123 protein-coding genes and 1 riboswitch (2 of these 124 only partly in view) are annotated in these 113836 nt (G+C 51.2%); of the genes, 42 read left to right on the top strand and 81 right to left on the bottom strand.

The features are described from left to right. Window positions 1-1638, bottom strand: the 5' portion of a protein-coding gene (locus EDD53_RS13845; RefSeq protein WP_123794153.1) for a DNA topoisomerase IV subunit A. 720 nt of this gene lie to the left of the window's left edge; 1638 of the gene's 2358 nt are visible here — the first part of the coding sequence; its start codon is at window positions 1636-1638; its stop codon lies off the left edge, out of view. 171 nt (window positions 1639-1809) lie between these two features. Here EDD53_RS13845 and EDD53_RS13840 point away from each other — a divergent pair, with 171 nt between their 5' ends. The 6 genes from EDD53_RS13840 (at window position 1810) to EDD53_RS13815 (ending at window position 5931) form a co-directional block, all read left to right on the top strand. Then, window positions 1810-2352 (top strand): SH3 domain-containing protein, encoded by a 543-nt coding sequence (locus EDD53_RS13840; protein ID WP_123794152.1) that lies wholly within the window; start codon window positions 1810-1812, stop codon window positions 2350-2352. 63 nt (window positions 2353-2415) lie between these two features. After that, window positions 2416-3243 carry an SDR family NAD(P)-dependent oxidoreductase gene (locus EDD53_RS13835; RefSeq protein WP_123794151.1) on the top strand — a complete coding sequence of 276 codons (828 nt, stop codon included), beginning with the start codon at window positions 2416-2418 and terminating at the stop codon, window positions 3241-3243. Window positions 3244-3333: 90 nt separating this feature from the next. Continuing rightward, on the top strand, window positions 3334-3540 hold the full coding sequence (locus tag EDD53_RS13830; RefSeq protein ID WP_123794150.1) for a twin transmembrane helix small protein: 207 nt from the start codon (window positions 3334-3336) through the stop codon (window positions 3538-3540). A gap of 3 nt (window positions 3541-3543) precedes the next feature. Further along, the gene (locus tag EDD53_RS13825; RefSeq protein ID WP_123794149.1) at window positions 3544-4116 is read left to right on the top strand and encodes a cob(I)yrinic acid a,c-diamide adenosyltransferase; all 573 of its coding nucleotides are present in this window, start codon (window positions 3544-3546) and stop codon (window positions 4114-4116) included. Between the two features lie 142 nt (window positions 4117-4258). Beyond that, window positions 4259-5011: an electron transfer flavoprotein subunit beta/FixA family protein gene (locus EDD53_RS13820; protein WP_123794148.1), complete on the top strand. Its 753-nt coding sequence runs from the start codon at window positions 4259-4261 to the stop codon at window positions 5009-5011. After that, window positions 5011-5931, top strand: a complete 921-nt coding sequence (locus EDD53_RS13815) for an FAD-binding protein (protein ID WP_123794147.1) — start codon at window positions 5011-5013, stop codon at window positions 5929-5931. The genes EDD53_RS13820 and EDD53_RS13815 overlap by 1 nt, the downstream gene beginning before the upstream one ends. 62 nt (window positions 5932-5993) lie before the next feature. On the opposite strand, the gene EDD53_RS13810 is transcribed toward EDD53_RS13815, so the two are convergent. Then, window positions 5994-6821, bottom strand: coding sequence for a DUF6473 family protein (locus EDD53_RS13810; RefSeq protein ID WP_123794146.1), 828 nt, complete (start codon window positions 6819-6821; stop codon window positions 5994-5996). Window positions 6822-6991: 170 nt separating this feature from the next. Between EDD53_RS13810 and EDD53_RS13805 the strand changes: the two genes are divergently transcribed. Further along, the gene (locus EDD53_RS13805) at window positions 6992-7867 is read left to right on the top strand and encodes a 3-hydroxybutyryl-CoA dehydrogenase (RefSeq protein WP_123794145.1); all 876 of its coding nucleotides are present in this window, start codon (window positions 6992-6994) and stop codon (window positions 7865-7867) included. A gap of 15 nt (window positions 7868-7882) precedes the next feature. Here the strand turns inward: EDD53_RS13805 and EDD53_RS13800 are convergent, their stop codons facing one another. From EDD53_RS13800 to EDD53_RS13770, 7 genes are all read right to left on the bottom strand, one after another. After that, window positions 7883-8764 carry a lysophospholipid acyltransferase family protein gene (locus EDD53_RS13800; RefSeq protein ID WP_123794144.1) on the bottom strand — a complete coding sequence of 294 codons (882 nt, stop codon included), beginning with the start codon at window positions 8762-8764 and terminating at the stop codon, window positions 7883-7885. A 30-nt stretch (window positions 8765-8794) separates the two neighbouring features. Next, window positions 8795-9070, bottom strand: a complete 276-nt coding sequence (locus tag EDD53_RS13795) for an HPr family phosphocarrier protein (protein WP_123794143.1) — start codon at window positions 9068-9070, stop codon at window positions 8795-8797. Between the two features lie 23 nt (window positions 9071-9093). After that, window positions 9094-9477, bottom strand: coding sequence for a PTS sugar transporter subunit IIA (locus tag EDD53_RS13790; RefSeq protein WP_123794142.1), 384 nt, complete (start codon window positions 9475-9477; stop codon window positions 9094-9096). Further along, window positions 9474-10397, bottom strand: coding sequence for an RNase adapter RapZ (rapZ, locus tag EDD53_RS13785; protein ID WP_123794141.1), 924 nt, complete (start codon window positions 10395-10397; stop codon window positions 9474-9476). Before rapZ ends, EDD53_RS13790 begins: the two co-directional genes overlap by 4 nt. Before the next feature lie 5 nt (window positions 10398-10402). Then, window positions 10403-10846 (bottom strand): HPr kinase/phosphorylase, encoded by a 444-nt coding sequence (locus EDD53_RS13780; RefSeq protein WP_123794140.1) that lies wholly within the window; start codon window positions 10844-10846, stop codon window positions 10403-10405. 64 nt (window positions 10847-10910) lie between these two features. Next, on the bottom strand, window positions 10911-12647 hold the full coding sequence (locus EDD53_RS13775) for a sensor histidine kinase (protein ID WP_123794139.1): 1737 nt from the start codon (window positions 12645-12647) through the stop codon (window positions 10911-10913). Then, window positions 12647-13348: a response regulator transcription factor gene (locus EDD53_RS13770; protein WP_123794138.1), complete on the bottom strand. Its 702-nt coding sequence runs from the start codon at window positions 13346-13348 to the stop codon at window positions 12647-12649. Before EDD53_RS13770 ends, EDD53_RS13775 begins: the two co-directional genes overlap by 1 nt. Before the next feature lie 378 nt (window positions 13349-13726). On the opposite strand from EDD53_RS13770, the gene EDD53_RS13765 reads away from it, so the two are divergent. Next, window positions 13727-15325, top strand: a complete 1599-nt coding sequence (locus tag EDD53_RS13765) for a phosphoenolpyruvate carboxykinase (protein ID WP_123794137.1) — start codon at window positions 13727-13729, stop codon at window positions 15323-15325. A gap of 94 nt (window positions 15326-15419) precedes the next feature. On the opposite strand, the gene EDD53_RS13760 is transcribed toward EDD53_RS13765, so the two are convergent. The 13 genes from EDD53_RS13760 to folK form a co-directional block, all read right to left on the bottom strand. Then, window positions 15420-16190, bottom strand: coding sequence for a sulfite exporter TauE/SafE family protein (locus tag EDD53_RS13760; RefSeq protein WP_123794136.1), 771 nt, complete (start codon window positions 16188-16190; stop codon window positions 15420-15422). An 89-nt stretch (window positions 16191-16279) separates the two neighbouring features. After that, window positions 16280-17029, bottom strand: coding sequence for a DNA repair protein RecO (gene recO / locus EDD53_RS13755; RefSeq protein ID WP_211331632.1), 750 nt, complete (start codon window positions 17027-17029; stop codon window positions 16280-16282). A 77-nt stretch (window positions 17030-17106) separates the two neighbouring features. Beyond that, window positions 17107-17439, bottom strand: a complete 333-nt coding sequence (locus tag EDD53_RS13750) for a DUF1491 family protein (protein WP_123794134.1) — start codon at window positions 17437-17439, stop codon at window positions 17107-17109. A 6-nt stretch (window positions 17440-17445) separates the two neighbouring features. After that, window positions 17446-18363, bottom strand: a complete 918-nt coding sequence (gene era / locus EDD53_RS13745; RefSeq protein WP_123794133.1) for a GTPase Era — start codon at window positions 18361-18363, stop codon at window positions 17446-17448. Then, on the bottom strand, window positions 18360-19046 hold the full coding sequence (rnc, locus tag EDD53_RS13740; RefSeq protein ID WP_123794132.1) for a ribonuclease III: 687 nt from the start codon (window positions 19044-19046) through the stop codon (window positions 18360-18362). Before rnc ends, era begins: the two co-directional genes overlap by 4 nt. After that, window positions 19043-19819 (bottom strand): signal peptidase I, encoded by a 777-nt coding sequence (lepB, locus tag EDD53_RS13735; protein ID WP_123794131.1) that lies wholly within the window; start codon window positions 19817-19819, stop codon window positions 19043-19045. Before lepB ends, rnc begins: the two co-directional genes overlap by 4 nt. Before the next feature lie 120 nt (window positions 19820-19939). Continuing rightward, window positions 19940-20362, bottom strand: coding sequence for a holo-ACP synthase (gene acpS, locus EDD53_RS13730; RefSeq protein WP_123794130.1), 423 nt, complete (start codon window positions 20360-20362; stop codon window positions 19940-19942). Window positions 20363-20372: 10 nt separating this feature from the next. Then, entirely contained in the window at window positions 20373-20996 is a 624-nt protein-coding gene (locus EDD53_RS13725; protein ID WP_123794129.1) for a LysE family translocator, read from the bottom strand. Continuing rightward, window positions 20993-21754 carry a pyridoxine 5'-phosphate synthase gene (locus tag EDD53_RS13720; protein ID WP_123794128.1) on the bottom strand — a complete coding sequence of 254 codons (762 nt, stop codon included), beginning with the start codon at window positions 21752-21754 and terminating at the stop codon, window positions 20993-20995. Before EDD53_RS13720 ends, EDD53_RS13725 begins: the two co-directional genes overlap by 4 nt. A gap of 127 nt (window positions 21755-21881) precedes the next feature. Next, window positions 21882-22511 (bottom strand): DUF2062 domain-containing protein, encoded by a 630-nt coding sequence (locus EDD53_RS13715; protein WP_342772334.1) that lies wholly within the window; start codon window positions 22509-22511, stop codon window positions 21882-21884. A gap of 43 nt (window positions 22512-22554) precedes the next feature. Continuing rightward, a complete protein-coding gene (locus EDD53_RS13710) occupies window positions 22555-24672 on the bottom strand; it encodes a RelA/SpoT family protein (RefSeq protein ID WP_123794126.1) in 2118 nt (705 codons plus the stop codon). Window positions 24673-24721: 49 nt separating this feature from the next. Next, window positions 24722-25075, bottom strand: coding sequence for a DNA-directed RNA polymerase subunit omega (rpoZ, locus tag EDD53_RS13705; protein ID WP_123794125.1), 354 nt, complete (start codon window positions 25073-25075; stop codon window positions 24722-24724). 107 nt (window positions 25076-25182) lie between these two features. Further along, on the bottom strand, window positions 25183-25770 hold the full coding sequence (gene folK, locus EDD53_RS13700) for a 2-amino-4-hydroxy-6-hydroxymethyldihydropteridine diphosphokinase (protein ID WP_123794124.1): 588 nt from the start codon (window positions 25768-25770) through the stop codon (window positions 25183-25185). A gap of 129 nt (window positions 25771-25899) precedes the next feature. On the opposite strand from folK, the gene EDD53_RS13695 reads away from it, so the two are divergent. From EDD53_RS13695 to EDD53_RS13675, 5 genes are all read left to right on the top strand, one after another. Next, on the top strand, window positions 25900-26469 hold the full coding sequence (locus EDD53_RS13695) for a LabA-like NYN domain-containing protein (RefSeq protein ID WP_123794123.1): 570 nt from the start codon (window positions 25900-25902) through the stop codon (window positions 26467-26469). Window positions 26470-26613: 144 nt separating this feature from the next. Beyond that, a complete protein-coding gene (gene ispH / locus EDD53_RS13690; RefSeq protein ID WP_123794122.1) occupies window positions 26614-27576 on the top strand; it encodes a 4-hydroxy-3-methylbut-2-enyl diphosphate reductase in 963 nt (320 codons plus the stop codon). A 29-nt stretch (window positions 27577-27605) separates the two neighbouring features. After that, entirely contained in the window at window positions 27606-28064 is a 459-nt protein-coding gene (locus EDD53_RS13685) for a DUF3429 domain-containing protein (RefSeq protein ID WP_170162776.1), read from the top strand. Window positions 28065-28085: 21 nt separating this feature from the next. Next, a complete protein-coding gene (rnhA, locus tag EDD53_RS13680; protein WP_123794120.1) occupies window positions 28086-28547 on the top strand; it encodes a ribonuclease HI in 462 nt (153 codons plus the stop codon). Next, on the top strand, window positions 28544-29167 hold the full coding sequence (locus tag EDD53_RS13675; RefSeq protein ID WP_123794119.1) for a trimeric intracellular cation channel family protein: 624 nt from the start codon (window positions 28544-28546) through the stop codon (window positions 29165-29167). The genes rnhA and EDD53_RS13675 overlap by 4 nt, the downstream gene beginning before the upstream one ends. A gap of 146 nt (window positions 29168-29313) precedes the next feature. Here EDD53_RS13675 and EDD53_RS13670 read toward each other — a convergent pair whose 3' ends face one another. Further along, window positions 29314-29553: a GlsB/YeaQ/YmgE family stress response membrane protein gene (locus EDD53_RS13670; RefSeq protein WP_123794118.1), complete on the bottom strand. Its 240-nt coding sequence runs from the start codon at window positions 29551-29553 to the stop codon at window positions 29314-29316. Between the two features lie 139 nt (window positions 29554-29692). Here EDD53_RS13670 and EDD53_RS13665 point away from each other — a divergent pair, with 139 nt between their 5' ends. Both EDD53_RS13665 and EDD53_RS13660 read left to right on the top strand, forming a co-directional pair. After that, window positions 29693-30316, top strand: a complete 624-nt coding sequence (locus tag EDD53_RS13665) for a hypothetical protein (protein WP_123794117.1) — start codon at window positions 29693-29695, stop codon at window positions 30314-30316. After that, entirely contained in the window at window positions 30300-31349 is a 1050-nt protein-coding gene (locus tag EDD53_RS13660) for a phytase (RefSeq protein ID WP_123794116.1), read from the top strand. Before EDD53_RS13665 ends, EDD53_RS13660 begins: the two co-directional genes overlap by 17 nt. 41 nt (window positions 31350-31390) lie before the next feature. On the opposite strand, the gene EDD53_RS13655 is transcribed toward EDD53_RS13660, so the two are convergent. The 4 genes from EDD53_RS13655 to def (EDD53_RS13640) all read right to left on the bottom strand — a co-directional run bounded on the left by EDD53_RS13655 (window position 31391) and on the right by def (EDD53_RS13640) (window position 33635). Further along, window positions 31391-31633 carry a hypothetical protein gene (locus EDD53_RS13655; protein ID WP_123794115.1) on the bottom strand — a complete coding sequence of 81 codons (243 nt, stop codon included), beginning with the start codon at window positions 31631-31633 and terminating at the stop codon, window positions 31391-31393. A 9-nt stretch (window positions 31634-31642) separates the two neighbouring features. Further along, entirely contained in the window at window positions 31643-32548 is a 906-nt protein-coding gene (gene fmt / locus EDD53_RS13650) for a methionyl-tRNA formyltransferase (RefSeq protein ID WP_123794114.1), read from the bottom strand. Continuing rightward, complete coding sequence (def, locus tag EDD53_RS13645; protein WP_123794113.1) at window positions 32545-33048, bottom strand: peptide deformylase; 504 nt, start codon at window positions 33046-33048, stop codon at window positions 32545-32547. Before def (EDD53_RS13645) ends, fmt begins: the two co-directional genes overlap by 4 nt. 65 nt (window positions 33049-33113) lie before the next feature. Beyond that, a complete protein-coding gene (def, locus tag EDD53_RS13640) occupies window positions 33114-33635 on the bottom strand; it encodes a peptide deformylase (protein ID WP_123794112.1) in 522 nt (173 codons plus the stop codon). A gap of 128 nt (window positions 33636-33763) precedes the next feature. Here def (EDD53_RS13640) and EDD53_RS13635 point away from each other — a divergent pair, with 128 nt between their 5' ends. Further along, complete coding sequence (locus tag EDD53_RS13635) at window positions 33764-34945, top strand: MalY/PatB family protein (protein WP_123794111.1); 1182 nt, start codon at window positions 33764-33766, stop codon at window positions 34943-34945. Between the two features lie 12 nt (window positions 34946-34957). On the opposite strand, the gene EDD53_RS13630 is transcribed toward EDD53_RS13635, so the two are convergent. The 8 genes from EDD53_RS13630 to EDD53_RS13595 form a co-directional block, all read right to left on the bottom strand. Further along, complete coding sequence (locus EDD53_RS13630) at window positions 34958-35320, bottom strand: hypothetical protein (RefSeq protein ID WP_123794110.1); 363 nt, start codon at window positions 35318-35320, stop codon at window positions 34958-34960. 129 nt (window positions 35321-35449) lie between these two features. After that, window positions 35450-36217 (bottom strand): precorrin-4 C(11)-methyltransferase, encoded by a 768-nt coding sequence (gene cobM / locus EDD53_RS13625; protein WP_123794109.1) that lies wholly within the window; start codon window positions 36215-36217, stop codon window positions 35450-35452. Continuing rightward, window positions 36214-38001: a precorrin-3B C(17)-methyltransferase gene (gene cobJ / locus EDD53_RS13620; RefSeq protein ID WP_123794108.1), complete on the bottom strand. Its 1788-nt coding sequence runs from the start codon at window positions 37999-38001 to the stop codon at window positions 36214-36216. Before cobJ ends, cobM begins: the two co-directional genes overlap by 4 nt. Then, complete coding sequence (cobI, locus tag EDD53_RS13615; RefSeq protein ID WP_123794107.1) at window positions 37992-38720, bottom strand: precorrin-2 C(20)-methyltransferase; 729 nt, start codon at window positions 38718-38720, stop codon at window positions 37992-37994. Before cobI ends, cobJ begins: the two co-directional genes overlap by 10 nt. Continuing rightward, complete coding sequence (cbiE, locus tag EDD53_RS13610) at window positions 38717-39913, bottom strand: precorrin-6y C5,15-methyltransferase (decarboxylating) subunit CbiE (protein ID WP_123794106.1); 1197 nt, start codon at window positions 39911-39913, stop codon at window positions 38717-38719. The genes cobI and cbiE overlap by 4 nt, the downstream gene beginning before the upstream one ends. Beyond that, window positions 39910-40548, bottom strand: coding sequence for a precorrin-8X methylmutase (locus EDD53_RS13605; RefSeq protein ID WP_123794244.1), 639 nt, complete (start codon window positions 40546-40548; stop codon window positions 39910-39912). Before EDD53_RS13605 ends, cbiE begins: the two co-directional genes overlap by 4 nt. An 884-nt stretch (window positions 40549-41432) precedes the next feature. Further along, window positions 41433-42671 carry a sirohydrochlorin chelatase gene (locus EDD53_RS13600; protein WP_123794105.1) on the bottom strand — a complete coding sequence of 413 codons (1239 nt, stop codon included), beginning with the start codon at window positions 42669-42671 and terminating at the stop codon, window positions 41433-41435. Window positions 42672-42676: 5 nt separating this feature from the next. Further along, window positions 42677-42910, bottom strand: coding sequence for a DUF6732 family protein (locus EDD53_RS13595; RefSeq protein WP_123794104.1), 234 nt, complete (start codon window positions 42908-42910; stop codon window positions 42677-42679). Between the two features lie 333 nt (window positions 42911-43243). Between EDD53_RS13595 and EDD53_RS13590 the strand changes: the two genes are divergently transcribed. Next, window positions 43244-44218, top strand: a complete 975-nt coding sequence (locus EDD53_RS13590) for a glutathione S-transferase family protein (RefSeq protein WP_123794103.1) — start codon at window positions 43244-43246, stop codon at window positions 44216-44218. Here EDD53_RS13590 and EDD53_RS13585 read toward each other — a convergent pair whose 3' ends face one another. Continuing rightward, entirely contained in the window at window positions 44219-44596 is a 378-nt protein-coding gene (locus EDD53_RS13585) for a response regulator (protein ID WP_123794102.1), read from the bottom strand. Between the two features lie 198 nt (window positions 44597-44794). Between EDD53_RS13585 and EDD53_RS13580 the strand changes: the two genes are divergently transcribed. The 4 genes from EDD53_RS13580 (at window position 44795) to EDD53_RS13565 (ending at window position 48359) form a co-directional block, all read left to right on the top strand. Continuing rightward, complete coding sequence (locus EDD53_RS13580) at window positions 44795-45184, top strand: DUF1636 family protein (protein ID WP_123794101.1); 390 nt, start codon at window positions 44795-44797, stop codon at window positions 45182-45184. Beyond that, on the top strand, window positions 45181-46176 hold the full coding sequence (locus EDD53_RS13575) for a threonine-phosphate decarboxylase (protein WP_123794100.1): 996 nt from the start codon (window positions 45181-45183) through the stop codon (window positions 46174-46176). Before EDD53_RS13580 ends, EDD53_RS13575 begins: the two co-directional genes overlap by 4 nt. Beyond that, window positions 46173-47102 (top strand): adenosylcobinamide-phosphate synthase CbiB, encoded by a 930-nt coding sequence (gene cbiB, locus EDD53_RS13570; RefSeq protein WP_123794099.1) that lies wholly within the window; start codon window positions 46173-46175, stop codon window positions 47100-47102. Before EDD53_RS13575 ends, cbiB begins: the two co-directional genes overlap by 4 nt. 84 nt (window positions 47103-47186) lie before the next feature. Beyond that, a complete protein-coding gene (locus tag EDD53_RS13565) occupies window positions 47187-48359 on the top strand; it encodes a lytic murein transglycosylase (RefSeq protein WP_123794098.1) in 1173 nt (390 codons plus the stop codon). Window positions 48360-48430: 71 nt separating this feature from the next. Here EDD53_RS13565 and smc read toward each other — a convergent pair whose 3' ends face one another. Beyond that, on the bottom strand, window positions 48431-51886 hold the full coding sequence (smc, locus tag EDD53_RS13560) for a chromosome segregation protein SMC (RefSeq protein ID WP_123794097.1): 3456 nt from the start codon (window positions 51884-51886) through the stop codon (window positions 48431-48433). 188 nt (window positions 51887-52074) lie between these two features. Further along, a riboswitch (cobalamin riboswitch) is annotated at window positions 52075-52296 on the top strand. Window positions 52297-52334: 38 nt separating this feature from the next. On the opposite strand from smc, the gene EDD53_RS13555 reads away from it, so the two are divergent. From EDD53_RS13555 to EDD53_RS13545, 3 genes are all read left to right on the top strand, one after another. Further along, window positions 52335-53015, top strand: a complete 681-nt coding sequence (locus tag EDD53_RS13555; protein ID WP_123794096.1) for an energy-coupling factor ABC transporter permease — start codon at window positions 52335-52337, stop codon at window positions 53013-53015. Window positions 53016-53084: 69 nt separating this feature from the next. Beyond that, complete coding sequence (gene cobW / locus EDD53_RS13550) at window positions 53085-54158, top strand: cobalamin biosynthesis protein CobW (protein WP_123794095.1); 1074 nt, start codon at window positions 53085-53087, stop codon at window positions 54156-54158. Between the two features lie 10 nt (window positions 54159-54168). Then, window positions 54169-54627, top strand: a complete 459-nt coding sequence (locus tag EDD53_RS13545; protein ID WP_123794094.1) for a GNAT family N-acetyltransferase — start codon at window positions 54169-54171, stop codon at window positions 54625-54627. On the opposite strand, the gene EDD53_RS14885 is transcribed toward EDD53_RS13545, so the two are convergent. Continuing rightward, entirely contained in the window at window positions 54628-54792 is a 165-nt protein-coding gene (locus EDD53_RS14885; protein WP_170162775.1) for a hypothetical protein, read from the bottom strand. It lies immediately after the preceding gene. Between the two features lie 78 nt (window positions 54793-54870). Between EDD53_RS14885 and cobN the strand changes: the two genes are divergently transcribed. Next, window positions 54871-58545, top strand: a complete 3675-nt coding sequence (gene cobN, locus EDD53_RS13540; RefSeq protein ID WP_123794093.1) for a cobaltochelatase subunit CobN — start codon at window positions 54871-54873, stop codon at window positions 58543-58545. Here the strand turns inward: cobN and EDD53_RS13535 are convergent. The 5 genes from EDD53_RS13535 to EDD53_RS13520 are packed head-to-tail and all read right to left on the bottom strand — an operon-like array spanning window position 58542 to window position 61695. After that, window positions 58542-58871 (bottom strand): hypothetical protein, encoded by a 330-nt coding sequence (locus tag EDD53_RS13535; protein ID WP_170162774.1) that lies wholly within the window; start codon window positions 58869-58871, stop codon window positions 58542-58544. The two genes, cobN and EDD53_RS13535, sit on opposite strands and share 4 nt — an antisense overlap. A 49-nt stretch (window positions 58872-58920) precedes the next feature. After that, window positions 58921-59739, bottom strand: coding sequence for an MOSC domain-containing protein (locus EDD53_RS13530; protein WP_123794091.1), 819 nt, complete (start codon window positions 59737-59739; stop codon window positions 58921-58923). Window positions 59740-59754: 15 nt separating this feature from the next. Then, a complete protein-coding gene (locus EDD53_RS14880) occupies window positions 59755-59916 on the bottom strand; it encodes a hypothetical protein (RefSeq protein WP_170162773.1) in 162 nt (53 codons plus the stop codon). Further along, window positions 59909-60475 carry a 16S rRNA (guanine(966)-N(2))-methyltransferase RsmD gene (gene rsmD / locus EDD53_RS13525; protein WP_123794090.1) on the bottom strand — a complete coding sequence of 189 codons (567 nt, stop codon included), beginning with the start codon at window positions 60473-60475 and terminating at the stop codon, window positions 59909-59911. The genes EDD53_RS14880 and rsmD overlap by 8 nt, the downstream gene beginning before the upstream one ends. Continuing rightward, entirely contained in the window at window positions 60475-61695 is a 1221-nt protein-coding gene (locus EDD53_RS13520) for an NAD(P)/FAD-dependent oxidoreductase (RefSeq protein ID WP_123794089.1), read from the bottom strand. The genes rsmD and EDD53_RS13520 overlap by 1 nt, the downstream gene beginning before the upstream one ends. Before the next feature lie 76 nt (window positions 61696-61771). Between EDD53_RS13520 and EDD53_RS13515 the strand changes: the two genes are divergently transcribed. Next, window positions 61772-62260, top strand: a complete 489-nt coding sequence (locus tag EDD53_RS13515) for a peroxiredoxin (protein ID WP_123794088.1) — start codon at window positions 61772-61774, stop codon at window positions 62258-62260. Between the two features lie 57 nt (window positions 62261-62317). On the opposite strand, the gene EDD53_RS13510 is transcribed toward EDD53_RS13515, so the two are convergent. The 7 genes from EDD53_RS13510 to EDD53_RS13480 are packed head-to-tail and all read right to left on the bottom strand — an operon-like array spanning window position 62318 to window position 69036. Then, window positions 62318-63160, bottom strand: coding sequence for a mechanosensitive ion channel family protein (locus EDD53_RS13510; protein ID WP_123794087.1), 843 nt, complete (start codon window positions 63158-63160; stop codon window positions 62318-62320). Beyond that, on the bottom strand, window positions 63153-63443 hold the full coding sequence (locus EDD53_RS13505) for a 4a-hydroxytetrahydrobiopterin dehydratase (RefSeq protein ID WP_123794086.1): 291 nt from the start codon (window positions 63441-63443) through the stop codon (window positions 63153-63155). The genes EDD53_RS13510 and EDD53_RS13505 overlap by 8 nt, the downstream gene beginning before the upstream one ends. Then, window positions 63436-64623 (bottom strand): GNAT family N-acetyltransferase, encoded by a 1188-nt coding sequence (locus EDD53_RS13500; RefSeq protein ID WP_123794085.1) that lies wholly within the window; start codon window positions 64621-64623, stop codon window positions 63436-63438. The genes EDD53_RS13505 and EDD53_RS13500 overlap by 8 nt, the downstream gene beginning before the upstream one ends. A gap of 43 nt (window positions 64624-64666) precedes the next feature. Further along, a complete protein-coding gene (locus EDD53_RS13495) occupies window positions 64667-65425 on the bottom strand; it encodes a glycerophosphodiester phosphodiesterase family protein (RefSeq protein ID WP_123794084.1) in 759 nt (252 codons plus the stop codon). Window positions 65426-65428: 3 nt separating this feature from the next. Next, window positions 65429-65893, bottom strand: a complete 465-nt coding sequence (locus EDD53_RS13490; protein WP_123794083.1) for a RidA family protein — start codon at window positions 65891-65893, stop codon at window positions 65429-65431. 27 nt (window positions 65894-65920) lie between these two features. After that, a complete protein-coding gene (locus EDD53_RS13485) occupies window positions 65921-67303 on the bottom strand; it encodes an HlyD family type I secretion periplasmic adaptor subunit (protein WP_342772331.1) in 1383 nt (460 codons plus the stop codon). Beyond that, on the bottom strand, window positions 67300-69036 hold the full coding sequence (locus EDD53_RS13480; protein WP_123794082.1) for a type I secretion system permease/ATPase: 1737 nt from the start codon (window positions 69034-69036) through the stop codon (window positions 67300-67302). The genes EDD53_RS13485 and EDD53_RS13480 overlap by 4 nt, the downstream gene beginning before the upstream one ends. Window positions 69037-69255: 219 nt before the next feature. Here EDD53_RS13480 and EDD53_RS13475 point away from each other — a divergent pair, with 219 nt between their 5' ends. Both EDD53_RS13475 and EDD53_RS13470 read left to right on the top strand, forming a co-directional pair. Continuing rightward, complete coding sequence (locus EDD53_RS13475) at window positions 69256-69984, top strand: MlaA family lipoprotein (RefSeq protein WP_123794242.1); 729 nt, start codon at window positions 69256-69258, stop codon at window positions 69982-69984. After that, window positions 69977-70573 carry an MlaC/ttg2D family ABC transporter substrate-binding protein gene (locus EDD53_RS13470; protein WP_123794081.1) on the top strand — a complete coding sequence of 199 codons (597 nt, stop codon included), beginning with the start codon at window positions 69977-69979 and terminating at the stop codon, window positions 70571-70573. Before EDD53_RS13475 ends, EDD53_RS13470 begins: the two co-directional genes overlap by 8 nt. A 76-nt stretch (window positions 70574-70649) precedes the next feature. Here EDD53_RS13470 and EDD53_RS13465 read toward each other — a convergent pair whose 3' ends face one another. Next, window positions 70650-72851 carry a transglycosylase domain-containing protein gene (locus EDD53_RS13465; protein ID WP_123794080.1) on the bottom strand — a complete coding sequence of 734 codons (2202 nt, stop codon included), beginning with the start codon at window positions 72849-72851 and terminating at the stop codon, window positions 70650-70652. Window positions 72852-73117: 266 nt separating this feature from the next. Here EDD53_RS13465 and EDD53_RS13460 point away from each other — a divergent pair, with 266 nt between their 5' ends. The 3 genes from EDD53_RS13460 to EDD53_RS13450 all read left to right on the top strand — a co-directional run bounded on the left by EDD53_RS13460 (window position 73118) and on the right by EDD53_RS13450 (window position 75788). Next, on the top strand, window positions 73118-73456 hold the full coding sequence (locus EDD53_RS13460; RefSeq protein WP_123794079.1) for a P-II family nitrogen regulator: 339 nt from the start codon (window positions 73118-73120) through the stop codon (window positions 73454-73456). Between the two features lie 34 nt (window positions 73457-73490). Then, window positions 73491-74810, top strand: a complete 1320-nt coding sequence (gene amt / locus EDD53_RS13455; protein ID WP_123794078.1) for an ammonium transporter — start codon at window positions 73491-73493, stop codon at window positions 74808-74810. A 159-nt stretch (window positions 74811-74969) separates the two neighbouring features. Next, the gene (locus EDD53_RS13450) at window positions 74970-75788 is read left to right on the top strand and encodes a lysozyme family protein (RefSeq protein WP_123794077.1); all 819 of its coding nucleotides are present in this window, start codon (window positions 74970-74972) and stop codon (window positions 75786-75788) included. A gap of 85 nt (window positions 75789-75873) precedes the next feature. Here the strand turns inward: EDD53_RS13450 and EDD53_RS13445 are convergent, their stop codons facing one another. From EDD53_RS13445 to dapA, 4 genes are all read right to left on the bottom strand, one after another. Continuing rightward, the gene (locus tag EDD53_RS13445) at window positions 75874-77058 is read right to left on the bottom strand and encodes an amino acid aminotransferase (protein ID WP_123794076.1); all 1185 of its coding nucleotides are present in this window, start codon (window positions 77056-77058) and stop codon (window positions 75874-75876) included. Next, entirely contained in the window at window positions 77058-77912 is an 855-nt protein-coding gene (gene sseA / locus EDD53_RS13440) for a 3-mercaptopyruvate sulfurtransferase (RefSeq protein WP_211331629.1), read from the bottom strand. Before sseA ends, EDD53_RS13445 begins: the two co-directional genes overlap by 1 nt. Window positions 77913-78065: 153 nt before the next feature. Further along, window positions 78066-78542: an SsrA-binding protein SmpB gene (smpB, locus tag EDD53_RS13435; RefSeq protein ID WP_123794075.1), complete on the bottom strand. Its 477-nt coding sequence runs from the start codon at window positions 78540-78542 to the stop codon at window positions 78066-78068. 139 nt (window positions 78543-78681) lie between these two features. After that, entirely contained in the window at window positions 78682-79554 is an 873-nt protein-coding gene (gene dapA / locus EDD53_RS13430; protein ID WP_123794074.1) for a 4-hydroxy-tetrahydrodipicolinate synthase, read from the bottom strand. Window positions 79555-79740: 186 nt separating this feature from the next. Here dapA and EDD53_RS13425 point away from each other — a divergent pair, with 186 nt between their 5' ends. After that, window positions 79741-81666 (top strand): lytic transglycosylase domain-containing protein, encoded by a 1926-nt coding sequence (locus EDD53_RS13425; protein WP_170162772.1) that lies wholly within the window; start codon window positions 79741-79743, stop codon window positions 81664-81666. Here the strand turns inward: EDD53_RS13425 and EDD53_RS13420 are convergent. Together EDD53_RS13420 and mnmC2 are read right to left on the bottom strand one after the other, a co-directional pair. Beyond that, window positions 81663-82559 carry a DMT family transporter gene (locus EDD53_RS13420; protein ID WP_281277957.1) on the bottom strand — a complete coding sequence of 299 codons (897 nt, stop codon included), beginning with the start codon at window positions 82557-82559 and terminating at the stop codon, window positions 81663-81665. The two genes, EDD53_RS13425 and EDD53_RS13420, sit on opposite strands and share 4 nt — an antisense overlap. Beyond that, window positions 82550-83233: a tRNA (5-methylaminomethyl-2-thiouridine)(34)-methyltransferase MnmC2 gene (mnmC2, locus tag EDD53_RS13415; RefSeq protein WP_123794071.1), complete on the bottom strand. Its 684-nt coding sequence runs from the start codon at window positions 83231-83233 to the stop codon at window positions 82550-82552. The genes EDD53_RS13420 and mnmC2 overlap by 10 nt, the downstream gene beginning before the upstream one ends. Before the next feature lie 76 nt (window positions 83234-83309). On the opposite strand from mnmC2, the gene EDD53_RS13410 reads away from it, so the two are divergent. Beyond that, entirely contained in the window at window positions 83310-84356 is a 1047-nt protein-coding gene (locus EDD53_RS13410; RefSeq protein WP_123794070.1) for an NAD(P)/FAD-dependent oxidoreductase, read from the top strand. 8 nt (window positions 84357-84364) lie between these two features. On the opposite strand, the gene cobO is transcribed toward EDD53_RS13410, so the two are convergent. The 3 genes from cobO to sfsA form a co-directional block, all read right to left on the bottom strand. Continuing rightward, window positions 84365-84973, bottom strand: a complete 609-nt coding sequence (cobO, locus tag EDD53_RS13405; protein ID WP_123794069.1) for a cob(I)yrinic acid a,c-diamide adenosyltransferase — start codon at window positions 84971-84973, stop codon at window positions 84365-84367. 195 nt (window positions 84974-85168) lie between these two features. Further along, window positions 85169-86014: a type I methionyl aminopeptidase gene (gene map, locus EDD53_RS13400; RefSeq protein WP_123794068.1), complete on the bottom strand. Its 846-nt coding sequence runs from the start codon at window positions 86012-86014 to the stop codon at window positions 85169-85171. 60 nt (window positions 86015-86074) lie between these two features. Then, entirely contained in the window at window positions 86075-86785 is a 711-nt protein-coding gene (gene sfsA, locus EDD53_RS13395; RefSeq protein ID WP_123794067.1) for a DNA/RNA nuclease SfsA, read from the bottom strand. A 45-nt stretch (window positions 86786-86830) separates the two neighbouring features. On the opposite strand from sfsA, the gene EDD53_RS13390 reads away from it, so the two are divergent. From EDD53_RS13390 to EDD53_RS13380, 3 genes are read left to right on the top strand one after another with little or no spacing between them, the layout of a single operon-like run. Next, a complete protein-coding gene (locus EDD53_RS13390) occupies window positions 86831-87565 on the top strand; it encodes a competence/damage-inducible protein A (protein WP_123794066.1) in 735 nt (244 codons plus the stop codon). Beyond that, window positions 87562-88275 (top strand): GNAT family N-acetyltransferase, encoded by a 714-nt coding sequence (locus EDD53_RS13385; RefSeq protein ID WP_123794065.1) that lies wholly within the window; start codon window positions 87562-87564, stop codon window positions 88273-88275. The genes EDD53_RS13390 and EDD53_RS13385 overlap by 4 nt, the downstream gene beginning before the upstream one ends. A gap of 48 nt (window positions 88276-88323) precedes the next feature. Next, a complete protein-coding gene (locus EDD53_RS13380; RefSeq protein ID WP_246002418.1) occupies window positions 88324-89271 on the top strand; it encodes an OmpA family protein in 948 nt (315 codons plus the stop codon). Between the two features lie 22 nt (window positions 89272-89293). On the opposite strand, the gene EDD53_RS13375 is transcribed toward EDD53_RS13380, so the two are convergent. The 5 genes from EDD53_RS13375 to EDD53_RS13355 all read right to left on the bottom strand — a co-directional run bounded on the left by EDD53_RS13375 (window position 89294) and on the right by EDD53_RS13355 (window position 94332). Beyond that, window positions 89294-90199, bottom strand: a complete 906-nt coding sequence (locus EDD53_RS13375) for a LysR family transcriptional regulator (protein WP_123794063.1) — start codon at window positions 90197-90199, stop codon at window positions 89294-89296. A 127-nt stretch (window positions 90200-90326) separates the two neighbouring features. Beyond that, window positions 90327-92345, bottom strand: coding sequence for an NADPH-dependent 2,4-dienoyl-CoA reductase (locus EDD53_RS13370; protein ID WP_123794062.1), 2019 nt, complete (start codon window positions 92343-92345; stop codon window positions 90327-90329). Window positions 92346-92445: 100 nt separating this feature from the next. After that, window positions 92446-92832, bottom strand: coding sequence for a hypothetical protein (locus EDD53_RS13365; protein WP_123794061.1), 387 nt, complete (start codon window positions 92830-92832; stop codon window positions 92446-92448). A 10-nt stretch (window positions 92833-92842) separates the two neighbouring features. Next, on the bottom strand, window positions 92843-93616 hold the full coding sequence (locus tag EDD53_RS13360) for a DUF6478 family protein (RefSeq protein WP_211331628.1): 774 nt from the start codon (window positions 93614-93616) through the stop codon (window positions 92843-92845). Window positions 93617-93759: 143 nt separating this feature from the next. After that, a complete protein-coding gene (locus tag EDD53_RS13355; protein WP_123794060.1) occupies window positions 93760-94332 on the bottom strand; it encodes a hypothetical protein in 573 nt (190 codons plus the stop codon). Between the two features lie 194 nt (window positions 94333-94526). On the opposite strand from EDD53_RS13355, the gene EDD53_RS13350 reads away from it, so the two are divergent. From EDD53_RS13350 to EDD53_RS13340, 3 genes are all read left to right on the top strand, one after another. Next, window positions 94527-95432 carry a CPBP family intramembrane glutamic endopeptidase gene (locus EDD53_RS13350; RefSeq protein ID WP_123794059.1) on the top strand — a complete coding sequence of 302 codons (906 nt, stop codon included), beginning with the start codon at window positions 94527-94529 and terminating at the stop codon, window positions 95430-95432. A 61-nt stretch (window positions 95433-95493) separates the two neighbouring features. Further along, window positions 95494-96450: an acetyl-CoA carboxylase, carboxyltransferase subunit beta gene (gene accD, locus EDD53_RS13345; RefSeq protein ID WP_123794058.1), complete on the top strand. Its 957-nt coding sequence runs from the start codon at window positions 95494-95496 to the stop codon at window positions 96448-96450. A gap of 192 nt (window positions 96451-96642) precedes the next feature. Then, window positions 96643-97908 (top strand): bifunctional folylpolyglutamate synthase/dihydrofolate synthase, encoded by a 1266-nt coding sequence (locus tag EDD53_RS13340; protein ID WP_211331627.1) that lies wholly within the window; start codon window positions 96643-96645, stop codon window positions 97906-97908. Between the two features lie 6 nt (window positions 97909-97914). On the opposite strand, the gene zapE is transcribed toward EDD53_RS13340, so the two are convergent. From zapE to EDD53_RS13315, 5 genes are all read right to left on the bottom strand, one after another. Further along, a complete protein-coding gene (gene zapE / locus EDD53_RS13335; protein WP_123794056.1) occupies window positions 97915-98994 on the bottom strand; it encodes a cell division protein ZapE in 1080 nt (359 codons plus the stop codon). 76 nt (window positions 98995-99070) lie between these two features. Next, complete coding sequence (locus EDD53_RS13330; protein ID WP_123794055.1) at window positions 99071-99715, bottom strand: HAD family hydrolase; 645 nt, start codon at window positions 99713-99715, stop codon at window positions 99071-99073. After that, window positions 99712-100176, bottom strand: a complete 465-nt coding sequence (locus EDD53_RS13325; protein WP_123794054.1) for a YaiI/YqxD family protein — start codon at window positions 100174-100176, stop codon at window positions 99712-99714. Before EDD53_RS13325 ends, EDD53_RS13330 begins: the two co-directional genes overlap by 4 nt. Before the next feature lie 40 nt (window positions 100177-100216). Next, a complete protein-coding gene (gene mbfA, locus EDD53_RS13320) occupies window positions 100217-101194 on the bottom strand; it encodes an iron exporter MbfA (protein ID WP_123794053.1) in 978 nt (325 codons plus the stop codon). A gap of 239 nt (window positions 101195-101433) precedes the next feature. After that, on the bottom strand, window positions 101434-101865 hold the full coding sequence (locus tag EDD53_RS13315; protein ID WP_123794052.1) for a c-type cytochrome: 432 nt from the start codon (window positions 101863-101865) through the stop codon (window positions 101434-101436). A gap of 487 nt (window positions 101866-102352) precedes the next feature. Between EDD53_RS13315 and EDD53_RS13310 the strand changes: the two genes are divergently transcribed. Next, complete coding sequence (locus EDD53_RS13310; RefSeq protein ID WP_123794051.1) at window positions 102353-102694, top strand: DUF2794 domain-containing protein; 342 nt, start codon at window positions 102353-102355, stop codon at window positions 102692-102694. 22 nt (window positions 102695-102716) lie between these two features. Here EDD53_RS13310 and EDD53_RS13305 read toward each other — a convergent pair whose 3' ends face one another. The 3 genes from EDD53_RS13305 to EDD53_RS13295 all read right to left on the bottom strand — a co-directional run bounded on the left by EDD53_RS13305 (window position 102717) and on the right by EDD53_RS13295 (window position 105384). Next, window positions 102717-103529 (bottom strand): C40 family peptidase, encoded by an 813-nt coding sequence (locus EDD53_RS13305; RefSeq protein ID WP_123794050.1) that lies wholly within the window; start codon window positions 103527-103529, stop codon window positions 102717-102719. Then, a complete protein-coding gene (locus EDD53_RS13300; RefSeq protein WP_123794049.1) occupies window positions 103522-104907 on the bottom strand; it encodes a leucyl aminopeptidase family protein in 1386 nt (461 codons plus the stop codon). The genes EDD53_RS13305 and EDD53_RS13300 overlap by 8 nt, the downstream gene beginning before the upstream one ends. A gap of 102 nt (window positions 104908-105009) precedes the next feature. After that, entirely contained in the window at window positions 105010-105384 is a 375-nt protein-coding gene (locus EDD53_RS13295; RefSeq protein ID WP_342772329.1) for a hypothetical protein, read from the bottom strand. Window positions 105385-105550: 166 nt separating this feature from the next. Between EDD53_RS13295 and EDD53_RS13290 the strand changes: the two genes are divergently transcribed. Beyond that, window positions 105551-106198, top strand: a complete 648-nt coding sequence (locus EDD53_RS13290; protein WP_123794047.1) for a carbonic anhydrase — start codon at window positions 105551-105553, stop codon at window positions 106196-106198. A gap of 15 nt (window positions 106199-106213) precedes the next feature. Here the strand turns inward: EDD53_RS13290 and EDD53_RS13285 are convergent, their stop codons facing one another. The 6 genes from EDD53_RS13285 to EDD53_RS13260 form a co-directional block, all read right to left on the bottom strand. Beyond that, complete coding sequence (locus tag EDD53_RS13285; protein ID WP_123794046.1) at window positions 106214-106516, bottom strand: hypothetical protein; 303 nt, start codon at window positions 106514-106516, stop codon at window positions 106214-106216. Between the two features lie 49 nt (window positions 106517-106565). Next, window positions 106566-106793 carry a hypothetical protein gene (locus EDD53_RS13280; RefSeq protein WP_123794045.1) on the bottom strand — a complete coding sequence of 76 codons (228 nt, stop codon included), beginning with the start codon at window positions 106791-106793 and terminating at the stop codon, window positions 106566-106568. A 351-nt stretch (window positions 106794-107144) separates the two neighbouring features. Continuing rightward, entirely contained in the window at window positions 107145-108791 is a 1647-nt protein-coding gene (locus tag EDD53_RS13275; protein ID WP_170162770.1) for a DUF4139 domain-containing protein, read from the bottom strand. A gap of 594 nt (window positions 108792-109385) precedes the next feature. Beyond that, window positions 109386-110408 (bottom strand): aspartate-semialdehyde dehydrogenase, encoded by a 1023-nt coding sequence (locus EDD53_RS13270; protein ID WP_123794043.1) that lies wholly within the window; start codon window positions 110406-110408, stop codon window positions 109386-109388. Window positions 110409-110491: 83 nt separating this feature from the next. Next, complete coding sequence (locus EDD53_RS13265; RefSeq protein ID WP_246002406.1) at window positions 110492-111124, bottom strand: glycosyltransferase family 29 protein; 633 nt, start codon at window positions 111122-111124, stop codon at window positions 110492-110494. Between the two features lie 61 nt (window positions 111125-111185). After that, on the bottom strand, window positions 111186-112370 hold the full coding sequence (locus tag EDD53_RS13260; protein WP_123794042.1) for an MFS transporter: 1185 nt from the start codon (window positions 112368-112370) through the stop codon (window positions 111186-111188). Between the two features lie 293 nt (window positions 112371-112663). Between EDD53_RS13260 and EDD53_RS13255 the strand changes: the two genes are divergently transcribed. Continuing rightward, window positions 112664-112864 carry a hypothetical protein gene (locus EDD53_RS13255; RefSeq protein WP_123794041.1) on the top strand — a complete coding sequence of 67 codons (201 nt, stop codon included), beginning with the start codon at window positions 112664-112666 and terminating at the stop codon, window positions 112862-112864. A gap of 115 nt (window positions 112865-112979) precedes the next feature. Here the strand turns inward: EDD53_RS13255 and EDD53_RS13250 are convergent, their stop codons facing one another. Together EDD53_RS13250 and EDD53_RS13245 are read right to left on the bottom strand one after the other, a co-directional pair. Then, window positions 112980-113675: a YjbF family lipoprotein gene (locus EDD53_RS13250; protein ID WP_170162769.1), complete on the bottom strand. Its 696-nt coding sequence runs from the start codon at window positions 113673-113675 to the stop codon at window positions 112980-112982. Window positions 113676-113683: 8 nt separating this feature from the next. After that, window positions 113684-113836: the 3' end of a YjbH domain-containing protein gene (locus EDD53_RS13245; protein WP_246002404.1), read on the bottom strand. The gene runs 1935 nt beyond the window's last position; only the last 153 of its 2088 coding nucleotides appear in the window; its start codon lies beyond the right edge, outside the window; the stop codon is at window positions 113684-113686.

Raw genomic sequence — 113836 nt, 5'->3', positions numbered from 1 at the left:
TGTGATGGGCTCACGTTCGATCATTGCCTCTAACGGCACATCTTCGACTTCTTTTGCCTCTGAGAATTGCGTCAAACGATGGCCGCGCGCATAGTCTTTGCCGAACCGTTTCTTAATGTCTTTGAGCTCTTCAACAATCCGCGCCCATTGCACGTCGTCATTCGCCAAAAGTTCGATCAAGCCAGCGCGTTCTTCCATCAAAGCATCGCGCTCACGGATCAGTTCCATTTCTTCAAGGCGGCGCAAGCTGCGCAGACGCATGTTCAGGATGGCTTCGGCTTGGATTTCAGACAATTCGCCTACGCCATCGACAGCTGGCAACGGCGAAACATAGTCTTTTTCCGTCATCGCTCGCGCGAAATCACGACCCCATTCTTCAGCCATGAGAGCCGCTTTAGGGTCGTTATCGTAGCGAATAATATCAATCACGCGATCCAAGTTCAGAAAGGCGATGATAAAGCCACGCAGGACTTCCAAACGGTGATCTATCTTTTCCAAACGATGCTGAGAGCGGCGCAAAAGCACATCTTGGCGGTGGTTTAAAAATGCGCGCAACACTTCTTTGAGCGAACAGACCTTGGGCGTCCGTCCGTCAATCAGCACGTTCATATTCATGGAAAAACGAATTTCCAAATCTGAGTTGCGGAACAACATGTTCATCAACATCTCAGGATCAACATTCTTAGACTTAGGCTCCAGAACCAAACGCACATCTTCGGTACTTTCGTCGCGCACATCACCGAGGATTGGTATTTTCTTGGTTTGAATCAGTTCTGCAATTTTTTCGATCAGCTTTGATTTTTGCACCTGATAGGGAATTTCAGTCACGACCACTTGCCAAACGCCACGCCCGAGATCTTCGATTTCCCATTTTGCGCGCAGCCGGAAGGCACCGCGCCCCGTGGCATATGTTTTTGCCATGCTTTCTGGAGACTCGACAATCACGCCGCCCGTTGGAAAATCAGGACCTTTGACGTAATTTAAAAGCGTTTCATCACGCACATCTGGGGTCTTGATCATATGCAAACTGGCATCAACAAGTTCGACCACATTGTGTGGTGGGATGTTTGTCGCCATGCCCACAGCAATACCCGTGGACCCATTGGCTAAGAGATTTGGAAAGGCAGCGGGCAACACTTCTGGTTCGGTCAGAGTGCCATCATAGTTGGGGCGGAAATTGACAGCGTCTTCATTTAGGCCTTCGAGCAGAGCTTCGGCTGCGACTGTCATACGCGCTTCCGTATAACGCGCTGCTGCTGGGTTATCGCCATCGATATTGCCAAAGTTCCCTTGGCCGTGAACCAAAGGGTAGCGCACATTAAAATCTTGCGCCAATCGAGCCATAGCATCGTAAATCGCAGAATCACCGTGAGGGTGATAGTTACCCATCACATCGCCGGTGATCTTGGCCGACTTGCGGAACCCACCGTTAGATGACAGGCGTAATTCACGCATCGCATATAAGATGCGGCGGTGCACAGGCTTTAAACCATCACGGGCATCTGGCAAGGCGCGATGCATGATCGTTGACAGCGCATAAGTTAAGTAGCGGTCACCAATAGCTGTCCGCAACGCTTCGGTTGACTGGCCAATTGCATTGCCTTGGCCGTCTTGGTTATCTTTGAAATCACTGCTCATGCGCTAGTGATACAAGCGCTGTCGCCCACGAGCAAGACGCCATAGGCCTCCAATTGTTACAAGAATGTGGCACATCCCCAAAACGCGGGAAAACCTGATGGTTTTTCCCCGCAACCTAGAAAGTTTTTTTCTATAGAAAAGCTGTTAACGAGTGTGTTTAGGGGAATTGATATGTGGCGTTTGTCTGCGGTTACTGTTGTGGGTCTTTTTGTTTCTTTTCTAGCCCTCGGCGGGGAACTTTCCCCAAGTGAGAAGGCAGAGCTAGACGCATTGCGCGCCAGCCGCACCTCTGTGGTCACAACTTTAACAAATGCATTTGCTCCTTCGCCTCGACGCGATGAAAATTTCACGCCAACGCTCGCGATGATCAACACATCTGCCACAGATACCTCTTTTATTGAGGGCGCTGAAATTCAACTCGCCAGCTATTCTACACCTGCTACAGCAGGGTTCGCAGCAACAACATCGGTCACAGACCCAAGTAAACTTGCCGCCTTGACCAAACCCGAAATGATCTTGCGCGAAGTCACTGCGCGTCGCGTGAATGTGCGCTCAGGCCCATCAACGTCAAACCCCGTTTTGGGCCAAGTGGTCAAAGCCGAAATCGTACGCGTCCTGTCAAATCCCAATGATCCTTGGGTGCAAATCTCAATCGAAGGTGACGGAATTGAAGGTTTTATATCTTCAAAGTTTCTAGCGGCCCTATCACAATAGAACCTTTCACTGGCGCAGGCGGCACCAATCTGTCAAACACGCGCCATCATCGAAAGGTATCACATGCGCAGTATTCTTATGACAGGCTGTTCATCTGGCATTGGCTATGATGCAGCTCACGCCCTTAAGTCACAGGGGTGGCGCGTGCTTGCCACGTGTCGTCAGCAAAAAGATTGCGATCGCCTGAAAGGCGAAGGCCTAGAAAGTTTCGTTCTAGACTACGAAGACCCCCAATCCATCAAAGATGCTTTTGACCACGCAATGACCCTGACCGATGGTACGTTGGATGCGCTATATAACAATGGGGCCTATGCAATTCCCGCCGCAGTAGAAGACCTGCCCGTTGAGGCTTTACGTCAGAATTTCGAAGCAAACTTTTTTGGTTGGCACGATCTAACCCGCCGCGTGATTCCCGTGATGCGCAGGCAAGGCCACGGGCACATTATCCAATGTTCCTCAGTTTTGGGATTGGTCGCAATGCCGTGGCGCGGGTCATATAATTCGACCAAGTTCGCTCTAGAGGGCCTGACCGACACCCTACGCTTAGAAATGCGCGGCACAGGAATTCATATTGTGACCATCGAACCTGGCCCGATCACCAGTGATTTTCGCCGCAACGCGCGACTACAATTCGATAAGTGGATTGACTGGAAAGCCTCCGCACGCGCAGATCAGTATCGTAACAGCCTCGTGCCCAGATTGACGAACGCATCCAAAGATCCTGACAAATTTGAGCTGCCATCCAAAGCCGTCTCAGACATATTGATAAAAGCTCTCAATTCGTCAAAGCCGCGCGCCCATTATTATGTCACAATGCCCACGTGGATTGCCGCCATTGCGCGCCGCCTGCTGCCCCAACGGATCATCGATTACATCATGTCGAAGGCTTAATTAACGGTCAGCCTGCGGCACTTCGTGTGTTTGGCATTCCCGCAAATCAAGCTATGTCTACATCACCAGCTTACTTGAAAGGACAGTATCATGTTTAGTGATCCGCTTTTTGCGATCGTCATTGTCGGTTGCATTATTGTCGCCCTCATCCTTGCACGCGGCATCAGCCTTATGGGGCGTGGCGGTATGGAAGGCGCAAAAAAGTCTAACCGCATGATGCAATATCGCATTGGAGCGCAGGTTATTGTTGTCGCATTGGTCGTTATGTTCGTCGCCTTTCGTTCAAACGGAGGATGACGCGTGGTTGTTCTAAATAAGATTTATACACGCACTGGCGATAGCGGTGAAACAGCCCTTGGCGATGGAACACGCGTGGCGAAACATGCGCCGCGTGTTGATGCATACGGCACAGTTGACGAACTGAATGCCACCGTTGGCCTAGCACGACTGCACGCCACAGGTGATCAAGATATCGCTTTGGCGCGCATTCAGAATGACTTGTTTGATTTGGGTGCCGATCTGTGCCGCCCCCATTTGGACAAAGATATCAACGCGGAATATGCGCCACTGCGCATGGCTGAAAATCAAGTTGGCCGTTTGGAAGCAGAAATTGACCTTATGAATGATGCTCTGGAACCGTTGCGATCCTTTATTTTGCCCGGAGGCAGCGCATTGGCGGCGCATCTACACCTGTGTCGTACTGTCGCACGCCGCGCAGAACGCCTGACTGTCGATCTTTCAACCACAGACGATGTGAACCCAGCTGCAATAAAATACCTAAATCGCTTGTCAGATTGGTTTTTTGTCGCCTCCCGTATGGCAAATAACAGCGGCGAAGATGACGTTCTTTGGGTTCCAGGTGCAAACAGGTAGGTTTCAACCTGTGTTCTGATCTTACGCAAAAACGTCGCATTTTGGGGTGTTTATTTACAAATATATTCGACATAAATAGTCAAATTTAATCACATCTGGTGCTGCGCATTTAGCACTGCACTGTTTCTAAGGGAGTATACAGATGAAAGTACTCGTGCCAGTAAAGCGCGTGATCGATTACAATGTTAAGGTCAAAGTCAAGGCAGATGGCAGTGGTGTTGACCTCGCAAACGTTAAAATGTCGATGAACCCGTTCGACGAAATCGCAGTCGAAGAAGCCATTCGTTTGAAAGAAGCAGGCACAGCAACCGAAGTGGTTGTAGTCTCTATCGGCGAAAAGAAAGCTACCGACACCCTGCGTTCGGCAATGGCAATGGGCGCAGACCGCGCCGTGCTCATCACAACAGATCAAGGCGTAGATATCGAACCTTTGGCCGTTGCAAAGCTGTTGAAAGCTGTCATCGACGAAGAAGCCCCAGATCTTGTAATCGCTGGCAAACAGGCCATCGACAACGACATGAATGCAACAGGCCAAATGCTTGCCGCCCTTTTGGGCTGGGGTCAGGCGACGTTCGCATCAGAAGTTAAAATCGAAGATGGGGCCGCAATCGTGACCCGAGAGGTTGATGGCGGCATGCAGACAATTTCCGTAAAATTGCCAGCGATCATCACCGCAGATCTGCGCCTGAATGAACCACGCTATGCGTCTTTGCCAAACATCATGAAGGCCAAGAAGAAGCCCTTGGAAGAAAAGTCGGCCGATGATTTCGACATCGACATCACGCCGCGCCAAACAATTATCGCAACCGAAGAACCTGCGACCCGTGAAGCTGGCATTATGGTTGGCTCTGTGGATGAACTGGTTGCGAAACTCAAAGAAGGAGGGTTTGTCTAATGACTGTTCTTTGTCTTGCTGAAGTCTCAGGTGGCGCATTGGCGCTAGATGCAACTTCAAAAGCCGTGACGGCATCTGCGAAATTAGGGGATGTGACCTTGCTGGTATGTGGCCCGAAAGCGGCAGCTGAAGACGCAGCAAAAATCGCTGGCGTAAGCACCGTATTGTTGGCAGATGATCCTGCTTATGCGAATGGGCTGGCTGAGAACATTGCCGCCTTGATCGTCAGCTTAAAAGACGGCGTGACGCATATCACAGCAGCATCCACATCAATTGCCAAAAACGTATTGCCGCGCGTTGCTGCACTTCTGGATGTGATGATCCTGTCGGACGTGATTGAGGTCGTTGACGCAGATACATTCAAACGCCCCGTCTATGCGGGCAATGCGGTGCAGACTGTTAAGACCTCGGATGCAATCAAAGTTGTGACATTCCGCACCTCTACCTTTGATCTTGCAGCTGACACAGGCGCGGCGGCAATTGAGGCTGTTACAGGCACTGGTGATGCGGCTTTATCCTCCCATGTCAGTGATGATGTGTCTGAAAGCGATCGCCCCGAATTGACATCAGCTGGTGTGGTTGTGTCTGGTGGTCGCGGTGTAGGGTCTGAAGAAGACTTTGCGCTCATCGAAAAACTTGCCGATAAACTGGGTGGCGCTGTTGGCGCGTCCCGTGCGGCGGTTGATAGCGGCTATGCGGCAAACGACCTACAGGTCGGTCAAACTGGGAAAGTCGTCGCACCAGATCTTTACGTTGCGATTGGTATTTCCGGTGCGATCCAGCACCTTGCGGGAATGAAAGATTCTAAGGTTATCGTGGCCATCAATAAAGATGAAGAAGCCCCAATTTTCCAAGTTTCTGACTTCGGTCTTGCCGCAGATCTGTTCCAAGCCGTTCCTGAGTTGCTAGAAAAGCTGTAACGCGACCATCAGTAAACCTATGAGGCCCGCTATCTCAGCGGGCCTCATTCATTTTGCAACCGCTACACAATCTTGGAAAGCGATGCCTGTAAGGCCTTGGCCACTTTGGCTTGCACGACAGGCCCAAGCATTTCACGCGCCGATAGAGCATCTAAATCAGAGAAATTCATCATCTCGTAGCCTTGATCGATTTCGGATTTTGTACCAACGACTTCCACGATATCCTGAACAAAAGGTCGAATTTTTTCGATCATCTCACGATCAACAAAAAGAGGATCGCCGACTATTTTAGCACAGGCAGCCGCATCATCTGGCGAGTGATCTGACATCCATAGCAGCACAACCTTTTCGGGCACATTCTTGACCATCATCTGCATTCTGGCGACCCAAGCATCTTTTAACTCTTGACGCACCATGGCGAATTTTTGTGGACAGTGTCCTTCAAGCGTAGAGACCAAGTGCCGTGTAAAATTGAAGTCTGTGAAATCGACATCACGGTAGATCGCTTTCAACAACGTCGAGGCCCGCAAAAAGCGATCGTTGCGACGCGGGTGAACTGAATAGAAGCGGTTGGACATATTCTGTGTGCCCGACAACTGTATCACCGTTGCTTTCGCATTCGCGCAAATACCCATAACTGTATCATCACTTAGAAACACATCGGCCCCCGCATTGACGCAGCCCAAGTTCACGCTTGTGGTTTGCAACCCTTGGCCAACAAGATCAGAAAAAGGCGTTTCTATGAACTTTCCATATGTCTCAGTCCCGCCCACAAAGGCAATATAATCGCCATTCAAGTCTTGTTCTGGCCCACGAAACAACAGTTTAGATTGCCCATATCTGCATGGAAAATAGTTCAAAGATCCGTTGTTTGAATTTTGGTACGCCATTTATATTCACCCGTTAAATACTTCACCCGAACTGAGATTCGCAGATACAGGTTTCAAAATCGCTAAACGAACAATTCAGTCAAAATTTTACAGACCAAGTTCTCATATCAAGACTTGATCGAACTGGTACGCAACCTATGGTCGTCATGGTAAATAAGAGGGAATTCAGAATGACAATTTCTAAGGTCGGCATCATCGGCGCAGGTCAAATGGGAAATGGGATAGCACATGTATTTGCGCTCGCTGGATACCACGTGCATCTGAATGACATCGCGCAAGAAAGCCTTGATAAGGCGCTTTCAACCATCACCAAAAACATGTCGCGCCAAGTCAGCAAAGAAGCAATTTCGCAGGCTGATATGGATGCAGCCTTGGGCCGCATTCAAACAACCCTGACGGCGTCTGATCTGGGGGCCTGCGATCTTGTGATCGAAGCCGCAACAGAACGCGAGGATGTCAAAAAGGTGATTTTTGAACAGCTCGTTCCCCATCTGTCATCCAATACGATTTTGACGTCAAACACCTCGTCTTTGTCGATCACGCGCCTTGCAGCCTATACAGATCGGCCTGAAAAATTCATGGGATTCCACTTCTTCAACCCCGTGCCACTGATGCCCCTCGTAGAGTTGATTAAGGGCATCGCGACAGATGAAAGCACCAATACAGCTTTAATTGAAGTTGTTGAGAAAATTGGCAAAACACCCGCTTCATCAGAAGATTTTCCTGGTTTCATGGTCAACCGTATTCTGATGCCCATGATAAACGAAGCCATCTACACATTATTTGAAGGCGTCGGGTCGGTCACAGCCATCGACCAATCCATGAAATTAGGGACCAACCAGCCAATGGGGCCGCTTGAGCTTGCTGACTTCATTGGCTTGGACACATGTTTGGCTGTTATGACAGTTTTATACGAAGGTTTTGGTGATACAAAATACCGCCCCTGCCCGTTGCTTAAGAAATATGTCGAAGCTGGCTGGTTAGGGCGCAAATCAAAACGGGGGTTCTACGACTACTCAGGCGACACACCTATCCCAACAAGGTAGGCAGCCGCTATGCAATTAATCTGTGCGGCCACCCAGCGCTAAGGTGTGGCTGCGCAGCCAGTCCATAAATCCGCCCGGCTTGGATTTCCAATCAACGAATTCTTCTGGGGTCAGCGGATCCCCGATGATTGGTGCTTGCGACTTATTCAAGGCATGAACGATTTCATGCAGCAGCAAAGCTTGGCGAATGGTGGCAGAAATTTTGTCCGCAATTTGATACAAACGTGTATTCCGTCCTGGAAAATAGATCGGTACGACCTTTGCACCTGATTTCAAGATCATCTTTGCAGTAAAAGGGTTCCAAGGTTTCTCTTTTACTGGGCCGAACCATGTTTCTGACGTCGCAACAGCTCCAGCAGGAAAGAGGATGATGACGCCACCCTGTTTCAGCAAATCCATTGCCTCATTGCGCATCAAGATTGATTTCCTGTGACTGTCTTCTTCATGAGGAAACGGAACAGGCAACATAAAAGGATCGATTTCCTGAATTCCAGTTAGCAAAGAGCGCGTCAAGATTTTATAATCGGTACGCACTTTGCCGATCAATTCCGCCATAACCAGCCCATCAACTAGCCCATGCGGGTGGTTCGCCACGACCACGACAGGACCCGTTGCGGGGATTTTAGCAATCTGTTCTTCGGGGGTTAGAACGTCGATTCCCATCACATCAAGCGCTTGGGTGAAAAAAGGTTGACCATTGGGGGCACCCATTTTTTCAAATCGACGAATGCGGCGCAAAAGCGGAAGTTTACCTGTGATCCATTCGATAGAGCGGATGATCAAAACCTTGGAAGGGTCGGAAAACGTCCCCGCATAAGACAGGCGACGTGCGTCATACCGCTCGAAATCAGGATCGCCAGCTACGGGCGCATTCGTCACCTGATTGTCTTGTTCCATAGTACCCTCGTTTGATCTGGTCCGCGGGGATTACATCCCCTCGCCAAACCGATCCTGTATCAAAGCCTCAAGCGCGTCTGCCAGAGCTGCGGCATCAGTGCCTTTTGTCGTCACATCAATAGATGTTCCTTTCGAGGCTGCCAACATCAAAAGCCCCATGATGCTGTCACCACCTGCTTCCAAGCCATCTTTCTCAACAATTGCGCTGGCGTCATGATTTTCAACGACTTCAACAAACTTGGCGGACGCGCGTGCGTGCAGCCCTTTTACGTTCAAAATTTCATGTCTGCGTACAACAGATGACATAGTAAATTCCTATATTTTTGATCTTAGGACCCAAAGCTATCAATATATTTGCGCCCTGCGATCAAAGCCGCATCAACAGCCTCGGGTACTTGCTTGTGCCGCGACTTGGCAAGTTTGATTAGCATAGGCAAATTTGCGCCGTAGATAATTTTACGATTGTCTGGATTACACGCAAGTAAAGACAGATTGGACGGACTGCCGCCAAACATATCGGTTACAACGACAACGCCGTGCCCCACATCAACGCGATCTGCTGCTTCACATATCTCTGTCTGTTTGGCATCGCGGTCATGGTCGGGGGCAATGGAAATTGCTTCGATGCCGCTTTGTCGCCCAACGACATGCTCAATCGCTGCGAGATATTCTTTCCCCAAGCCGCCATGAGCCACAATAACAATTCCGATCAAGCCTCAGTCCTCGACGCCATCCGCGGCTGACCCGATTGGCGCCGCTCCATTTCTCTATGCCTAATTGACACTTGCCAATCATGTTGCGCAAGGGCTCTAGACATAATTTCAACCAATGCCACGGATCTGTGTTGTCCGCCAGTGCAGCCAAACCCAATCGCCAAGTGCCTTTTACCCTCATCCGTATAAGCTGGCAGCAAGAGCAGGGTTAAATCGAGCACCTGTTGAAAAAATGCCTCATAGCGTGCATCTTTTCGGATATAGGTTTGCACGTCGATGTCTTGACCGTTGAGGGCACGCAGGGACACATCCCAATATGGATTAGTAAGAAAACGGACATCAAAAACCATATCCAAGCCGCGCGGCATACCGCGCTTATACGAAAACGACTGCAAAGAAACCGCCATCGCTACGTGATCCTCTGTCGAAAACCAGCGCTCCATTTCGTCACGCAATTCATGTGGGCTCATGTCGGAAGTTTCAACAATGATATCAGCCCGTGCGCGAATGGGCACTAACAGATCACTTTCTCGCGCAATGCCTTGTTGTGCGGTTTCTGCAGGGGCAAGTGGGTGACGTCTGCGCGTTTCCGAATACCGTCGAGACAGCACCTCAGCGGAGCAGTCGAGATAGAGCACGGTCGCATCGTAATCAGGGCTTTGTCCCAACTGGTCGATAAGTTCAATCAGCGCATTCGTTGAAAAGTCACGGTTGCGCACATCCAACCCCAAAGCAAGCGGGCGCCCTTGCGTCGAAACATCTAGAAGTTGTGGCAAGATAGACAAGGGAATGTTGTCGATGACTTCATATCCCAAATCCTCCAGCACATTTATGGCTGTAGAGCGCCCCGCCCCTGATGGTCCCGTGACCAAAACCAGCCGGCGTTGATGTGGATTGATATCTTGTTCACCTGTTATCATAGCATCTAGGCAATCCGCCCTTCTTTCAACAACTGCATCAAGGCAGCTGCAAAGACTGGGCCGCTGCCTTGATGAATCAATGGTAGATCACATCCAAGTAGGCGCCTTATTCGCCTCGGTGGCAAGCGCTCACTTTCAGGCAGATCTAAGTCAACAACCGCACGGAGTTTACACCTATCAAGCGCTTGAGCTTTGAGTAAGCCCACGCCACGTGCTTCGATCATCCCCTTTATGGCGTTTGGAGCCGACGCATGGATTGCGCTACTTTGCTCATCATATTGCAGCCTTGTCTGATCATCTGACACAAGTTGCGCACCAAAGCCCATCATCAGCAACGCAAGTGACGACTTGCCACTCTTCGATGCGCCTACGATCAAAACGCCACTGTCGGGAGATGTGGCAACACATGTCCCGTGAACAGTCTCAGATTTGGGGGCACCGCTGGGCATGGCTTCCTTTGACGTGACAGGTTTAAAACAAAGCCTGCACGCATGCATGCAGGCCTCGTATCCTTTAGACAGGCAATCCTACGACAAAACGCGCACCAAGGGGCGCAGATGTAATATCAGCATCCGTGGGTCGGATGTTTTCTGACCAAATGACACCACCATGCGCTTCGACAATTTGCTTGGAAATTGCCAAACCAAGGCCAGAATTATTTCCGAATTGGTTGTCAGGACGATGGGAATAGAACCGTTTAAAGATCTTCGACAGGGCTTGCTCTGGGATGCCTGGCCCTGTGTCTTCGACCACCACCAATACACGACTATCGCGTTTGCGCACCCAGACCCGAATAGCATCGCCTTCTTCGCAAAAGGAAATGGCGTTGGTGATCAGATTGACAAAGACTTGTGCCAAACGGGCCTCTAGACCAGATACGACAATCGGACGTTCAGGAAGGTCAGCGATGAACTCAACACCTTTCTCTTGCGCTTCTTGCGAAAGATACTCTGTCAAGTTTGCCAACATTTTGATCAGGTTGAACTCTTCTTCTTCCTCTTTCACCAATTCACTGTCCAAACGCGACGCGTTGGAAATATCCGACACGAGGCGATCAAGACGACGCACGTCATGTTCGATAACATCCAAAAGCTTGGTGCGATGTTCTTCTTTTTTGACCATGCGCAGTGATCCAACGGCAGAACGCAAACTTGCTAATGGGTTTTTAATTTCATGCGCGACATCAGCGGCAAATTGTTCGTTTGCGTCTATGCGATCATAAAGCGCAGAAACCATCCCGCGCAGGGCAGAAGACAGCCGACCGATTTCATCGGGACGGCCGCTGAGGTCAGGTATACGCACACGACCGGGCGCGACCTTCCGACTGTTTCTGTCTCGCCCAACTTCAGCGGCCGCAGCAAGATCGGCCAAAGGATTGGCGATCGTTGATGCTAAAACCAAGCTTAAACCGATTGAAACTAATATAGCGATTACAAAAACTCTCAGGATCTGTTCGCGTTCAACCCGCACCAGTTGGTCAATGTCACCTTTGGCTGAGTGAAGTCCAACAGCGCCAATTGTACGGCTTACGCCGTTTTCAGTCACAAGAATTGGCGCAGCGACTGCAAAGGCAGGCGATCCATTGCTGTCTTGCAACGAGCTGACGCTGATCTCGTTTTGAAGGGCCGTTGCGACAAGCGCAGTGAGATTTTTCTGTTCGCTATCTGTATTTTCTTCTTGCGTACCTTTACGCCCCAGAACTGCAAAGACATTCCAAGCTTTGTTTAGAAAGTCGGAAATAACCGTCGTTTCAACTTGGGTGTTGAGGTTTGCAACCTCCGTAGGCAGCTGCCTTTCCAAGCCATCTGAAGTGCCAATCATTGTGCCGCTTTGGTCGAAAACATAGACGCTTTCGCGCAAGGGCATCAGCAGAACATCGTTCAATGCGGCAAGGTCTTGCGACCCATCACTGCTATCCAACACACCATCACTGCCTGCTGTCAGCGACACCATGTTGGCAATAAGGGCAGCTTGCGACACCATCGCCACCTCACGTTGTTTGACCAAACTGTCGCGGAAGGGGTTCAAATAGAGAATCCCTGCGACCATCAAGATGATCGCAACTAAGTTGAACGTGATGATTTTTTGCGCCAAGGGGGAACGATTGATCGCGATAAAGCGGCGACGCTCGCGCTTGGCACGCAGTTCAGCATCCGAGGTTCGCGGCGCAATCCAATCGTCTCCGAGTACAACATCTGCATCCTCGGAATGCGTTTTCGCGGTTTTATCCATGCGAGAGATCAGAGCCATTATTCTTCGTTGTACCGATAGCCGATGCCGTAGAGTGTCTCGATCGCAGAAAAATCGTCATCTGCAGTCCGCATTTTCTTGCGCAAACGCTTAATGTGGCTGTCGATGGTGCGGTCATCGACATAGACTTGATCGTCATAGGCAACATCCATCAATTGATCGCGTGACTTAACAAAGCCAGGACGTTGTGCCAGCGCCTGCAACAGCAAGAATTCGGTCACGGTCAAGGAAACATCTTTGCCTTTCCACGTGACTGCGTGCCGCAGGGGGTCCATTGACAGCTCGCCACGCGTTAAGGTTTTGGTGTCTTCAGTCTCTGCGATTTCCACACCTTCGAGCGCTTCTTGACGACGCAACAAAGTACGAATGCGTTCCACCAAAAGGCGTTGAGAGAATGGTTTTTTAACGTAATCATCGGCGCCCATCCTCAGGCCAAGGACTTCGTCGATTTCATCATCTTTTGATGTGAGGAAGATCACAGGCATGTTGGTCTTTTGACGCACGCGCTGCAACAGATCCATCCCATCCATGCGCGGCATTTTGATGTCAAATACAGCCATGTCAGGCAGACGTTTATTGAAAGCATCCAACGCTGCCTGTCCGTCGCTGTATGTTTCTACTTCGAACCCTTCGGCTTCGAGGGTCATCGAGACGGATGTCAGAATATTTCTATCATCGTCAACCAATGCGATCCGAGACATAACTTGATTTCCTTTAACTGCTCAATTGGCTCATTTTTTTGCTATCATCGGCCTTTCAAAGAGCCAAGGCAAGAGAAACCGCGAATCACCTGCATTTCGTCTGAAAATTAGATCTGGAAAAACTCAAGAAATGGCTAATTTGTCTCACTTCTCCAATATTTTAGCGGAATTTTGCGGATTAGCGGCACGACCGATGGAAGTGTTTGCGCTAACCTGATGATGGTTGCGCTAACTGTGCACCTCCGTCCTATTTACCCGTTTGGTTTGCATGTTATAGGCTCTATTACCGGCCCCGATCGGCGGCCGCGCGCGAAGGCATATTCGCGAAAACTGACCTCAAAGAGACGCTGCAAAACGAGCGGCGGGGGAGCTTGCAAGATGAAAAACGGACGCGTGAACCCAGATTTCACACTGGACACACAAGGCATCGAGGGACTTGGGAATGTCTATTACAACTTGCTTGAGCCAGCCCTTGTAGAAGAGTCGCTAAAACGTGGTGAAGCTCAACTTGGCAAAGGTGGGTCACTTTTGGTGACAACCGGCACACATACGGGCCGTTCACCGAAAGACAAATTTGTGGTTCGCACCAAAGATGTAGAAGATACAATCTGGTGGGAAAACAACACGCCAATGGCGCCTGATGCTTTTGATGTGCTTTACGCTGATATGATCGCACACATGAAGGGCAAGGACTATTTTGTTCAGGACTTGTTCGGGGGCGCTGATCCAGCGCACCGCTTGGATGTGCGCGTTGTTACAGAACTTGCGTGGCACTCACAGTTTATCCGCACAATGTTGCGCCGCCCCGCTCTTGCTGAGTTGGACGATTTCGTTGCAGATTTCACGATTATCAACTGCCCATCATTCAAAGCGAGCCCAGAAAAACACGGGTGCCGCTCTGAAACAGTTATCGCGATGAACTTTGAGAAAAAAGTGATCTTGATCGGCGGCACAGAATACGCGGGCGAAAACAAGAAATCTGTTTTCACATTGCTCAACTACATTTTGCCCGGCAAAGGCGTTATGGCGATGCACTGCTCTGCAAACCACGCGCCGAACAACCCTGTGGATACAGCGATTTTCTTTGGCCTGTCTGGCACAGGGAAGACCACGCTTTCTGCTGACCCGTCTCGCGTGCTGATAGGGGATGATGAACATGGCTGGTCTGAGCGCGGAACATTCAATTTTGAAGGTGGTTGCTACGCGAAAACGATCAACCTATCTGCGGAAGCTGAACCAGAAATCTACGCCACAACATCTAAATTCGGCACAGTCATCGAAAACATGGTGTTTGACGCCCATACCAAAGAGCTGGATTTCGAAGACAACTCTTTAACCGACAACATGCGATGCGCTTACCCTCTGGATTATATTTCCAACGCGTCAAATACGGCTTTGGGTGGTCATCCGAAAAACATCATATTGCTAACATGTGATGCGTTTGGCGTGCTGCCACCGATTGCACGTTTGACACCCGCACAAGCCATGTACCATTTCTTGTCTGGCTTTACATCCAAGACACCGGGCACTGAGGTTGGTGTGGTTGAACCCATTCCAACCTTCTCAACCTGTTTTGGTGCGCCTTTCATGCCACGCCGTCCAGAAGCTTACGGCAACCTGCTGCGCGATAAGATCGCAAAGCACGGTGCTACATGTTGGTTGGTAAACACAGGCTGGACAGGTGGCGCTTATGGCACAGGGTCTCGGATGCCGATCAAGGCAACGCGCAACTTGTTAACGGCGGCGCTTGATGGTTCTTTGGCTGAAGCGGAATACCGCAAGGATGATAACTTTGGCTTTGAGGTGCCAGTTGCAGTGTCTGGTGTGGCTGATATTTTGCTCGATCCACGTCGCACATGGAACGACAAAGGCGCTTATGACACGCAAGCTCAAAAGCTGGTTTCAATGTTCTCTGATAACTTCGCGCAGTACATTGACTACATCGATGATGACGTAAAAGCCGCTGCAATCGGGTAAGTAGCGTCACCTCTGATATTAAAAGGCGCGCTCTTCCAGCGCGCCTTTTTTATTGCCCAAATCCAATTGGCCAGTGCGCATAGCGCCGCCAGACTTACATCAAACCGCGACGAATAAGATTTAGCCCCGCGACAATCAAAACAAACAAGGTCGCCCGTTTGAATTTTTGTTGATCAAGTCTGTCTTGCACCAAATTCCCCACCTTCTGCCCGATCAACACAGGGAGAATCATAAAAAACGACAAGGGCAAAGTCTGAGCATTCAAGACACCAGAGCGCAAATGCGAAAGACCCAAAACCACAGCGCCAGCGCCAAAGATTACGCCAGTTAAGCGGATTTGTTCTTTTTTCGGTGTCTCTAAAGCGGTCAAATACATCACCGTTAAAGGCCCCCAAATCCCTGCAAGCCCGCCGAGAAATCCAGCAATCGCGCCGACAATAACATCAGCATATCCACGTCCGCTGGGGCTAATGGAAATTGATTTTCCTGACAATAGGACAAGCGCCAAGATCACTATCGGACCACCAAGCATCAAAAATACGGCTTGCTGAGACATTGCCGACACCAATTGCGATGCGATTACGATGACCGCCAAAAGCGTAAAAATATACAGCTTATACTTGGCCGCACTTTTCACCGCTGCCGTCAAGCCGCCCCCGCGTAAAGCTTGCCAAAGGTTGGATAAAACCGTGGGGACAATCAAAGCAGCAATTGCGACTTCAGGGGGAAGAACCGTGGCAAGCCCAGAAACCATAATCATCGGCAAAGCAAAGCCCGTCGCCCCCTTAACAAAGCCCGCGACAAGTGTCACAGCTATGGCAAATACGATGGCCCATAGTGACAGATCGTTGAAAATATAGTCCATATCAAACTCCGCTAGATTGATTTGGAGGCACGCTACTGCGTTTAGTTCAAAACCACACGACGAAAATGTCGATAAGAAATTTCAAACGCTTATCCAGCAAAGGGCGCAGGCTCTTGCGCTGCGCGTTTTCCAAGCCTGTCCATGAAACGATCACGCGCCACAGGAATAGGCCGCCCCCCCATTTCGGCGGCAAAGCGGTTTAGAAAATGGCCCGTGGTCATCATTCCACGTTGGATTTCACGGTATTCAAGCGGTGCTTGCCCTAACAGGCATTGCGGCAGGGGCAACATGCGATCCGCCCATTCACCAGCCCCTTTACGGCTGACCGCACGCCCAGACTTGGGCGACACATAGATCAGATCGTCGCGCCCCCCTGTCGCAGCACATGATGAGAGATCAAGGCCGAAACCAAGCTCTTCCAACATCGACAACTCCCATTGCAAATAATCCAGCGGCCAGTTTGCATCCGTGCCCAACTTGTCCAACAGAGTCATACTGTCGGCATAGAGATAGCTATGCGCCTCGCGTTCAGGCAGGGCAAAGGCCAGCATCGCGGTTATGGAGTTAAGCGCACTCAGAGCCATCGGATCATTCATCACAGCCGCAGCACGGCTTTTGATTGGTTCGAATGTGAAACTGCCCAGTTGGTCTTCAATCCGCGCTTTCCAAGTTAGCGCCACTTGCCCACCAGGTTGCAAATGTGGGGTCATTTTGCGGGATATTCCGCCACGCACCACACCCGCGTGACGCCCGTGATTTTCGGTAAAGACATCTACAATCACCGAGGTTTCGCCGTGCTTTCGCACAGCTAAAACCGCACCTTGATCATGCCATTCGATCACCCGCAGATCCTTACGTTTCTTACATCTAGACTTGCCGTATCGTGCATCCGCAAAAGCTTTTGGTCAATTGCGCGTCAGTCTGACAGGCCGATCTCATTTAAAAGACTTCGCCCTGCACGATCTTCAACTTCGATGATCCACAGATCAGGGTCATAGCCACGTTGCTTGGCCAGTGCATCATCCACGTCGCGCTCTGGGCCGCTGGCCAATTCGACCCATTCGCGCTTGTCGGCCATCATATCAAATTGGCGCGCATAGACGCAGGCCTTGCCATCAAGTGTGTTCACCTTGACCAAAACAGCGCCTGCTGTTGCATCCCCTTTTTTCACAACAAAAACGGGGATATCGTTAAGCCGCAGGCGCGTCAGGTAAGCCGACACCCAAATATCAGCCGTGAGACGCGCCACCTCCAACTAGTTTCCGTCTTTAAAATCAAGGCCCATTTCACCGTAACGCTCGGATTCTTCCAGCCAGTTCGGTCGTACTTTAACTTGTAAAAACAGGTGCACTTTGCGGCCTAAAAATTCATTCAGTTCTTCGCGAGATGCACGGGAAATACGTTTGATTGTTTCACCTTTATGGCCCAGCAAAATGCCTTTGTGGCCATCGCGCGCCACGTAAATCACCTGATCAATACGCGCAGATCCATCTTTGCGTTCTTCCCAACTTTCGGTTTCAACCGTTAATTGGTAAGGTAGCTCTTGGTGCAGCTGAAGTGTCAGCTTTTCCCGCGTCATTTCCGCAGCGATCATCCGCATCGGCAAATCGGCAATCTGATCTTCTGGGTATAGCCACGGGCCAACAGGCACTTCAGAGGCAAGCCAGTCGCGCAAATCATCGACGCCGTGACCTTTTTCTGCAGAGATTAGAAACGTCTTTTTGAAATCGAAACGGTCATTCATTTTGCTGGTCAGAGCCAACAGTTCATCCACAGGCACGCGGTCAATCTTGTTGATCGCAAGTGAAATGTTACGCGCGTCCGTACGCTCTGACAGAGCTTCAAGAATGGCTTCAACGCCCTTGGTCATGCCACGGTGCGCTTCGATCAAAAGCACAACCACATCCGCATCGGCAGCGCCGCCCCAAGCGGCGGCCACCATCGCACGGTCAAGGCGGCGCGTGGGTTTAAAAATGCCTGGCGTGTCTACGAAAACCATTTGGCTATCGCCTTCAATCGCAACACCCCGTATGCGCGCACGCGTGGTCTGCACTTTATGCGTAACAATAGAAACCTTAGCCCCGACCATGCGGTTCAAAAGGGTGGATTTACCTGCATTAGGCTCACCAATCAGGGCGACAAAGCCTGCGCGTGTCGTGGTGTCGTCGGTCATTGTCCGCTCTCCAATTGATCCAATAGCGCCTTGGCGGCGGCCTGTTCAGCATTGCGTTTTGAAGTCGCTTCGGCGCGCATCGTTTGCCCGCTCTGCAACTGTACTTCGATTGTAAACACTGGCGCGTGATCGGGACCAGAGCGTTCAACTTCGACATATTTTGGCGGCAACTGTTTACGAGCCTGCGCCCATTCTTGCAGCGACGTTTTGGGATCACGGCTGTCGGCATCAACGGTTTTGATCCGGTTCGCCCATAATTTCAGAACCACGGCTTGAGCGGCCTCGAACCCTGCATCCTTATAGATGGCGGCGATCACGGCTTCCATCGCGTCGGCCAACAGGGCTTCTTTACGCCGACCACCTGAGAGCATTTCAGATCGGCCAAGCTTAAGCACAGCGCCCAGATCTATGTCGCGGGCGATTTCAGCGCAGGTTTCTTTGCGTACAAGCGCGTTAAACCGAGGGGCAAGCTGACCTTCTGCGGCTTTGGTATCTGCCTCAAACAGGGCACCAGCCATGCTGAGGCCCAAGACACGATCACCTAGAAATTCCAAACGTTGATTGTCTGGCCGCGTGGTAGATGAAAACGAGCTATGCGTCACAGCGCGTGTTAAATATTCGGCGTTTTCAAACTTGTGCCCAAGGCGTGCCTCGAAGGCCTGAAGTTCGGTTGAAATTTTCACACGATTTCCTCAAAAATGCGGTCCCAACGCCATGTCCAGAAAAACAACAGCGACTTCCCTTTGGCAGAGAAAATGACACGATCAACACGACCCAGCAAATATTCTTCGGGGACAAAACCAACGCCCATGGGCTGCGCAATACGGCTATCAGCAGAGTTATCGCGGTTATCACCCATAAAGAAATATTGCTTCGCAGGAACGGTGAAGACTTGAGTGTCATCCATACGCGTTGGGCCAATGTTCAAGATGGTGTGCGCGTGCCCGTCTGGGAAGGTTTCAGTTACGCTTTCTTTCACGCATTCGCCGCCAAACCCAACAGCGGCATTGGAGCATCGTGGCGTGTTTCCACTGCGTCCTTGTGCTTCGAACACTTCTGAAAACGTGCCCGCGTCGGTTTGCTTGGCTTCTTCGCCATTGATGTACAAGACGCCAGATTTCATTTGGATTTTATCGCCAGGCAGGCCGATCAGTCGCTTTACGAAAGCACGATGTTGGGTCGGATGTTGAAACACAACCACATCGCCGCGTTCTGGCGCAGAGTCTAAAATACGCCCTGAGAAGGGACACATAAATTCGAAAGGGCACGAATATTTCGAATACCCGTAGCTCATTTTATTCACGAACAAAAAGTCGCCAACCAATAGGGTACTTTTCATAGAGCTGGAGGGGATAAAGAATGGCTGGAACAGTAAAGAACGAAACAGCCCCGCGATGAGCAAGGCATAGACAACCGTTTTAATTGTCTCGGTCACAGAATCTTTTGCTTTGCTCATATATTCGATCTCACCTTTGATTGGCCAATGGCCGCTAAGTCTGTCGTGCTTTGGGTTTCATGCTCAGAGGGGCGCGTGCTGTCAAGTATATCGCGCGAAACAACCCTATTTGAGCAAGCTTTATAAGGTTTCTTTGATCTTTTCTCGCGCCGAACGCGCTTCGATTACGACAAAGGCCTGCGCCCATGGGTGATCATCGGTCAATGTAACATGGATGATAGCCTCATATCCCTCAGGTGTCATAGCCTCAAGACGCTCTTTGGCCCAGCCCGTGAGTTTCATTGTGGGTTGCCCTGTACGCAGATTGGAAACCCCCATGTCTTTCCACGAAATCCCCATAGCAAGCCCTGTCCCCAAGGCTTTTGAACACGCTTCTTTAGCGGCCCAGCGTTTGGCATAGGTGCCTGCCACATCTTTTCGATTGTCAGCTTTGCGCTGCTCAACATCGGTAAAAACACGATTTTTGAAACGATCACCAAACCGCTCCAACGTGCCTGCAATGCGGTCAATATTGGCTAGATCGCTTCCGATACCTAAAATCATGTCATGCGCCTTATGCCAATTTCGATGTCATCACCTTCAGGGCTGCAGAGCCAAACAAGGTCGCGAAAGTCGCGTCAAAAATTCTGTGTAGTCGTAAATAGCCTGCAGAAACGAAGCGTATTGAAAACACGAGAGCCATGATCGACATCATCACTAAAGAAATCATCACGCAAGACAGACCGACCTGCACAATCGCAAAAATGCCAGCCTGCGCGGGGACGACAACGGCATATAATGATCCCCACAACAGGGGCGCTTTGGGGTTCATCAGGTGAATGGTAAAGCCGCGCGCCCAAGCCTGCGCTAAGCTTTCAGATCGCGCAATCACACTTGGTTTTTGGCCTTGCACAGCACTGCGCGCAGATTTGAAAGCGAGCCACAAAAGGTAACCCGCACCAGCATATCGAATGAGTTCAAATATCCAAACATGCGCCATCATTGCGGCGCCAAGCCCAAAGGCGGCGACAGTGGCCCAAACCATTGATCCGTTCCAAACGCCGACAGCAACAGCCACACCTTTAGCACGCCCACCGCCCATTGCAGCACCAACGATAGCTAAAACCGCAGGGCCAGGAGATGAGACTGCAATCGCCCAACCCAAGAGGATCGGCCAAAGATCAGCAAAGGGGATCACCCGCGCGCCTCATTCATCAAACGACGCATTTCATGGATGGCGGGTTTGAGGCCACGGAAAATCGACTCACCGATAAGGAAGTGACCGATGTTAAGCTCGACGATCTGCGGCAAGGCTGCAATCGGCTGAACGGTGTCATAGGTCAAGCCATGCCCAGCATGTACCTCTAGACCCAGATGGTTGGCAAAATCGGCCATGTCCGTCAGCCGCTTTAACTCATCATCACGGGCGGAAAAATTACCCTCTGCGTGCAGGTCACAATAGGCGCCGGTATGCAATTCAACCACAGCTGCGCCGATACGATGCGCTGCCTCAATTTGAGCGCGATCTGCCGCGATAAAGATCGATACGCGGCTTCCTGCTTCGCGTAGTGGCGCGATAAAATGTGCAAGGCTGTTTTCCTCGCGTGCCACCTCTAATCCACCTTCGGTCGTGCGTTCTTCACGCTTTTCAGGAACAATACAAACCGCGTGAGGCTTGTGGCGCAAGGCGATGGCTTGCATTTCGGGTGTGGCGGCCATTTCAAAATTCAAAGGCACTGAAAGATTCTCAACCAATGCATCGATATCAGCGTCTGTGATATGGCGGCGATCTTCGCGTAGATGCGCTGTGATTCCGTCCGCGCCTGCCTCCTCGGCCAGCTTCGCGGCCCGCACAGGATCTGGATAAGCAGAGCCACGCGCATTGCGCACGGTTGCCACATGATCGATATTCATCCCCAAACGCAGAGGTGCCAAATTTGCCGCCGTATTTTCCATAGTCATGCCTTTCTGTCCGCATAGGCCGAGACTGATCTCAAGACGCGCCTAAGCTCTCTTATCTCGCAAAATAGACTGAGGGATGAGAAAGGAAACCGATAAATCGTGATACACCCCATCACAGGGTTTAACGTGACTTGTTTTTTGACGCCAAAGCGCCTGCTTTGCGACGCAGCTCTTCAAATTTTGATTTTAACCGCCCGCGCCTGCGTTTTTGATAGGCAGTGATCATCGGCAGGCTGACAAAATACGCAACGAGCCCTGCAAGCACGCCTGGAATTAAGCCCCCCACGAGGTAGGGATAGAAAACCTCTTGGCCGAACCGCAACACGCTCTCCCAATTCGGTGTGCCCGAGGAAAAAAGCGCTGTGATATTATAGATGAGATCGTGACCCGCATCGTAAAATTTACCCACGACAGAGCGTTGGTTGTGCGAATCAAACTCTGATCCCAAAATCGCGTGCCCTGTTTGCAGCGAAATGATTGCGATTGGCACATAGGTCAAAGGGTTGCCCGCGAATGTCGCCAAAAGAGCGGCCAATACATTGCCGCGCACCACTTTGGCAACAAGAGCTGCGACAACGAAATGTAATCCGAAAAATGGTGAAAACGCGGTAAAAACCCCAGCGAAGACACCGCGTGCAATGCTATCAGGTGTTCCGGGCAGTCGGTTAAGGCGCAGCTTCATATAGCGGACAGCGCGCGACCAGCCGCCCCTTGGCCAGACCGATTGCTGCACCCACTTGATCAGTGGCAATTTATCTCGGCGCTTGAAAACCACGTTTTCCCCTAAAAGACCCCTAGGGTTTTTTACTCAAATCTCGGAATCTTCGCACGCGAGCGACATCACTTTCAGCTTCAATCGCTAGCATCAATGCGTGAAGATGTTCTACGTCTCTGACATCGGCATCGACAATTACCCGATAGAAATCTGGTTTGCGGTCCATAAATGACATGTCCGAAATATTGGCTTTCTGGTCACCAATCAAGGTACATAGCCGACCAAGAACACCAGCATCATTCGAAATTGTGACATCCAAAGAAACCGCATGAATCGGCCCATGCGGACCAGAATGCCATTGCAGATCGACCCACCTGTCTAAATCGCTTTCAAGCTCTTCCAACGCAGGGCATTCAATGGCATGCAGCATGACCCCCTTACCGCGATAGGTAATACCGACGATCCGTTCGCCCGGCACAGGCTGGCAACACCGTGCACGATTATAGGTTTGATCTTCGCTCAACCCCAGAACAGCACGTTTGGCATCTACGTCGCCAGACGCATGAACCAGCTCGGGGTATACAGATTTCACCGCATCAGAGGCAGACAATTCAGCAGAACCGATACGTGCGAGCAACTCTTGTACCGATGGCAAGGAAAGCTGTTTGGCGGCAGTTGCCAAAGCTTTTTCAGAGGCTTTTTTGCCCACATGTTCAAAGGCCACACGTGCGAGTTCACGCCCCAAACGAACGAAACGCTCACGATCTTCTTCCCGCAGCGATTTGCGGATCGCAGCCTTGGCGCGCCCTGTCACAACGATGTCAATCCAAGTCGATTGAGGTCGTTGCCCCTCGGCTGTCATGATTTCAACAGATTGCCCGTTTTTCATCCGCGTCCAAAGCGGCACACGAATACCATCGACCTTAGCACCGACACAACTATCACCGATACGGGTGTGAATAGCATAGGCGTAATCAAGTGGCGTCGCACCTTTGGGCAGTTTGATCACTTCGCCTTTGGGCGTAAAGCAAAACACCTGATCAGAGTACATTTCGAGCTTAACATGCTCAAGAAATTCACCGTGATCATCGGAGTTTTCAAATCGTTCCGTCAGCTGAGCCAGCCATTTTGCGGGATCGACCGCAAAGGGGTTTTGTGCTCGCACACCATCACGGTATGACCAATGCGCTGCAACACCACTTTCGGCAACTTCGTGCATCTGACGGGTGCGGATTTGCACCTCAACCCGTTTGCCATCGCGACCTGAAACTGTGGTATGAATAGAACGGTAGCCGTTGGTTTTGGGTTGCGAAATATAATCTTTGAAACGCGTCGGGACTGCACGCCACCTTTGGTGAATAACACCCAAGGTACGATAACAATCACTTTCGGATTTCGTCACAATACGAAACCCGTAAATATCGGACAGACGTGAAAAGCTTTGTTGCTTTTCTTCCATTTTACGCCAAATCGAATAGGGCTTTTTTGCGCGCCCGAACACATCAGCCTCGATGCCTTCACGTTCAAGTTCAGTGCGAATGTCATTTGTGATTTTGTGAACCACATCACCCGTTTCGCGCTGCAAGGTAATAAACCGACGAATGATCGAATTGCGCGCCTCGGGATTGATCACACGAAAGCTGAGATCCTCAAGCTCTTCGCGCATCCATTGCATCCCCATCCGCCCAGCAAGCGGTGCAAAGATATCCATGGTTTCGCGGGCTTTTTGCAGCTGCTTTTCAGGGCGCATTGATTTAATCGTGCGCATATTGTGCAGCCGGTCGCCCAGCTTCACCAAGATCACGCGCAGGTCTTTCGACATCGCCATAAACAGCTTGCGGAAATTCTCGGCTTGCTTGGTTTCAGAACTTGAAAGCTGAAGGTTAGTCAGCTTTGTCACACCATCAACCAGCTCGGCCACATCTGTGCCGAACTTGCGCTCGACTTCGCTGTACGTCGAACTGGTGTCTTCGATGGTATCGTGCAAAAGCGCTGTGATGATGGTCGCATCATCAAGAGCCTGTTCGGTCAAAATCGCAGCGACTGCGACGGGATGCGTAAAATATGGCTCGCCAGAATGACGGAACTGACCCTCGTGCATTTCTTTTCCGTAGGCATATGCCTCGCGAATTAGATCAGCATTGGTCTTTGGGTTGTAGTTGCGGACCAGTGCGATCAGGTCTTCGACGTCGATCATTTAGGTCCGCACTCTTCTGCTTATTGCCAGAGCTAAGCTCATGACAGTATTACTGTTGTCCTTGCGCTTCCATCAAAGCACGTAGAAGCTTTTCTTCAGACATATCGTCTTCAACAGGCTGGTCAGTTTCTTGCCCCATAAGAAGCGCCATCTGGTCTTCTTCTGGTTCGTCAACTTCGATCTGAGTCTGGTTCGACTCGATCTGACGCTCACGAAGCGCTGCGGCTGATTGTGTTTCATCTGCGATTTCGCGCAGGGCAACGACAGGGTTCTTGTCGTTGTCACGATCGACGGTCAAAGTTGACCCAGCCGAAATTTCACGCGCACGATGTGATGCGAGCATCACGAGTTCGAAGCGATTAGGAACTTTATCGACGCAATCTTCTACTGTTACGCGAGCCATGAGATCTCCAATTCCAACTGGGCGAGGGATACAAGCGCCCTATTTAGGCCTTCATGTTACAATTGACAAGGCATCATCGACATTAGTTCTGCGCCTTTTTCCAAGAATTATAAGGGTTTTATCCCGTTGATTTCACTTGCAGGCAGTGCATCACACAGCATTTGAGCGGTTTTACCCGAAACAGGATGTCGCCAGTCAGGCCAAACTTCGCACAAAGGAATCAACACGAACCCCCGATCTTCAATACGAGGATGCGGCAATATCAGCTGCTCGGGGGTGGCATTACGTTGGGTTTCGGCAGGGAGATCTCTCCATTCGGTGTAGACTTCCAAGTTTGGCAAAATGCAATTTTCATAGGCCAGAATGTCGATATCAAGGGTTCGCCCCGCCCAGCGCACACCACGCGCCCGCTGAAATTGCGCTTCGATTCTATGCAACACATCCAGCAGTTGGTGCGGAGGCAACGTGGTTTCGACAATAGCGACCAAATTCACGTAATCCGGCCCCATTCCCTCAGGAAAACATGGGGTTTGATAAAATTTACTGCATGCCGTTACGTCAATCGAATTATACCCTAAAGTATCGATAGCAGATGCTATTGTATCTGCTACCCCCCCTTCAGAACTGTCGAGATTCCCCCCAAATGCGAAAACTGCGCGATTTTTCGCGAATTGCGAATAATTATCTCGTTGCAAGGCACTTACCCTATATATTTAGACATGTTCCAACGGGTGGATTTTCCGACTAGCTGTTCTAACTTAATGCCACGCACATCTAAAATTTGACACACCGCCACAGTCAAAACAACCAAAAGGACTAACCGAATGTTCTACAGAGACGAACGTCTCGCTCTTTTCATCGATGGATCGAACCTCTACGCGGCTGCAAAGTCGCTGGGGTTTGACATCGATTACAAATTGCTTCGTCAAGAATTCATGCGCCGCGGAAAACTTCTGCGCGCGTTTTACTACACTGCATTGCTTGAAAACGATGAATATTCACCGATTCGCCCTTTGGTCGATTGGTTGAATTATAACGGCTTCAACATGGTTACTAAGCCCGCAAAAGAATTTACCGACTCAATGGGTCGCCGTAAAATCAAAGGCAATATGGATATCGAACTTGCTGTCGATGCCATGGAGCTTGCCCCACATGTCGATCACATCGTGATATTTTCAGGCGACGGCGATTTCCGCCCCTTGATTGAAAGCCTGCAGCGCCAAGGTGTGCGCGTTTCTGTCGTATCAACGATGCGGTCTCAGCCACCTATGATTGCAGATGAATTGCGCAGACAGGCTGACAACTTCATCGAATTGGAAGATCTGAAAGACGTTGTGGGGCGCCCAACGCGCGAACCACAAGACCTGCCGGAAACTGCAACACCACAAGACTAACGTGCTAAAGTGGCGGTGTTTACTCAGGAGCCCCTGCATTTTACAATGCGGGGGCTTGTTTTTTCTGCGAGACAATTCTTGTCCCGCCCCCATGGACCTAAGCGGCCTTGCGTCTTAGGTATGAGTCAAACAATGGATGGCACGATGACGCAGACTTTTACCAAACCCGCCCTAACGCTTTACCTTGCAGCTCCGCGTGGATTTTGCGCAGGCGTGGACCGTGCGATAAAGATCGTAGAACTCGCTTTGGAAAAATGGGGGGCGCCTGTCTATGTGCGCCATGAAATCGTTCACAACAAATATGTGGTCGATAACCTCAAAGATCTCGGGGCTGTGTTTGTCGAAGAACTTGATGAATGCCCCGACGATAGACCTGTGATTTTTTCCGCTCATGGCGTGCCCAAAGCGATACCTGCCGAGGCTGCAAAGCGTGAAATGATCTATGTCGACGCCACCTGTCCGCTCGTCTCAAAGGTGCACATCGAAGCAGAACGCCATTCTCAAGACGGCCTGCAAATGGTGATGATTGGACATGCGGGTCACCCTGAAACGATTGGGACAATGGGGCAATTGCCTGCTGGTGAAGTTTTATTAGTAGAGACCCCAGAAGACGTGGCAGGGTTGACTGTCCGCGACCCAAACAAGCTTGCCTTCATCACCCAGACCACCCTGTCTGTTGATGACACTATTGATATCATCGCAGCCCTACGCGCGCGTTTTCCAACGATTGTTGGCCCACACAAAGAAGACATATGTTACGCCACCACCAACCGGCAAGCTGCGGTGAAAGCCATCGCAAATAAGATCGATGGGCTCTTGGTGATTGGTGCTCCCAATTCATCAAATTCAAAGCGTCTGGTTGAAGTTGGATCAGCCAACGGATGCGCTTATGCGCAGCTTGTACAACGCGCCACTGAGATAGATTGGCGCGCCCTAGATGGTATCAGCTCCATCGGCATCACCGCAGGTGCCTCTGCTCCAGAAATCCTAGTCAACGAAGTGATCGACGCTTTTAGAGAGCGCTTTGAAGTAACTGTGGAACTGGTCGAAACGGCACAAGAAAATATCGAATTCAAAGTACCGCGTGTTCTGCGCGTACCCGCATGATCAAGCGCCCTCCCCTTTTTGCAATCCTCTTGACCGCTGCAGGTCTGCTGCCATTTATCGCGGGTGCGGTACTATCCTTTGCAGGAAAAGGCGAAACGATACCTGCTGATGGATCGTATCCTTTGATGGTGGGCCAAGACGGAATAGGCATTTTATGCACCTACGGCCTCGTTATATTTAGCTATATGTGTGGTTGCTTTTGGGGGTTTGCCAGCAAAGCGCCGAACCCTAACAAGCCTCTGCCCTATATTATCGCCGTGCTTCCCGCGCTTTATGCGTTTTTCTATATCGGGCGCTCGCTGCTGGCCCAAGCACAGCACGGTGACGTTTTGCTGCATTTGACAGTCGGCTTTACAGCCCTTTTGGTTTTGGATTTTTGGTACCAGAAAATCAACCTTGCCCCTGCATGGTGGATGACGCTACGTGTCCCCGTAACTTGCGTTGTTGTGCTGTGCTTAAGCCTTGGTTCGTTTAGCCTGACGACTTAGCGTTTCTTTGAAAGGATCGACATGCCCGAAATTCACGCTTGGACCGATGGCGCTTGCTCTGGCAATCCTGGCCCTGGGGGGTGGGGTGTTTTGATGCGCGCGATGGATGGAACCACAGTTCTAAAGGAACGTGAACTTAAGGGCGGTGAAGCAGACACGACGAACAACCGCATGGAACTTTTGGCCGCGATCAATGCGCTAGAAACACTGACGCGTCCGACAAATATCACCATCACCACCGACAGCGCCTATGTCAAAAATGGCGTTACAGGATGGATCCACGGATGGAAACGCAATGGCTGGAAAACCGCCAATAAAAAGCCTGTGAAAAACGTAGATCTTTGGCAACGTATTGATGCAGCGCAAGCGACTCACCAAGTGACGTGGAAATGGATAAAAGGTCACGCAGGCCACGCCGAAAACGAGCACGCCGATGAACTGGCACGCGCAGGCATGGCGCCCTTCAAGAAGTCCCGCGCATGAACTTCATCCCGATCCTAGATTATACGTCAGTTTTGGTTTTCGCCCTGTCGGGTGCTTTGGTCGCATCACGCCAGCAACTTGATCTGATTGGATTTGCCTTTGTCGCCTGCCTGACAGCAGTCGGCGGCGGGACTATTCGGGATGTGTTATTGAACCGTGATGTGGTGTTTTGGATTGATGAACCCGCGTATATTTTGCTGGCTGTTGCCACCTCTGTGATCGTCTTTTTCACGGCACACCGTCTAGAAAGCCGCATGAAAGCCATTATCTGGGCCGATGCTATAGCGCTTGGGGTCGCGGTCGCCGCTGGCTCTGGTGTGGCTTTGAAACTAGGGCACTCGCCTATAATTGTCGTGCTTATGGGCGTTGCGACAGGCAGCTTTGGCGGCCTGATGCGCGATGTGGTTTGCAATGAAGTTCCACTTATTTTGAAACAAGGCGAACTATATGCCTCCGCCGCTTTTGCTGGATCTTTGGCTTTGGTAATGGGAGACACATTGGGTGTCGCCCCGATTTACGGCTATGCCGCTTGCTGCATTTTGACGCTGGCTTTACGGGCTGGAAGCATCGTGTTTGGCTGGACTTTACCAAGCTATAAATCACGCCCACCACGATCATAGGGCAGTTGGTACGCTTATAAATACCACGTTGCGGCGATGCCAAGACAGCAGACAACAAACCATCCCCCAGGTCGAAACATCAACCAAAGGCAGAGCCCTAAAAAGATGCGGATAGCCATGCCTGGAATGGCGAGTAGTCCAATCATCTAATCTTTGCCTTTCAGTTTTTGCCAAAACCAAATTAGGATCATCGCGCCCAACAAGGCTCCGATAAAGCCCCCCAAGGCCCCAGTCAAAACACTGATCGTACGCAAAACCAAGCCACCGACCAATGCGCCAGCGATGCCAATAGCAACAGTTAGAACAATACTTGTGTCCACGCGCATAATCCGCGTGGCGATAAATCCGGCTGCTGCGCCAAGTATGATGAGTAAAACGATGGGCATGTCATAACTGTACAGGTTTCATAGCATCGCGCCACAGAAATGCGCCCGCGACGAATGTAACATATCCGTCATGGAAACCTCATTCATCCGTTACGTTCTGGCGCTAGCTTTCGGCATTCACTTTGTTAAAGGACACAGAATGCGTAGATTGCTTCCATTAGCGCTATTGATCACGGCTCCTGCTTTTGCAGATCCCTTGGTTTCAACAATCACTGAGGGCAATGCCCATACAAACGCGCCAGAAAGTTGGCTTGGTGCGACCCCGCACATCGTCTTTATCGGCACGATCAATGGCTATGATTTCGACGCGCAATTCATGGATCTCAATGCCGATTTCATCGCAGGAGTTGACTCAAAGCGGGAATACCTGCCTGAGGGTGAAATGCTGCGCTACGCCGATTTCGAATTCGGCCTCCAAGCGATTGTCGCGGGGGTGGAAAAAACCTTTGAACTAGAATTTGAAAACCACGATTTCTCAACTGCTGCACTGCCTGCGACCTTTGACTTGCAAAGCGAAGAATTCCCAATGGGGGCCTTATCAAACCTAGAATTTGAATTTGAATGGGAAGGCAATGGGACATCTGTGAATGAAGAAATCGCGAATTGGACAGGAACGCTAACGCTAGAATTGGACAGTGGCGTTGGCACGTCTGATCCGCAAGGCGATGGAATGATCGGCGGATATGTAGATGCGAAACGAGGCGATGATCACCTAGTGGCATCCTTTACAGTACCGGTGAACGAATATGAAATTGATGAATAAAGCTGCGTTTATCGCCTTACTCATGACGCCCACGCTGCTGCATGCCGATATACCACAGGTGCAAATTCAAGCTGTAGCTGAAACGGCTGCGATAAAAGGCGATGCTGATGATCCTGCAATTTGGGTCCACCCCACAGACGGCGCTAAAAGCTTGATTTTAGGCACCGACAAAACGCGTGGCTTATATGTTTTCGATCTGGAGGGTCGCGAAGTTGCGCTGTTTGAAGACGGAAAGCTCAACAATGTGGATATCCGACCATTCTCTTTGAATGGCGAGGCCGTTTGGATCGCTTCAGCGGCTGAGCGCGAACATGAAACCCTTGTCTTTTATGTGATCAACGCAGATGGCCAGATTGCACATGGAGCGCCTTTTGCATTTCCAGGTGTCCCCGCACAGATGGCAGACACCGTGAAAGATATTTACGGATCAGCCCTTCAAAGCGACCCCGAAACAGGGCGCTTGTTCGCATGGGTGAATTTTAAGTCTGGCGATATTTTGCAATACGAAGTGACCGAAACAAACGGCCAGTTGGACCTAACCTATTTGCGCCGCCTAGAAGTTGACAGCCAACCAGAAGGCATGGTCACGGATGACAAGGCAGGGCATTTATATGTCGGTGAAGAAGATGTTGCGATTTGGCGTTTTCCGTCTTTGCCAGACAAGGGGGACACTGCGACTTTGATCACCCAGATCCCATCTGATTGCTTTCCCAAAGACGACATAGAAGGCCTAACCATCTATGATGGCACTGATGCGAAATATCTTGTGGCATCGTCGCAAGGTATTCATCGTGCAGCGCTTTTCCCACTTGATGGCGATATAATTCCAACATGTGTTGGACTTGTTGAAATCGCGGCGGGCGAGTTCGATGGCGTGACTGAAACCGATGGGCTTGATGTGGTCGCAGCTCCGCTCGGGCCTAAGTTCCCGAAAGGTGCTTTGGTGATGATGGACGACCAAAACGCAGGCTTTTCGACCAATTTTAAGATTATGTCGTGGGCTGATGTCGCAACGGCGTTGAGCCTAAAATAACAAAACGCCGCGCGGGGTAATCTGCGCGGCGCTTCACGCCGTCAACGATTGCGACGCCAATGCGTAGGCACGATGACCAGTGCACCAAGGGACGACACAATCGCGTTCACACCCGCAGGGCGCAGGCCGATGCCGAACATCAGCTTTAGAAAATACGCCAAAAACGCGCCGCCGATACAGATGATAATCGATTGCAAATATCCATTGTGGGTAAAACCTGTCTTTTCGGTCGTATAGCCGACAATACCTGCGATCACGACCGTACCGATTAGAACTGGAAACATCTTAGGCCCTCATTCAAATGTGCTGCCCTTTGGCAATTCAAGCCCCTTCAGGACCTCTGCCGCAGGCATAGCACGTTTTCCTGTACGCTGCGCCGTGAGAATTTCAACGGCATCCACCCCACAAGCGATGGTGAATCCATCTAACACCTCACCCGCTTGTCCAGTGCCTTGCACATGTTTTGACATATGAAACTTAATCCGCTCACCTGCATAGCTTGCCCAAGCACCAGGAAAGGGGGACAACCCGCGAATTTGGCGATCAATTTGATCAGCAGGCTGTGTCCAATCGATCTTAGCCTCGGCTTTGTCGATCTTTTTGGCATAGGTGACACCTTGGCTCGATTGCGGTTCTGGTGTGAGGTGATCTAGCGCATAGAGCCCATCAACAATAGCAGCAGCGCCGATTTCAGATAAGCGATCATGCAGCGTGGCCGTGGTGTCTTCGGGTTCAATATCGGTTTCCACCCGCAACAAAACTGGCCCAGTGTCTAGACCCGCTTCCATCTGCATAATGCAAATGCCTGTTTCGTTATCGCCTTCTAGAATAGCGCGATGGATAGGCGCCGCCCCCCGCCAACGCGGCAGCAAAGATGCGTGGATATTCAAACAGCCGCGCTTTGGTGCATCAAGTAAAGCTTGCGGCAAAATCAAACCGTAGGCGACGACAACCGCGACATCGGCATCCAGCGCTGCAAAGGCATCAATATCCGCAGGGTCTTTGAAATTTAAAGGGTGGCGCACCATTAGACCCAATTCTTCTGCGCGCGCATGAACGGGTGTTATACGATCTTTTTTTCCCCGACCAGCAGGGCGCGGAGGCTGACAATAGACACAAGCGATCTCATGCCCCGCTGCCACCAATTCATTCAAAACAGGGACAGAAAAGTCTGGAGATCCCATGAATACAATTCTCATTTCATGGCTCCCATTTTTTTAGCCTTTTTCAAGAACATCTGACGTTTGACTGGTTTCAAATTATCGAAATACATCTTGCCGTTCAGGTGATCAATCTGGTGCTGAACCGATGTGGCCCACAGATGCACGAAATCGCGCTCTTCCATCTCGCCAGATGCGTTCAAGAACCGCACCGTCACAGCCCGTGGGCGTGCGATCACAGCAGACATACCTGGTAAGTTTGGTGAAGCTTCTTCATGGTCGCGCATTTGTGCGGAGGCATGCAAAATTTCAGGATTGGCCATCAAAACAGCTTTGCCGCGTTCTTGGGAACAATCGACCACAGCCAAGCGCTGTAAAACACCGATCTGCGGACCTGCCAAGCCATAGCCAGGCATCGCATCCATTGTTTCAACCATGTCAGACCATAAGGTGCGAATATCATCTGTGATGGTATCAACAGGGGCACAAATGGTTTTGAGGCGTTTATCGGGATAGGGCACAAAAGGGCGTTGGGTCATGAGTTACCGATCTTTCACTGGATTGCGGACATGCCAGAGGTGCCGCAAGACTGCGACCCAACCCTCTATCCGCGCGCCAGCTCACGTTTGTATTTTTGCATTTTGCGGGTGATCATCTGGCGTTTGAGCGGCTTCAGATAATCAATGAACAACGTACCATCGAGATGGTCGATTTCATGCTGAACACATGTCGCCCATAAGTCATCAAATTCTTGTTCTTGCGCGGCACCCGTCACATCCTGCCAAGTCACACGCACCATTTTTGGGCGCTCGACATCCGCGTATTGATTTGGGATCGACAAACAACCTTCTTCATAGATGTTGCGATCTTCACTTTCCCAAACAACTTTCGGATTAACCATCGCTATGGGGTCGGGGGTACCGCCCTCTTCTTTGACGCAATCCATAACCAAAAGGCGCGACATCACGCCAATCTGCGGCCCCGCTAAACCAACGCCTGGCGCATCATACATGGTTTCAAGCATGTCATCAGCCAGTTGCGCGAGGTCTTTGTCAAAAACGCTCACGGGGTCACATACCTTTTTAAGGCGCGGGTCGGGATGGAGAAGGATCGGTTTCAATGTCATACGTCAGCATTTAGTCAATCCACTTGGATTTCGCAACATCAGCCTGCATGCGCCTGACATCAAAAAAGTCATTTTCCATTCGCGAACTTGCAAAGTAGGGTCAAACCAAATTGGCAAAGGATTTTCTAATGACCGAACAATCGCCGTTTGACGAAGTTATCAATCGTTTCGGAACCCATTGCGCGAAATGGGACTTGATGGAAAAAATCTACAACGTGCCCGCAAAAGACGGGATCGCGATGTGGGTGGCCGATATGGACTTTCGTCCCCCTGCGCGCGTTCAAAAAGCCCTAGAAGATATGGTCACACATGGGATTTACGGCTATTCGGGGGATGAAACAGCCTATACTGATGCCATTCGCTGGTGGATGAAAACCCGTCACAATTGGAACGTCGAGGCCGATTGGATTTTCACCACTCATGGCTTGGTCAACGGCACAGCAATGTGTCTGGATGCATTCACGCAAAAAGGCGATGGCGTTGTCTTGATGACACCCGTCTATCACGCCTTTGCTCGCACGATTAAAGCCGCGGACCGCCAGGTTGTCGAATGCAAATTGGCACAAGAAAATGGCAAATACGCAATGGATTTTGCGACATGGGACGCGCAGATGACTGGCGCTGAAACCATGTTAATCTTGTGCTCTCCGCATAATCCAGGCGGTCGTGTATGGACGCAGCAAGAATTGCAAGGCGTCGCGGATTTTTGCAAACGCCATGACTTGATTCTTGTGTCAGATGAGATTCATCACGATTTGATTTTGGGCGAAGCTCAGCACACTGTGATGGCGCAGTTCAAAGACATTACAAATCGCTTGGTGATGATGACTGCGACGACAAAAACATTTAACATCGCAGGCACACATGCAGGCAATGTAATTATCGAAGACAAAGCGCTGCGCGCACGTTTTGCAAAATCCATGATGGGTCTTGGAATATCGCCAAACTCATTCGGCTTGGCGACAGCAACCGCCGCCTATTCCGCCGAAGGTGCCGCGTGGGTCGATGATTTGACGGCTTATTTGGCAGAAAACCACCGCATTTTTGATGAGGCGATCAATGCCATTCCTGGCCTGAAATCTATGCCACTTGAGGCCACGTATTTGGCTTGGGTCGATTTTAGCGGCACGGGCATGGCGCGCGAAGAATTTACCAAGCGTGTTGAAAGAGACGCGAACATTGCCCCAAACCATGGGCCGACTTTTGGGGCGGGTGGAGAAACCTATTTACGGTTCAACCTTGCAACGCCACGCAGCCTTGTTCTGGAAGCCACGCGGCGTCTGGCAAAGGCCTTTGAGGATCTGCAATAGCCGCGAAGGCATCTAACGGCTTGAAAGCAAAGCGACTGGCGCGTCTTCGGGCTGGTCGTAATCCAAAGCGGGGCGATCTGTTGTTGCTGTCGACCGCTTGAAATCAAAGAGCATTTCAAAACCGTCATCTTGCGAGGCGACGATCAAAGCTTGGTACATGTGGCGCGCGCCATCATAAATATCCACGTATCCGCGCAGACGCTCTGCGTTTTCGCGATCCACCGCAAAACCATTATCCCACAAGCGCAAAATTGGATAAACATTCTCGTCCGTGCGCACCCGCAATCGTGAACGACGTTTTAAATCCCGTTTGCGCGCAAGCTCCAAACCCTCACGAACCTCTTTGGGCAAAAAATCATGTGCATAATCAGACATAGGAACTCCGCAGGTCTAAGTGATCAGGTGATGCTAACTTGACACAATCGTACTGTCGTTCAAGTTAACCTTTCATGACAAAAAGACAAAGTACTTGTTTGCCGCCCTAAAACCCGTCTCGTCCAACTGTTACGGTTTCACTTTCGGGCGTAATACATGCGGCATTTCAGGGTCATATAGCGCAGAATCCTTAAAATCCGACACCTCGCCCATGGCGGGCCCCACCAAAATAAGCGCCGTGCGCGTGATCTTTTCGACACGAACCTTTTCACGGATGTCGCTTAGCGTACCGCGAATCAACATTTGATCGGGCCACCCCACACGATAAACGACAGCCACAGGGCAGTTTTCACCATAATATGGCGCGAGCTGACGTTCAATTTCACGCAGGTTCCGCACACCCAAGTGAATAGCCAAAGTTGCGCCTGTTTTGGCAAAATTTTCAAGTGTTTCGCCGGCTGGCATAGATGTCGATTTCATCGACACACGCGTCAGCACAATGGATTGTGCCACTTCAGGTATTGTCAACTCTTGCCCCAATGCCGCCGCTGCTGCAGCATAAGCTGGTACTCCCGGAATGATTTCATAATCTATTCCATCAGCACGCAGGCGGCGGATTTGTTCTGCAATTGCGCCATAGAGTGACGGATCACCAGAATGAACGCGGGCCACATCCTGACCTTTTGCGTGGGCTCGCTTGATCTGCTCATGGGTGTCATCCAAAGTCATCGGCGCGGTGTCCATCACGAGGGCATCAGCGGGCGCCCCCGCCACAACTTGTTCTGGAACCAGCGATCCCGCGTAAAGACATACAGGGCATTCACCGATCAGACGTTCGGCTTTTTTGGTCAATAGTTCTGGGTCACCTGGACCTGCGCCGATAAAGAAAACTGTCATGACAAATCTCCGTCAATTTTACGTGCATAACCACGCGGCGTATACATACGCGGGCCTTCGCCCAATTGCGCCAAACGCGTATTACTTGAGCCGATCAGCACGACAGTCAGCATATCAACCTCATCGACTTCCAATTCATCCAAGCGGCGATACCGCACGTTTTCAGTTGGCCGACCAAGGTTTGACGCCAACATGACGGGCGTATCTGCGGGACGGTGTTTTAGCAAAATATCACGCGCTTCTGCCAACAGCGTACGGCGCCTCATCGACACTGGATTGTAGAAAGCGATCACGAAATCACCTTCAGCTGCGGCTTGCAAGCGGCGCACAATATCAGCACGCGGGGTCAGTAAATCTGACAGCGAAATCGCGCAAAAGTCATGCCCCAAAGGTGCGCCCGCACGGGCTGCTGCTCCTTGCAAAGCTGACACACCCGGAGAGCAAACCACCTCAACGCGGTGCGCTGCATCAGAGACGCCATGGTCGTCGGGGGCGCGATCCAGCAATTCAAACACAAGCGCTGCCATGGCGTAAATGCCTGCATCGCCAGAGCAAACTAGTGCTACGTTTTTACCAAGCGCAGCCTGTTCCAGCGCATAACGGCACCGATCTTCTTCACCACCCAACGGAAAATCACTACGTGCTTTGCCAGCAGCTAAAGGTCCGAGCAAATCTATATATAGGCCGTAGCCTACCAATTCTTCTGCCTGAGACACCAATTTTGACACCTCAGGTGTGCGCCAAGCGGCTTGGCCCGGCCCGATCCCGACAACAGCCAAACGCCCACGCGCACGACCTGTATACTCGGTGATTGGCGCGTCTGACCGTGTCAGCGCGCAGGTTGTATTTGCGGTCTTTACTTTTTCAACCGACAGAGTGCCACCTGCGGCCAAAGCAGCCCCTTCGGACACGCCATGACAGCCGACTTCCGCAAAAACCACATCGGACGGATTGGCCAAATCTGCTGCGTACTCTTCCAGCTCGCCTGCGGTGAAAAGGCGTAATGGCACATTCAACCGCTTAGCCAATTCGTTCATCGCAGGTTCATCGGCCTTGAGATCAATCGTGTTTACTGACGCGATTGCACCCTCAGCTATCCCGTTGTCGTATAACGCTTTTTGAACCAATTCCCAAAGCTCATCTGGATCCGCATTACGCGCACAGCCCACGCCCAACGCATAGCGCTGAGGATGATAGACAAGCTTGGTAGCACTGCCCTGAACAGGGGCGTCCGTGACGCATAACTCAATCGCGCCATCAACATCTTCAAGGTCAAAAATATTCTCACCGGTGAGGCTGACGCCCTCGCCCGCCAGCAAAGACGCCATCGCATCTTTGGCGTCTTCGGGGTTTGCCAATCGGTATCCCAAGGGCGGCTCGTCCAGCGCGATACCCAAGCCGATATCACCTGCAGTTGTCACGGCAGCCTGTGCGCCGATGCCTTTTGCAATGTCACGCGCTATACGGTTTGCACCACGGTGCCCACCCAACAGGGGGATAACAACCGCCCCATCATCAGAGACCGATAAGACGGGCGGTTCACTGCGCTTGTCGCTCAGCAACGGCGCAACGGCACGGATCAAAATACCCGAAGCGCAGACACCGATGATCGGCACACCCGCAGCAAAAAGATCACGTGCGTGATCCAAAGCATTGGCAAAAGTCACTTCACAAGATGTGCGACCCTCGCGGCCGTGGAGGTCTGCAGATAAGAGTTCGGCGACTTTGCGGGCCACCTCTTCGCCTGAACGGTTCAAGCATAAGACGACGGGTTTTACAGCCACGGATCGGCCCCTTTCACAATCAAGATCATTGAAAAATACGGCGCTGTCTCGGGCGCGTCTTTCAACGGTTTCACAACTTCATTGGCGCCAGTAGCGCGCTCGATATAAACGGATTTTTCGGTGAGGCCTGCCGTATCGATCAGCGCACGTACACGTTTGAAATGGCGCCCGAGCTTCATCACAATCACTGTATCGCTACCTGCGATTTTGTCGCGCAATGAGGCATCTTCAAGCGGAGCAGGCAAAACAGTCATCACCTCGTTACGTGCCACAAGCGGCAGCTGTGCGACAGCGGCACAGGCCGTTACAGAGGTGACACCGGGCACAATTTCGACCTGAAAATCTGATCTCAAACGCGCAAAGAGATACATAAAAGACCCGTAGAAAAACGGATCGCCCTCACATAAGACAACGACGTCTTGCCCAGCTTCCAATGCCTCGGCTATTCGGGCTGCGCCTTGATCATAGGCGTGTTGTGCAGGGCCACGTGCGACAGTCATCGGCACATCCATCACGATCTCACGCGTGCCCTGCGCGATAAATTCAGCAGCGATGGAGCGGGCGAAAGATGCTCCGCCTGCAAGTGTTGGGTATGCAATAACGGATGCTTCGCGAATTAAGCGCGCGGCCTTGAGCGTCATCAATTCAGGATCGCCGGGCCCAAGTCCAATGCCATAGACCTTTCCGCGCTTAACTTGGGATAAAGGGGCATGGGTCATAGTTTTACGATGCTCCACTGTGTCAAAGGCATGGCTGCCCGCCAGCCCGTTAATCGTCCCACAGGTTCTGCGTGACTGACAGCTATACGGCTCAGATCACCACCGTGCTGCGCAAATAAATCTAGTAAAACTGCTTCACCTTCGAGCGTCACCGCATTGGCCACCAAACGCCCATGTGTTTTTAAAGCTGCCCAAGCGGTAGCGAATGTCGCATGAGACAACCCACCGCCGATAAACACCGCGTCAGGCGCGGCAAGATCAGCCAAAGCATCAGGCACTATACCGTCGACTACAGTCAAATTCGCCCCCCCTAAAGTAACGGCATTTTCCAACGCCATGCTACGTCGATCTGCGCGGCGCTCTATGCCAATTGCTCGCGCATTCGGCGCAGCTCTCAGCCATTCAATGGCCACCGATCCTGATCCACATCCAATATCCCAAAGCGTAGCGCCACGCATCGGCATCAGCTTGGACAAAGTGAGTGCACGGATGTCGCGCTTGGTCATGGTGCCGTCAGAAATGAATGCATCATCAGGTAGTCCGATCCTAGGCTGCGGTGATATATGCGACTCAAGAACGCAATCGATCGCGAGGCTGTGAAAGTCAGGGACGCGGTGTGCCCAAGTGTTTGCCAAGCCATCAAAGCGCTGCTCGGCCGCACCGCCCATATGCGCCAAGACCGTCATCTTGGATTTACCATACCCACGTGCCGTTAGAATCTGTGCAATTTCATGCGGAGTCTGCGCTCCTGCGGTCAATACGATGAGTTTTTGTTGCGGAGCAAGAAAGGGTAGAATCGTCTCAACAGGTCGCCCGTGAACGGTGAGCGTTTCGACGTCTCCCAAACTCCAATGCATGCGTGCGGCCGCCAATTGAAAAGCGGATACTTGCGGATGAAATAAAACATCACGCGCGGGAAATTTGGTCGCAATACTAACGCCCACAGAATACCAAAGCGGATCGCCCGTGGCCAAAACTACCACCTGATTACCGCGCAGATTTTCTAGGGTCTCGGTTAATGCGTGAAAGGGCGATGGCCATGACAGTCGGTCCGCTGCGATTTCACTGGTCAAATCGTGATGACGCTGCGCGCCAACAATAACATCAGCGTTTTCCAAAATACAGCGAGTCGCAGGAGTTAAGCTTTCGAGCCCATTGTCCCCCATGCCGATGATATGGATCCAAGCGCTCATTCGCCAATCTCTGGCAAACCAACCGCCAAGGCATTGACGGCAGCAGAAGCAATTGCCGATCCGCCACGCCGTCCGCGCAGGGCAACAAAATCGCAGCCCCGCGGATGGGCCGCCAGTTCTGCCTTGGATTCAGCCGCGCCGACAAATCCTACAGGAAATCCTAGGATGACAGCAGGTTTGGGCGCACCCTGATCGATCAGTTCAAGCAGGTGAAACAGGGCTGTTGGCGCATTTCCGATTGCCACCACCGCCCCTTCCAGATGATCTGCCCAGAAATCAACAGCCGCCGCAGAGCGTGTATTGCCGATGGACTTGGCATGCTCTGGTGTGCGCGGGTCATTCAGCGTGACGATGACGCTGTTATCCTTTGGCAAGTACCGACGAATGATACCAGCACCAACCATTTCACAATCGCACAGGATTGGTGCGCCGTTTTTCAAGGCCTCGTGGCCCGCGGCATAAGCATTTGCGGAATAGGCCAAACGATCCGCAACTTCGATCATTCCGCAGGCATGGATCAGTCGAATGGCGAGGCGTTCCATCCCCGCATCAAACCTATCCAACTTGGCCTCCGCACGCACTGTGGCAAAGCTGGCAGCATAGATAGCTTGCGGATCTTTTTCATAGGGACGCATAAGATTGGGCGCTTTCTGAGTTGAGGATTGTACGGCGCGCTGCACATTCGCTTGATGGGCCACGCCCATGATGCTGGCCTCATGTTTAAGCGCAATTGTATTGCGCGAAGGGGCGCGCATCATGGCATCAAGCTGCCCGTTACGATCAAGTTGTTGTAAGGCGCGCGCCAAAGTTTCGACTTGGGTTTTGTCACGAGGCTCAGCTTCGTTTTGCGCAATGTCAATCAGTGATGGGAAGACTTCTGCAGCCACATGTGAACGTCCTTCTCCCAAGGTTTGAAATGGCCAAATCGCCAGATCGCCCCGTGCGTGGCGCAGTTTTTCCAACCTTGCGATCCCAGTTAAAGTCTGTCCACCCACCGAACCTGCACCGCTGAGCTTCCACACCTCTTGCGCGGCTTTCGCATCTTCGTCAGCTTGGCGTAAATTCTGGGGTAAGCTTTCACCCCAGCCCGTAGGCTTTTTACGCGGCAACCCATCGATGTCGCGCTTCAGGCCATTGCCCCAAAACGGACCATCCGCGGCGAACAACTGGTTTATTGCGGCAGCCGCATCAAAGCGGTTGTTTGAATTGTCGTCAGCATCTTCGATTTCATGCGCAATCATCGCCCAAACATCACGCCAGTCTGCCTGAGGCCCAAGAGCCTGTGATAGCCCCTGTGGATAACCAAATGCAAAGTCGAACCCTAAGAACACGCGTTGATTTTGCGCTGTCGCTGAATCGAGGATGCCCGAGATGATTTTCATGGCATGGCTGCGCGTCGCAGGGTTTGACACCTGTAAGCTGTCGCGCGCCTGTGCGATCCAAATACTGTCTTTGCCCGTACGTGCAGTGCTGGCAGAGGACCAGTCCACCATCACATGCACGTCAAATAGATCGCGCTTCACGACTTACGCGCAGATTCTGGTCCATGCGGATGTTTGGCATGGGGATATTCTGCGTGATGATGGTGGTCGTGATCATGTGCATGATCATGGCTGTGGCTGTGGCTGTGGCTGTGGTCATGGTGGTGATGGTGGTGGTGACCAGCATTTTCCAAACGACACATGCCCGTACAAAAGTGATCGCAAAGCGCACAATCGGCCACGTTAGATCCAGGCGCTGAAGCGCCTTGACCTTCGACGTGATGATGATGACTTTCTTGAATCGATCCCACTTCGGTTTCAAACCCTAAGATCTGTGTGCGGTATTTGCACATCACACAGGTAGGCGGCGTCACATCACCGAAAGCAGGGTGATTTTGCCCCTGAGCGCGTGCAGCAGCGCGGGCTTCGGCTGTAATCGTTTGAGTTTCTTGACCTTCGATTTCAAGAACTTGCGTACGATAGGCGCAAATGCCGCAATTGGGCACAGGCACATCGCCTTGTTGTTCCAAAATACGCTCTGCAAAAGTTTCTAGAACTTTAGGGTGGTCATTCAAATAGCCGGCTTTGACAAACTGAATATCAGGATGTTTTGCGGCCACTTGGTCTGTAAAGCCGTAGATTCGATCAATCAGAATGCCGGTAAACAAGAAATAAGGAAACACGATCACGCGTTTGTAACCGAGTTTAGCGACATGATCTAAACAGGGTTCAACCAGTGGGAATGTCACGCCCGAATAGCCTACTTCGCCCCAGCCGAAGCCCATTCCTTCCCAAAGCATGCGCGCAATTTTGGACACATTACCATTGGCATCGGGATCAGATGCGCCACGGCCAATCACGACCAAAGCTGTCTCGTGCAACGGCAATTCGCCGTGTTCTGCGTTTGCGGCTGCAACAGCGTCTTTGATACGCGCACCAGCAGCGGCGATCATCTTGGGATCAACGCCAAGTTCACGCCCGTATTTCACATCGATCCCATGCTTTGCGGCATAGGTGTTGAGCACCGTGGGGATATCGTTTTTGGAATGCATTGCGGCAAACAACATGCCAGGCACAGCCAAAATACGATCACAGCCCGCTTCGCGCAAACGGTCTAGACCATCGCGGATCACGGGGTTAGCAAATTCAAGATACCCGTAATCGATCATCCAATCGCTGGGCAAAAACGCAGGCAACTTTTCTGCCAGCACCGCGAATTCATCCACGGCGGCTTGGCTGCGAGACCCGTGGCCGCAGATCATAACTCCAGTTTTCATGGCACTCACGCTTCCTGAAGATCGCTGTCAGCGTCGTCGCTGACTTCGGCGTCAATCTTGTCTTGCTGTGCGGCTTTTTTCTTACCTTTCAGAGCGCCCCAGATCGCAATGCCTGCGGCTGCACCCAAAGCGGCGCCAGCGATCCAGTGATCATGGCCTGCAAGTTCGCCAACATGGCCGACATGGGCCAAAGCAGGGGCTGCAATTAAGGTGAAAGCTACAGTGATTAGGTGCCGCATAGTATATCCTTGTCTCAATCCTCAGCCGAGGTAACTCGACTGCGTTATCGCCCTTGGGCGGTTTCAATTCAAGGAGGTTGGGATGAACCCTGACGATGCCATTTTGAATTCCCTGTTTGGGTCAATTCAGCCTAGCCAACCTCTCTGGCCTGCTTTTGTGCAGGCGTCGTCCTGCCCGTCTTATAGAAGCGGCGCTGGAAAATCGCAATTCCTTTACCGCGTTGGTTAGCACGACGACGATTGTGCAGATGCGCACCTTACCTTGTAGACCCGCGCAGATTGCTTTGTTCGGACAGGGCTCTAAGTTACCGTTCGACCATAGCGGAGATTTACATGGGCTTTTTACAAGACGGAAAATGGAACGATTCTTGGTATGACACCAAAAGCACGGGCGGCAAATTTGTGCGCTCGACAGCAGGGTTTCGCAATTGGATCACACCAGATGGCGCTGCTGGCCCGACTGGGGAATCAGGCTTCAAAGCCGAGGCTGGTCGGTATCATCTATACGTGTCCTATGCTTGCCCTTGGGCGCATCGCACATTGATCTTTCGCACATTAAAAGGTCTCACTGCTTTGATCACAGTCTCTGCTGTGCACCCCGATATGCTTAGCGATGGTTGGACATTTTCGACCGATTTCAACGGCGCCACAGGGGATGATCTGTTTGGCCTGCCTTACCTTCGCGACATCTACACGCGCGCCATGCCTGATGTTTCTGGCCGTGTAACGGTTCCTATTCTATGGGACAAAGAGCGCGGCACAATTGTGTCGAATGAATCTTCGGAAATTATCCGCATGTTCAACTCAGCCTTTGATCACATCACAGGCAATACTTTGGACTTTTGGCCAGAAGCCGAACGTCATGAGATCGAAAAGGTAAACGAGCGTATTTACGACACCGTGAATAATGGCGTCTACAAAGCAGGTTTCGCCACATCGCAAGATGCATACGACGCGGCGATCACACCGCTGTTTGACACTTTGGATTGGCTCGAAGAGCGCCTGTCAAAAACAAGATATTTGATGGGAGACAACCAAACCGAGGCAGATTGGCGCCTGTTCACAACTCTGGCGCGTTTTGACTTGGTCTATCACGGTCATTTCAAATGCAACAAGCGCATGTTGAAAGATTACCCAAACCTTTGGGCATACACGCGCGACCTGTATCAAACTCAAGGGGTGGCAAAAACAACTCGATTTGATCACTGTGTGCGCCACTACTATTACAGCCACGATATGATTAATCCGCACCGCATCCTGCCCATTACACCCGAGTTGGACTGGTCGGAACCACACGGCCGCGACTAACTAGTTGTCCGCGCTTTCAGAAGTGCTTCCATAGTGTTGCACCATCGCAGTCAAGTCACTCGGCTCGACTTGCGAGGTCACAAAAGCGCGGGCATTTGACATATGTTGAAAAATCGATCCGTCTGAGAAAAATGTAGAATTTGTCACAAAGATCACAGGCATATCTGGGTATTTATAATTGGCATAGTCCGCAACAGCAAAGGCGGATCCTTCAGTCAATACCAGATCCAACACAACTAAATCAAACTGCCTTTCTTGCAGTAAATCGATAGCGTTGATTTGATCTAAAGCCAATTCCACGGCAAGGCCTTGCCGTTGAAGGTGCCCCTTCCACAGCGCAGCAAGATCTGCATTACTTTCAACGATCAGTACTTGCACCGTGTCTCCTGTGGCATCAATGCTATGTGGATATTCATTGCGAAAACCTTCGAAAAGCCATCTTTCAAATTAATGAATGCTATGGTTAAGAATAACGACTTCCTAACGGAAGAATCTGAGAATCGCTACCTATCCCAAAGGATAGTAAAAGATTGGATTTTAACTTGTCGCCGAACAAGCACAGATCAAAGGAATGACATGACAACTTGGATCACCACTTGCGAAGGCTGCAAGCGCAACGACTGGGCAGAACGGAGTGCAACAGTTACAGACGGTGCGACTTTAGCCTCCGCAATTGAAACTCAGGCTGCTCAGGCAGGGATTAAAACCCGCCGCGTGTCTTGCACTATGGGATGCGAACGCGCCTGCAATGTGATTATCCAAGGGCAGACTGACTTGGGCGAAACGAAAATCAGCTACTCTTTAGGCAGCTTCACAGGCACACCCGAAGACGCACAAGCCATCACAGAATTCGCTGCGCTTCATGCTGCATCGCCCACAGGGCAGGTGCCCTTTCGCACATGGCCGATTGGCGTCAAGGGTCACTTTGTCTCGCGCCACCTTCCCTTACCAACAATCGAGACATGAAAAACACACGCGATCACGGTGGCGGGTTAGATGCAGCGGTTGATCAGTTCGGCGGCACCAAAGATACTTGGGTGGATCTGTCCACGGGTATAAACCCTGTTCCTTATCCGATTGGCGACATTTCAACACAGGCATGGGCGGCGCTGCCTGACCAAGCGGCACAGCAGCGGTTGGCCGATGCTGCGCGCAACTTTTGGAATGTACCAGAGGATGCTGCGATCATCGCGGCACCTGGTGCCTCTAGTCTTATTGCCTGCATGCCCCAATTAACCGACCACATCGGTGCTTACATTCCTAAGCCAACCTATAATGAACACGCAGCCGCTTTTCGAGCCCATTCCAAATTACTGGGTGGCGATGACCGAGACGCACAGATCCATGTCTATGTGCATCCCAACAATCCTGACGGGCGCCTTTGGCCAGCCACCCAGATGGGCGGGCGCGCATTGACGGTGATCGATGAAAGTTTTTGTGATGTCGCCCCTGAGGCCAGCCACATCGAACTCAGCGCTGATCACGGTACAGTGGTGCTCAAATCATTTGGTAAATTTTGGGGCCTCGCTGGTTTGCGCCTAGGGTTTGCCATTGCGCGGCATAGCACTTTGCACCCAGAAATTACTCTGCGCAAAGGACTGCAAAAAGAACGGGTGCCCGATGTTAGCCTAACCGATATGCTCGGCCCATGGGCTGTTTCTGGACCTGCTTTGGAAATCGGTGCACGCGCACTGGAGGATACAGATTGGGCACAGATGACGCGCATAAGACTGTCCAAAGATGCCGCGCGGCTTGATCGCATTATGACCGCAAAGGGCGCCACCAGCATCGGAGGCACCACGTTGTTCCGCTTGTATGAGGTCGACAATGCAAGTGCATGGCAAACACGTCTGGCGAAAGGAAAAGTTTGGTCGCGCATCTTCCCATATTCCAAGTCTTGGCTACGCCTTGGCTTGCCCGCACCAGACCAATGGGACCAGCTTGAGGCCGCTTTATGACCGCAGCAATGGCATTGTTTTTTGCTCTTATTTTGGACGCCATATTTGGCGAGCCAAAATGGCTGTGGTCCCGCCTTCCCCACCCTGCAGTCTTGATGGGGCGCCTTATCAGTTGGACAGATCACTGTTTTAATAGAGGTCGCCTACGCAAGATAAAAGGCACGGCTATCTTAATCGCCTTGGTCATGCTTGCCGCAACCCTGGGCTACGTCATCGCACTTGTCCCCTATCTTGAAATCCTCGCCGCGGCGATCTTGCTTGCACATAAATCGCTTATTCAACATGTAAAAGCGGTCGCATTTGGTTTGGAAAAATCTCTAGAGGATGGACGCAAAGCTGTCGCCATGATCGTGGGGCGCGACACAAATGAAATGGACAAACACGCGGTGGCGCGTGCGGCTATTGAATCCGCCGCCGAAAATTTTTCTGACGGTGTCATCGCGCCCGCTTTTTGGTTTCTAATTGGGGGCCTGCCTGGATTGATGGTCTACAAAATGGTCAATACAGCAGACAGCATGATTGGGTATCTTACGCCAAAACATGCCGACTTTGGTTGGGCTTCAGCGCGCTTTGATGATTTTCTCAATCTCTTACCCGCCCGCATCACGATGCTCTTGCTCAGACCATTTAACGATTGGCACCCGTTTCGGACTTTTGCTGAAATTTCTAAAGACGCGCAGAAACATAGGTCACCCAATGCGGGCTGGCCCGAAGCCGCACTGTCAAGGTCTTTGGGCATCGCCCTGTCAGGCCCTCGCGCGTATCATGGTCAGATGCAAGACTTTCCTTGGGTGAATGACGGGGGGCGCAAAACGGCACAACCCTATGACATTCATGCGGCGTGCCAGCGGCTGTGGTTGGCATGGGCTGTCAGTCTTTGGACCTGTTTGATATTTGGACTTTGGGGTCTGTTTTTAGCAGCTTAATCTTGCATGTTTGCACCTGTCACGTTCCGCCGTTAGGGTGCGCACAAAGAGCGTTCACAACCGCAATATTTAACAGGTGATCTTATGCGTTTTCTTCCTTTCGTTATGGCACTGACATATGCAACTCCGGCTTTGGCCGACGTGCCTTGTGGTGGAACTTTTTCAAGCTTCATCAAAAACGCAAAAACAGAAGCCCTACGTTTGGGGCATGATCAATCCACAGTGAATGCGTTTTTTGCCACAGCGCAACAAAGCCCTGCGGTGATTAAAGCCGACAGATCGCAAGGTGTTTTTAAAAAAGATTTCATCGATTTTTCTCGTGCTGTCATCAGCCAAAACCGCATCGATAACGGGCGTATTTATGGCGGAAAATATAAATCTATATTTGATAAAATCGAACGCGACTACGGCGTCTCGCGTGGCGTTTTGCTGGCGTTTTGGGCGCTTGAAACAGATTATGGTCAGGTGCAAGGCAACTTCAACACATTGAACGCGCTGCTTACCTTGGGGCATGACTGCCGCCGCCCCGAGCTGTTTCAACCACAAATTTTCGCAGCTCTCGATCTGTATGAACGCGGAGATTTTGATCCTCAGCGCACTGTCGGGGCATGGGCAGGCGAAATCGGCATGGTACAAATGTTACCTGAAGACATTTTGACCAACGGTGTAGACGGCGATGGCGATGGTCACGTGAACCTGAAAACTTCAGCGCCAGACGCCCTGATGTCTGGTGGAAAAATGCTGAATCACCTTGGTTGGCGCAAGGGTGAACCTTGGCTGCAAGAGGTTCAAGTCCCTGACAATCTGGACTGGTCCAAGACGGGTCTGGACACTAAGATCTCTGTTTCGGACTGGGCAAAGATGGGCGTAAAACCGCGATCAGGCAGTCTTGGAAATGGGGCTTTGCCAGCGTCGATTTTATTGCCAATGGGGCGCAAAGGCCCTGCCTTTATCGCCTATCCAAATTTTGACGTGTACTTCGAATGGAACAAAAGTTTCGTCTACGTGACAACGGCAGCGTATTTCGCGACACGTCTTGAAGGGGCTTCACCTTACAATGCTGGCAACCCAGAGGCTGGCTTGAATGATGCGCAGATGAAAAGCTTGCAAACCAAGCTTGGGAAACGCGGTCATGATGTTGGAAAAGTGGACGGCATTTTGGGGGCAAAAACTCGCGCGGCGGTACAAGCTGAACAGCAGCGCTTAGGGTTGCCAGCGGATGCTTGGCCAACACCAACTTTGCTGAACAAACTATAAAGCGTTGCATTGAATTACAAAAAGGCGTCACTGATACCCAGTGGCGCTTTTTTCATGCCGCGACAAGTGAGTTATGCGACAAGCTGTTCGGCTTTTTTCAGATCGACAGACACCAGCTGCGAGACGCCTTGTTCTTGCATTGTCACGCCGAACAAACGATCCATACGCGCCATCGTGACAGCGTGGTGTGTGATAATCAAAAACCGCGTGTCAGTCTGACGTGTCATCTCATCCAACATGTCACAAAAACGCGTCACATTGGCGTCATCCAACGGGGCGTCAACCTCATCTAACACACAAATCGGCGCAGGGTTGGCCAAGAAAACGGCAAAGATCAAAGCCATCGCGGTTAAGGTTTGTTCACCACCTGACAGCAGCGAGAGTGTGGACAGTTTTTTACCCGGAGGCTGACACATAATTTCAAGACCAGCGTCTAAAGGGTCATCACTTTCGACCAACATCAACTTAGCTTCGCCGCCACCAAAAAGATGCCGGAACAGACTTGCAAAGCTGGTGTTTACCTCTTCAAACGCTGCAAGCAAACGTTCGCGACCTTCTTTGTTAAGCGACGCAATGCCGCTGCGAAGGGTTTTGATGGCCTCTTCTAAATCTTGCTTTTCCGCTTGAAGACTATCGTGTTCTTCGCGCACCTCTTTGCTGTCTTCTTCGGCCCTCAGGTTTACAGCACCAAGACTGTCCCGCAGGCGTTTCAGGCGATTTACGTCCACCTCAATTGTCTCGCCCGTTGGAATGCTATCGGGATCAATATCCAGTTCCTCAAGCAGCTTTTCTGGCGTGGTGTCCAATTCTTCGCGGATACGTTCAACAGCGGCCAATGTTGTTTCACGCGCAGCATCACGACGGGCTTCGCTTGCTGCACGCGCTTCACGCGCCTCAGAAGCCAAGCGTTCACTATCGCGTTCGGCTGTCACAGCCATGCGCAAGGCTTCTTCCGCCAAAGCCAGTTCATCTGCAGACTTAGCACGGCGAGCTTCGGCTTCGTCCATTTCATCCATTAATTGCGCACGTTGATCCGCGATTTCATCGGGTTTGCCAATCGCGTCTTGCAGGTCGATTTCCGATGCTTTTTTGCGTGCCTCCAATTCGGACACGCGTTTCTCTGCTGTTTCCAAACGATGTCGCCAGCCTGATAGTTCTTTAGTCACTTCTTGCGCGCGGCGTGTGCGTGCCTCGCCTTCGCGGCGGATTTCATCATGCGATGATCGTTTGGTCATCATGGTGATGCGCGCGGCTTCGACTGCCATTTTAACACTTTCAATCGCGTCCCGCGCTGCTTGCAAGTCAGGCAAGTCCCGAATTGCATTTTCGGCATCCCGCAGACGTGCCTCAGCTGCAATCGCTTCTTCATTATGGCGCGCGACAGCTAAGCCTAAGTTTTCCACCTTACCTTCAGCCAAAGTCTGATCATTTTCGGCGCGCGACAAAGCCCGTGCGGCATCTGACAAGGCGCGGTCAGCATTGCGCCGCGCTTCGCGCGCGATCCGATCAGCTTCGGACAAGCGTTGTAATTCAGCTTTTAGATGTTCATGCGCTTGTGAGGCCCCATCCGCTTTTGCTTCGCCTGCTGCGGTTTCTTGTTTCAATTCTTCAAGTCGGTTAAGTTGTTGCAAGCGCAAAGCCGCAGTCGAAGGCGCATCTTCTGCCCCCGCGCGAAAACCATCCCACCGCCACAGGTCGCCCTCAACCGACACCAACCTTTGGCCTGGCTCCAAATCGGCTTGCAGGCGCGCTCCATCTTCAGCTTTCACCAAGCCGATTTGCCCAATACGGCGCGCAAGCACAGCAGGCACTGTCACATAGTCTGCCAAGGGTTCAGCGCCCATCGGCAAGTCTTGTTCATCGGGGTAATCGGGCAAAGTGACCCAGCCAGAAGCTTGGTAAGCCTCAATCGCAGGCTGGCGCAAATCATCCGCCAAGGCTGCGCCTAGTGCTTTTTCAAATCCTGATTTAACGCGGATCAAATCAAGCACCTGAGCACCACCGACCTGATCGCGATCAAGCATCTTTGACAAGGCTGCCAATTCCGCTTTCAATGCGCCAAGCTCGCCTTCGGCTTCTGAACGCCCCGCACGCGCAGCGGCTTCGCGGGTTTGTGCGTCAGCGCGCGCTTGATCTGTTTCGATCAATTTGGCGTCGGCCTCTTCGGCCAAATATATCGCTTCCTCTTGGGCTATGCTTGCGGCGCTGAGCGCCTCAGCCGATCCGTCTAGAACCGCCTGTGCATCTTGTACCGAGGCGCGCGCTCGGTCGGCTTCAGATCGGGCGCGATCAAGAGTTTTCCGATTGTCATCCACAAGGCGCGCTGCGGATTGATGCCTCGCCGCCAACCGCGCCACATCTTCTGTCATCTCAGAGAGTTGCGCTTCGCGGTCCTGCAAAACTTCATTCGCTTCGGCCGCACTGAGTGCGGCTTCGTCCAACTTCGGCTCGTGGCCTTCTGCGGCTTTAGCGAGTTCGCGTTTTTCCCAGTCAAGACGCTCGATTGTTTCACCTGCATCACGGTTCAACTGCTCTTCTCGGGCCATGTCTGCGACAAGCTGATCGATGCGGCGAGTGAGTGTATCAATAGACTCGCGTGCACGCTTTTCATCTTCGGACAACTGATCACGCGCTACGGTCAAACGCTGAAGCACCGCTGCTGCGATGGCTTCTTCTTCGCGCAATGATGGTAGTATTTCTTCTTTTTCTGCACGCTGTACGGCGGCAGCACGGGTGAGTTTTTCGGCCTCGGATGCTTGTTTCAAACGGCTGCGCAAAACCTCTTCTGCTTGGGCGCGCGCTGTATCAGCATCCCGCCACCTGCGATAAAACAAAGTCCCTTCGGCTTGGCGCAACTCTATGCCAATTTCACGGTAGCGTGCCGCCTGTCGCGCTTGACGCGCAAGCGATGCAATTTGGGCGGCAAGCTGCTCCAAAACATCGTCGACACGGGCTAGATTTGTTTCTGCGCCTTTCAGTTTCAATTCAGCTTCATGGCGACGCTGGTACAGGCCTGAAATACCAGCCGCCTCTTCCAAAATACGACGGCGCGCTTTTGGTTTGGCGTTGATCAGTTCTGAAATCTGCCCTTGGCGCACAAGCGCTGGCGAATGCGCCCCTGTTGAAGCATCAGCAAACAGCATGGACACATCGCGTGCGCGCACATCTTTAGAGTTCACCTTATAGGCAGAGCCTGCGTCACGTGTGATCCTGCGGGTGATTTCGACTGTATCAGCTTCATTGAACCCTGCAGGCGCAAGGCGTTCTGAATTATCGATTGTCAAAGCGACTTCGGCAAAATTGCGCGCTGGACGAGAAGAGGCACCAGCGAAAATCACATCTTCCATGCCGCCGCCACGCATCGCTTTGGGGCGGTTTTCCCCCATCACCCAACGTAACGCTTCAAGCAAGTTGGATTTTCCACATCCGTTCGGTCCAACCACGCCTGTCAGCCCCTCAGCGATCACGAGATCGGTAGGGTCGACAAAACTTTTGAAGCCATTGAGACGCAGACGATTGAAACGCAAAGCAAACCCATGAATGATTCTTGACTGACTTAAAACTGTTCAATCTGAATGAGGAGCGAGTCAACAGGTTAGCATCGAAATATGGGGCCATGGGTGGAGTTATCCACAAAATATTGCGAGTTCATGCTCTGTACAGCGGCAATAACGTGGCAAAGGGGGTTTCAGCTTGACCGATAGAGGGGTTTCACGCCAAATGGTCGGGCTATGGTTCCCCATATGTTACGCCAAGCGTAGTGGGGAGAAATGGGAATGTGGTTAGAGTGACCCAAGTCGGGGCTCAAATCCACAGCCGCCCCCGCGACTGTATGCGACGAGTGCACACCAAAAGCCACTGAACCAATCGGTTTGGGAAGGCGGTGAAAGCACAATGACCCGCAAGCCAGGAGACCAGCCGTAGCTGAATATCAACCAGCCGTCGGGGATGACGGCATAGGCTAAGGACTAAAATATGCATATCGAGCCAGGCCTCGTCACAGGTGCGAAGATCGTGCTTTCGGTTATCACAGCAGGGGGTGCCGCAGCTTTCACCGCCAAGCACGCATGGGAAACCATTCGCACATCGGGTGTTCCAGCTTTTGCTGTTCGCACAGCTTTGGCGACCATCGCCGTTTTTATCTTTTTCCAAGTTTTGCCCCATCATGCGGTCGGCGTTTCTGAGGTACATTTCATTTTCGGCTCGACACTGCTGTTGATCCTTGGCGCGGCCCCCGCTGCCATTGGTCTGGCTTTGGGTCTTTTGGTGCAAGGTCTCATGTTCGCGCAGATCGATTTGCCGCAATACGGCATGAATGTCACCACATTGCTGGTGCCACTTTTCGCTATGAAAATGGTTGCAGATCGTATCATCGCCCCAAACACAGCCTATGCTGATGTGAGCTACAAACAAGCGCTGGCCCTATCCACGACTTACCAAGCAGGCGTTGTCGCTTGGGTTGGATTCTGGGTCACTTATGGTCAGGGATTTGGCGGGGAAGTATTGGCCTCTGTAGGAACATTCGGTGCCGCTTATTTGATCGTTATCGCAGCGGAACCTCTTCTGGATCTGGCCGTGCTCGCAGGCGCGAAAGCGCTGAAAAAGCCTTTACAAGATACAGGTATCGCGACGCCACGTTTGTTCGACGCAGCTTAATTTTCAAAAACTATCATGATGACGTCGGGGCTGAAACAGTCTCGGCGTTTGTCTATGAAGGAGGCGCTTATGCCCGTAAAAATTCCAGCCACTGTTGTCACTGGCTTTCTTGGCGCTGGGAAGACCACGCTAATCCGTCACATGCTCGCCAACGCGAATGGCAAACGCATCGCGTTGATCATCAATGAATTCGGAGATCTGGGTGTGGACGGCGATATCTTAAAAGGCTGCGGTGATGAAACCTGCACCGAAGACGATATCATGGAGCTGTCTAACGGTTGTATTTGCTGTACCGTTGCAGATGATTTCATTCCTACAATGGAAAAACTATTGGACCGTGAAAATGCCCCCGATCACATCGTGATCGAGACCTCTGGCTTGGCTTTACCACAACCATTGATCCGTGCGTTTAACTGGCCTGAAATTTCCACCCGTGTCACGGTCGATGGTGTTGTAACTGTCGTCGATGGCAAGGCTGTAAATGACGGCGTATTCGCCCATAATGTCGCGGCGGTTGATGCACAGCGCAAGTTGGACGACAACCTAGACCACGAAACGCCATTGTCTGAATTGTTCGAAGATCAGATCGCCTGCGCCGATATGATCGTAGTAAACAAGGCTGACCTTTTGGGCGATGCTGAAACGGATGCTTTGGTCACTAAGCTCGCATCAAAGGCGCGCAGCGGCGTTCAGGTTGTCCGCGCCTCTCATGGCGCTTTGCCTGTTGATGTTTTGCTGGGTCAAGGCGTTGGCGCGGAAGATGATTTGGCCAACCGCCACGAAGTTCATCACCACCACCATCATGATAGTGACCACGACGATCACCACGGCGAAGACGATCATCACCATGATCACGACCATGACGCCTTTGAAAGCTTTATCGTTGAACGCGATGAGATCGCCGACGCCAAAACTTATGCCGCGCAGATATCTGATGTGATCAAAGCCCACGGTATTCTACGCCTCAAGGGCTTTGTTGCAGTCACTGGCAAGCCAATGCGCTTGACCGTTCAGGCCGTTGGTCCGCGTGTTGATCACTATTTTGACCAGCCTTTCGGCGACGCCCCCCGTGCCTCACGCCTTGTCGTGATTGGTCATGCTGGTCTGGATCGCAAGGCAATCGAAACAGCGTTGTCAACGTAAAGGAGTGACCATGATCATCGTTGAACAAAGCGACCCAAAAGAACCACACAGCTCAGCGCTGTTGGCTGACGCGCAAGCCTATCAGGCAGAGCGCTACGCCCCAGAGCATTGCCACGCATTGTCTATCGACGAACTTGCGGCACCCAATGTCAGAGTTTTTACTGCCCGTGAAGGCGATACTGTCTTTGGCGTTGGAGCAGTTAAAATCCACGTGGCCGGGAGCTTTGGCGAACTAAAATCAATGTACACTGCACCCGAGGGTCGCGGGAAAGGCATCGCAGCCGCAATCATGCGAGCTATTGAAGACATCGCAAAAGCCGAAGGTCTAACAGCTTTGAAACTGGAAACAGGCGACGAGCTTGCTGCGGCAGTACGATTATACGAACGCTTTGGCTTTGAACGCTGCGGCCCATTTGCCGATTATGAAGACAATGGGATCAGCGTCTTTATGGGCAAAACGCTCGCATAATCACTTGGCTTTCTTTGCTTCGGCAGCTGCCTTCATTCGCGCAAGCAGTTCGGCCTTGGTCTCTTTGACGCTAAAGGGGTTTTTAGCCGTACCTTTGGCGTTATGTTCATTGTGCTTGGGGGCATTGCCACCCCGTTTTGGCGCGCCAGATTTACCGTAATCCATGAAAATACCTCTTTGGTTTGCCTGCTGATGCCGCAAAGCGCATCGTGAAACAAGAGAATACGACAAAGGACAAACGCGATGCACCTTCTTGCGGCTACGGCTGGCGCTGTCGATGATGGCACCGAAGCCGTCGATCTTAACCAAACCCCTGCGGATATTGTTGTGATTTCGGCAGCCGATACAGAATTGGCGCTTTTGTCAGAAGCACATCGTGCCACGGACAACACTCATAGTTTGCGCTTGGCTTCCATGATGCATTTGCGCCATCCCATGTCTGTTGATTTGCATTTGGACGACTGTGCAACGAAGTCGGGCTTGGTAATTGCGCGGGTCTTGGGCGGCTCAGGCTATTGGAAATACGGCGTTGAACAATATGCCGCACGCCTGCATGACGCAGGTGTACCTTTGGTTCTATTGCCAGGGGACGACAAACCCGATGCTGAGCTTGCTGAACTGTCCACAGTATCCCCCGAAGATTATCATGCGCTTTGGTCTTATCTGACAGAAGGCGGTGCGCAAAATGCACGCAATTTTTTGCGCTATGCCGCAGCCTTGCTTGAGGGACAGCCGCGTCCAGAGCCCGCGAAACCTTTACTGCGGTCCGGAATTTATTGGCCCAAAGGCGACATTGTGGACTTAGAAGATCTTCGATCACAGTGGTCGAAAGATGCCGCCGTCGTGCCTATCATTTTCTACCGTGCATTGGTTCAGGGCGCAGGGCTTGCCCCGATTGATGGGCTGGTCAAAAGCTTGCTTGAGCGTGGGTTAAACCCGCTTCCTATCTTTGTGGCCTCGTTAAAAGACCCTATTTCTGTTGCAACATTGGAAAACCTGCTGCGCGCAGCGCCGCCCAGCGCAATCTTAAACTGCACGTCATTTGCGGTTGGAACACCAGACGGCGGAGGAACGACAAACCCATTAGCAGCCGACTTTGCCAATGCTGCACCTGTATTTCAGGTGGTGTTGTCATCGTCATCTCACGAAAGCTGGTCAGAAGGCACGACAGGCCTTTCGGCACGCGATATTGCGATGAATGTCGCCCTGCCCGAGGTCGACGGCCGCGTGTTGACCCGCGCAGTCTCATTCAAAGGCGAGGCCTATTTTGATAAAGCAACTGAATGCCCGATCGCGACCTATATCGCGCATGAGAACCGCATTGATTTTGTTTCAGATCTGACAGCCAATTGGTGTGCCTTGCGAAATGCCGCAACCAAAGATCGCAAAGTCGCGCTGATACTTGCCAACTATCCCAATAAAGATGGGCGGCTTGCCAATGGCGTGGGCTTGGATACCCCTGCAGCCACAATAGGTACTTTGAATGCGCTCAAAGCTGAGGGCTATGCGGTGGACAATGTGCCACATGATAGCGACGCATTGATGAAAGATATTCTTGCGGGCCCTACAAACTGGCTGACCGATCGGGCTCAACGCACGGGCGGGGTGCGTTTGAGTTTGGCCGCGTATAAGCAAAGCTACAACAAACTGCCCCAAGCAGTGCGCAACCAGATAGAAGACCGTTGGGGCGCCCCAGAAGTCGACCCTTTTGTTGCTGAAGATACCTTTGCTCTATCCGTTTTGACCTACGGAAATATCGTCGTGGGTATTCAGCCCGCGCGCGGGTATAATATCGACCCGACAGAAACCTATCATGCACCCGATTTGGTGCCGCCACACAACTATCTTGCGTTTTACTTTTTCCTTCGCGATTCCTTTTGTGCTGATGCTTTGGTGCATATGGGAAAGCACGGAAATCTTGAATGGCTACCCGGCAAAGCGATATCCTTGTCACAAGACTGTATGCCCGAAGCCGTGATGGGCGCTATGCCACATCTCTATCCGTTCATTGTGAATGATCCCGGTGAAGGCACTCAAGCAAAACGCCGCACTCAGGCTGTGATCATCGACCACTTAACCCCACCTTTGACGCGCGCAGAAACATACGGGCCGCTGCGTGATTTAGAAGCCTTGGTAGACGAGTATTTTGAAGCCGCTGGCGTTGATCCACGCCGTATCGCGGCCCTACGCAAAGAAATATTATCCATGTCGTCAGTCACAGGTTTGGACCGCGACGTCGGTATGACAGGGGACGAAGACGACGATCTAGCAAAGCTCGATGCCTATCTATGTGAATTGAAAGAGGCCCAGATTCGCGATGGTTTGCATATCTTTGGTCAAGCGCCTGAGGGTCGTTTGGCGCGTGATCTTGCACTGGCATTGGTGCGCGTGCCTCGCGGTGATGGCTTAGGCCATGACGCATCAATCATTCGCGCTTTATCTGATGATTTTGGCTTCGACTTCGACCCGCTTTCTTGCGACATGTCAGCCCCTTGGACAGGCTCTAAACCTGCCAGTTTGACTGCTTTAGATACTGATGTGTGGCGCACAGCGGGAGATACTGTCGAGCGGCTTGAACTTTTCGCAGCCCAAGTATTAGATCAAAACTTGGAAGCAGCAGGCCCCGCTTCGCAAGCAGTTATAGATCACTTACGTCAAACGGTGTTGCCTACGGTGACCGCCTGTGGCCCTGCCGAATTAGAGGGGCTTTTAAACGGGCTTTCGGGTCGATTTGTGCCCGCAGGTCCAAGTGGCGCGCCGACACGTGGACGTTTGGATGTTTTACCGACGGGGCGGAATTTCTTTTCGGTTGATGCCCGTGCTGTGCCGACACAAACGGCGTGGAAATTGGGGTGGAAATCCGCCAACATGCTGATCGAACGTTACTTGCAAGACAACGGAGATTGGCCACGCGCAATGCTGGTCAGCGCTTGGGGCACAGCCAACATGCGCACAGGCGGTGATGACATTGCACAAGCCCTAGCTTTAATGGGGGTCAAGCCCAAATGGGATCAGATGTCGCGCCGTGTCACGGGTTTTGAAATCCTGCCAGCTGGCGTTTTAGCCCGCCCACGTGTAGATGTAACCCTGCGCGTCTCTGGTTTTTTCCGTGACGCATTTCCGCAGTTGATCGCATTGGTCGATAGCGCCGCCCGCGCGATCCAAGAATTAGATGAACCAGCGGATCAAAACCCTGCAGCGGCACGCGCGCGCGCAGGCGAAAGTACGGCACGTGTTTTCGGCTCTAAGCCTGGAGCTTACGGCGCGGGTCTTCAGGCGATGATTGACGAAGGCATTTGGACAGCCCGCAAAGACTTGGCTGACGCCTATTTGGAATGGGGTGGCTATGCCTATGGCGCTGGGCGTGAAGGCATAAAAGATCGCACAGGGTTCGAAGCACGTTTATCGCAGGTCGAAGCGGTCGTGCACAATCAAGATAACCGCGAACATGACTTACTGGACAGTGATGATTATTATCAATTCGAAGGGGGCGCTGCCTCTGCTATCGCCTCACTTCAGGGTCAAGATCGCCCGATATACCACAACGATCATTCCCGTCCCGAACGTCCAGTCATTCGTACATTAGAAGAAGAAATTGGTCGCGTTGTTCGCTCACGTGTTGTGAATCCAAAATGGATCGCTGGAGTGAAACGTCATGGATATAAAGGGGCTTTTGAAATTGCGGCGACCGTGGATTATTTATTCGCTTTTTCAGCCACCACGCATGCCGTGAAAGATCACCATTTTGATATGGTTCATGCCGCATTTATCGAAGATGACGACACGCGAAATTTCATCAATGACCATAACGCACCAGCTTTAAAAGAAATTGCCCAGCGCTTGGTTGAAGCCATGGATCGCGACCTGTGGCGACCAAGGTCAAATTCCGCGCGCGCAGCACTGGAGGCGTTGCTTTAAGCCGTGGTGCATTGCACGATGGCTTTGACTATGGCTTGATCTCCAACAAGCGAACCTTTTTTCACGTCGCAGCCCGTGGTCCGCACGATTGCTTCATGGGCCTGCTGTAAAATAAGCAAACGCGATGGGGGTGGAAAAACAGCGTTTACTCGGTGGGCTTCGACCCGATTTCCGTTGATCTCGCTATAGACTTTATAGGTGTTCCCACTCAATTCGATGGTTTTGGCATCCCCGCGCGTATAGCCAAGTGCAGGACTATCCATCGCACAGGCACTAATTACCGTGAGAACGAAAAGTACACAAAATATGCGATGGATCTGTCCCATGAAACCATCTTGGGTCAGTATGCTTAATCAATGGTTAACAAAACCATCCTTAGATCAAATTTGAAGCGCCGCGTTCTAGGACTTCAACTTCATCGCCCAACTTTGCGGTGCCTTCGACTTCGACGACCGCATTTTGGCCAAAAATAATTTTTCCGTTCGAGGCCCTATGCAACCGACGCAAGGTCATCAAGGGTTCTCGTTGATCTGTTTGTTCGCCCGTCACCGGATCTTGGGTCACCATCACGCAGCGCTCGCATGGCTTTGCGACACGCAAGATGGTCGTGCCAACACGGATCAATCGCCATTCATCTTCTGCCCATGGCTCAAACGCCCCATCAATGACGATATTTGGTCGAAACCGGCGCATTTCAATCGGCTGTTGCAATTCCGCATTCAAGGCCAACAGAGAGGGCATTGATGTGATGAGGACAGGGAAACCATCCGCAAACCCTGTGGCATGCGGGCGATCGGTGTAAGCAGAAGAAACAGAGCGCGTGACTTCGTCAGGCATGTAAACCAGACGCACCTCGCGTTCCAAAGAAGAGGATAGGAAATGCGAGGCATAATTCCCTGCGTCTTGCACACCTTCGATCTTTGTTGAAAACACATAGGCCGTTGTCGGTGCACCGCTGGGCCAAGGCACATCTATGCGCTCACCATCAAAAGACAGGCTAATGCCAAAGTCGGTACACACGGCGTGTAGGTTCGCAAGCCGCGATAACTCTCGGCGTGTTGCAGCGATACCAGACCCGTATACCACGGCCCATTTGCGATCTTGATCAATGCCTAAAGGGCCGAAAGTTGCCATAGCCAAATCGTAACCCGCAACGCTTTTGACAGGGTATTTCGTGAGCCGTGTAATTCTCATATGTCACTCAAGATACTATTCAACTGCAATTGGCACTTTATAAGTGATTCGTAGCAACAAAGGCAGTTGTCCCAAAGGACAGGTTGTGGACACAGGTTGCGCATCAACCTGTGCGCGTGGCGTGATCCGCGGATCAGTGGCACGCCCGTAGCACCCAAGACTATAAGCGTCACGCAAGCTTAGGTTCCAAAAAGTTGATTTTGGTATCACCGTATTTGCGCGTATCCAAAAGTGTAAGAGCATCAGGCACGATGATAGGAGCTGACTCTTCCCAAACAATCAATGCGCGTGACGTCAGCCAATTGCCCCGCAAAGCGGCATCTATTGCTTTTTCCCCCAAGCCTTTGGCATAGGGAGGGTCAAGGAAAATCAAATCATAAGGCGCGTCTGAATTGGCGGGCAAGCGCGTCGCATCGGCTCGAATCAACTTGCACCGCGCTGTTGCGTCGCAGATCGCGATATTTTGTTCGATCAAGCTTTGCGCTTTGCGCCCATCATCCACAAAGGTCACACATTCGCCGTCACGTGACAGTGCTTCTAAGCCAAGAGCGCCTGTGCCTGCGAACAAATCTAAGGTGCGCGCATCTGTGAGCGCATCCCCGAATTTTCCACCGGCAAGCACGTTGAACAGGCTTTCGCGCACACGATCTGTGGTCGGGCGCAAATGAGCGCCCGTATCCCCTTTGCCAACAGCGGTCAGTGCAAGACCGCGGAATTGCCCTGCAATAATCCGCATTAAGCTTTCAACAATGCTTTCAGCTCGAACGATGGATCAGCAACAGATTGAGGGTCGGCAGTTTTTCCGCTTTCTATCAGGCGTTTGGCCACCATATAGCCACGTGTGTCTCCCATAGCGTCAATCGCAATCAGTTGGCCATCTTTGAAGTACCAATGCGACCGAGTTCCCTCGCCCTCACGGATCACCACTTGGTCATGACCTGTGGACAGACCCGCAATTTGTAGTTTCACGTCAAACTGATCAGACCAGAACCACGGCTTTGGCGTGTATTCAACATTTTGACCCAACATATTTTTCGCCACGATGACGCCTTGATCGATGGCATTGCCAACACTTTCAAGACGCACTTGTTGACCGCCGCTTGGGTAGGATGCGCAATCCCCTGCGGCATAGATAGATGGATCAGATGTACGGGCAAACAGATCGGTTTTGATACCGTTGTCGATTTCAAGCCCTGCGTTTTCTGCCAGTTCCGTACCTGGAATAATGCCGACACCCACGATGACAAAGTCAACGTCTAGAGTGCTTCCATCAGACAGTTCTGCACCCGTTACGGCATCTTCGCCTATGAGGCGGTTCAATCCCGTACCTTCACAGATCTTAACCCCATGACTTTCGTGCAAATTGCGGAAATAATCTGACGTTTCTTTTGAAGCAACACGTTGCAAAATGCGCTCGGACATTTCTACCAAAGTGACGTTCAGCCCTTTCTTGGCGGCGACGGCTGCGGCTTCAAGTCCGATGTAACCGCCCCCGACGATCAACACCGATTTTCCCGCAACAAATTCTGGAGCCACAGCATCAGCATCAGCCAAGCTGCGCATAGTGTAGACGCCTTTTAGGTCTCCTCCAATCGCAGCAGGCAAACGCCGCGGCGCAGACCCCGTGGCAAGCGCCAAAGCATCGTAACTTAATGTTTCAAGATCACCGTCTGCCTTGGAAAGTGTCACTGTTTTTGTCTCTGGATCAATTGCAGTGACTGTTACAGAGGTGCGTAGATCAATATTATCATCCGCGTAATAACTGGCTGGGCGCAGATACAAACGATCCAACTCCATTTCACCAAGCAAATATGCTTTTGACAATGGTGGGCGCTGGTAAGGGACAGCAGCCTCATCGCCAATCAGAGTAATCTGTCCGTCAAACCCTTGACCTCGCAAATTGGTTACGATTGATTGTCCCGCCTGCCCTGCGCCAACAACGATAAAATGGGCCATGTCAGTTCTCACCTAGTTTAATGTTGAAAGAAGCTTATAACGTTAGAATAGAAATGAAAACGCATGAGGACACATTATGACACTTTCGATTGGTGACAAACTTCCAGACGCAACCTTGTTGCAAATGGGCGCAGAAGGCCCTGAAGCCGTGGCGCTTTCCTCAAAAACGGCTGGACGCAAAGTCGTGATTTTTGGCCTGCCTGGTGCTTACACTGGCGTCTGCTCTACAGCACATGTGCCAAGCTTTATCCGTACCAAAGACGCCTTAACTGCAAAGGGTGTTGACGAAGTGATTTGCATCTCGGTGAATGACCCATTCGTCATGGGCGCATGGGGTGAGGCAACGGGCGCATCTGCTGCAGGCATCGCGATGCTCGGCGACACACAAGCAGAATTCACCAAGTCAATTGGGCTTGAATTTTCGGCACCACCTGCGGGTCTGATTGATCGCTCACAACGCTACGCTTTGGTGGCCGAAGACGGTGTTGTAACCGTTTTGAATCTCGAAGGCAGCGCTGGGGAATGCAACATCTCAGCAGGCGAGGCTGTCGTCGACGCCCTCTAAGAGCATTCATTCAAATATGAAAACGCCCGCAAAAAATATGCGGGCGTTTTTTATGTCTTAAACGTTGACCAAGGTTCTTGTGGGGAACGGAATATCAATGCCCGCGTCATCCAAAGCCTCTTTGACTTTACGCTTCATGTCCGCCTGATATTGGAAGTAATCAGAATTTGAGACCCAAACACGTGCCAAGAAATCAACCGAAGAATCCCCCAAGTTATTAACTTGGAAAAAGGGGGCAGGTTCGGTTAGAGATCGTGGGTCCGCCATAATGGTGCTGCGAATGGTTTCTTCTGTAAGCTTCAGATCAGCACCGTAAGCAACCCCGAATGTCCACTCTGCACGACGCGTTTGATTGGTTGAATAATTGGTGATGATATTACCCCAGACCTCCGCATTGGGCACGATGACCTGTACGTTTGCCACATTGGCAAGTTCGGTAAAGTTTAACGTGATATCTTTTACAGTCCCTGAAACGCCTGCAAGCTCAACGAAGTCGCCCAATTTAAACGGGCGGAAAAGCACAATCATCACGCCAGCTGCGACATTCGATAGGGTGCCCTGCAGCGCCAAACCAATCGCAAGACCTGCCGCACCGATTAATGCGACAATGGATGTTGTTTGAATCCCAAAGGTGTTGAGAATGAACAAAACTGTGAATGCCAAAATCGCGTAGCGAGCGATGTTTGCCAGAAAATTAAACAAGGTATCGTCGAGCTTTTGAAACGCGCCACCTACACGGCGAATACGCCCTGACGCCCATCTGGACACCACCAAGCCAACCAGCAACATGCCAATCGCGCCCAAGACAGAACCGCCGAATCCAAGCAATGTATCAAGCGTCAGGATGTCACCAAGTGTTTGCCCTTGGTAAATTTCATAGTTTAATATGGTCTCAAACATCGCCGGCTACCTCGTTCATTTTTTGCGCAAAAGTGATATCTTTTTCGGTGATCCCATTTGCATCATGGGTTGTCAAATATGCTTGTACGGTTTTGTAAACATAGAGCATTTGCGGATGGTGATTTACCTTTTCCGACACCAAAGCCATGTGAGTCATCCAGCTGAACGCCTCTGCGAAATCAGCAAAGTTGAATGTCTTTTCCATCGCCGTGCCTTCGTCACACAGCACCCACCCCGTTGGCAGCATATCGGATAGTTTGTCATGAGGTATTAAATCAGTCATGGTCACTTTCCTTGACGTTTTTCTTAAACGGTCCGTAGCTTGTTAAAATGTCGGCTTCATGAGCGACAGCGGATTTTTCTGCTTCTACAAACTCTTGAACAGCACTTGCAAACCCTGCATCGGCAATCCAATGCAATGAATGCGTTGTGCGTGGCAGATATCCTCGAGCTAACTTATGTTCTCCCTGCGCGCCCGCTTCTACAGTCGCCAGCCCCTGAGCAATGGCGTAATCTATCGCTTGGTAGTAGCACAGTTCGAAATGCAGGCAGGCGTGGTGTTCCGTGCACCCCCAATAGCGCCCAAACAAAGTATCGCTACCTATAAAATTAAGCGCCCCAGCGATTGGAACGCCATCACGTAGCGCTAAGATCAAAAGGACATCATCGCGCATACTGTCTTGAATGCAGTCAAAAAAACGACGGGACAAATAGGGGGTGCCCCATTTTCGCGAACCTGTGTTCTGATAAAACTGCCAAAATGCATCCCAGTGTTCAGGCTGGATCGCATCCCCTGTTAATTGGATGATTTCGCCGCCAAAGCTCTGCGCTTGCAAGCGCTCTTTGCGGATTGCTTTGCGTTTGCGGGATGACAGCTGGCTGAGAAAGTCGTTGAAATCGGTATAGGCTTTATTTTCCCAGTGGAACTGCTGACCGATACGATGGATGAGCCCCATATCCCGCCCTGCTTGCGCCTCTGTCTCGGTGCAAAACGTGACGTGGAAAGAGGACATCTCTTGCTCGGTTGCCACATGTACAAGGCCTTGCACCAATGCAGACTGTCCGATGCTCTCAAAGCCCGCGCGACACAGAAAACGGCGTCCTGTGACGGGGCTGAATGGTACGGCAACTTGCAATTTTGGATAATAACTGCCACCTGCGTTTTCATAGGCCTGCGCCCAAGCAAAGTCGAAAACATACTCGCCTTGCGAGTGCCCTTTTGCATAAAGAGGCGCCACAGCAATCAAGGTACCGTTTTGACGCGCCCCTAAATAGCGGGGCGCCCAGCCCGTCCCCGTCCCGACCGACCCAGAGGTTTCTAAAGCTTGCAAAAAACGATGTGTCGTAAAGGGGTCGGCAGCGCGGCCTGAGGAAGCCGAACCCCCTCCAGCGCAGGCATCCCAATCCTCGGGCACGAAGTCAGCGATCGAACCGCTGACAAAAATTTCTATCTGATTACTCATCGGGCACTCCTGCGCCCTCAATCTGTACCGATATTACTGAGCGTCAAGCAGGAACATAGCCCTCAAAGGTAATATTCTCAGAAAAACGTGCGGCTTCGGCGGCTTCTGCCGCTGTACGGATCGTCCAGCTTAGAATGCGTGCGCCCGCTTCTTTGAGTTCTTCGATGCGCTCAGAAGCAAGATCAGTCCACTGGTGCGACACGAAACAAGCGCCAATCCGTTCATAGTCTGGGATTTTGCGCAAATATGCCCGCGTGGTTTCTTTCAGCAACGGCCAGTCTTGTGGCTTGTATCCACAGGTCGTGAGGCCGCGCGGGATTTGCGGCGCGGCTTCTGCCATAACGGCCATAGCATGTGGATTAAATGACATCAGAGCAACAGGGCCAGCATATCCGGTCAAAACGCGGGCGACTTCGCGCTCTAAATCGCCGACATTTGGCCCCATGATACCGTCTTGGTCTTTGATTTCGATCAGTAAAGGCACACGACCTTTGATGTGATCCAGTACCTGCGCCAAAGTTGGCACGCCGACTTCGCCCGATTTGAACCGCAACCGTCCAAGCTCGGCAGCAGTTTGTTGAGCGAAGGGACCAGACCCCTCGGTCAACCTGTTGAGATGGTAGTCGTGAAACACCATCGCTTGGCCATCTTTACTTTGTTGAATATCGATTTCTATACCGAAGCCCTTTTCAATCGCAGCATCCATCGCGGCAAAGTTATTCTCTGCGCGGCCCAGTGCTTCGTTGTGCAAAGCACGATGTGCAATCGGAGCTTTCAAAAATACATCAGGAAGAGACATCATGATTTATACAACCTCAAAAATCGCTTCAATTTCGACTGCGACACCCAGTGGCAAAGATGCAGCAGAAACGGCGGAACGCGCATGACGCCCAGCATCCCCCATAACAGCAACCATCAAATCTGACGCGCCGTTGATCACTGTTGGCTGCTCGGTAAAATCGGGTGTTGAGTTCACGAAACCAACCATTTTAACAAGGCGTTTGACTTTCGTCAGATCGCCGTCGCTTGCAGCTTTGGCTTGGGCCAATAGTGACAAAGCGCAACTACGCGCAGCTTGTGCGCCTTGCTCTGTCGTAAGATCTAAGCCAAGCTTCCCGACAATCAAGCCCGCTTCATCATTTGAAATCTGGCCTGAGATATGGATGAGATTTCCAGTTTGAACATAGGGCACATAATTTGCAGCCGGTGCGGGCGCGTCGGGCAGGGTAAGGCCGAGCTCCGCCAGCTTGGTTTCAATTTCATGTGTCATCGTCATCGTCCCAATCTCAGTCGTCAATTAATCTTCGCGAAATGCGCGCACGAAGTAGTCAGTTAGCGGTTTTGTCAGATATGCCAAGGGCGAACGCTCCCCCGTTGACATAAATGTTTCTACTGGCATTCCTGGAATAAGAACCACGTCAGCCGGTAGCAAGCTGCGCTGTTTCTCATCAATTCTAATCTGTGTCAAATAATAGCTCGAACGGGTCGCCTCATCAACAAATGCATCAGCGGACACTTTTGTGACTGTTCCCTCGATCTCTGGCGTGGTGCGGCTGTCAAAGGAAGAAAAGCGCAGGCGCACTGGTTGACCAGGGTAGACTTGATCCACATGAATGGGATTAACGCGTGCGGATACAACCAATGGCGTATCTTGAGGCACGATATAAAGCAAAGGTGCAGCGGGTGTTATCACAGCACCAGCTCCGAAGACCGCCAAATCATAGACGATACCCGACACAGGAGCGCGGATCTCTAGTCGCTTCAACCGCTCTTTCAAGACCGCGCGTTGCTGGCGCAGTTCCAAACTACGTGCCTGAATATCACGCAAAGTCGTAATAGCATCCTCGCGTCGACCCGAACTCAGTTTCAGAATTTGCAATTCGATCTCGGTAATCTGCGACTGCGCTTGAGCAATTGAGGCAGAGATACTGCCTGCACGCCCTAGAACATCGGCCAATTCTTTACGCAAAGCGTTGACACGGCTTTGCTGGGTGAGGCCGCGGGTCAACAAGGAGTCTTGTGATGCAAGATCCTGTTCGGTGAGTGCTTGTTGTTGGTCTAATGCCGACCTTTGTGCTGACATACCATCGATCTGCGCCGAAATTTGCACCGAACGTTTGCCCAGTTGTTCGATTTCTTGCTGAGCGGTCAAGCGACGGGCGTGAAACAACGCGCGCTGACCTTCGATCAGCCTGGCGACATCTGCATCAATCGCACCGCGGCTTAGTAGTTCTTCATCAAACCAAATCGTTTCTGCCCCATCGCGCTCGGCTTGCAACCGCCCAGCACGCGCCATCATCTCAAATAACTGCCCTTCTGTGATCGCAAGGCTGCTTGAGATTTCGCGCCCATCTAGCTGTAGCAACACATCACCGGCGCGAACCGAAGACCCTTCGCGCACTTGCACCGATGAAATTTCACCCCCATCTGGATGCGCTACGACTTGTCGGTTTTGTTCGACCTGCACCTGACCCGAGGCGACGATCGCACCGTCTATCCGCGCCACGACAGACCACAATCCGAAACCTCCCAAAAGTAACACGATACAAACAATGCCAACAGCCAAGGGCCCCCGCGCAGACCAGCTTTCATCAGGCAACTGCCCTGTTTGGCTTTGATGAAGATTGGTCTGAGCCGCAGCAACCGGCGCAGAATTAGCGGATGGGTCTTTTTGCGTCACTGTACACCTCCGGGCCCGGATTTTCGGATGATGTCTTGACTGTTTTGCACCATTTGCTTCAACACGGCATCGCGAGGGCCAAAGGCGCGCAACCCACCTTTATCCAGCACCAATAGTTTCTCGCATTCCTGAATAGCAGAGGGGCGGTGCGCCATAATGAGTACAGATCCGCCTTCTTGTTTATGCCGACGGATCGCTGCGTTCAGTGCAGTCGACCCATCATTATCCAAGTTAGAATTTGGTTCATCCAAAATCACCAAAACCGGATCACCGTAGAAAGCTCGCGCCAAACCGATCCGTTGCAATTGACCGCCAGACAACAAACCACCGCTAGACGACACAAGTGTGTCGTAGCCATTTGGCAGGGATAAAATCATAGCGTGCGCATCGGCTTTTCGGGCTGCTGCGACCACTGCGGCATCATCAGGAGTGTCTGACAATTTGGCGATATTTTCTGCGATCGTGCCATCAAACAATTGAACACGTTGGGGCAAATAGCCGATATAGGTCCCAAGCACATCAGGATCGTACTGATCAAGTTTGGCATGGGACAAGCGGATACTACCGCCAGAAGGGGCCCAAACACTTGTCAAAGCGCGCGCCAAGGTTGACTTTCCTGCGCCTGACTGCCCGATAACACCGATTGCTTCGGTCGGCTCTACTTTGAATGACACCATGCGCAAAGAGGCTTGCGCCTGTCCCGGTGGAATCACGGTGAGATTTTGTACATCAAGTGAGGCCGTTGGGCGCGGCAGTGAATGACGCTTGGGATCTTTATGATACCGTCCCAGCAACTCAGCAAGGCTAGTCCAACCCAATATAGCGCGCTGGACGGAACTCCATTGTCCAATCATTATGTCCACAGGTTGCAACGCCCGCCCCAACAAAATGGAGCTAGCGATCATCGCGCCTGGCGAAATTTCGCGCTGAAGGACAAGCCAAGCGCCTAACGCCAACATAGCGGATTGAAGAAATAACCGCAGCGCTTTGGACATGGCTGCAAAACTCATGGTCACATCTGCGGCCTGCACGCGGTTGTGCGCTGCAATTTTACGCGCCCGAAACCAACGCTTGTAAGCAGCGCCCTGCATGCCAAGCGCACGGATCGCCTCCGCTTCACTGCCAAGGCGCGCAGCCATTTGACTGGAAAAAGTTTCAGCGCGTGCTGCGATATTTTGTGGGGTTTGCGACATCGCGCGATTGGCAAGAGTCACAGCGACTAAAACCACACCGCCCCCCACAGCGAGATAACCAAGTAGCGGATGAAAGAGCGCGATGCCAAATAAGAACAGTGGCACGAATGGCAAATCATAAATCGCAGCCATAACAGGCGAAGACAAAAAACGTTTAATTGCCGACAAATCATCCATCTCGCTGGCTTTACCTTGCGGTTGGGCTCCTACTGCATCACGCTGCATTGAGGCTTTGAACACCCGTTCCTCAAGCGCCACCTGAAAGCGCGCCCCGATTCGAGTTAAAACGCGTGACCGAACGCCATCAAGCAAGCCCATCATCAGGTATAAAAAGCCAACAATCGCAAACAGAGCGACCAAGGTGGCCTCTGACCCAGACCCGAGAACGCGGTCATAGACCTGCAACATGAAAAGCGGCCCTGTGAGCATCAAGACGTTGATGCAAATCGAAAAGAGCCCCGTTGCCAGGTACAGGCCGCGGGATTGCTTGCGTGTGTGCGCAAGCTCTTCTTTACCTTGGCGAAGTGTGTCTTGTGTCATCAGCAGCTTTTAGCTCACATTTTGGATTTTGCGCAAAACTGCGACTTCTTCCGTAAGATCTGTTCAACGATTGTTGATTCTGTGTCACATCACAATACAGCGCATCATGTTAATATTGGGCTTTCGCCAATAAAAGTTTATGTGGCCTTATATCAAAGGGGCCTTGGGCCCTCCCACCGAGCATATCGGAATACCATTGTGAAACATTTCGTCCTTGTCATGAGTTTATCTTGCTTGCTTGCTGCCTGCGGCACGCAAACACCAACCGTTGGAACATCAGACCCATACGAGACCAGCAACCGTCAAACACATGAGGCGAACCTCAAACTGGATCGCGCTGTAATCAAGCCCGTTTCAACCGCATACGGCACAGTGGTGCCCAACCCTGTGCGTATCGGGGTCAGCAATGTGTCCGAAACCCTTGGCCTGCCCAGTGTCGTTATAAATGATGTGCTGCAATTCCAATTGGGGGATGCGCTGCACAATACAGCTCGTTTTGCGTTGAATGCGACCTTTGGTATTGGGGGGCTGTTTGATCCCGCAACAATATTTGGTCTAGAGGAACGCAACACAGGGTTTGCCGACACATTACATGCATGGGGGACAGGCGAAGGCAATTATTTGGTTTTGCCCGTCTACGGTCCTTCGACCGAACGCGATACTGTGGGACTGTTGGTCGATATAGCGCTTGATCCAATTGGATCTGTGTTGGATCCCTCCCTTGAAGATCTGCCCCTAGCACTTAAGTTTGCTGATATCGCTGACACGCGTTACCGCTATTCCGACCTATACGAATCTGTGATCTACGACAGTGCCGACAGCTATGTGCAACTGCGTTTAACATATCTCGATAGACGTCGCTTTGAACTCGGTGTGAAGGCAACACAAGACGCAACGCCTGATCAAGAAAATCAAGCATACAGTATCTATGAGGACTTTTATGAATAATCTGGTTTCTACACGTCGCGGCTTTTTGACAGGCGCAACGGCAAGCCTAGCCTTAATCGCTGGGCTTCCTCATGCGGCATTTGCTTTTTCAAGTGCACAGGCTGAAACACTGATCACCAAAACAGTGTCTGACATCAATAGCATCATCAATTCTGGCAAATCAGAAAGCGCGATGTACCGCGATTTTGAAAAGGTCTTGGTGACATATGCTGACATGCCAAATATTGCCCGCTCAGTCCTTGGGCCGATCGCGCGCTCGACTTCCGCGGCACAGCTCAATGCGTTCACAAGTGCGTTTCAGGGATACATTTCTCGTAAATACGGTTCGCGTTTTCGCGAATTTATTGGCGGCAGAATTGAGGTAAAGAAAACGCAAAAGATCAATTCGATTTACGACGTGTCCTGCACAGCAATTTTGCGCGGCGAAGCCCCCTTTGCCATTTCGTTTATTGTTGCTGACAAAACAGGCAAATTTATCGACCTCAACATCGAAGGCATTTCTTTGCTCAAATCCGAACGTGCAGAAATTGGCGCGCTGTTGGATAAGGCGGGCGGCAATGTCGACACGCTGACCGCAGGTTTGAAGTAAATAGATCTAACGTATCAGTCGAATTGAAAACGGCGCGCCTCACACTGGCGCGCCGTTTTTTATAGGCGTACTTGTCTTAATTCAGACCGAAAATTGTCGATAAAATATCACCCAAGACATTTTGTGCTTTGTCACCGCCTTGGCGCGATCCGCTGTTAGACGAACTTTGAGCAACTGATCCAGGAACGCGAGGCGGCGATGCAGGGCGCAACATTGGCAGAGGATGAGAAGGTTGCCCTGCTTGGATACGCTGCATCGTCTCACGCCAGATATCCGCAGGAAGCCCGCCACCCGTCACACCAGTCAAGGGAGAGTTGTCATCGTACCCCATCCAAACGCCAACAACATAATCAGCCGTAAATCCCATAAACCATGCATCGCGAGCCGCTTGAGTTGTGCCTGTCTTGCCTGCAACTTCGACCCCGTCCAAACGCGCCCTTGCGCCCGTGCCATTTTGCACGACGTTATACATCATATAGATCAATTGTTCAGCGGCGGCAGGTGTAATGACGCGTTCGCCAAGCCCACCTTCTTGCCCCATTAAAGGCTCTGAATCACCTTTAAGACGCAAGGACCGCAGACCATAGGGTTCCACAGATGACCCGCCGTTCAAAATCCCTGCATAGGCGCCAGTCATTTCCAGTAAGGTCGATTCAGATGCGCCTAAAGCCAAAGCAGGCCCTTGGGCAAGATCGCTTTCGATCCCAAACATCTGTGCCACGGTACGCACATTTTCCAATCCCACATCCATCGCCAGTTTAACGGCAGGGATATTGTAACTGTGCCGCATAGCATCCGTTACAGTGACCAAACCGTGGAAACTGCGATCATAGTTTTGTGGGGACCAATCCCCAGAACCTGGGATATTCACAGTAATTGGCTCATCCAGAATCGGGCTGTCGTAAGACCAACCCAAATCCAAGGCTGCCGCGTAAACGAAAGGTTTGAAAGCAGATCCAGGCTGCCGCTTGGCTTGTGTCGCACGGTTAAACGCGCCGGAAACTCCGCGTAATTTTCGCCCACCTACCATGCCGCGCACCGCGCCATCGGCACTCATAACCACAATGGCGGCCTGCGCTTCGGACCCTTCGCGCACTTTATTGTCGAAGACCCATGTCAGCGCCTCTTCGGCTGCGTTTTGAATACGTTGATCAAAGGTGGTTTCAATTACCACGTCTTCGGTCGTGTCACGGGTTAGGAAATCAGGCCCTGCTCCCATAACCCAGTCAGCGAAATAGCCACCTGCGCGCTGCTCTGCTGCATCTGACAGCACTGCTGGATTAGCCTTCGCATGCGCGCGCTCTGCATCGGTGATCATGCCTTGCTGATTCATGAGCAACAAAACAATGCCAGCACGTTCTTGGGATCGCTTTAGGTTGTTTGTCGGCGCAAAGCGCGACGGCGCAGTTAAAAGCCCCGCCAACATCGCTGATTCCGCGATATTCACGTTGGCCGCGGATTTTCCAAAGTAGCGCTGCGATGCCGCTTCAAACCCATTGGCACCCGCGCCCAGATAGGCACGGTTCATATAGATGGCAAGGATTTCGTCTTTGGAATAGCGCACCTCCAAAGCCATCGCATAAACCGCCTCTTTGATTTTACGTACCATGCTGCCTTGACGACAATCAGCCTCATACTCTGTTTGGTTCTTCCATTTTGTCGGATCAAACGGCACGCCCAAACACAAAAGCTTGGCGACCTGTTGAGTCAATGTAGAACCACCGTGACCTGACAACGGCCCCCGCCCCTCTGACAGGTTGATCTTGACGGCAGAGGCTATACCACGCGGCGAAACGCCCAAGTGTTTATAGAAACGTTTATCTTCGGTGGCGACAATCGCGTCTTTTAAAGACTCAGACACAGTGTCAGCCGTGATTTGACCGCCAAACTGTTCGCCGCGCCATGCAAAAACCGTGCCTGATCGATCCGTCAGCGTGACAGAGCCGCGCGCACGCCCATCGAGTTGGTCCGAGAATGGCGGCAAGGTGGTGTAGATGTAGAAGACAGCGAGACCTAAAACGACAGCGCCCGCCAAAGCAACACGTGAGAAAATTAGCCAAAACAAACGCACGATCCAACGAATCGTCCCGCCGATAACGCGCACAAAGATATTTGACGACCGCTTCGGAGACGATTTGCGGCGCGTCGATGCCTTAGGCTTTTTGGCTACGGTCTTTCGACGCGCCTTTGGTTTTGCGCTAGAGCCTGCGGGATATCTACGCTCAGCAACCAGCCGCTTTTTGCCACCGTTGCGGCCTGTTCCACCTTGTCCTGCCATGTTTCTCGCTCAATCGTTTTTCGTTGTTGGCTGCACAGTACAGAGGCAGCGCGTGAATGTTGAGGGGAAACCTACGCCCCCGCAGGCTTTATTTGTTGCCTATTTTTTATACTTAGTAGCCATTTTGTGCATTTTTTAATCACAACTGCCTGTTTTCGACTCACAAATAGGCCCTCACTTCCTTGTGTGAGGTCTGTGAACATCGTTTTTCTGTGGCTGTGCCTGTCTGTGCTGACGGCCACCCGAACAATCGGAAGGGGAAAAACGTGAAACTAATTATCGCAGCAATCAAGCCATTCAAGCTTGAAGAAGTCCGCGAAGCGCTAACCGCAATTGGTGTGCGCGGGATGATGGTGACAGAAGTTAAGGGCTTTGGCTCTCAGTCTGGTCACACAGAAATTTACCGCGGCGCGGAATACGCCGTGAATTTTGTACCGAAAGTGAAACTTGAGATCGTGGTTGCAGACGCGATGACGGAGCAAGTTGTCGATACGATCGCAACAACCGCCAAAACCGACAAAATCGGTGACGGTAAAATCTTTGTTCTCGACGTGGAAGGCGCAGTACGCGTCCGTACAGGCGAAACAAACGACGACGCTATTTAAGCGCGCAAGATTGAGACGAAAAGGGACTTCTTACATGAAACTCACTAAACTCATCCCAGCATCACTGGTCGCCTCTGCGCTTCCTGCTGTTGCCTTCGCTCAGGACGCCGCTGAAGCAGCGCCTGACATTAACCCATATATTTTCACAACGTTGCTCTTCTTGATCGGTGGCTTCTTGGTTTTCTGGATGGCAGCTGGTTTTGCTATGCTAGAAGCTGGCCTTGTGCGTTCAAAAAACGTTGCGACACAGTTGACTAAGAACATCTCGCTCTTTGCCATTGCATCCATCATGTACTGGCTTATCGGCTACGGCATCATGTACCCAGGCGAATGGGTCATCGAAGGCATCATGGGACCATGGTTTGCAATTACATCACTTGAGCCAGTTGGCCTAGATGCAGCAGACGCAGCCCTAGATTACGCATCTGGCGCATCTGACTTCTTCTTCCAATTGATGTTCTGTGCGACAACAGCCTCTATCGTTTCTGGTACGCTTGCTGAGCGCATCAAATTGTGGCCATTCCTTTTCTTCACTGCGATCTTGACCGGCGTTATCTACCCGATCGAAGCATCTTGGCAGTGGGGCGGCGGCTTCTTGTCTGAAATGGGTTTCTCTGACTTTGCTGGTTCCACATTGGTTCACGCAGCTGGTGGTTTCGCAGCGCTTGCAGGTGCGATCGTACTTGGCCCACGTATCGGCAAATACAAAGATGGCAAAACCATTCCAATGCCTGGTTCCAACTTGGCGCTCGCAACATTGGGTACATTCATCTTGTGGCTCGGTTGGTTCGGCTTCAACGGTGGCTCACAATTGGCTGCTGGTACAGTTGGCGATGTAACTGACGTATCTCGCATCTTTGCAAACACAAACATGGCCGCTGCGGCTGGTGCGGTTGTTGCCTTGATCCTAACACAGGTGACATACGGCAAAACTGACCTGACCATGGTTTTGAACGGCGCGCTTGCTGGTCTTGTGTCCATCACAGCTGAACCGCTCGCACCTTCCTTGTTCATGTCTTTGGTAATCGGCGGCATCGGTGGTGTGATCGTGGTTTACACAGTTCCATTGCTCGACAAGATGAAAATCGATGACGTTGTTGGCGCCATCCCTGTTCACTTGATCGCTGGTATCTGGGGCACAATGGCTGTTCCAATCACAAACGACGGTACATCTTTTGTAACACAAGCTTTCGGCATCATCGCAATCGGCGCCTTTGTGTTCATCGTGTCCTTGGTTGTTTGGCTGATCCTTAAAGCTGTCACAGGCATCCGCGTTTCAGAAGAAGACGAGATCATGGGTCTCGACAAATCTGAGCTTGGCATGGAAGCTTACCCAGAGTTCTACAAGGGCTAAGCCTTTCACATAAGATCAAGTGGCCCGTACAGAAATGTGCGGGCCATTTTTATGCAGGCATTAAAAAGCGCGCACCTCAACCAATTTTCAATAAATCTGTCTCATCTTGTCCTTGTTCGATATCGCGGCTCGAAAGTGCCGCCCTGCAAGGAGGTCAGAATGACTCTAGTTTACCGCGTACTTGGTGCCCATTTTTTGTTATTTATCGCCTTGGGTTCTGCAATCGCTGAACCAAATTCCATTTTAAACACGGGCACCAATTTTTTTCAGAATCGCGGTATCTTAACAGCGACGACACGTACCCGCCCCTTGTTTGACACCAATACGCAAAACCCAAGCTTAATGCCGACGCAAGCAAACCTTGGTTTTTTTGCCCCCCTTCCCCCACGTCCGCAACCTGTGGCGACCACTGTGTCAGCCCGACAACCTAGTGTTTTGCCCAAGCCTGTGAGTGTCGTGACCGCAGCGATGCGAACGCCATATCATGCGCCCAAAACAGGGAACGGAGTTGAACAAATTCGCTATATTATCGGGCAAGCGGAATCCCGTCGCCATGGCTATGATGCCGTGCAGCATGGCGCCAAAATCAAAACACCAAAACCGCCCACACAGATGACGCTTGGTGAAATTTATGCATGGATTGATGCGACCCCCAAACAACCCCATGCCATAGGGCGCTATCAATTCATTCCCAAAACACTTCGTCGTGTGGTTGATCAGATCGGTGCGCCGACCACAGCACTGTTCACCCCAAGCCTACAAGACGCACTGGCTGACGTATTGCTTGAGGATGCTGGCCTAAGCGCATTTCAAGCAGGACAAATGAAGCGCCAAACCTTCATGAACAATCTCGCAAAAATATGGGCTGGGTTGCCCAACTCTACAGGCAAATCACATTATCATGGCTTTGCGGGCAACAAAGCTTCTATCACATGGAAAGACTTTGACCTGCACATGCAGAAAATCGGATGGGGGTAACCCCTTGGTTCATTGATATTACGTTATCTATATGGCTAAAGGGCGCCCACAGAGGCGCCCTTTTTTCATTCGCTATTCGCAAATCTTATTTACAAGATTTCGCGATTGCTTCAGCCAAATGTGGAACTGTTGTGGGGTTCAGCCCTGCGATATTCATGCGGCTATCTGACACCATGTAGATCCCGAAATCCTCACGCATTTTCAAAACCTCTTCAGGTGTTGCACCAATGCGCGAGAACATTCCACGGTGCTCCGCGATGAAATCAAAACGATCTGAATTCGTACGCTGACGCAATTCATCAGCCAATTGAGTACGCAAACCAAGCATACTCAGGCGCACATCTTCCAATTCGGTTTTCCAGTCAGCGGTCAACGCAGGATCTGACAAGACAGTCGTCACCAATCGTGCGCCGTGATCTGGTGGGAATGAAAATGCGATCCGGTTAAGGTAATTCATATTCGCTTGCGTGGTTGGCGCACTCGCCGCTGTTTCGGATACTGCCATCAAACAACCAACACGTTCGCGGTAAACTCCAAAGTTTTTTGAACAGGACGCCGCGATAAGCATCTCGGGCAACTTCGACGCCAACAAACGTGTAGGCGCTGCATCTTCTTCCAATCCGTCACCAAATCCTTGATAAGCGATGTCTACAAGTGCCAAGGCGCCCTTTTCAGCGATCAAATCAGCAACAATACCGAATTGTTCCAGCGTTAAGTTTGCGCCTGTCGGGTTGTGGCAGCAACCATGAAGCAGCACCATATCACCCGCTTTAACGCCCTTCAGGCTATCCATCATTGCATCAAAATCAACGGTGCAGGACTCGGCATCAAAATAGGCATATTCTGAGTTTGGAAGACCCATGAATTTCAAAATCGCCACGTGGTTCGGCCAAGTGGGGTTTGACGTCCATACGGTCATATCGGGGTTCGCCTGACGCCCAAGTTCAAACGCTTGACGGATCGCACCTGTTCCACCTGGTGTCGCAATCGCAGACACGCGATCAGCTGACACGCTATCAGCCAAGACCAAGTCGCGCATGACATTCCCAAACGCAGGATCGCCCGGCAGGTTTGTATAAACCTTAGTTGTCTCAGCATCCCACACCTGTTTGCCAGCTGTGCGAATTGCCTTCATCACAGGCGTATTCCCAGTGCCATCTTTGTACACGCCCACACCAAGGTCGATTTTAGTCGCGCGTGTGTCCTCACGGCACAGCGTGATCAATTGCAAGATTGCATCTGGGGCTTGTGGTTTTAGATTGTTCAGCATTACGCATCTCCTGTTGCGACATCCAAGTCGCCATACATTCCCCATTCCGCCCAGCTTCCGTCGTAAAGCGCATGCTTTGCTCCGATCCGCTCAAGCGCGAGGCTTAAAATTGCAGCAGTCACGCCCGACCCGCAGGTCGTGATCACTGGTTTGGATAGGTTGACGCCTACGGCTTGAAATATTTGCCGTAACTCGCCAGGATTTTTAAACGTGCCGTCAGGGGCTAAAATGTCGCCAAACGGCAAGTTGTACGAATTGGGGATGTGACCCGATCTCAAACCTTGGCGCGGCTCAGGCGCTTCGCCTTTAAACCGCGGTGCAGATCGCGCATCTAAAATCTGGTGATCGCCCAACTTGGAGCTTGAAGCAACTTCGGTTACATTTCGCAACAAATCTGGCTTGATCGTGACAGTCATTGAGCTTGATCGTTTAAGCCCGCATTTCGAGGTCACAGGGCGTTTTTCAGACAGCCACTTCGGCAACCCACCATCTAGAACGGCGACATTATTTTGGCCGAAATATCGAAACATCCACCACAACCTAGGCGCTGAGAACACTCCCGCACCGTCGTAGATCACAACTTGATGCCCATCGCCTACGCCGATTTTCTGCATGTGTTCAGCAAATTGATCGGCTTTGGGGAGCATATGCGGCAAGTCTGAATTCACATCAGACAAAACGTCGATATCAACGAACTGCGCTGTCGGGATATGAGATGAAAGAAATTCCGCTTTCGCATCGCGGTTGCTGTTTGGCATATACCAAGATGCATCAATGATCCGCAGATTCGGGTCATCAAAATGCGCGGCAAGCCACGTGGTTGAAACGATTGTATTTGGATCGCTGTTCAGCATTATTGACCCCGAGGCTTCAAGTATATGTCGAATAGCGTTCCGAATGATTTCATGCAAGCCATGCCCGCAGACATCATCGCTAAAACATACAAAATGGAAGCCTAAACCATATGAGGTGGGTCATAAAGCAGTTAGAAAACTGCGTTAGGAAGCTTAATTTTGGCGCATCAGCCGTGACTTTTGGCGTTGCCAATCGCGCTTGGCGTCAGTCGCACGCTTGTCGTGGTTTTTCTTACCTTTGGCGATGCCAAGCTTCACTTTAACCTGACCCTTGTGGTTGAAATACATGACAAGCGGCACAAGAGTCATGCCTTCGCGCCCCGTGGCCTGCCACAGTTTTGACAACTCGCGTTTTGAGACTAAGAGCTTCCGCTTACGGCGTTCCTCATGCGGGAACATAGCTTGTTGGTATGGTGCTATATATGAGTTGGTGAGCCACAGTTCAGAATCATCAACGGATGCATAGCTTTCCGCAATATTGGACCCGCCAGTGCGCAAAGATTTGACTTCGGATCCCATCAATACGATGCCGCATTCGATATCGCTTTCGATCGCATAGTCATAGCGCGCCCGCCGGTTTTCAGCGATGACTTTATAGTTTTTCTCTTCTGCAGTTTTTTTCTTAGCCATAATTCATTCCAGATAAGCCATAGACCGCGCAGTGTCCACTGGCGCGCTGCCCTTGTATACGCCTCATTTATATAGGTGCGCCCATAGAAAAAGGGAGAGCCAAGCCCTCCCTTTTAAAATTCAAATGCAGAACGAATGCTTAAAGCAGCTCCGCATGCTCCATCGCGGATTTGATCTGCGCCTTGGTTGCATCGGTCACAGGCAAGAGCGGCAAGCGGACCTCGGCGTCACAAAGATCCAAGAGGGACATCGCATATTTTACACCACACAACCCAGGTTCGGCGAAAATTGCTTGGTGCAAAGGCATCAGCTTGTCAGTGATGTCCAACGCCGTCTTGAAATCGCCAGCCAATGTCGCGGCTTGCATTTCACTGCAAAGCTTTGGCGCTACATTCGCAGTGACGGAAATACAGCCGACACCACCATGGGCGTTAAAGCCCAATGCAGTAGCGTCTTCGCCTGATAACTGAATGAAATCTGTACCGCATGTGATACGAGTAGCGGGAACACGCGCTAGATCCCCTGTCGCGTCTTTCACGCCTACAATGCGGGGCAATTTGCTGAGTTCACCCATGGTCTTAGGCGTCATATCAACGATAGACCGCGCAGGAATATTGTAGATCACAATCGGAATTTCTGCTGCGTCATGCACAGCGGTAAAATGTGCGATCAGACCGGACTGCGTTGGTTTGTTGTAGTACGGGGTCACAACCAATACGGCGTCAGCCCCAACCTTGGCAGCATGTTGCGCCAAATGGATGCTTTCAGCGGTGTTGTTTGACCCAGCGCCTGCGATCACTGGAATACGGCCCGCGGCAGTTTCGACCACAACTTCTACCACTTTTTCGTGTTCATCGTGCGTCAAAGTGGGGCTTTCGCCCGTTGTGCCCACAGGCACCAATCCGTTTGATCCTTGCGCAATGTGCCACTCAACCAAGCGTTTGAGTGCATCAAAGTCCACCGAGCCGTCCTTAAACGGCGTCACCAGGGCTGGATATGACCCTTTAAACATTGTGCGCTCCTCTTCTTACTTGATGTGCGATAAGCCCGCGCAGGGCTGAGTCGCGTCATAAATTCTCGCGGAAACTAGCCGCCTTCGTGAGAAATGCCAACAATGTGTCTTGCGAGTAAAGTCACAACCGCTACCTTTGTTGCAAAACGATCAAAAAAGTTCGAGCACAAGAGGCCTAAACCCCATATGATTCGCGCCATTTCTATAGCTGCCTTCGTAGCATTCTCAACACCAGCCCTTGCACAATCCCCTGATGCAGCTGCCTTAAAGACGGCCTATGCCGCGCGCGCGTCTGGAAATTGGGACAGTGCAAAAGCACAGGCTGCTGGCCTCGGAGTAGACATCATCGAATGGCATCGTCTGCGCGCAGGCGTCGGTAGTTTTGACGAGTACCGCAAATTTCTGAGTGAAAATCCTGATTGGCCAGGCCTTCCTTTGCTGGCGCAAAAAGGCGAAGCGTCAATTTCCAGTTCTACGCCCCCGCGTCAGGTCATCGACTATTTGACAGCTTTTCCGCCCAGCACCGCAACGGGGGCGCTGAAGTTAATCGATGCCTATGAAGCCATCGGCGCGACGGGCGATGCCGCAGCGCAAGCAGTAATCACTTGGCGCGAACTGCCGCTTTCTTCAGAGCAATCAAACGAGCTGATTGCTCGCTACGGCGCAACCGTTACCGAACACAGTACAGCGCGCATTAATCGGGCCTTGTGGGATGGAAATTACGCCGAAGCTGCAAATGTCGCGACGTTAATGCCAAAGGGTTGGAGCGAAGTTGTGCAGGCAGTCAAGGCCGTCGCCACCGATGAAAACGGCATGAATACACTGATCAATGCGATTCCAAATGAACTGGGTGGAACGCCAGTATTGAGTTACGAACGCTTTATTTGGCGTGCAAAAAACAATAGCAGCGACGATGCGGTCACGTGGATGCTGCAGCAGTCAACCAGTCGAGATGCATTGGGCGAACCAGAACGATGGGGTGATCGCAGGCGTTCACTGGCGCGCCAAATGATGCGCGACGGAAAAGCACGCATTGCCTATTCCGCAGCCTCGCGTCACTACCTTTTACCTGACGAAGACCACTATGCAGATTTAGAGTGGCTTTCTGGCTATATTGCCTTGCGTTATCTTGATGATCCAGCACGTGCGCTCGATCATTTCAACCGCTTTCGCATGTCCGTCAGCACACCTATTTCTTTAGGCCGTGCTGGCTATTGGGAAGGTCGTGCACTTGAAGCGCTCGGCGCAAAAGATGATGCGCAGGCCGCATATGCCTTTGGAGCACAGTTTCAAACATCGTTCTACGGTCTTTTAGCAGCCGAGCGCGCAGGGATCGCCATGGACGAACAACTGATCGGCGCTGAAAGTTTCCCGCCCTATGCCCAAGCGAGTTTTATGAGCTCAAGTGTCTTGCAAGCGGCTATGCTTTTGTTCGAGGCAGGCGATCTACCACTTGCGGCGCGTTTCATGCGGCATTTGGGTGAATCTTTAACACCGGTAGAATTAGGCCAACTCGGTGACATTGCGCTTGATACCGATCCTTATCTTGCCGTGCTCGTTGCCAAATTTGCCGCCGACCGAGGTGTTGTTTTGAACCGTGCCTACTATCCACTGCAAGGATTAGAGACCAACGCGCTGCCTGTGCCTGCCGAATTGGCCCTGTCGATTGCACGTCGTGAAAGCGAGTTTTATCCACAAGCCCGATCCCATGTCGGTGCAGCAGGCCTTATGCAACTCATGCCAAAAACAGGACAAGACATGGCTGATAGAGTTGGGCTTGAGTCCTTTGAGCCGAATGATCTTTATGACCCCGAGATCAACGTTAGATTAGGCTCAGAATATTTGGCTAAATTGATTGAGGATTACGGATATAACATTCCATTGATCTCAGTGGGCTATAACGCTGGCCCCACACGCGCAAACCGCTGGATTGAAACATATGGGGATCCGCGCTCAAGTCAGACGAATGTTATTGATTGGATCGAACACATACCGTTCCGAGAAACGCGGAACTATGTGATGCGCGTGGCAGAAAGTGTTCCTGTGTATCGCGCGCGCCTTAGTGGGTCTATTCAACCAATCACGCTGTCACGCGACCTCAAGGCCCGCTAACGCCGCTTGCGAGAGGCAACGATCTGCGCGCGCACCAAGGCAAAGACTCCAGCACCAACAACAACAACCGTGCCCACAGCGACGTTTGTGCGCACGACATCGCCGAAGGCCACCACACCCAAGATAGATGCGAAGGCAAGCTGAAAATACGAAAACGGTTGAATAGCCGATGCCTCGGCAATTTCGTATGCGCGGATCAAGAGGTAATGACCAATCATCGCTGTAAAACACAAGACCAACATCAGCGCGCTATCTTCAAGACTCATTGGTTCCAAGGTCCAGATACCAAGAACTGTCATGATGATAGCGCCTGAAATGCCTGTATAAAAGAATGTGACTGAAGCAGGATCTTTGCGTGCGACATATCGATTTAACAAACCGTAGAGCGCAAACATCGCAGCTGCCAGCAAGGGATAAACAGCCGCAGCCGCGAAAACCCCACCATCAGGCTTCAAAATGATCAAGACGCCGATGAAACCGACACCAACAGACATCCACCGTTTCCAACCAATTGTTTCACCCAGAATGGGGCCTGATAGGGCCGTGATCAAAAGCGGATAAACGGCAAACATCGCATGGCTTTCAACAAGACCAAGCTTCACGAAGCCAATGACCATGACCATGACTTCAAGCGCTAACAGTGCCCCGCGAAAAAACTGCAATTTAGGTTGAGCGGATTTTATCACTTTGCGCAGACCGCCGCTGGCGCGCATCGACCAAATGATCACGAAACCCGCGAAGAACCAATAGCGGATCATCAGCACCATATAGACGTTATATTCATCAGCAAGATGACGCGACAACCCATCTTGCATGGCAAATATAAACATCGTGATGACCATGAGCCAAATGCCTTTGGTCGTTTGCGCGGCGCTTGTCTGTGTTAGAGGCACGGAGAACATCCTTGAAAAGTTCCACGACTCATGTGGCGTTTACGACCAAAGCCTGTGACGCGCTCAACATCAAAGCCCGCGTCAGCTAAGGATTTACGCACATGTCCCGCAGCAGTGTAAGTCGCAAACGTTCCGCTTATATTCGTGTGTTTTCCAACCTCAGCCATCAAATCAGACGTCCAGAGCTCAGGATTTTTTGCAGGCGAAAAGCCGTCGAGAAACCATGCATCGGCTGTGTCGCCCCATGCACAAAGGGTTTCACGTGCATCCCCAATGATCACGTCAACTTCAACATTTGCGACCCTGAATTGGCGCAAACCCTGTTCCCAAGCCTGTAAAAAAGGTTCCGCGACTTCTGCGACTTCAGGAAATGCTTTTAGAGATATGCGGATATCTTCCGCTGCCATCGGAAAAGCTTCAAAAGACGTGAACCTAATGACCTCACCGCCTTGCCACAAAAGCGCCAAAGCCAGCATATTTAGACCCGTTCCGAAACCAAGCTCGGCCACATGAAATCCATCACACAATCGATCAGGCAGGTCATTCCCAGCCAAAAAAACATGGCGGGTTTCCTCAAGTCCTGAGGCGATGGAAAAGTACGGATCATCAAATTGCTTTGACACGGGAATAATCCCATCGCGCCATTCGATCGTTGCTGTCTGGTGATTGCTCATGGCATGTCTTAAATAAGAAAGATGTGTCGCGACCATGCGCGCCTAAATATGAAAGTTCAATGAGCAATAATCGACTATGGGCAGTGCAGACATAACAATCTATGGCGCGGGGGCCTTCGGCCTATCCGCAGCATTTGAAGCGTTAAAACGTGGTGCCAAGGTACGTGTGATCGATCCGAACGGTGTGGGCTTTGGCGCATCGGGGGGTATCGTTGGCGCCCTTGCGCCTCACACCCCTGAACGCTGGGAACATAAGAAGGAATTCCAACTCGAAAGCCTTTTAATGTCGCGCGACCATTGGCCCAGCGTTGAAAGCATTAGCGGCAAGCCGACAGGCTACCAAAACAAGGGGCGGCTGCAGGCGATACCCAACGATCATCAACTTGGCCTCGCACGGTTCCGCACAGAGTCTGCACAGACCCTTTGGAAAGGGCTGGCTGAATGGCGCGTGATACCCGCAGCACAAGCAGGGGATTGGGCGCCACAGTCCCCGACTGGATGGTTGGTCCATGATACATTGTCGGCCCATATCAATCCTGCACAAGCCTGTGCCGCATTGGCCGCGGCGGTAACCAAAATGGGCGGCACAATTATAGCCGAAGGCCCCGCAGAAGGTAAGGTCATCCATGCCACTGGCGCTTGGGGGTTGTATGAAATGAGTGAACGCTTGGGTCGAGAGGTCGGCAACGGTGAAAAAGGGCAAGCGATTTTGCTCAAATATGATCGCGTAGGGGCCCCACAAATTTTCGCAGGCGGCGTGCATTTCATTCCGCACAGTGACGGCACCCTCGCTATTGGCTCTACTTCTGAACGATACTACGATGCGCCATTTGAAACCGATGCACTGGTAGAGAATCTGTTGAAACGCGCGATCAAGATCATGCCGCAACTGGCCGAGGCCCCCGTGCTAAAACGGTGGGCCGGCTTACGACCTAGGTCATACACACGCGCGCCGATGGTCGGAGCGGATCCCACGCGGCATGGTGAGTTTGTGTTTAACGGTGGTTTCAAAATCGGATTTGGAATGGCGCCATTGGCTGCACAGAAGCTGATAGATCTGGTGCTTGAAGGGCGAGACACAATCCACGACGACTTCAAAGTCGAAGCGTCAATGACAGATTAGACCCTAATTTAATATTCCACGCCGATCTGCGCCTTAACACCAGAGCGGAACGGGTGCTTGACCAGTTCCATTTCCGTAACCAAATCCGCAGCCTCGATCAGTTCATCTTTCGCATTCCGACCCGTCAACACCACATGTGTTAGTGGTGGTTTTTCTGCCTGAAGAAAGGCGACCACTTCATTCACATCCACGTAGTCATAGCGCATTGCAATGTTGATTTCGTCGAGCAGAACCATGCGATTGCTTTCATCACGGATCAACTCTTTGGCTTTGGCCCATGCTGCCTGCGCCATTTCTATATCGCGGGCTTTGTCTTGCGTTTCCCATGTAAAGCCCTCGCCCATGGTGTGGAATTCACAGATGTCGCCAAAGCGTTCGGTGATCAGATTGCGCTCGCCGCATTCCATGCCGCCTTTGATAAACTGCACAACAGCGCAGTGCATATCATGTGCTATACAGCGAAAAATCATCCCAAAAGCAGCAGAAGATTTGCCTTTTCCCTTGCCCGTATGAACCATAACAAGGCCTTTTTCGCCCGTTTTAGTTGCCATAATTTTTTCGCGGGCGGCTTTCTTTTTCGCCATTTTAACGGCGTGACGGGCGTGATCTTCGCTCATGGGGCTCTCCTGAATAAGCTGATCTTAAACTTGCCTTGCAAGCTATCAAATGGCAAGCGCAGTCGATGCCATTTGCACCTGAACTGCCCAGCAAAAGGACCGCCCTTTCGGGTTGTCCCCCTTTCAAAAACGATGCGCTTTCAGCCCGACAAAAGACATTCTCAATCTAAATAGGGCAGCTCAAACGCAACTGATTTAATCAAATGTCGGGAAGTAAACATCGTTTGGCGAAAGCGTAAAAATTTCAAATCCCGTCGCAGTGACAGCAATCGAATGTTCGAACTGCGCAGTCAGTTTTTTATCGACGGTGATCGCAGTCCAGTCGTCTTTCAAAACTTTCGTTTCAGGACGACCCATGTTGATCATCGGCTCAATTGTAAAAATCATTCCCTCTTCTAGTACAGCAGCAGAGTCACCAGCGCGGCGTGCAGGGACGTAGTGCAAAACATTTGGAGGAGAATGAAACACGCGCCCAATGCCATGACCGCAAAAATCGCGCACGACGGACATACGGTTTTTATGGGCATGCGTTTGAATCGCGCTGGCGATGTCATCGAATGTATTTCCGGGCTTCACCGCCTCGATGCCATACATCAATGCGTCATGCGTAACCGTGATCAAACGTTCCGCAAATTTTTTAGCTTTACCTGCTACGTACATCCGGCTTGTGTCACCATACCAACCATCTTTGATGACCGTTATGTCGACGTTCACGATATCGCCTTCGAGCAGAATATCATCTTTACGCCCCGGAATTTTGGAACCTGGTATGCCGTGACACACCACATGATTGACTGAAATACAGCTGGCGTGCTGATAACCCTTGTAACCAATCGTGGCCGACGTCGTGCCCAATTCGGTGACACGGCGCGTGATATAGGCATCGATTTCACCTGTGGTCGCACCAGCGTGCACGAGAGGGCCGACCTCATCCAAGATCTGCGCTGCAACCTGACCAGAGGCATGCATGCCCGCGAAATCGGTTGGTTCATATATGCGAATGCCATCTTGGGTGATGCGGCCATGATGCGTATCTTTCACATCGCTCTCCTGTTTTCGATGCACCTCATATAAGCTTTGAGGTTAAAAAATGCCAGTGGCTTAGGTGACTTTTGCAGTGAGCCCCTCGTAGACAAAATCGTGATCAAGAATCACCTCAAAGGGGGATGCTTTCACGCGACAGACCATAACCTCAACACCCGCCTGTTTGGCATCCAATGCCGCTTGCGCATAAACGGGGTCGATGTCTGATGCGATGTCAAATTGATCGCAGTCACCACGCCCGATCAAATAAAGCATCACCGCACGATCACCAAGTGCAACACGTTTGGCCAATTCGCCCAAGTGCTTTGCACCACGCGCTGTCTTACTATCGGGGAACTCCGCAACACCCGCCCTGCGAGATAGGGTGACAGATTTGACTTCCACCCAAGTTTTACCAACCTTGGAAACAAGCAAAAAATCGGCACGGGAGTTTTCACCATAGCGCACTTCTGATTGCACTTTTCCGCTTAAGTTAGAGACCACTCCTGCACAAAGTGCTTCTTTCACAACTTTGTTTGCTATTCCTGTATCTGCCACAATCATGGCTTCGTTCTTTTCAATAAGTCGCAACCCGTAGTCGAGCTTTTTCTTTGGGTCATCGTTGGGTTCAACCCAAACCCTAAGCCCTGCATCGCACATGCCGAGCATCGAACCAGGGTTGGGGCAATGGGCCGTCACCTCCCGACCATCATCAAAGCGCACGTCTGCAAGAAAGCGCTTATATCGCTTCAATAAAGTGGCGGGGATCAGAGGGGTTTGAAACTGCATAAGACAGCCCTATACCTAAGCGAGACCTCACTCAAGGAATAGACCATGACCAACCCAACTGCAGCGATGCTTGTCATCGGCGATGAAATTCTATCTGGGCGCACCCGCGACGCAAACATGTATCATCTTGCCAATGAGTTGACGAAAGTCGGCATCGACCTAAAAGAGGTGCGGGTTGTGTCCGACGACAAAGATGCAATTATTGCGGCAATTAGGAGCCTAAAGCAGCGATTTGATACAGTTTTCACCTCAGGCGGCATTGGGCCCACGCATGATGACATCACCGCAGATTGCGTAGCACAGGCTTTTGATGTTGCGATTGATGTGCGCAAGGATGCTTATGATCTGATGGACGCACACTACAAGGCGCAAGGGTCAGAATTCACTGAAACCCGTATGCGTATGGCGCGTATTCCCGACACCGCCACCTTGATCGAAAACCCAGTCTCGATTGCACCAGGCTTTACGATAGAAAATGTGCACGTAATGGCCGGCGTCCCTAAGATATTTGAGGCCATGGTTGCATCCGTCCTCCCCACCGTGTCAGGTGGAGAGCCACTCATTTCGCAGACCTACAGGATTGAACGCGGCGAGGGCATTGTTGCTGAGCCTTTGAGAGATTTGGCTGAAAAATACTCTGACTTGTCCCTCGGCTCTTACCCTTTTCAAAAGAACGGAGCTTTCGGAACGAACATTGTCATTCGTGGCACTGATGAAGCGCGCGTAAGCGCTGCAATCCAAGACCTAACGGCGCAGTTTCCAAACAACGGTGTGGAATGATCCAGTTTGATCTATGGCAGGCCATTGAGGCGGCTTGGCCTGCAGCCTCTTACGAAAAAGTTGGACCCTTCACATGGCGTGACGGCGCAAACGGCGGCAGTCGTGTTTCAGCGGCTACCGCAAATTACGAGGCAAAAAGCGCTGATTTAGAGACAATCGAACGTAAATTCAAAGACGCACAGCGAGACGCGCTATTCCAAATTCGTGCAGGCGATGAAGCGCTTGATATGCTTCTGGCGCAGCGGGGCTATGTGGCACAAGACCATACACTCTGCTTGGTCGCCCCTGTTGGTTCTTTTGGCGCGCTTGACCCTGAAAAAACCTACACAAGCTGGCCACCTATTGCAGCCCAATATGATATTTGGCGCATGGGGGGAATTGGAAGCAGTCGTTTTGATGTGATGACACGTGTCGAGACCGCAAAAACGTCTCTGCTTGCCCGCGATGGCGAAGCCCCCGCAGGAACTGCCTTTGTGGCTGTATTAGGGTCTATATCGGTCCTGAATGCCTTAGAGGTTTCGGCCATACATCGACGGCGTGGCATCGCTCAAGCATTGATGGTTCACGCCGCACATTGGGCACAAGACATCGGCGCAAACACGTTATGCGTTTTAGTAACGCAAGCCAATCATCCGGCCCGCGAGCTCTATTCTGCGCTTGGAATGCAGCAAGTCGCACAGTACCACTACAGGCGAAAGGTGCTCTCGTAGAATATGCTAAAAAAACTCCCCTTCATCGCACAAGAATCAAGCTTGAAAGTGCTACTCATTGGCATTTCATTCGTGGCCTCTCCCATTCATGCGGCCACCGTTGATTTGGTCATGCCATCGAATGCAATTCTGACAGCAGAACGCGAGGAGGTCGCGACGGTACAACCTCTTCCAGCGGGCGTATTTGATAACAAGGATACGATATTTCTAAACGCTGAAGGTCAGGTACGCCACTCTGCCTATAGAATAGCATCGACAAGTCTGACGCCATTTCAAATGCTCGAGCCATTAAAAAAGCAACTTATTGATCAAGGTTACACATCTGTCTTTGCTTGTGCAGACAGTGTGTGCGGCGGCTATGATTTTCGCTATCTGTTAGATATTTTGCCAGTGCCACATATGCGCGTGGATCTTGGAAATTTCCAATATTTTTTAGCCGAAAATTTCAGTGGAGATATTGTGGCGATTGTCGCCAGTCGCGCGCGAACGGCAGGCTTTTTACACATCACACAAGTCGACGCCCAGTCGACAGAGCAACCAGTGGAAATACCGCCCAGCGCAGGCCTTCCCGACAACAAAGATACGATATTAAGTACACAAGTACCATCTCGCCCATTAGGTGGCCTCGTGAACAAGTTGATCACGCAGGGTGTCGTGCCGCTGGATGATTTGGCTTTTGAAACAGGATCATCGACTTTGGGGTCGGGCCCTTTTGCGTCTCTCGAAGACATCGCCGACTACCTAATACGCACATCCGAAGCTAAGCTAATTTTGGTTGGCCATACTGATAACGAAGGCAGTCTAGAGGGGAACATCAACCTATCACGCCAGCGCGCTGCATCGGTGCGCGAAAGGCTGGTGTCGCGCTATGACGTGCCGTCCGCACAAATATCAGCGCAAGGGATCGGCTTTCTTGCCCCTCGCGCAACCAATGTGACCGAAGTGGGCCGAGAGAAAAACAGAAGGGTCGAAGCTGTGCTCGCCTCGCCCCGCTAGTGTTTCATCAAAGCAGCCTACATCACCAGTTTTCTGGACCCTTATCAGCGAAGGCATGTGCCAAGAAATCTATGAAAGCGCGCACTTTCGGCTGAGTAAAACGCCCTGGCGGGTAGACAGCGTAAACGCCTTGGGTTTCAGCGGGAAGCTCTGGAATGGCCTCTTCAATCAACCCCTTTTCCAACGCGTCAGCGTAAAGGAATGAGGGCAAGTAAGCGATCCCAAGCCCAGAGATACAGGCATTGAGCAAGGACTGCCCATCGTTAACAGTCAACCATCCAGCCGTACGTACTTGGCGCTTTTCACCAGACGGCGCTGTCAATTTCCAAACGGCGGCATTGGATTGGTTTGAGTAGTGCAAAAGCTTGTGATCATTCAGATCATCGATCTTTTCAGGACGGCCGTATTTTTCGAAATAGGCAGGACTACCAACCATACGCTTGGTGGTTTCGGTCAACTTACGCGCTCTTAAAGTACTATCTTCCAGTTCACCGATACGGACGGCCATATCGAACCCTTCGGAAATCAATTCAACATAGCGATTGTTCAACACCATGTTGACAGTGATATCGGGGAATTCAGACAGGAAATCTCCGAGCACGGGCGAGAGATGATTTACCCCAAAATCCGTTGCGACTGAAATTCGCAAAAGACCCGAAGGCGCTGATTGCATAGACGTCACCAGAGCATCGGCTTCGCCTGCATCATTCAAGACACGACGTGCACGATCATAGTAAGCGAGACCAATTTCAGTCGGGCTCACCCGCCGCGTAGTCCGATTCAGCAAACGCGCCCCGAGGCGCGCCTCAAGCGATGAAACGTGTTTGGAAACAGCAGATTTTGAGATGCCCATTTTCTTTGCAGCATCCGTAAAACCGCCTTGATCCACCACGGTTGCAAAAGCTTCCATTTCAGTTAATCGATCCATTTTGGGTGTACCTACATACTAATTCTCGTTACCCCTCTGTCTGCAGTGCAAATTGGGCAACAATGCGGAGACGCCAAGACAATAGCGTGTTACTGCGTTGATCGTTTGTACTTTGGAAACACGCAAGTCAGAGAGCCGCGGCCAAACGTGCTCCCTGATCAATAGCCCGCTTTGCATCAAGTTCAGCGGCGACATCAGCACCACCAATCACATGAACACGCCGTCCCAGCAGGATGAGCTGATCCGCAAGATCACGGTTGGGCGTTTGCCCTGCGCAGAGCACAATCGTATCAGCCTCTATAAAGTAACGCTTGCCCGACTTGATGATCCAAACCCCCGTTTCGGTGATTTCATCATATGCAACGCCACCCATCATTTTGACTTTTTTCATGGCCAAGCTTGACCGATGTATCCATCCCGTGGTTTTTCCAAGTCCCTTACCCGGTTTCTCAGGTTTTCGCTGCAACATCGTTACACAACGCTGGGATTCAGCCACCTGTGGGCCATTTGGAGATATCCCCCCGCGATCAATCGCAGGATCTGAAATACCCCAATTTTTCCGCCAGATTTCGATATCCATCGTGGCATGGGTGTCACTGGTTAAGAATTCGCACAGATCAAATCCGATGCCGCCCGCACCAATGACAACGACATTTTGCCCCACGTGCCCCTGCCCCAACAGAACATCACGATAGGATAAAACATTGGGATGGCCCGACTGGCCGTTGATTTTGGGATCTCGTGGCACAATGCCTGTAGCAATAATAACGTCATCAAACCCAGTCAGATCCTCGACAGTGACCCTTTTTTCTAGGTTTATCGTCATACCGCTTTTGGCAGTCATAACTTCATACCAACGCACAAGCCCATGGAATTCTTCTTTTCCAGGTATTTGTCTCGCGAGATTGAGTTGTCCCCCAAGTTTATCCGCGGCTTCAAAAAGGGTCACAGAATGCCCGCGCTCTTGCGCTACTAGCGCAGCCATTAACCCCGCTGGCCCAGCGCCCACTACGGCAATAGATTTTGATCTGGCCGCGGGAGCGTAGCTTAGTTCGGTCTCATAACACGCGCGTGGGTTCACCAAACATGATGACAATTTGCCACCAAAGGTATGATCCAAACAGGCTTGGTTACATGCAATACAGGGCGCGATTTCATCAGGTCTACCTTGCTCAACTTTGCGGATAAAATCAGGATCGGCCAAGAAAGGTCGCGCCATTGACACCATGTCAGCGCAGCCTTCCGCCAATACTGATTCCGCCACATCTGGCATATTAATCCGATTTGAGGTGATGATCGGAATAGACACTTTGCCCATCAATTTTTGTGTGACCCATGAAAAAGCTCGCCTTGGTACACTGGTAGCGATTGTCGGAATCCGCGCTTCGTGCCAGCCAATTCCAGTGTTCAAAATTGACGCCCCCGCAGCCTCTATACGCTGGGCCAATGTGACCACTTCGTCCCAAGTGGACCCGTTTGGGATTAGGTCGATCATCGAAATGCGATAGATCACAATAAAGTTCGGCCCCACGGCATCGCGCACCCGCTGAACCACTTCGACAGGAAAGCGCATGCGGTTTTCAAATGAACCGCCCCAACGATCAGTGCGTTTATTCGTATGAGAGACCAAGAACTGATTGATCAAATATCCTTCAGACCCCATGATCTCAACGCCGTCGTATCCTGCCTTTTTCGCACGCAGTGCGGCCGTTACGAAATCATCAATTTGCTTGGCAATTCCGGTTTCATCAAGCTCAGTTGGGCGAAACGGGGAAATCGGTGATTTGAGGGCAGATGGCGCGACGCAATCAGCGCCGTAAGCGTAGCGGCCAGCATGTAAAATTTGCATCGCAATTTTACCGCCCTCAGCATGAACGCGGGCAGTGACTTTGCGATGGTTGGCGACATCACTGTCGTTAAAGAGGCCCGCGGCACCAGGGAAAACACCCCCTTCGGCATTCGGGGCCATCCCCCCAGTGACAATCAACCCAACGCCACCTTTGGCGCGCGCCGCGTAAAACTCCGCAACGGCGCCCCAATCACCACGCTCTTCGAGCCCTGTGTGCATCGAGCCCATCAGCATGCGATTGCGCAAAACTGTAAAGCCAAGATCAAGCGGGCGCAGAAGATTTGGATAGGCTGTCATGTTATGGTCTCCCTTGGCACGAGAATACTGTGCGCGAAGGACCTGTCACCTAGAAACCCTGCGTCATAAATTCACCCGCAACCTTAAGCGAGATAGCGTATCAGTTCTCGCCTGTTTCCAAACAATGACGGCGAAATGCGCGTTTAAGCATATCGAGCTCCGCACGCAAAAGTTCCATTTCAGCACGAATATCATCGGCCAAGGCTTCGCCCGCAATGATCGTAAAACTGGACAGACGTTCGCCCGTTTCGCGGTTGGATATCACGAACACCTGCACGCCATCACTGATTAATTCAGCGGGCACTGCAATGCGGAAAAACCAAATCCCTGCACGGGAGGGATCTTCGTCTAACGTATGACCTAAAACAGGCTGATCTAGGTGCGCGACCTCAAGATCTGGCATTGTTTCTAGATCGTCAGGCAGGTGCAGTTCACCTTCCCAGATCCCTGCATGCAAACGTGTTTTGACGAGTTTAATCGCTGTCATAGTGCTATCCTTACAATTCAGCGCGCGGGCGGCGCGACATTGTGATGTCTCTCAAAACAATCTGATTCATTTCTGGATCTTCAAAAATCAGATCCAGCCAAACCTTTTCCACCCGTTTCTCATTTAACTTGGTATAAGCCAGATCAAATTCCGCGAAAACATCGTCACTTGAAACCGGAATTTCGCGGACGACCTGTTCTAGATTTGGCCCGTGCTTAATATTGAGACGTGCAAAAATTTCGATCGGAGTCTCTAGGTCAATCGAACAATCCAAACGCAGAATATGACGCTTGCTTAATCCAGCACAAACCTCATTGGGAAAATCAACCGCGAGGGATAAAAAGCTGCCATCAAAACGGAACACATCCAAACGCAATCCAAAGGGTGCTAAATCTTGATCCGATGTGTTGCGCACTTGTCGATATGTCAGTTCGGAAATACGGCAATCATGGAACAAAGTACCTTCACGCCCGATGGTTGCGCGTGTCTGAACGGATGAGGCCCCTTGTGGAAAGATAGGGCCACGCCATATTTCAGGGCGATGTGACCAATCAGTATAGAGCGGCAATTGCATCGCATTCGAACCAATATTTGGCAAAGCAAGCTTGCCATCTGCTTCAAACAGCAAGCGATCCAACTGCAACCGCAACTCACGCGCTTGGCTGCGCAGACTACGCAATTCAACAAGGGTCAACGCCTGCGCATTTTGCGCCCGCTTTGACCACCGTCGCAGCGCAGCGGCATTCAATCGACGTTCTAGAAATTTCCCAATACGCGAAACCATAGTTTATTTGCCTTCGTTATCATTCATCATACTGCCGCACCACGAGAGGTCGAAGACAGAGAGTCGTCATCATTATGTCAGATACAGGTTTCATCTCAACAAACGAGTTTTATTTCTAGGCAGAGGATCAAAAATCACAACACTCATACGTCTAAATTTGCATTTTCCTGCAACAATTTACGCATTGCCTGCAATACTAGGTCATTCGGCGAAAGCCCTGCTGCGGAGATGCCTGAAAACGGCACCGCAGTTAAGGTCACCAACCGGTTTTGAACCATGGCGAAAGCTCGCCAATCCTCTGCAGCGAGCCCCCTCACTGTCACAGGGGAACTGTCTTTGGTGTGGATGACCAAAATATCATCTTCGGATGTTGCCATAGAAATTTCAACAGTCTCAGAGACCCCGCCGCGTGAGAGTGCCGCACGCCCTTGTTCTGTGTTGAAATACGCAGCAAGCGCTTGCGCTGTAAGGCCCTGCCCATCAGGCATTGGGCTAGAAAATACGGCCGTGACCATAGACGACTTTGGCTGAGACGTAGATCGCCCCCTCAAAGCATTGCACCCTGCCATCATCACAAAGCCCGAGTCAGCAGTTTCTTTTACCGAATCTAAGTCGATGCAAAATCCATCAGGCGCGGAAAATGTCAAACCACTCGTGCTTAACCGAATTGTCGAAGGCACTGCGGCTGACGGCCTTCCAAGTGAAAGATCCGACATTTGGCATCCCGAAAGTCCGAATGCAGCGAAAGTCCAAAATAGGGTTTTTACAAAAGTCATTACACACTTTCACACGGTCATCGATGCCGATCATCAGTAACAAGTCTCTGGATGATCTATATTGCGCACCTAGGTGATTATATGGCTGCTATGTCACACCTAAAGTCAACGCGAATCAGCCACAAGGACGGTCAATGCAGTATAGCGCCTATAAAGATATGTTAAGCTCGGCGTACAGAAAGCCTTCATATGGGCGCATCGCTGCTGTTGTTGCTCTGTGTTTCTTAGTCACAACGATTGCTACGCCAATCTTTTTGGGCCTTGTCGGGAAAATCGCACCCGAGTTAACTCCTGTTCAAGTAACTCAAGGCTCTTTCGAAATTGGCGTCACGCCAGGTGGGCTTTTCATTGTGCTTGCCAGCTTCGCACTCCTACTTCTTACAACCATTTTATCCGCAAAGCGGTTCGCGGATCGCGACTTACGCTCATTGACCGGCCCAATCCCCCAAATGAGGTTGGATTTCATTCTTAGCATGAAATGGCTGGTTGGAATTACAGTTGTGCTTTTGCTTGTTCCGACACCACATAACTCTGGCGATACACCTGTGGAATTGATTGCGCAGATGCCGATCTCTATCTGGCTCGCATGGCTACCGCTGGGTCTGCTGGGGTTGGCCGTGCAGGTGATAGCTGAGGAAGTATTTTTTCGCGGGTATCTGCAAACACAGCTTGTTGCGGCAACCAAATCATATAGCAAAGGCATGGTTTTAGCCGCCCTTTTGTTTGGCGTTGGACATGTGTCAATGGACCTCACTGGATATGCGGCGCTTGTGCCTGTGCTTTGGGCCGTTCTGTTTGGGCTTGCCGCAGGTGATTTAACCGCGCGGAGCGGAACGCTAGGGCCAGCTCTGGCACTGCATTTCACGAACAACATGGCGGCATTGTTTATTGCTCCACCCCAAGGTCAATTGTCCGGTTTTGGCCTTTGGACACGTCAAATTGATCTCAACTCCGCCTATGCTGACCCCATAACCATGGTCTTTGAAGGCCTTATTTTGCTTATTACGTGGCTAACGGTCCGTATCGCACTGATGCGTTGATTGCATTTCCCCTCTATGCCCTTTATCTGAGGGATAACGCAGACCGACTAAAGGCTTTCGCATGAACTGGATTTCCAACTACGTCCGCCCGAAGATTAACTCTCTTTTTTCGCGCCAAGACACACCTGACAATCTTTGGACCAAGTGCAAAGAATGCGGGACTATGCTGTTTCACCGCGAATTGGCTGACAACCAGAATGTGTGCACCAATTGTGATCATCACATGCACATCACGCCACGTGCCCGTTTTGCGGCCCTGTTTGACGGCGGTATATTCACTGAAGTTGCCGTGCCCGCAGTGGTCGAAGATCCGCTGAAGTTCCGCGATCAAAAGAAATACCCTGACCGCATGAAAGCCGCACAAAAAGCGACTGGCGAAAAAGACGCCATGCTGGTGGCCGAAGGCGAAATGGGTCGCACACCCATCGTGGCCGCAGCACAGGACTTTTCCTTTATGGGCGGTTCTATGGGGATGTATGTGGGCAACGCATTCATCGCCGGCGTTGAGCGTGCGATCGAATTGAAACGCCCCTTTGTGATGTTCTCAGCTGCTGGTGGCGCACGCATGCAAGAAGGCATTTTATCCTTGATGCAAATGCCCCGCACCACTGTCGCCATCGAAATGCTGAAAGAAGCAAATTTACCCTATATTGTGGTCCTAACACACCCAACCACGGGCGGCGTTACAGCGTCATATGCGATGCTTGGCGATGTGCAAATTGCGGAGCCCAATGCATTGATTTGTTTCGCTGGCCCACGTGTCATCGAACAAACAATCCGTGAAAAACTACCCGAAGGGTTCCAACGTGCTGAGTACTTGCTTGACCACGGCATGCTTGACCGCGTGACCCATCGCACCAAGTTGAAAGACGAATTGGTGACAATTTTGCGTATGCTTGGCGGGCTTCCTCCAGCTGTGGTTGCAGACTTGCCTGCACCTTCGAAGACCCCTGAACTGGTCGCACCGACTGATGATGCAGATCAATCACCAGTCGTAACAGATTCGGAAAAGGCATAGAGCGCTTTAAAGCCTCGTGATATAGAGTGACCATCGGTGCAGCGAATTACGATATTGCTGCACCGGTGCAGTATTCGTTGCGACTATGAGACAGCGCTTTGCGCGCACCCAAAAACTTCAGCAAGCTGAATGCCCATCGCCCCTCTGAGGCGTTCGATATCCATCAAGCACTTTGTCAAAACGAGCCAAACAATGAGTTCCGATATAATTCTTGATCGCCTGATGTCTCTGCACCCTAAAGTCATCGATCTTGTGCTAGATCGCGTTTGGCGTCTGCTGGAGGCGCTGGATAATCCGCAAAATTCGCTACCTCCTGTCATTCATATTGCAGGCACAAACGGAAAAGGCTCAACACAAGCGATGATCCGCGCGGGACTTGAAGGAGCGGGAAAGTCAGTACACGCATACACATCGCCGCATTTGGCGCGGTTTCACGAACGCATCCGTCTCGCTGGTGATTTAATTTCAGAGGATATGCTGGAAAACATTTTGCAAGAATGCGAAACTGCCAATGGTGGCGCGCCCATCACATATTTCGAAATCACGACGGTTGCAGGGCTTCTCGCATTTTCACGTACAAAGGCTGATTTCACGCTGCTCGAGGTCGGCCTCGGCGGGCGTTTGGACGCGACGAATGTTGTCGACCATCCTTGCGTCACTGTCATCACCCCAATCTCAATTGATCACACCCAGTTCCTTGGGGATACAATCGAACAGATCGCAGCGGAAAAAGCAGGCATCATTAAGCGCGGAGTGCCGTGCATCGTCGGGCCACAGCCAGAGGCCGCTCTTGATGTGATTGAGGCGCATGCGGCACGCCTTGGCGCACCCTTGTTGGTCTATGGGCAACATTGGCACGTCACCGAAGAGCACGGCCGTTTGATCTATCAAGATGAAACGGGCCTGCGTGATTTGCCTTTGCCGAACTTGATTGGCAAGCACCAAGTTGAAAACGCAGGTATGGCGCTTGCCGTTCTGCGCCATCTCGACTTGGGCGATATCGCATTGGAAGCGGCAGTTACGAAAGCGGATTGGCCAGCACGATTGCAACGTCTTAAAAACGGCCCTCTCGTTGATGCGGCCCCTTTGGGCGAACTCTGGCTTGACGGTGGCCATAATCCAGCGGCAGGGCTCGCTCTTTGTGAAGCGTTGGAGCGCCTGCCGAAACGTTCGACATATTTGATTTGCGGCATGCTCAATACGAAAGACATAGCTGGGTATCTACGCCCACTCGCACGACATGCGGACACGTTATATGCGGTGTCTATTCCGGGTGAAACAGCGACCCTTTCTGCCGAAGAAACAGCGCAAGTCGCCAGTTCTGTCGGGATGAACGCAGTTCAAAGTGACAGTGTTAAAACGGCCGTATCTATCATCATCGCGCAAGATCCACAGGCGCGTATTTTGATCTGTGGGTCGCTCTATTTGGCTGGCGCAATACTTCGCGAAAACTGTTAGTCGGCTTTAGTCCTGCGCCCAGTCTTTGTCTTGCATCTCGCGCAAGCGCGATGCTGTACGTTCGAATTCAAATACACCGGCGCCCTCGACATATAGGCTTTCAGGTTCATCAACAGCACTCGCGACCACGCGAACCTTGGCTTCGTAAAGGGCGTCTATCAAAGTCACGAAACGTTTGACTTCATTAAAGTTACCACGTCCCAAGCGCGGGATATCTTCGATAATCAGCAGCTTTACAGCATCTGCAATCGCCAAATAATCCGCAGGGCCAAACATCTGGCCGCACAGATCCCAAAACGTAGCGCGTGCAATACCGTTGTGAAATTTGGGGAGGGTCACATCGCGCCCCTTAACTTTCAAAGTGAGCGTGTCAGTCGCATTGCCAGTAAGATCCGCCCAGATCCCATCAATCGTGGCACGGGTGTCATCGTTGATTGGCGAGAAATACACAGGCGTTCCCGTTAAACGCCCTTGACGATAATCTACGGGGGAATGCAGATGGTGGACTTCCAGTTTGTCTTTAATGATTTCTATGAAAGGCAAAAACAACTGACGGTTTAGACCGTTCTTATACAAGTCATCAGGTACGCGGTTTGATGTGGTCACGACTGTGACCCCCCGTTCAAACAGCCCTTCGAATAAACGACCAACGATCATCGCGTCTGCGATGTCGGTGATTTGCATTTCATCAAAACACAAAAGCCGCAGGTCTTGTGCCACGGTCTCAATGACAGGAAGCAAAGTATCGGACAGACCTTTTTCACGCGCTGCAAAAATCTGTGCCTGAACTTCTTGCATAAAAGCATGAAAATGTACGCGGCGTGAAGGCACTGGGGAATTTTCGTGAAATAAATCCATCAGCATGGATTTGCCACGACCGACACCGCCCCAAATATACAGCCCCTTCGCCGCTTGTGGTTTTTTACGGCCGCCCAAAAACCCCAAGACCCCGCGCTTCGTTTCGGACGCCTGTGAAAGATCGCTTTGCAGCCTATCGAACAACGGTAGCACAGCTTCTTGAGCGGGATCTGGGCGCAATGTGCCATCAGCAACGCGGTCAGAGTATATTTGAGTAAGTGTTTGCATACAGCACCCATACCGCTCCGCACCCCATAAGAAAAGATGATGCGCACGCTGTTTCCCCAGTTGTTGGTAAATTAACCTAGTTTGCCTTCGGCTGCGCAGTCAGACCTGCCTCTTGCAACGTCAAAAGCTGTTCGGCGACCAAGCGCTCTGCCCAGCCCTGAGGGCTTGAAAATAGATGCGTTTGCCAACCGCGACGCGCCGCCGTATCGATATTTTCAACCCGATCATCTGTAAACAGAAATTGCTTTGGATCACCCTGTTCACCAGCTTCCAGCATTTCATAAATCAAGCTATGCGGCTTTACACAGCCCATGCGACCCGACACGTAGGTTTTGTCAAATTCGGTCAGAAACGGGTACTGCGTTTCCGCGAACTCAAAACTTTCGATGCCAAAGTTCGTCAACGCCACAACACGGATTCCCTTGGCACGTAGCGCCCGTAATAGGGCGACAGAGTGATCAATCTTAGGTGAAGCCATATTGATCCAATCAAAATACCACATCTTTATCTCAGGACCAAAGGCAGGATTATCACGCGACGCCTTTTCGATCGTGGCGCGAAACGGCGCACCGCGATCAACAGCGTCATTGATGCCATGCAGATCAACTGCAGCAAACATTTCCTTGCGCCTATCTTCGCCTATGACGGCATCGTAATGACGCTCTGGCTGCCACTCGATTAAGACGTTCCCGATATCAAAAATGACAGTGCTTATGGTCATCCTGCATCCCTTTTTGCTAACTGGATAGCGCGATCTAGTCCGTCTAAGAAACGCGATCTGTCTGCCTTTGAAAAAGGTTTTCCGCCGCCCTGACGAAAGGGATCGGCGGCACGTAGATCTGCCATCAAGTCACGTGTCGCAAGGACGTTTCCGATATTGGCCTTGGTCAAAGGTTCGCCGTTATGCTTGATCACGCGGGCGCCAGCTTCGACAGCTTTCGCGGCCAAGGGAATATCGCCTGTGACCACCACATCCCCAATGCCTGCGCGATCCGCAATCCACATATCTGCAACATCTGGCCCATCTGGAACAAAAATCATTTCGACAAACGGGTTTTGCGATGGGCGCAATCCACCGTTGCACACAAACAGGCACTGTAGTTTATGACGGGTCGCAACTTTTGCGGCCTCGTCTTTCACAGGACAAGCATCGGCATCTACATAGATTTTCGGCTGTTTCATATCTGGGGCCTCGGGCACAGAATTCTCCTTTGTGACGAGTTTACCCGCCCCCAATCAAAGCACCAGCGGCAAACACCAAGGCGCCACCAAAAACCACTTGGAAAGCAGCTCTCAGGAACGGTGTTTCCATGTATTTGTTCTGTATCCAAGCAATCGCCCAAAGTTCGACAAAAACCACAATAAAGGCAATAATGGTCGCAGTCCAAAAATCTGTGATCAAATAGGGAAGCGCATGCCCCAAGCCGCCAACCATGGTCATGATACCAGATGCAAAGCCTCGTTTGATTGGCGATCCGCGCCCTGACAATTGCCCATCGTCTGACGCCGCTTCAGTAAAACCCATTGAGATCCCTGCACCGACGGATGCTGCCAAGCCAACCAGAAAAGTTGTGTGGGTGTCTTGGGTCGCAAAGGCCGTGGCAAATATTGGCGCCAGCGTTGACACGGAACCATCCATCAAGCCCGCAAGCCCAGGCTGAACCCAAGTCAAAACGAATTTTCGATGTGCATCTTGATCTTCAGCGCTGCGCGCGTCTTCGCCAAGATATTCTTGTTCAAGCTCACTCGCTTTTTGATCGTGCCCTGCTTCTGCTGCTGCAAGTTTTCCTAACAGATCCCGCGTACTGGCGTCTTCGGTTCGTGATGCCGCTTTCAGGTAAAATGCTTCAGCGGCCTGCTCCATTCCGCGGGCTTCAGATCGGATCCGATCCAATGATAGGTTTTCAATCAACCACACTGGTTTGCGGGCGTAATACCCCGACACGTGCTCACGGCGAATCATTGGAATCACATCACCAAATCGTTTTCGGTGAAGTTCGATTAGAGCTGCTCGATGAGCATCTTCTTCAGCGGCCATGTCATCAAAGATCGCTGCGCTTTTGGGGTAATTATCCCGCAAGCTATGAGCATAGCTGCGGTAAATGCGGGCATCATCTTCTTCTGATGAAATTGCTAAGGCCAGAATGTCTTGTTCCGACAATTCAGAAAACCGTTTTCGGTATAAAAATCCAGGAACCATCGTGACACCCACTTTGTTAGAACCATTCTAACTTATGTTGCTAAGCAACAAAGTCAACGGTCGCAACCCTTGCCATAGAAAGCTCAGCGCATATCCTCAAGATCAGTCAAGCAGTTTGCACAATGACCTTCGGATCATTGGCCCAAATCAATGCATCACGATGGAGCAACGCCCGACCCGAACCAATCTAAATTGGATCAGGCCAATCCACATTGTCCGAGTTGGTTGCGGTTGGACGCTTACATACGGAATTTGGAGTGGCAGGCTTTACAGGATCCGCTCATTGCGCCCATAGCCGCGCCTATTGAGGCGACATCGCTTATCTCTGCGGATTCGGCTGCGCTTTGCAAAACTGCTGCAGTCGCAACGAATTCGTCCCAGTTGGTCCAAATTTCTGGCTTCGCTTCACTTTTGGGATCCGTTACTTGAGCTTCAAAAAGAACGGGAATGGCTTGAGCTTGTTCTGCAACTTCGTTCACGGCCGCTTGTGCAGCCACGGCATCAAATTCAACAGCGCCCTTTGCCATACTGCCCAGCGTTTTCAGTGCGCCGCTGATTTCTGACATGCCTTCCATGCGCTTGGCAACCGTTTCGCTTTCAACGCCGTCATGCGCAAAAGCCGCAGTCGCAAGAGTGACAACCATGGCGGAAGTTAAAATTAGACTTTTCATAACTACTCTCCTGCGCCCACGGTGCGCGGGCAAATTAAATGCGATGCTGAAATTTGCCAGCCTTCCATTTAATCTAACCACAAATCTTCGAAACAAAACTCACATTATTTTCATTTGCAGGATCTGGGCGATTTCAAACCTGACTGGCCTTAATCAACCAGGCGCAGAAAATGGTCATCGATGGACGTGAAGTTGAGGAAACGCCTAAAATTGAAAAGCCGAAGCAGGGTTGCCTGCCTCGGCTTCACAATAACTTAGAGCGAGATCCCCGAAGTCGCGAACTGGGTGGGGGCTGTTAAACCGCGACCTCGGGGTAAGCGTCCTCGCTCTGTGTTTACTTTTGCTCCGAAAAACAGGCGAAAAGAGGGGAGGAACAAGGAAAGCCGCGGATCTTTTTGTGGCAATCTTTGGGCAGTTCTGGGCAAACTTACCCACAAAGAGCAGTCAATTTCTTGATTTATATGACTTTTATGCGCATTCTTGAACAATGACATCACCGACACCCTTTCCAAGTCGACCAAATGCGTACGACAAAGTGGCCTTTGACCGCCACGAGCTTGGCGTGATTCTGGGCCTATACGGCAAAATGGTCGCAGCGGGAGAATGGCGTGACTATGGCATGTCTTTTTTAAAGGACGTGGCCGTCTTCGCTATTTTTCGCAAAACAGCCGAGACCCCGATGTATCGCATAGAAAAGCGCCCCAAACTGAGAGGGCGCCAAGGCATGTACTGTGTCATTGGGATGGATGGTCAGATTCTAAAACGCGGGCATGACTTAACGAAAGTTCTGCATGTATTTGATCGACTTTTGATCCGCGCTGTCGATTAAAGACTGAGCTCTACTCAAAGTGTCAAAGCCGACGGTGCGCAGTAACAACACCATCTCCCTGAGCTTCGATGCGTGCAATGGCTTTGGCGATGGGTTCATATGCAACTGCCATGTGATGCGCATTGGCGTGAAGCAATGTTTCGCCATCAACACAAATCGCCACATGACCTTCCCAAAACATCAGATCGCCACGCTGATATCCTCCTACGGCCCTCTGCCCCAGCGATACTTGTTGATCGCTATCTCCAGGGCACGCGACCCCACACGCGAGCAAGCCCGCTTGCACCAAGCCCGAACAATCAATCCCGAAACTTGAATTACCTCCCCAAAGATATGGCGTGCCAAAGTGTAATTGCGCCACCGTCACAGGGTCGGTGAATGGTCTATCGATCAATCGGATATGTGCTTTAGGGATAAAGTGACCCGTATCAGTTTCGACAAATTTATGACGTTCATCAGTGACACAAATGCGCGCCCCAAAAGACAAAGTATGAGCCGCTTCTGACTTAAAATCGGCACGCGGATACGCATGAGTTGCACGCGCTGATATGAGGTGCGTGGCCTCAAACGGAAACCCTAAGTCACCCTGTGCTACATACCCGACATAACCGTCACGCACAGCAACACCAAAGGCCCACCCTTGATGATACTCAAGTACATCGAACTGCGCGCCCATTAATAACTGACGGTCGCGCGAGCCAGCAGGCTCCGCACGCAAATCGGTAACTGACTTGGACACGGACATTGGTGCTGGTGTGACTTCAGCTTGTCCAGCACTTGCATATCCTCGCAAGGCGACCCGTTCATTAACTGGTAAATGTCGGCGATCAGTCATTCTTTAATAATTCAGGTAGAGCTGCCAAAACAGCGCGCGCCCCCATGCCCACGCCGCCCTTTGTGCGACCAGGCAAAGCAGAGGGGCACCAGCCATAAATATCGAAATGCATATAGCGCGGCGTGTTTGTGACGAATCGACGCAAAAACAAAGCCGCTGTTATAGAGCCCGCCATACCGCCAGACGGAGCATTATCCAGATGGGCGATACCAGGTTCAATCATCTTCTCATACGGATCCCAAAACGGCATCTGCCAAACGGGATCGCTTGCATCCTGTGCGACACCATTCAAGGCAAGCGCATCACATTGATCCGTTGCATAAAATGGCGACAAATCAGGACCAAGCGCTACACGCGCAGCGCCTGTTAAGGTCGCCATTGAAATGATCAAATCTGGTTTTTCTTCATCTGCCAAAGCCAAAGCATCAGCCAATACCAATCGCCCTTCAGCATCGGTATTGTTGATCTCTACGGTAAGCCCTTTGCGTGAGGTTAGAATATCCTGCGGACGGAATGCATTTGCGGATACAGAGTTTTCAACAGCAGGAATGAGGACGCGCAATTGCACGTTGAGACCAAGTGCCATAATCATATGCGCCAATCCAAGAACAGTCGCAGCCCCGCCCATATCTTTTTTCATCAAGCCCATTGAGGCACCAGGCTTTAGGTTTAGGCCCCCTGTGTCGAAACACACGCCTTTGCCAACCAATGTCAACTTTGGACCTGATGCGCCCCAGCGCATATCAATCAGTCGAGGTGCATGAATTGAGGCGCGCCCGACAGTGTGAATCATTGGGAAATTTTGATCCAACAAATCTTGGTCAAGAATGATGTCACAACTGGCACCATGTTTACTTGCAAGCTCTTGAGCGGCCTGCGCCAATTCATCTGGCCCCATGTCTGAAGCAGGGGTATTGATCAAATCGCGTGTCAAAAACTCACCGACAGCTAAGACCTCTAAACGGGCTTGATCAATGCCTTCGGGCGCAATCAACTGTGCCTTTGCAGTAGGTTGATCCGCATAGCGATCGAAAGCATAACCCGCGAAAAGCCAACCGAGTACTTGCTGTTCCAGCGCGGCCCCTATGAGAGAGGTTTCGAGGTGGAAAATGGCTTCAGGCAACTTACTGCGGATTTGCGCCAGACCGAATCGTGTCCGCTTTAAATCGACCTCCCCCCCCAGGCCCGCGATCACGAAAAAGCCTCCACCAGCTAGAGGTACAGTACAGATTTGCCCCGCACCGCCCGTAAAACCCTGCGCCGCAATCCATTCGACAGTTTTGGTGTCTTGGGTTTTCAAGAACGCATCGAGTTCACCCTGCATCAAAAGATGCAAAGGTATGGAAGGCGCTGAGTGGTCGGCAAAGAAATGTGGCATTGGATAAGCCCTTATGAAAGATTTCATATAGCCTAACTTATCCAACGTCACCTGCAAGCTGGTTCACCACCCAACAAGCCAAATCCTGCACAGTCAACGCCGCTATATGGATGACCCTTGCATGTCCCAAACAGCCAAAAGTGAATTTTCACCTATGCGTAGAAGGCGCTCTACAGTGGCCGCTAAAGCCGTGCTGTCATCTAGGCACGCAAGTTCATGTACATCAGACGCAACGCTGGCAAAGGTTTCCATGCCGATCTGTTCTGAAATCGCGATCATTGATCGCGCCGAACGTTGCAATTCTTGAAATTGCCCTTTTCGGTAACTGCTCTCAACTTTCGCCAAGCGCACCGCCAGTTCTTCCATTGCGCGCGACACAACACCGTCTGCACCCGATGTCCCGAGCTGTGCATACAGTTGTTCCAAGCGCTCTTTGTCAACTCGGACGGCCCCCTCAGGCCGAAGTTTTTTTACCATCATCGTCGCACCCCAAAATTAATGCACGCCCCCACGCGCTACTGCATTTACAATGACAACAGAGGTTCAAGAAAAGGTTTAATCCTAGAGGTTTTTCCCTCGAATTTCGTTCAAAATCGCCTTAGATTGTCGCGACCAATCGCCGAATTCAGGAGCAGACGCACAGATGCAATATGTAAAAAATCTTCCGACCTATATGGTTCAGCGCTACCATGGATGGAAAGCAACCACGTACACAGAAAACAAGGCTTGGTATCGCAGGCTTGCTGATGAAGGCCAGCGCCCTCGTGCAATGATTATTTCTTGCTGTGATTCCCGCGTTCATGTGACATCTATTTTTGGCGCTGACGAAGGTGAGTTTTTTATTCACCGCAACATAGCAAACCTTGTGCCACCCTTTACGCAAGACGGCGATCACCACGGGACCTCTGCTGCAATTGAATATGCAGTCACAGCCCTAAAAGTCGCACATGTTGTCGTCTTGGGCCATTCGAATTGTGGCGGTATCAAAGGCTGTCACGATATGTGCGCAGGCCTTGCACCTGAACTGGAAGACAAGTCATCCTTTGTTGGGCGCTGGATGGACATCATGCGTCCAGGCTATGATCGCGTGTCGTCGCTACCAGAAGAAGACCGCACGCGCGCTTTGGAAAAAGAAGCCGTGCTTGTTTCACTGGAAAACCTGATGACCTTCCCCTTCGTGCAAGAAGCTGTAGAAAGCGGCCGCTTGTCTTTGCACGGATTGTGGAACGATATCGGTGACGGTTCTTTGCAACAGTATGAAGCAGAATCCCGTAGCTTTGTCGCGATCTAGGTCGACATTTAGACGCTAGGCCACCATGCGCAAGACGTTTGAAATCGCATGTTCTTCGGTCAAAATGAACGTATCATTACACGCCAAATGATCACCATGATGTGCCCCTGCATCGGCTCGGGGCACATCAGCACCCGCGCCGGTGTGTGAAGTTTGAGACCGAACAAACATAGGCTTGGTCATGCGAGCATCAATGCGCTGCGAAGATCGTGAGGCGCTGTTTGTCGCACTGTCTGGAAAAAACATATCAGATCCATTGGTGTGCGAACTTAAAGCCCGAAGGCGGTTTTGGCGCGCTTTGGCGATAAAGTCATTCATTTTCGCATCCTCATCTTATTCTTTATTATGCTCAGGCAGATCGTGCGGCTTAAGAAACCAAAGCCAATCGCGCACCCAAGTCTGGACGATAATCATCTGGTACATAGTGACCGCCTAGCGGGATCACATTGCCCTCGCGCGCTTGACGGGTAAGGTTGTGGTTTGCAGGGCCAGTCGAGATTTTATGCGCACTTTCTGCCCACTCGTGGATGCACGCAGCATGTTTGGTGGCATGAGGCGTGATGGCTGTCGCATTGTAAGAAATGACGTTGATCATGTTTCCATCCTCTTTGTTCCAAGCCCCCAGAGCCCGTGAACACATGGGACCATAACCGTCAGAAAACGCGTATAGCCTGATCAATCGAATTTGATTTACATCATGAAATCGGATGAGATACCACTGAATATATTGTTCAAAATCAAGAATTTAAAAGAAAAGAACTAGAAAGTTAAAATTTGGCACATGCCCCAATTCATCGTTAAAATTGCTTAACGGCCTTGACCTATTGGCGGCAAAAATATGGCATAAGAATGCCCCGCGACACACGCAGTCAAAATGCAGCGAATCAGCGATGATCTAGCAAAGAACACCGCCAATTCGTTTTGCCTATAGTTGGGCCAAATATGCTTAGCGTAGGATCTGACCCTCAGGCCATTTTAGGTTTTCAGTGATAGAAATGCTTTCTGCCTCACCGCCTTCAAGATCAAATTGCCAACTTAACACGCCACGACGATCTTCATAATTCTGCGTGCTCGGCATCGGATCGGCTTTCCAATCGACCGTCAAATCGTCTTGCTCAGAAACTGAAATACGATCGATCACTTCAATGGGCCACGCACGAGATGTCATATTTTCGATATCCAATCGCACCTCAGAACTGCTTTGGTTCGACTTCGCGATAAAGCCACGATCCCCTTCGTTACGATCCAAAACAGTACGCTTCACTTGGATGCCATCTATAGCTCCAAAAGCGATCTCGAACTCGGAACCAACCGGTTGTACATCAAGGTACCCCTGACCAATCAAAGCGCCATCACGAAACAATTGCATATCACCAGGCAAAAACAGCCCATCGGTATCGTTCTGCGTTTTGGCGATCAAGTACCCCGTATCCTCATACAAAGGAACAGCCCTCACGATCAGGTCAGGTGTGAGGGATACAGGATCAAGCGCAAACTCAGTCGTTCCCATCCGAGTGGAGTAAAGCGTGGCGGGCTGGGCGTAATCAAAGCTCAAGCTCACCCCGTAGGACTGCGCCTGCGCAACCTCTGTCGCCACAGATGCCATCGGCGCTTCCGTCATCGCCATCTTTGACACACCGTCCAGCGCAACCGCGCGCATATTTCCTTGTACTGGGATTTCACCAACACGGCGCAAGTATTCTGGCACAATACTGGGCGCTGTGCGCTGTGATGGCTTTTCGGTGGCGAAACGTAGTGCCACATCCGTCCATGGCTCACCTGTTGATTGCCCCGCTTCAATCGATCGTTGCAGGGTCAGACTTTGGTCAACGGTATCAACCGATGCCTTATAACTCGGTTGCCAAAATGCAGCAGCGCTATTGTAGACAAACGTAACATCCACTTCAGCCTCTTCCTGAAGGCTCACATTCAACGTCACCTGCGCGCGATATGGTGATACAGAAGTATGTTTTGACAGTTCCGCTTGGGCATCAGCCAAGTCCAACTCTAGAGCTTCAAGATCCTCTTCAGCCGTCTGCGTGCGCGCTTTGGCATCTTCCATGGTCAAACGCGCTTGCAAGGATTCTGCACGAATTGTCTGCGCCAACGATGCGATCTCATCAGGTGTCGCACCTTCAGGGCTCTTCAATGATGAAATGTAGTTCAGCGAGTCTTCCGCCGCATCAACCTCAAGCTTTACAGCAGCAATATTGCGGCGCTCCCGCTGGAGTTCTGCCTTAAGGGATTCGACCCTGTCATATGCGGATTGAGCGGCCTCAGACACCACCATTTCATCTTGTGATGTTGCAACATTTACGACCTGAACAGGGCCTAGTTGTGCCTTGGCAACTTGTGTTTGCAGCCCTTGCAACCTTGCATTTTCATGCTCAACAGGAATATCAAAAAATGTAACTTGATGCTGGCCTGCGGGCAACGTGATGCGAGCATCGCGCGTAATTTGCGCCCCGTTTGGATAGAGCGTGACAGCAGAAACAACGCTTGTTGCTTCAAACTGAGCTGACCATGATGCAGTTGGCACAAGGGCAGTCGCGGCGAGAAATGTAAAAACTGTTGAAAGGGGTATGCGGGTCATGTCTTCCTCCGACTCTTTGGAGAAAGTGTTCATGATGGTTCAAAAACTACAAGAGACGACGATTACCCCACATCGAAAAGGGCGGTTCGCCGCCTACAAGATCGTACAGTTGCCTTATGCAACAGTCTTTGGTTTTTCCTGCTGACTGGCTTTAAATTTATCTCGGAATATCGCGTATACTTCCTCGCGTGTCACACATGCATCAACGCGCTGCTGTTCTTCATGCCAGTCGCCTAACAGCGCCTTGTCGACGTCACTGGACTCGTTTCGATCATGCGTATCGGTCCAAAGGTTCAGCTTTACTCTAAACATATGCTCCCCAGTTCTCATCGATTCATTCACCTGTAGAACATACCACCGCCTTATTTTTGCCGCACGCCTTTACAGACATCTCGGTTAACGCGAAATACACTAAAATTCATAGGTAGTACCGTTATAAATCAGAAGCTTATGATTTTCTTTGCTTTCAATTTTGCCCGCCACGCTCTCATGACGTTAAGTCAACAAAAACAAAAGTAGCGCCGACACAGGCAAAGAAAAAGGGCGCCCAAAAGCGCCCCCTTTTAGCTGTGGAAAGCTATTTCGCTAAATCATTTAGCCCTTCTTCAAGACGCGACGGCCTAGAAGTTCTGCAATCTGAACTGCGTTCAATGCGGCGCCTTTGCGCAAATTGTCTGACACACACCACATGTTCAAGCCGTTCTCAACAGTAACGTCTTGGCGGATGCGCGAAATGAATGTCGCAAAATCGCCGACACATTCAACAGGCGTCACATACCCACCGTCTTCGCGTTTATCGACCACAAGAATACCAGGAGATTCGCGCAAAATATCGCGTGCTTCATCTTCGTCCAAAAATTCTTCTGTCTCAATGTTGAGAGATTCAGAGTGACCCACGAAAACAGGAACGCGCACACAGGTGGCAGTTACTTTAATCGACGGATCAATGATCTTTTTCGTCTCAACGATCATTTTCCATTCTTCTTTGGTATCGCCAGAATCCAAGAAGACATCGATGTGAGGGATCACGTTGAACGCGATCTGCTTTGGGTAAACTCTCGGCGCTTTTTCTTGGCCGGGCACGTACATGCCCTTAGTTTGATCCCACAACTCATCAATCGCATCTTTGCCAGAGCCAGAAACAGATTGGTAAGTCGATACAACAACACGCTTAATTTTGGCGCGATCATGGATCGGCTTCAACGCGACAACCATCTGCGCAGTCGAACAGTTGGGGTTGGCAATGATGTTTTTGTTGGAATACATCGTGATCGCGTCTGGGTTCACCTCTGGCACGATCAACGGAATTTCCGGGTCGTAGCGGTACAATGATGAGTTATCGATCACGACACAGTTTGCCGCCGCCGCTTTTGGCGCAAATTCTTTTGTGGCTTCAGAGCCCACAGCAAAGAGTGCAATATCCCAACCAGCGAAATCAAACGTCGCAAGATCTTGGGTCTTCAGGGTTTTATCGCCAAAGGAAACTTCCGTGCCAAGAGATTTACGTGACGCAAGCACAGCAATCTCATCTACAGGAAACTGACGTTCAGCCAGAATGTTCAACATTTCGCGGCCCACATTACCTGTGGCGCCTACGACGACGATTTTATAACCCATGAGGGGCACTCCTTATGTCCAATGACAGCCATGGGGGATAGCAATTTGTGCGGATTTGTAAAGCCAGAACTGGCCATGCCCCCTTATTTCATAGGGTGCAGAGTGAATCTTGGGTCAGTTTCAACCAAGTCCTGAACAAAACCACTTTCGGAAGTAAAGTTGTGCGGTACGCTGGCGCTATCGCGCTTGCCGGATAAAGACATGCTGGCAAAAAAATCGAAACCAAACAAATGCACCTCTGCCGCATCACTTTTGGATATGAAATCGATCAGCATAGCGCCCGTTGTGGGTTGCGCGCCCAGTGCAGATTTTAGCGCAGAATAGCGCGCATTGGGAAAGAGAACAAAGCCAGAGGTTTGCGCCATCCACATCCGCAAACGCTTGCGTTTATGTGACATCCAGATCAAACGGCTTGCCCCAAGTTTATCAAAGCTTTCTTGGTTTAAGCTAGTGGCAAGCGCCAACCAATCCGTCTGGCTACCATGACTTTTCACATCAGGCATTGGCGCACGATTGATGCGGATAACGATGTCACAAGCGTCGATGTCTGGCCCTTGCTCGGTATGTGACAAAGCGCGTGCATTGCCAACAATCGCCACCCGCTTTCCCGCGACCTCGGCAAATAGCGCTTCTGGTGCACTGGTGCCCCGCGCCAAATACGCATCATCATTTCGCCACGCCGCAAGGCGAAACCTTAAAAACCGCAAATAGTTCACGCCAAAATCCTATTGCAAATGACATCTCGATACAGCGCAGCACTGTCACAGATACAACTTATTACGCAACTTTATTTCGACTGAATGCATATACCAACCCGCCTAGCAGCAACAGTATTGAATATGTCGCAAACACTGCCCCATAGGGCGTGGCTGCTGGCGATTGTGGGGCGACTGCGAACACCTGAGCGGTTGCAAATTGACCGACCCCCGCGCCACCAATCGAAAACAAGTTAATCAATGTCACTCCGCGCCCAGTCAAATGCGCAGGTAAAACAGACCTGCCATGGTTCATGATTTGCGAATATGCCGATCCAAAGAAACCAATGCCAATCAATAGAACGGTGATCATGACGATGCTCTGCGATCCTACCCCTGCCCAAAGAACAGCGATAAAGCCCAAAGAAATTCCTGTTGCGCCAAGAACAATCGTTTTTCTGCTTTCTATCAACCGATCAAGCGGCCCAAACACCAAAGCGCCCAAAATCATCGACAGCGCCATAAAGAATGTCACCTGCCCGATTGCATCACTTCCTAAGCCATAAATATCTGACAAATACGCCCCTGCCCAACTGCCGCGCAAGCCTGCGGAGGGCGCATAGGCAACCGCAGCCATAACGCAGATTGGATAGAGGGGCCAAATTCTAACAAGCGCAGAGAAGCCGTTGCCTGTAGAGGATTTTGGCCTGTCGACCTTTGGTGGATCAGCAACGAATTTTAACAGAGCATATGCGATCAATAAAGTTCCCACTGCGAGGGCGATGCAGACGGCGCGCCAGCCAATCAGCGTCATCGCAAAAGACAAAGGCGCAGATGCTGCGACATTGCCGATGGACCCGATACCAACAACGATACCAGCCAAAGTCCCAAACCTGTTGCTGGGCGCAAGTCGTGCAAATATATAAAACGATGTCATGAGAACTGGCGCGCAGCCGATGCCAATCAAAGCCATTGCCACGTAGATTGCCCACGCCCCCTGCGCGCTGGAAAAAACCAATGCGCCAAGACCACCGCCCAGCGCCAAAAATGTTGCCGCAGTTTTACGTGGGGATTTGTTGTCCAATAGCCAGCCGACAGGGATTTGCATTGCAGAAAACATCACAAACCAAATCCCTAGAGCCGTTGAAATTTGATCAGGGCTCAAATCAATTTCGAGCTGTAAAACAGGTGCGAACACCGCCAAACACGCGCGATAAAACTGACTAAGACTATAGGCAGCGATGAGCCAAAACAGACCTTTGATCACATAATTCTCCCGTCGGTCGAATCCGTAAGCCTGCTTTCAGACCCAAGCGCGCAAGATTCGTTCTTAGTCTTCTTGGCTGCATTTTCAAGTTTGGGGGGAATTTTCGAAAACTAATATCACCTTGGCTGTGATCTGGCGCTTATTTGCCGAAATTGTGCTATCTGTGCCACTACTAGCCCCCCTCTCGACAGGGGCTACAACAATTTAGGGTTTATAAGTCCTCAAGAATATGCGACATCTTTCGGGAGCTTGGCCGAGTAGCCGAGTGAATACCTCTTGATGGAGATTTGGTTATGAAAAAAGTTATCCTTGCAGCAACTGTTGTTGCAGCTTCCGCTTCTGCTTCTTTTGCTGGCGGTTACGAAGAGCCAGTAATTGCTGGTCCAGTTATCGTTGAAGAATCTTCTTCTTCTTCTGCTGGTTCTCTCGGCGGCAACGCTGCATTGCTTTTGCTCGGTGCAGCAGCAGTAGCAGTTGCTTTGAACTCTAAGTAAGTTCAGGCACTCGCCTTATAAGTTAAAAAACGGCGTCCTTTCGGGGGCGCCGTTTTTCTGTGTCGTTTACGCTGCATGCGGTGAGGTTGCCCGCACCGCGCACCTTTGGGTTTGACTAATATCTCAACCGACGAAACACCAATTGACCAACACCTGCACCAGCCCATTGAACAGATTGCACCATGCGACGATTGTCGTCGATCCAATAGGTATTGGTAAAATCAAAGCCCTCATTGGATTGGCAGCGTTCAGTCATCACATTTGTCGCAGCTGTGATTTCACCAGAGGTCACGACATCGCGCTCCCCTTGCGCTATGGTACAATTCACGATGAATCGTGCTGTTTCATCTTCGCCATTCAAAAACCGATAGACCTTTTGGGCTTGGCCTGAGCTGCGTGACGCGATGAGGGCGGCAGCCCCGCCATCCTCGACAGACATCAGATCACCACCGAACCCACGGGTCGCGGTTAGGACGCCCGATTCCAAGGTCATTGATTTTCGGTCTGGAGAAATCCAAGTCACCTTGTTTCCATTCGTCCCATAAATTGATGTAACGGCAAAGCCGCCTGTCTTTTCGACCAAAACAAATTGTAAAGGCGCGTTGGGGATTTCATTCAAGACCGCATTGATCATCGCTACAGGATCAGGTTGCGCAGTAGGCTCAGCCTTTTTTCCCGACAAACGGGATTTTGCCAAAAGCGCGAGTTCTTTCACTGTGTCCGCACCACGGCGCGCTTGTTTGTCGTTCCCACAGGCTGCCAAGAGAGCACATAAAGAGATCACAGTAACAGCTTTGGTGAGATTGCGCATTTTAGGTTTCATCGCCAGAACCGCCCCCAACGCTCTTCAAGTTGATCACCTTGCATACCACGCACACGATCATACAGTCGTCCGCTGACATTCAATTTGGCTCCGCCATCGCGCGTCAAAGATTGAATAACAAAGTCGTTTGTTTCGGTTGTAGGAGTGCC

The organism is Pacificibacter maritimus, from assembly GCF_003814915.1.
GTDB classification, from domain to species: Bacteria; Pseudomonadota; Alphaproteobacteria; order Rhodobacterales; family Rhodobacteraceae; genus Celeribacter; species Celeribacter maritimus.
This window is presented reverse-complemented; position numbering and strand designations above follow the sequence as displayed.

Bases quoted from the DNA above. Each gene is read 5' to 3' on its own strand.
- EDD53_RS13840 (WP_123794152.1), top strand. From the start codon at position 1,810: ATGTGGCGTTTGTCTGCGGTTACTGTTGTGGGTCTTTTTGTTTCTTTT.
- EDD53_RS13835 (WP_123794151.1), top strand. From the start codon at position 2,416: ATGCGCAGTATTCTTATGACAGGCTGTTCATCTGGCATTGGCTATGAT.
- EDD53_RS13830 (WP_123794150.1), top strand. From the start codon at position 3,334: ATGTTTAGTGATCCGCTTTTTGCGATCGTCATTGTCGGTTGCATTATT.
- EDD53_RS13820 (WP_123794148.1), top strand. From the start codon at position 4,259: ATGAAAGTACTCGTGCCAGTAAAGCGCGTGATCGATTACAATGTTAAG.
- EDD53_RS13815 (WP_123794147.1), top strand. From the start codon at position 5,011: ATGACTGTTCTTTGTCTTGCTGAAGTCTCAGGTGGCGCATTGGCGCTA.
- EDD53_RS13810 (WP_123794146.1), bottom strand. From the start codon at position 6,821: ATGGCGTACCAAAATTCAAACAACGGATCTTTGAACTATTTTCCATGC.
- EDD53_RS13805 (WP_123794145.1), top strand. From the start codon at position 6,992: ATGACAATTTCTAAGGTCGGCATCATCGGCGCAGGTCAAATGGGAAAT.
- EDD53_RS13800 (WP_123794144.1), bottom strand. From the start codon at position 8,764: ATGGAACAAGACAATCAGGTGACGAATGCGCCCGTAGCTGGCGATCCT.
- EDD53_RS13795 (WP_123794143.1), bottom strand. From the start codon at position 9,070: ATGTCATCTGTTGTACGCAGACATGAAATTTTGAACGTAAAAGGGCTG.
- rapZ (WP_123794141.1), bottom strand. From the start codon at position 10,397: ATGATAACAGGTGAACAAGATATCAATCCACATCAACGCCGGCTGGTT.
- EDD53_RS13780 (WP_123794140.1), bottom strand. From the start codon at position 10,846: ATGCCCAGCGGTGCCCCCAAATCTGAGACTGTTCACGGGACATGTGTT.
- EDD53_RS13775 (WP_123794139.1), bottom strand. From the start codon at position 12,647: ATGGCTCTGATCTCTCGCATGGATAAAACCGCGAAAACGCATTCCGAG.
- EDD53_RS13770 (WP_123794138.1), bottom strand. From the start codon at position 13,348: ATGTCTCGGATCGCATTGGTTGACGATGATAGAAATATTCTGACATCC.
- EDD53_RS13765 (WP_123794137.1), top strand. From the start codon at position 13,727: ATGAAAAACGGACGCGTGAACCCAGATTTCACACTGGACACACAAGGC.
- EDD53_RS13760 (WP_123794136.1), bottom strand. From the start codon at position 16,190: ATGGACTATATTTTCAACGATCTGTCACTATGGGCCATCGTATTTGCC.
- era (WP_123794133.1), bottom strand. From the start codon at position 18,363: ATGACCGACGACACCACGACACGCGCAGGCTTTGTCGCCCTGATTGGT.
- lepB (WP_123794131.1), bottom strand. From the start codon at position 19,819: ATGAGCAAAGCAAAAGATTCTGTGACCGAGACAATTAAAACGGTTGTC.
- acpS (WP_123794130.1), bottom strand. From the start codon at position 20,362: ATGATTTTAGGTATCGGAAGCGATCTAGCCAATATTGACCGCATTGCA.
- EDD53_RS13720 (WP_123794128.1), bottom strand. From the start codon at position 21,754: ATGGAAAATACGGCGGCAAATTTGGCACCTCTGCGTTTGGGGATGAAT.
- EDD53_RS13710 (WP_123794126.1), bottom strand. From the start codon at position 24,672: ATGATCGACGTCGAAGACCTGATCGCACTGGTCCGCAACTACAACCCA.
- rpoZ (WP_123794125.1), bottom strand. From the start codon at position 25,075: ATGGCTCGCGTAACAGTAGAAGATTGCGTCGATAAAGTTCCTAATCGC.
- EDD53_RS13695 (WP_123794123.1), top strand. From the start codon at position 25,900: ATGTTCTACAGAGACGAACGTCTCGCTCTTTTCATCGATGGATCGAAC.
- ispH (WP_123794122.1), top strand. From the start codon at position 26,614: ATGACGCAGACTTTTACCAAACCCGCCCTAACGCTTTACCTTGCAGCT.
- rnhA (WP_123794120.1), top strand. From the start codon at position 28,086: ATGCCCGAAATTCACGCTTGGACCGATGGCGCTTGCTCTGGCAATCCT.
- EDD53_RS13675 (WP_123794119.1), top strand. From the start codon at position 28,544: ATGAACTTCATCCCGATCCTAGATTATACGTCAGTTTTGGTTTTCGCC.
- EDD53_RS13670 (WP_123794118.1), bottom strand. From the start codon at position 29,553: ATGCCCATCGTTTTACTCATCATACTTGGCGCAGCAGCCGGATTTATC.
- EDD53_RS13665 (WP_123794117.1), top strand. From the start codon at position 29,693: ATGCGTAGATTGCTTCCATTAGCGCTATTGATCACGGCTCCTGCTTTT.
- EDD53_RS13660 (WP_123794116.1), top strand. From the start codon at position 30,300: ATGAAATTGATGAATAAAGCTGCGTTTATCGCCTTACTCATGACGCCC.
- EDD53_RS13655 (WP_123794115.1), bottom strand. From the start codon at position 31,633: ATGTTTCCAGTTCTAATCGGTACGGTCGTGATCGCAGGTATTGTCGGC.
- fmt (WP_123794114.1), bottom strand. From the start codon at position 32,548: ATGAGAATTGTATTCATGGGATCTCCAGACTTTTCTGTCCCTGTTTTG.
- def (WP_123794113.1), bottom strand. From the start codon at position 33,048: ATGACCCAACGCCCTTTTGTGCCCTATCCCGATAAACGCCTCAAAACC.
- def (WP_123794112.1), bottom strand. From the start codon at position 33,635: ATGACATTGAAACCGATCCTTCTCCATCCCGACCCGCGCCTTAAAAAG.
- EDD53_RS13635 (WP_123794111.1), top strand. From the start codon at position 33,764: ATGACCGAACAATCGCCGTTTGACGAAGTTATCAATCGTTTCGGAACC.
- EDD53_RS13630 (WP_123794110.1), bottom strand. From the start codon at position 35,320: ATGTCTGATTATGCACATGATTTTTTGCCCAAAGAGGTTCGTGAGGGT.
- cobM (WP_123794109.1), bottom strand. From the start codon at position 36,217: ATGACAGTTTTCTTTATCGGCGCAGGTCCAGGTGACCCAGAACTATTG.
- cobI (WP_123794107.1), bottom strand. From the start codon at position 38,720: ATGACCCATGCCCCTTTATCCCAAGTTAAGCGCGGAAAGGTCTATGGC.
- cbiE (WP_123794106.1), bottom strand. From the start codon at position 39,913: ATGAGCGCTTGGATCCATATCATCGGCATGGGGGACAATGGGCTCGAA.
- EDD53_RS13605 (WP_123794244.1), bottom strand. From the start codon at position 40,548: ATGCGTCCCTATGAAAAAGATCCGCAAGCTATCTATGCTGCCAGCTTT.
- EDD53_RS13600 (WP_123794105.1), bottom strand. From the start codon at position 42,671: ATGAAAACTGGAGTTATGATCTGCGGCCACGGGTCTCGCAGCCAAGCC.
- EDD53_RS13595 (WP_123794104.1), bottom strand. From the start codon at position 42,910: ATGCGGCACCTAATCACTGTAGCTTTCACCTTAATTGCAGCCCCTGCT.
- EDD53_RS13590 (WP_123794103.1), top strand. From the start codon at position 43,244: ATGGGCTTTTTACAAGACGGAAAATGGAACGATTCTTGGTATGACACC.
- EDD53_RS13580 (WP_123794101.1), top strand. From the start codon at position 44,795: ATGACAACTTGGATCACCACTTGCGAAGGCTGCAAGCGCAACGACTGG.
- EDD53_RS13575 (WP_123794100.1), top strand. From the start codon at position 45,181: ATGAAAAACACACGCGATCACGGTGGCGGGTTAGATGCAGCGGTTGAT.
- cbiB (WP_123794099.1), top strand. From the start codon at position 46,173: ATGACCGCAGCAATGGCATTGTTTTTTGCTCTTATTTTGGACGCCATA.
- EDD53_RS13565 (WP_123794098.1), top strand. From the start codon at position 47,187: ATGCGTTTTCTTCCTTTCGTTATGGCACTGACATATGCAACTCCGGCT.
- EDD53_RS13555 (WP_123794096.1), top strand. From the start codon at position 52,335: ATGCATATCGAGCCAGGCCTCGTCACAGGTGCGAAGATCGTGCTTTCG.
- cobW (WP_123794095.1), top strand. From the start codon at position 53,085: ATGCCCGTAAAAATTCCAGCCACTGTTGTCACTGGCTTTCTTGGCGCT.
- EDD53_RS13545 (WP_123794094.1), top strand. From the start codon at position 54,169: ATGATCATCGTTGAACAAAGCGACCCAAAAGAACCACACAGCTCAGCG.
- EDD53_RS14885 (WP_170162775.1), bottom strand. From the start codon at position 54,792: ATGGATTACGGTAAATCTGGCGCGCCAAAACGGGGTGGCAATGCCCCC.
- cobN (WP_123794093.1), top strand. From the start codon at position 54,871: ATGCACCTTCTTGCGGCTACGGCTGGCGCTGTCGATGATGGCACCGAA.
- EDD53_RS13535 (WP_170162774.1), bottom strand. From the start codon at position 58,871: ATGGGACAGATCCATCGCATATTTTGTGTACTTTTCGTTCTCACGGTA.
- EDD53_RS13530 (WP_123794091.1), bottom strand. From the start codon at position 59,739: ATGAGAATTACACGGCTCACGAAATACCCTGTCAAAAGCGTTGCGGGT.
- rsmD (WP_123794090.1), bottom strand. From the start codon at position 60,475: ATGCGGATTATTGCAGGGCAATTCCGCGGTCTTGCACTGACCGCTGTT.
- EDD53_RS13520 (WP_123794089.1), bottom strand. From the start codon at position 61,695: ATGGCCCATTTTATCGTTGTTGGCGCAGGGCAGGCGGGACAATCAATC.
- EDD53_RS13515 (WP_123794088.1), top strand. From the start codon at position 61,772: ATGACACTTTCGATTGGTGACAAACTTCCAGACGCAACCTTGTTGCAA.
- EDD53_RS13510 (WP_123794087.1), bottom strand. From the start codon at position 63,160: ATGTTTGAGACCATATTAAACTATGAAATTTACCAAGGGCAAACACTT.
- EDD53_RS13505 (WP_123794086.1), bottom strand. From the start codon at position 63,443: ATGACTGATTTAATACCTCATGACAAACTATCCGATATGCTGCCAACG.
- EDD53_RS13500 (WP_123794085.1), bottom strand. From the start codon at position 64,623: ATGAGTAATCAGATAGAAATTTTTGTCAGCGGTTCGATCGCTGACTTC.
- EDD53_RS13495 (WP_123794084.1), bottom strand. From the start codon at position 65,425: ATGATGTCTCTTCCTGATGTATTTTTGAAAGCTCCGATTGCACATCGT.
- EDD53_RS13490 (WP_123794083.1), bottom strand. From the start codon at position 65,893: ATGACACATGAAATTGAAACCAAGCTGGCGGAGCTCGGCCTTACCCTG.
- EDD53_RS13480 (WP_123794082.1), bottom strand. From the start codon at position 69,036: ATGACACAAGACACACTTCGCCAAGGTAAAGAAGAGCTTGCGCACACA.
- EDD53_RS13475 (WP_123794242.1), top strand. From the start codon at position 69,256: ATGAGTTTATCTTGCTTGCTTGCTGCCTGCGGCACGCAAACACCAACC.
- EDD53_RS13470 (WP_123794081.1), top strand. From the start codon at position 69,977: ATGAATAATCTGGTTTCTACACGTCGCGGCTTTTTGACAGGCGCAACG.
- EDD53_RS13465 (WP_123794080.1), bottom strand. From the start codon at position 72,851: ATGGCAGGACAAGGTGGAACAGGCCGCAACGGTGGCAAAAAGCGGCTG.
- amt (WP_123794078.1), top strand. From the start codon at position 73,491: ATGAAACTCACTAAACTCATCCCAGCATCACTGGTCGCCTCTGCGCTT.
- EDD53_RS13450 (WP_123794077.1), top strand. From the start codon at position 74,970: ATGACTCTAGTTTACCGCGTACTTGGTGCCCATTTTTTGTTATTTATC.
- EDD53_RS13445 (WP_123794076.1), bottom strand. From the start codon at position 77,058: ATGCTGAACAATCTAAAACCACAAGCCCCAGATGCAATCTTGCAATTG.
- sseA (WP_211331629.1), bottom strand. From the start codon at position 77,912: ATGCTGAACAGCGATCCAAATACAATCGTTTCAACCACGTGGCTTGCC.
- smpB (WP_123794075.1), bottom strand. From the start codon at position 78,542: ATGGCTAAGAAAAAAACTGCAGAAGAGAAAAACTATAAAGTCATCGCT.
- dapA (WP_123794074.1), bottom strand. From the start codon at position 79,554: ATGTTTAAAGGGTCATATCCAGCCCTGGTGACGCCGTTTAAGGACGGC.
- EDD53_RS13425 (WP_170162772.1), top strand. From the start codon at position 79,741: ATGATTCGCGCCATTTCTATAGCTGCCTTCGTAGCATTCTCAACACCA.
- mnmC2 (WP_123794071.1), bottom strand. From the start codon at position 83,233: ATGAGCAATCACCAGACAGCAACGATCGAATGGCGCGATGGGATTATT.
- EDD53_RS13410 (WP_123794070.1), top strand. From the start codon at position 83,310: ATGGGCAGTGCAGACATAACAATCTATGGCGCGGGGGCCTTCGGCCTA.
- cobO (WP_123794069.1), bottom strand. From the start codon at position 84,973: ATGAGCGAAGATCACGCCCGTCACGCCGTTAAAATGGCGAAAAAGAAA.
- sfsA (WP_123794067.1), bottom strand. From the start codon at position 86,785: ATGCAGTTTCAAACCCCTCTGATCCCCGCCACTTTATTGAAGCGATAT.
- EDD53_RS13390 (WP_123794066.1), top strand. From the start codon at position 86,831: ATGACCAACCCAACTGCAGCGATGCTTGTCATCGGCGATGAAATTCTA.
- EDD53_RS13385 (WP_123794065.1), top strand. From the start codon at position 87,562: ATGATCCAGTTTGATCTATGGCAGGCCATTGAGGCGGCTTGGCCTGCA.
- EDD53_RS13375 (WP_123794063.1), bottom strand. From the start codon at position 90,199: ATGGATCGATTAACTGAAATGGAAGCTTTTGCAACCGTGGTGGATCAA.
- EDD53_RS13370 (WP_123794062.1), bottom strand. From the start codon at position 92,345: ATGACAGCCTATCCAAATCTTCTGCGCCCGCTTGATCTTGGCTTTACA.
- EDD53_RS13365 (WP_123794061.1), bottom strand. From the start codon at position 92,832: ATGACAGCGATTAAACTCGTCAAAACACGTTTGCATGCAGGGATCTGG.
- EDD53_RS13360 (WP_211331628.1), bottom strand. From the start codon at position 93,616: ATGGTTTCGCGTATTGGGAAATTTCTAGAACGTCGATTGAATGCCGCT.
- EDD53_RS13355 (WP_123794060.1), bottom strand. From the start codon at position 94,332: ATGTCGGATCTTTCACTTGGAAGGCCGTCAGCCGCAGTGCCTTCGACA.
- EDD53_RS13350 (WP_123794059.1), top strand. From the start codon at position 94,527: ATGCAGTATAGCGCCTATAAAGATATGTTAAGCTCGGCGTACAGAAAG.
- accD (WP_123794058.1), top strand. From the start codon at position 95,494: ATGAACTGGATTTCCAACTACGTCCGCCCGAAGATTAACTCTCTTTTT.
- EDD53_RS13340 (WP_211331627.1), top strand. From the start codon at position 96,643: ATGAGTTCCGATATAATTCTTGATCGCCTGATGTCTCTGCACCCTAAA.
- zapE (WP_123794056.1), bottom strand. From the start codon at position 98,994: ATGCAAACACTTACTCAAATATACTCTGACCGCGTTGCTGATGGCACA.
- EDD53_RS13330 (WP_123794055.1), bottom strand. From the start codon at position 99,715: ATGACCATAAGCACTGTCATTTTTGATATCGGGAACGTCTTAATCGAG.
- EDD53_RS13325 (WP_123794054.1), bottom strand. From the start codon at position 100,176: ATGAAACAGCCGAAAATCTATGTAGATGCCGATGCTTGTCCTGTGAAA.
- mbfA (WP_123794053.1), bottom strand. From the start codon at position 101,194: ATGGTTCCTGGATTTTTATACCGAAAACGGTTTTCTGAATTGTCGGAA.
- EDD53_RS13315 (WP_123794052.1), bottom strand. From the start codon at position 101,865: ATGAAAAGTCTAATTTTAACTTCCGCCATGGTTGTCACTCTTGCGACT.
- EDD53_RS13310 (WP_123794051.1), top strand. From the start codon at position 102,353: ATGACATCACCGACACCCTTTCCAAGTCGACCAAATGCGTACGACAAA.
- EDD53_RS13305 (WP_123794050.1), bottom strand. From the start codon at position 103,529: ATGACTGATCGCCGACATTTACCAGTTAATGAACGGGTCGCCTTGCGA.
- EDD53_RS13300 (WP_123794049.1), bottom strand. From the start codon at position 104,907: ATGCCACATTTCTTTGCCGACCACTCAGCGCCTTCCATACCTTTGCAT.
- EDD53_RS13295 (WP_342772329.1), bottom strand. From the start codon at position 105,384: ATGGTAAAAAAACTTCGGCCTGAGGGGGCCGTCCGAGTTGACAAAGAG.
- EDD53_RS13290 (WP_123794047.1), top strand. From the start codon at position 105,551: ATGCAATATGTAAAAAATCTTCCGACCTATATGGTTCAGCGCTACCAT.
- EDD53_RS13285 (WP_123794046.1), bottom strand. From the start codon at position 106,516: ATGAATGACTTTATCGCCAAAGCGCGCCAAAACCGCCTTCGGGCTTTA.
- EDD53_RS13280 (WP_123794045.1), bottom strand. From the start codon at position 106,793: ATGATCAACGTCATTTCTTACAATGCGACAGCCATCACGCCTCATGCC.
- EDD53_RS13275 (WP_170162770.1), bottom strand. From the start codon at position 108,791: ATGACCCGCATACCCCTTTCAACAGTTTTTACATTTCTCGCCGCGACT.
- EDD53_RS13270 (WP_123794043.1), bottom strand. From the start codon at position 110,408: ATGGGTTATAAAATCGTCGTCGTAGGCGCCACAGGTAATGTGGGCCGC.
- EDD53_RS13255 (WP_123794041.1), top strand. From the start codon at position 112,664: ATGAAAAAAGTTATCCTTGCAGCAACTGTTGTTGCAGCTTCCGCTTCT.
- EDD53_RS13250 (WP_170162769.1), bottom strand. From the start codon at position 113,675: ATGCGCAATCTCACCAAAGCTGTTACTGTGATCTCTTTATGTGCTCTC.